This window comes from Gammaproteobacteria bacterium, from assembly GCA_015709635.1.
GTDB lineage: Bacteria > Pseudomonadota > Gammaproteobacteria > Burkholderiales > Nitrosomonadaceae > Nitrosomonas.
The window spans coordinates 692055-807397 of sequence record CP054180.1 but is presented as its reverse complement, the minus strand read 5'-3'; the positions used below and the strand labels follow the sequence as shown (position 1 = coordinate 807397).

Sequence of the window (115343 nt, the reverse complement as noted above, 5' to 3'; positions counted from 1 at the left end):
TATAGCATCTTCGCCGGAATATCTCCGATCTCCCCGGTTTGACTGTTCTGTACCTGTTTCACCAGACGCGGCACATACGCCTTACCGTTGTTGGCGATGATCATGGTGGCGAAAGCCAGCTGCAGCGGCGTTGCCAGATTGTAGCCCTGACCGATGGACACGGAAATGGTATCGCCGGCATACCATTTTTGTTTATATTGACTCATTTTCCAAGCGGACGAAGGCAGCAATCCGGCCACTTCGCCTTCGATATCGATGCCGGTTCTTTTTCCCAGGCCGAACTGACCGATAAAGCTATGGATATTGTCGATGCCGAGATCGTTGGCAAGACTGTAGTAGTAGGTGTCGCAGGAAACGACCAGCGATTTGTGCAAATCGACCCGGCCATGCCCGCCCGGTTTCCAGTCGCGGTAGCGGCGATCGACACCCGGCAAGGAAAAGTAACCGGGATCGCTCATGCTGTATTCCGGCGAGCGTTTTCCCAGTTCCAGCGCTGCCAGCGCCATGAACGGCTTGAACGTCGAGCCGGGCGGATAAACGCCGCGCAACGCACGGTTGTTAAGCGGCCGGTCGATCGAGCTGTTCAGCAGATTCCAATTTTCCTGATCGATACCGCCGATGAACAGATTATTGTCATAGCCCGGCTTGCTGACGAACGCCAGCACTTCGCCGTTATTCGGATCGAGCGCAACCAGCGCGCCGCGGCGTTCGCCGAATGCTTTCTCGGCAGCCTCCTGCAATCCGAGATCGAGGGACAGGATCAGATTGTTGCCCGGAACCGGCGCTGTGCGCGATAAAACACGAATCGAGCGGCCGGCCGCGTCAGTTTCCACTTCTTCAAAACCGGCGGTACCGTGCAATTGTTTTTCATAGCTTTGTTCCAGGCCGATTTTGCCGATATGCTGCGAACCGCGATAGTTGTGCAGCTCACCGTTGCGTTCCAGTTGATCGAGATCCTGATCGTTGATGCGGCTGATATAGCCGACGATATGCGAGACGATTTCCTTTTCGGGATATTGACGCAGCACGCGCGCCTTGATTTCAACACCCGGGAAACGGTAGCGATTCACCGCAAACGTGGCGATTTCCTCATCCGTCAAACGGCTGCGCACGGGCAGGCTCTTGAATCGTTTGCTTTCTTTCAGCAATTTCTTGAAGCGTTGGCGATCCGTCGGCGTTATTTCAATAATTTCAGCCAGTTCGTTCAACGTCGCTTCAACATCCTTGATCTGACTAGGTACGACTTCCAAAGTGTACGCCGAATAATTCTGCGCCAGAATTCGCCCGTTGCGGTCATAAATCAGGCCGCGATTGGGCACCAGCGGCGAGATGAAGATCCGGTTCGCTTCCGCCAGCGTGTAATAGTGCTCCTGCTGGATAACCTGCAAATAATAAAAACGCGCGTACAGAATCAAAAACAGGAGCAGTACAAACCCGGCGCAAATGCTGAGACGGGAACGGAATTTATGTAATTCGGCAGGGTGATTTCTCAGTTCGACATGTTGCTTCATAACGCATTAGGATCCGGCTTCTGTTTCAGCAGCCATTTTAATAGATAGGAAAGAGGCGTCCACAGCAACGCTCCTGCCACGATCGACAGGTAGTATTGCCAATCCGGCAACAGCGCATCGCTCGATACCGCAACCACAACGATAATCCATTGCATCATCAATAAAATCAGGGTGATCTGCGGCGCCTGCTGCAACGGATTGAACAACCGCAAGCGCCGCCCGAAAATCTGCGTCAGATAAATCACCACGCTATAGGCCAACGCGTGCTGCCCCATCACCCCGGCGTTGCCGACATCCATCAGCAAGCCCATGCCGAAAGCGATGCTCATGCCCATTTTGTGCGGATAATTGATATTCCAGTACGCCAGAGTTAACGCCAAAAAATCCGGGCGCAGTAACAAAATATCTCCCTGCAGCGGCAAAAAATTAAGAATCAGCGCAACGATCAGACTGGTGGCAACAAACCAATTACTGGCAGGCACATACACATCCTGCGCGATGTAATGTTCTTTACCCAGCTGCTCATCTTTAATTTTTTCCGGGTTCAATTGCAGGTATCTCTTGAGTATCATGGGATTCCGGCTGCACCAGCGACAGAATCAAAACTTGCCGGTTTCGATCCACACCGGCAACAGGCGTGCTGATGATCTGCGCGAAATCACCCGTCGGGTCCCGTTCTATCCGCAGCACCGTCGCGACAGGAATGCCACGCGGATAAACCCCGCCGATACCGGAGGTCACCAGCAAATCGCCTTGTTGAATGTCCGTGTTCACCGACAAATAGCGCAATTCCAGTTCGTCGTTTTTGCCGGTTCCGGAAACCACCGAACGCAATCTGTTGCGCACCACTTGCACCGGAACCGAGTGATCTTTGTCGGTCAGCAGCGTCACTTCGGATGACCAAGGATAAAGCTGGGTAATCTGCCCGACGATGCCCTTCTCGTCAATGACAGCCTGGCCGAGTTGAATATGCTGCATACTCCCCTTATTCAACGTGATTTTATGACTGAACGGATCGCGCGGGGTAGCCAGGATTTCCGCCAGAACCGCTTTGGTTTTGGTGGTAAGCTCAATTTTCTGAACCGCACCGAGCAATCTGCGCAACTGCGCATTCTCGGCTTCCAGCGTATGCAACTTCAGCAGCTGCTCGCGATTGCCCAGATAAATCCGCCTTAATTTCTCGTTTTCTTCCAGCAAATGGAAACTGGCGATGAATTCGCCGATCTGGTCGTAAATAGTGGCTGGAATATAGGCAATTTTTTGCAGCGGAAAAATAATCACGCCGATGGTCTGGCGCAGCTGGGGAAAATACTTGAAACGCGTGTCTTCGGCAATCAATAAACAGGACAGCAAAGTGAATACAAACAACCGCGTGAACGGACCTGGACCATGGCGGAAAAAGCGAGGAACTGTCTCCATTACGTCCCGGGGTTAGAAATCAATCGAGCTCTCAGTCAAGATAATGAACACTCAAATTGATTTAATCGCGGGCAAAAATGCCGATCGATCGATCCATGTTTTCCAGCGCAATACCGGCGCCACGCACCACACAAGTCAACGGATCGTCGGCGACGATGACGGACAATCCGGTTTCTTCCATCAATAGCCGGTCGATATCGCGCAGCAAGGCACCGCCGCCGGTCATGACCATGCCCTTTTCCGCGATGTCCGCGCCCAATTCCGGCGGCGTATGCTCAAGCGCGGACTTGACCGCGCTGACGATACTATTCAGCGGCTCCGCCAGCGCTTCGAGAATTTCGTTACTGGAAATGGTGAAACTGCGCGGGATGCCTTCCGCCAGATTGCGGCCCTTCACTTCTATTTCGCGCACTTCGGAACCGGGAAAAGCCGAACCGATCCCTTTCTTGATAATCTCGGCGGTCACTTCACCGATCAGCATGCCGTAGTTACGGCGGATATAGTTGATGATCGCCTCGTCAAATTTGTCCCCGCCGACACGCACCGAATTGGAATACACGATACCGCCCAGCGAAATCACGCCGACTTCCGTAGTGCCGCCGCCGATATCGACCACCATCGAACCGGTCGGTGATTCAACCGGCATATCGGCACCCAATGCCGCCGCCATCGGTTCCTCGATCAGCTCGACCTTGCGCGCGCCGGCACCGTAGGCCGCTTCACGGATGGCACGGCGCTCCACTTGCGTGGAACCGTACGGAACACAAATGACAATGCGCGGATTGGCGGAAAGCAGCCGCGGCGGATTCACCCGGCGGATGAACATCTTGAGCATTTGCTCGGTGACGGTAAAATCGGCAATCACGCCGTCTTTCATCGGACGGATCGCAGTGATATTCCCCGGCGTGCGGCCTAACATTTGCTTAGCTGCAAGCCCCACTTGCTGAATCATTTTCTTGCCATTGGCGCCGCTTTCTTCACGGATAGCCACTACGGAAGGTTCATCCAGCACGATACCTTGGCCGTGGACATAAATCAGCGTATTCGCCGTGCCCAAATCAATCGCCATGTCCGTCGAGAAATAGCTTCCAAAGATATTGTTGTTCAAGAAATTAAGCATAGTGGCAGAATCCGTTGTTAATAATGATGATGAGAGCGAATAATAAAATAAAAAACCATCAAAAAATAATACGCCGGTGAAACGGGGGCATGATACCCTAATAGTTATTTGAATATAAGGTTACCGATTAAAATGACTTTATCTATTAGCGATGTGAAACGTATTGCTGATCTTGCTTATATTGAAATTGATGAAAACGAGGCAACAGAGACTTTGTCTCACCTATCCGGCATTTTCAATTTGATTGAAACCATGCAAGCGGTTGATACCTCGGCAGTGGAGCCCATGTCGCACGCGCAGAGTGTCGTACAGCGTTTACGTGAAGATGAAGTTACTGAAACCGACCAGCGCGAATTATATCAATCAATCGCACCGCAAGTCGAAGCCGGTCTGTATCTGGTTCCTCAAGTCATTGAATAGACTCAACACTATCGCAACAAAACATCTTAAAAAACGTAGCACTTAGAAATACCGTCATTAACGTAACATTCCATTTTTCTCTGATCAGTACATCCATGTTTAACGCCAGCCTTAAACAGCTTTCGCTGCAACTTGCCGGGAAAAAAATTTCCAGCACCGAATTGACCGCCGAATTTCTGCAACGCATCAAGCAGACCAATCCGGAATACAATGCCTTCATCACCGTGAATGAAGCAATGAGCCTGGCGCAAGCGCAAGCAGCCGACCAAATGATCGCCGCGGGGCAGGCCGGTCCGCTCACCGGCATTCCGATCGCGCAAAAAGATATTTTCTGCGCCAAAGGCTGGTTGACCACGTGCGGTTCAAAAATGCTGTCGAATTTCGTCTCACCGTACGATGCCGGTGTCATCGAACGTTTCAACCAAGCCGGCGCGGTGAATATCGGCAAAACCAACATGGACGAATTCGCCATGGGGTCGAGCAATGAAACGTCCTATTACGGCCCGGTGAAAAATCCCTGGGATCATGCAGCGGTACCCGGCGGCAGTTCAGGCGGCGCGGCGTGTGCGGTGGCCGCCCGATTGGCGCCCGCGGCTACCGGCACCGATACCGGCGGCTCGATCCGCCAGCCCGCCGCGCTGTGCGGCATCTCGGGGATCAAACCGACCTACGGCCTGGTGTCGCGCTACGGCATGATCGCCTTCGCTTCCAGTCTCGATCAGGGCGGTCCGATGGCGAAATCGGCGGAAGATCTGGCGCTGCTGCTGAATGTCATGGTCGGGTTCGATCCGCGCGACTCGACCAGCCTGCAACGCGATGCCGAAGACTATGCGCGCGATCTGCAAAAACCGTTAGCGGGTTTGCGCATCGGTTTACCGAAGGAATATTTCGCCGCGGGCATGAACCGCGATGTCGCCAGCGCGGTCGACAACGCCCTGAATGAATACCGCAAACTGGGCGCGCAAACGGTCGAGATTTCGTTACCGAACGCGCCGCTGGCGATTCCGGTTTATTACGTGCTGGCGCCTGCCGAAGCATCGAGCAATTTGTCGCGCTTCGACGGCGTGCGCTACGGCTATCGCGCCGGATCGTACAGCGATCTGGGCAACATGTACCGCAAGTCGCGCGCGCAAGGCTTCGGCGCGGAAGTGAAACGGCGTATTCTGATCGGCACCTATGTACTGTCGCACGGTTATTACGACGCCTATTACATCAAAGCGCAAAAGCTGCGCCGCCTGATCGCGCAGGATTTTGCCGAAGCCTACCAACAATGCGACATCATCATGGGCCCGACGACGCCGACCGTGGCGTTCAATCTGGGCGAAAAAAGCGGCGATCCGATTCAGATGTATTTGTCCGACATCTACACCAGCGCCGCCAATCTGACCGGCATGCCGGCGATGTCGATTCCGATCGGCTTCGGCGATAAAAACCGCCCGATCGGCCTGCACATCATCGGTAATTACTTCTCGGAAGCGCACATGCTGAACGTTGCGCACCAATACCAATTGGCCACCGATTGGCATACCCGGTCGCCCGTTTAAAATCAACCTTCATTTGTGAAATACATATTTAGCTGGAAAATTCATTATGCAGTGGGAAATTGTCATCGGTCTTGAAGTACATGCGCAACTTTCAACGCACTCCAAAATCTTCTCGGGCGCTTCCACCGCCTACGGTGCGCCGCCCAATACCCAAGCCTGTGTGATCGACCTGGCGCTGCCCGGTGTGCTGCCGGTGCTGAATAAGGGCGCGGTGGAACGAGCGATCAAGTTCGGCTTGTCAGTTGGCGCGAAAATCAATTCACCGTCCATTTTCGCGCGCAAAAATTATTTTTATCCCGATTTGCCGAAAGGCTATCAAATCAGCCAGTACGAATTGCCGGTGGTGCAAGGCGGCACTATCGCAATTCAAATCGATGGCGTTGAAAAAACCGTCCGCCTGACGCGCGCGCACCTGGAAGAAGACGCCGGCAAGTCGCTGCACGAGGATTTTCACGGCATGAGTGGCATCGATTTGAACCGTGCCGGCACGCCGTTGCTGGAAATCGTCTCCGAGCCGGATATGCGCAGCAGCGCCGAAGCCGTGGCGTACGCCAAAACCTTGCACGCGCTGGTGCGCTGGATCGGCATTTGCGACGGCAACATGCAGGAAGGCTCGTTCCGCTGCGATGCGAACGTTTCGGTGCGCCCGCGCGGCACGGAAAAACTCGGCACGCGCTGCGAAATCAAGAATCTGAATTCGTTCCGCTTCCTGGAGAAAGCCATCGACTACGAAGCCCGGCGGCAGATCGAAATCCTCGAAGACGGCGGCGCGATCCGCCAGGAAACCCGGCTGTACGACGCCAACAAAGACGAAACCCGCACCATGCGCACCAAGGAAGATGCCAACGACTACCGCTACTTCCCCGATCCGGATTTGTTGCCCGTGGAAATCTCCGCCAGCTGGATCGAGCAGGTTAAGTCCGCTCTGCCGGAATTGCCGCAAGCGCGGCGTGAACGTTATGTAACGGAATTCGCATTGTCCGCCTATGATGCCGCCGTGCTGACCGGCTCGCGCGAAATGGCGGATTACTTTGAAGCCGCCATCCGGGAATTGCCAACACAAGCCAAACTATGCGCCAACTGGATCATGGGTGAAATCAGCGCGCAACTGAACAAGGAAGGCATCGACATCGCCGCCTGCCCGATCAACCCGGCGCAGCTCGCCGCGCTGCTGAAACGCATCGGCGACGGCACAATCTCCGGCAAAGCCGCCAAGACGGTGTTCGAGAGCCTATGGAACGGCGAACTGGACAAAAACGCCGACGCCATCATCGAAGCCAAGGGACTCAAACAAATTTCCGACGACAGCGCCATCGAAAAAATCGTCGACCAAGTCCTCGCCGCCAACGCGCAGCAAGTCGCCGATTACCGCGCCGGCAAGGAAAAAGCCTTCAACTCACTGGTCGGTCAGATCATGAAAGCCACGCAGGGCAAAGCCAACCCGGCGCAAGTGAATGCGATGCTGAGGAAGAAGCTGGAGTGAGGTATATTATATAGCCGCGGTTTAATAGTAGTATTGTGTAACCGACCTTGATCACCAGCGAGAGGCAAGTTCACCAAGCCCAACAACGAACGGACACAGGAGCTGATGAGAAATGCGAAAAGTTGAAGCGCAGCATCGCAATACGCAGAACCAATCCCCCGCACAGCAGAGCGATCGAGGTTTGGCAATTGCATCACCGCATGGAGAGCAGATTGCACAACTCAAAGCCATGGTTGAAGCAAGTCCTCAGCTCGGCAAACTTACGCATGTAGCCACTATGGCGAACAACAGCCCACAGGCCACGGCACAGCGCAGGATGATGAATATGATCCGCAATAGTCCGCGCATGGCGGCGCAACGCAAGGCTGCCGCAACCATGCACAAAAGTCCTCATGTCACGGTGCAACGGCAGCAGCCCGGTACCGGGACAATCACGCAGCGTGAGGAAGTAGAAGAGCCGTTGCAACCGAAAGTTGCCCAGCGCGAACAAGCGCCAGCAAAACCCAATAACACCGGTCTGCCTGACAACCTCAAATCCGGCATCGAATCACTATCGGGTGTGTCGATGGATTCTGTGCGAGTTCATTACAACTCATCGCAACCCGCGCAACTCAATGCGCTGGCCTATGCACAAGGAACGGACATTCATGTTGCGCCAAGCCAAGAACAACATTTGCCGCACGAGGCTTGGCACGTTGTGCAGCAGGCACAGGGGCGGGTGCAGCCGACGATGCAGATGAAGGATGGCGTGCCGGTGAATGATGATGTGGGATTGGAACGAGAAGCGGATGTGATGGGGGCGAAGGCGATCCAGTATGCAGGCGTACTGACAAAAACCATCAAAGAGGGAGGTTATGCTCAGCCAAAAGTTGATACGGTTCAAAATAAAACGATGCAGTTTCTGAGAATGGTAACTCACCCTGAGGTTAACTTTAATTTCGATGGGGCTGGAACAAAAATAAATCCACCAGGAGGAGGAGCGACGAATCCAATAGGTAGATCCGCATGGCCAAACCTAATGATTACAGCCAATCTTATTACACACGCAAACAATACTGCGATATATCAAAGCGGGCATCAGATAGCTCACAGATTCGGAGGAGCTGATGATGGTGACAATGTTGCAGCTTGGCCTGATAATCAGGAAGCATCTCATTCCTTAGAGGAGAATAGAATAGATCAGGGTCCCGCTTTAAATAGGGTAAACGAACATGGAAAGCTTAAGGTAACAACCGGTTTTTATGATGCCAATACAGTACTGCCGCTCATGATAAATCAGTGCTTGGATACAATGAGAGCGTACTTTCAAAATGTGGGAAATTGGGATAACTTGAATAGTAATTCTGTGAATCTCCACCCAGCGACGGCACCGACAGACGATCAATTGTATACCGCATTAGAAGCTAGATTTAATACTCAGCAATATCAAGTGACGGATAGACATGTAGCAAGCTCTGTTGCATTAAACTATGAAGCAAGAGTAGGCGCAAATATAAATCAAGCCAGGTCATTCAACTATTCTAATTATGGGATAGACTTGCCCGACTGGTCAAACAACCAAGCTCATTGGTTGCCATACTTGCTACTAAACAAACCAAGAGTCATCATCGGCAACGAAAACTTTCAGCTTGCAAGGTGAAACTGTGCAGAATGATCAACCTCAATTACTTTCTTGGTTAACTGTGTGTCTCAGAGCATAATTTAACTTCATCCATAATGCGCCGGGGCTGCGATATTGAGTAACTTCTGTCTTGTACAATCCATTAATCGTTTCAGCCGATGCATCGTCATAAGAATCCCCGGTTGACAGGACACCACGAATTCCCTGACCGGCCTTCGATTGCCGCACTCATTAATGTACTCAGCACTACAGCCTGATGCTATCGATTCAGCACCGCCCATTGCAATTCATATTCCTCTTGGTGCTCAACAGCGAGCATGCAGCCCCGCTTATAATGAATATCAGTTATAGTGCTATACTCGCAAACCTGTTGTAAGCGTCGAAGAAATCGTTGCTTTGTGCACATTAGAGTGCCGAATTAAATAAGTGGAGCTTTTTCTTCTATTCCGGTCATTTCATCTGCAAACGTTAACTATAATGCTGGCATCTGTTGTCATCACATCTATCAATCATGTTCTGCGCAGCGAGCAGTGGGCATGCGCGCAATTACAATCGCATGCGGGTAGAACAATCGGCATCCGGATATCGCCGATGATGGGCTTCAGCGTTGAGATAAACAGCGAAGGTAAGTTACAACCCGTGGACAACACACAACCGGCGGATGCGATACTGACATTGCCGTTACTGATGCTGCCGCGCTTGGTTGCGCGGGAGCCGGATGCGTTCAAACCGGTCACCGTCAGCGGCGATCAAACGTTTGCCAGTGAATTGATTGCGATTGCCAAGCAGATCGACCCCGGCGTGATCCTTGCACATGATTTGAGCAAAACGGTTGGAGATATTCCCGCGCATCGCATCGTGCAGGCAGGTGAGCAACTGGTGCAGTGGCAAACCGGCAATGTTCACCGTTTGGCGCAAGCGTTTGCCGAGTATTGCACCGAAGAAACCAGCTTTCTGACCAAACCGGCGGCTGTCGAGCGATTTGCGCAAGAAGTGCGAAACTTACAATTTGACATTGAAAAACTGGAGCAACGGCTGAATCAGTTAGGCCGGTTAACCCGGTAATACATCGCAACCAACCGAAACCGGAATACTCAATCAATCATGAATAAACTTACGCTGCCCTAATCAACCCGCCAGATACCCATTCATTCCCTATTGCTGATCTTTCATGCGCTTATTCCGCCTCCTAAAAATACAGTATGTCGCGTTCAAATTCGGCCTGGACGAGTTCGTTCTGGGTCATAGCCGGTTACGGTTCTTGCGCGCGCTGGTCCGGACGTTAACTTTTTGGCGGAAACTGGATAAACCGCGTGGGGAAAGATTGCGCCTGGCGTTGGCAACCTTGGGGCCGATTTTTGTGAAATTCGGCCAAATGCTGTCGACAAGGCGCGATATTCTGCCTCAGGATATCGCCGACGAATTGGCCAAGCTGCAAGATCAGGTGCCGCCCTTTTCCTCCGACCTGGTATTTACCATCTTAGAAAAAGAATACGGCCAAAAAGTTGAGAAAGTATTCTTCAAGTTTGATTCGATACCCGTCGCCAGCGCATCGGTTGCACAAGTTCATCTGGCGGTGTTGCATGATGGCACCGAAGTCGCGGTCAAAATACTGCGCCCGAATCTCGCGCCGGTCATTACGCATGACATCGCACTGATGGATACTGGCGCCTGGCTGGCCGAAACCTTGTGGGCCGACGGCAAGCGCCTGAAATTGCGCCAGGTTGTTTCGGAATTCGCCCGTCATCTCGATGACGAGCTCGATTTGATGCGCGAAGCGGCCAATTGCAGCCAGTTGCGCCGCAACTTTCTCGATTCGCCGTTGCTGCTGGTTCCCGAGGTATATTGGGATTATTGCCGCAACAGCGTAATGGTGATGGAGCGCGTCAAAGGCATCCCGATCAGCCACGTGGAAGCATTAAAAGCCCAAGGCATCGATATTCCGCAACTGGCGCGCGTCGGCGTGGAAATCTTTTTTACCCAAGTATTCCGCGACGGCTATTTCCATGCCGACATGCACCCGGGCAACATCTTCGTCGGCAAAGACGGCCGCTACATCGCGGTCGATTTCGGCATCATGGGCACGCTCAGCGATCAGGACAAAAACTACCTGGCACAAAATTTCCTGGCTTTTTTCCGCCGCGATTACGCGCGCGTTGCCCAAGCGCACGTCGAAGCCGGATGGGCGCCCAAGAATACCCGCGTGGACGATTTCGAAGCCGCTGTCCGGGCGGTGTGTGAGCCGATTTTCGACAAACCGCTGAAGGAAATCTCGTTCGGGCGCGTTCTGCTGCAATTGTTCCAAGCATCGCGGCAATTCAACGTCGAAATCCAGCCGCAATTGGTGCTACTGCAAAAAACCCTGCTCAACATCGAGGGCCTGGGGCGCGACCTCGATCCCGATCTGGATCTGTGGAAAACGGCCAAACCGTTCCTGGAGAATTGGATGTCGGAACAAATCGGCTTACGTGGATTTGCCAGCCGGATCCAAAAAGAAGCCCCCAACTGGGCCATCATCCTGCCGGAATTTCCCCGCTTGATCCATCAGGCTTTTGCCGAAAACCGCAATCATGAACTGGAAAGAAGAATGGCCGACCTGGTAGCTGAAGAAAAACGCCAGAACCGGCTGCTCTTACTTATTGCAATGCTGCTGGCCGGATTGCTGGCGTGGCAGATATTTCAGTAATTCCGCACAATCATCAGTGCAAGCCGGAATCGAATGATCATCAGCCCGGCAAACTTTGCTAAAGTACCGCTTTCTTCCCGCTGAAGAACGTATGACGTTCCTCGAAATCCGCAATGTGACCAAACGGTTCGGCAATTTTACCGCGGTGAACAATGTCAGTATCGCCGTCGAAGCCGGGGAATTTTTTACCTTGCTGGGCCCTTCCGGCTGCGGCAAGACAACGCTGCTGCGCATGATCGCCGGTTTTGATGCGCCCGATAGCGGGGAAATTTTGCTCGACGGCGCAGACATCGTCGGTCTGCCGCCGGAAAAACGCCCCTTTCATACGGTTTTCCAAAGCTATGCGTTATTCCCGCACATGACGGTCGCCGGTAATATCGGATTCCCGCTGAAAATGGCGGGCAAAACGCGCGAGGAAATCAAAACCCGGGTTGCCGAGACATTGCAAGAAGTCGAACTTACCCCATTTGCCGAGCGCTACCCGCATGAATTATCCGGCGGACAAAGGCAGCGCGTGGCATTCGCCCGGGGACTCATCAATCAGCCGCGCCTGTTGTTGCTGGACGAACCGTTGGGTGCGCTGGATGAAAAACTGCGCGAGAACATGCAACGCGAGCTGATCAAGCTGCAAGCCGAAGCCGGCGTCACGTTCATTTACGTCACGCACGCGCAAAACGAAGCATTGGCGTTGTCGCATCGCATTGCCGTGATGAATCAGGGGAAAATCGAGCAGATCGACGAACCGTCGCGCATTTACAATTTTCCGGTCAACCGTTTTGTGGCCGATTTTATCGGTAAGATTAATATGCTGGAGGCTCGAGTCACCGGAGTTTCCGCCTCACATTTAAAATTAGCCGTCACAGGATTGGGAGAAGTTAAGGTGCCAGGCAGGGAACATATTAAAGCCGGCGATCAGGGCGTCATCGCCATACGCCCGGAGCAAGTCCATATCGCCGCTCGCGCGGAGGATGCGACGGCTGAATTCCAATCGACCGGAAAAATAAAGGATTTCTTCTATATCGGTGATGTCACGACATATATCATCGAGCTTGCCAACAGCACGCGCATCGAAGCGCTGCTCCCCAATTCTGCACCTGGCCATGCCAAGCTTTTTGAAATCGGTGATCCTGTTGTGATCAGCTGGCAGGAACAATCGGCACAATTTTTTCCCGACTAACCGATCGTTGATTCTTCCAGGACATGCAGATCTCAAACCGGATTATCAAATGGCTCATCAGCACGCCACCGCTGCTGTTCTTGCTGATATTCTTCGCCGCGCCGGGTGCAATCATGATTTTTACTTCTTTCCGTCTGCCGGGCGAATTCGGCGGTTTGGCGCCGGTTCATCTCTTGTCTGGCGATACAAACGCAGAATCCGGTTTGACGGTTGAAACCTATCAATTTTTTTTCAGCGATTTTATTTACCTGGAAATATTCCTGAAATCATTCACTGTCGCCACGCTCACCACGGTGATCTGCATCGCCATGGCCTATCCGCTGGCGTTGCTGATCGCCCGTAGTCAAAAAAAATTCCGTAATCTGATGATCATGCTGGTGGTGCTGCCATTCGCCAGCAATTTTCTCATCCGCATTTATGCCTGGATGATCATCCTCGGCCCGGAATCGGCGCTCAGCCATACGATCAACCATATCTTGGCCGTTTTCGGCATCGCGCCGGTCACGCTGCTTTTTTCACCGTTTGCGGTTCTGATCGGGATGATTTATGTGCACTTGCCGTTCATGATTCTGCCGCTGTATACCAATCTGGAGAAGCATGATCTGATCTTGCTGGATGCTGCGCAGGATCTGGGCGCGAACCGTTGGCAGCGTTTCTGGTACGTCACCTGGCCGCAGTCGCTGCCGGGTATTTTTTCCGGATCGGCACTGGTTTTCATTCCCGTTCTCGGCATGTTCGCTATTCCCGATATCCTGGGCGGAACGGGCGACATCATGATCGGCAATCTGATCAAAGACCAGTTTCTCGGTACCCGGGACTGGCCGTTCGGCTCGACACTGTCGATCATGCTGACGCTGGCGGTGCTGATCATCGCCGGATTATTCTCCCGGCTCGCCAAGCCGGTCACCAAGATTACCTAATCATGCCGCGCCGGATGACCGTTTTATGGATCGTATCGATCGGGGTATACGCCTTTTTGTATATCCCGTTGATCATTGTCGTGATGTTTTCCTTCAACGACTCGAAACTCAACGCCGAGTGGGTGGGATTCACACTGCATTGGTATCAGGCCTTGTTGCATGATCATGAAATGTTGCTGGCCGCGCGCAATTCATTGATCATCGCCGTCAGCGCCAGCACCATCGCCACGATCCTGGGCACCATGGCCGGTTTGGCGATTCACCGCTACAAACTCAAGGTATTACCAATCCTGGCATTCACCCCGGTCGCCATGCCGGAGATCCTGCTCGGTGTCTCGCTGCTGTTGTTCTTTCTGCAAGTGCTCAACCTGACCCTCGGCATGATCTCGATCATCATTGCGCATACCACTTTTTGTATCGGATTTGTCGCGATCATCGTGCGGGCGCGTTTGCAAGGCATGGACGAATCCATTTTCGAGGCGGCGCGCGATCTTGGTGCAACACCGTGGCAAACTTTCCGGCAAATCACCCTACCCTTGATCAGACCGGCCATCATCGCCGGGGCTTTAATGTCGTTCACGCTGTCGATCGACGATTTTGTCATTACCTTCTTCACTAAAGGCGTCGGCGAACCGATTCTGCCGATCCAAATCTACACCATGATCAAGGTGGCGGTCACACCGGAAGTGAATGCTATTTCCACTCTGCTGATGCTGCTGACATTGACGCTGATCATCATCGCCTCACGCTTCGACAGCAGCATGCTGGGTGAATCCAAGTGATCATGCGCCACTGGTCGCAACTTCCGCTCACAGCGATAATTCTCGCACTTTCATTGACGCTGGGCGGTTGCATGCAACATCCTGCTGCTTCCGGTTACGCCGGCGCCAACGTCCTACAACTATTCAACTGGAACAATTACATTGCGCCACAAACCGTGCGGCACTTCGAGGCACTGTGCGATTGCCGCGTCGAACAGGATTATTTTTCCGATAACGAAGAAATGCTGGCCAAGCTGGCTGCCGGCGCATCCGGTTACGATTTGATCGTACCGACCGGTAACGCCATGGATACCTTGATCCGTCAGGGTGTTCTGGTGCCGCTGGATAAGACCTTGCTACCAAATTTGAAAAATATTCACCCCGCTTATTTGAAAACGCAATTCGATCCGGAAAACCGCTATTCTGTCCCGTATGCCTATACATTGACGTTATTGGGATTCAATACCGATAAAATGCGTGAATTGGGTTTGCCAGCCGACACTTGGGCGCTTATCTTCGAACCCGAGTACCTGAAAAAAATAAAGGGACGCGTCACCGTGCTGGATAGTCCACGCGAATTGATGGCTGCAGCATTGTTATACCTGGGTTACACCGCGGACGATCAAGATGAAGCGCATTGGAATCAAGCGAAGGAATTGATTATCCGCGCCAAGCCCTATTGGGCAGCATTCAGCAATACCAGCTACATCCGCGAAATCGCCATCGGCGATTTATGGGTAGTACACGGTTATTCCAACGATTTATTTCAGGCTGCGCTGGATGCGCAAAAAACCGGACGTCATTTCACCATCGATTACGCCATTCCCAAGCAAGGCGCGGTGATGTCGCTGGACAGCATGGTGCTGCACAAAAGCGGCAAACATCCTGATTTGGCGCATCAATTCATTAATTTCATGCTGGACGGCAAAAATTCCGCCGAGCTGACCAACCTGATCGGATCCGGCAATCCGAACACGGCGGCAAAACCGTTCATCCAGCCGGAACTGGTAAACAACCAAGTGATATTTCCGGATGACGATACCTTAGCGCGGCTGGAAATGATCACCGATCTGAATTATCAGCAGCGCCGCGTACTCAGCCGCATATGGACGGAAATAAAATTGCGTTAAACTTACCCTCTTTCACATTCTTTCCGGGAATACTCATGAGTTATTATCAGCACCATGTTTTTTTCTGTACCAATCAACGTGAAGGCGGCGCCAAATGCTGCAACAATTTCGGTGCTCAGGAACTGCGCGATTACGCCAAGCAACGCATTAAATCGCTCAAGCTGGACGGCAAGAAAAAAATCCGTATCAACAATGCCGGCTGCCTGGATCGCTGCAACGAAGGTCCGGTGATCGTCATTTACCCGGAAGAGACGTGGTACACCTACATCGACAAAGACGACATCGACGAAATCATTGACGAGCACCTGATCAAAGGCAACGTCGTCGAGCGCCTGAAAATCTGATCTGCGCCGATCGGCTACATTGTTGAGAACAATAGTTTGTCCGTAATCACACAGAAATTTTTTATCGATGGTCCGGCGGGTAAGCTGGAAACCGTTCTGGGCGAACCCCGCTCAGCGCCCAAAGGAATCGCCATCGTTGCTCATCCGCATCCGTTGCATGGCGGAACGATGGATAACAAAGTTGTACACACCTTGTTCACGGCTTTGCTGGAACTCGAATTCATCACGGTAAAATTCAATTTTCGCGGTGTCGGCCGAAGTGAAGGTCACTTCGCTCATGGTGTGGGTGAAATCGAGGATGTATTGGCAGTGACGCAAACCATTCGCGACCAATTCATTCAGCAAGCTGCGGATATTCCGTTGCTGCTAGCGGGATTCTCATTCGGTGGTGCTATTCAATTGCATGCGGCGGAGAAACTGGCACCTGAGTTTCTAATTCTGGTCGCTCCGTCGGTGGTTAACCTACAAGCACCGCCAGTACCGGAGACGACTCAATACGCTCTGATCATGCACGGCGATAAAGACAATGTGGTATTACCCGAAGCGGTTTTAGGTTGGGCGGAACCGGCAGCGCAACCAGTTTTGGTTGTACCCGGCGCGGAGCATTTCTTTCACGGCAAACTGGCGCTGCTCAAGCGACTGGTATTCGACCATTTCGCGCACAGAATCTGAGATTTTATTCGACCAGCCGATGCTGAATGGCATAACGAACCAGTTGCGCATTGTTCTTCATGTTCATTTTTTCCAGAATGCGCGAACGGTAAGTGCTGACCGTTTTGACACTGAGCGACAACTTATTGGCGATGGATGTTAACGATTCTCCGGCAACGATCAGCTTGAACACATGAAATTCCCGATCTGAGAAGGCGGTATGTGTTAATTTGTCCGATTCCATCACCGGATTGAACAACAGTTTCTCGGCCAGTTCGGGATTAACGTATTTCCCGCCTTTGGCCAGGCGGCGAATCACCGAGATCAACTGGTCGGTCGGGCTGTCTTTGGTCAAATACCCGGAAGCACCGGAGCGGATAGCGCGGATTGCATATTCCTCCTCCGGATACATGCTGAGAACCAATACGCACGACGAGACATTGATCGATAAAATTCTTTTCAGTATATCCAGGCCGTTGATATCGGGCAGGCTAATATCCAGCAGTGCGATATCCCAATCAACCTCGCGCGCTTTCTTGAGAATATCTTTTCCATCGGTGGCTTCCGCAACCACTTTGATATCGTCCGTTTCGTTAAATATTCTTTTCAGACCATCACGAAATAACGCATGATCGTCTGCAATCAGAACTTTAATCATGGATCAATTCCCCGATGTTTGTTGCCGCAATAGTCAACGGTATTTTAAGTATCACCACACTGCCCTTGAAAGGCTTACCGGATATCTCGAGCCTGCCGCCGAATTGCTGTGTTCTCTCTTTCATGCCAATAATTCCAAACGACTCGGGATTCAGCATTTGTGATTCCGTTATACCGACGCCATTATCTTTAATGGTAATCACAATATCGTTATCATCTTCGATGAGTTCGATATCCACTTTCGTGGCTTGCGAATGCCGGGTTATATTGATAAATATCTCCTGAACAATTCTAAAAATGCTGGTTTCAAAGTTCTTGTTACTGCAAGATATGGTCGATATCACAGATTCCAAGTAGCATTGGATATTCGTGCGCTGTTCAAATTCACGCACCAGCCATTCGATTGCACCGTACAATCCAAGATTATCCAGCACATTGGGCCGCAGATTGACCGACACCCGGCGCGCGGTCTCGATCGCCTCACCCGTTAAGGCGTACAGCGATTTCACCCGTTCATGCATGGGATCCGCCGTGATCTTTTTCGACAACCAATCCAAATCCATTTTCAGGACGGTCAAAGTCCCACCCAAAACATCGTGTATTTCACGGCCGATCCGGGTTCTTTCCTCTTCCCGGACATCCTGCAAATGCGTTGTCAAGTGCCGCAAGTTTTCAATCATCCGTTTGCGTTCCGTGATGTCCTCGATCATGCATAAATGGCAGACTTCATGATTATTCATGGGCTCAAACGGTACGATGGACATCTCAATCCAGATAATGGACATATCCGGACGTAACACCCTTTTTATTATTTTACTGTCATGCGGCTGATGATGTATGAAAAGTTCGATATCATGTTGATAAGACGGAACATCTTCAGGATGAATGATATCCGCTTGATGGATGCTCAGCAGTTGCTCCACGCTCCTGCCTGCAATACAAGCGTACATAGGATTCACATCGTAGTATTTTCCCGTCTGCAAATTGATCAGGGCAATGCCGAGCGGCGCTTTCTCAAAAACGGTCTGGAAGCGCCGCTGCGCTTTTCTGTTGCTTTCTTCAATGCGCTTGCGCTCGATCGAATAACGGATGACACGCGCCAGAACACCTTCGGTCAAACTTCCCTTGACCAGATAATCCTGAGCACCCGCTTTGATCGCTTTGATCGCCAGTTTCTCATCATTCCGGAACGATAAGACTGCAATCGGTATGCTCGCTGCATGCTCGCGCAGTTGGTTGATCGTTGTAATGCCGTCGCTATCGGGCAAGGTGAGATCCGACAGAATCAAATCAAATGACTGCCCGCGGATTAATTCAAGCGCGGTACTTAACCGTTCGGTATGAACCAAGGTAATCTGATCGCCCATTGCTTGCTGCAAATCACTTTGCACCAGTAAGGCGTCTGATTCATTATCTTCGATCAATAAAATATGAATTTTGGATGAAGTCATGATTTGCTCAAGGCTCGGATAGAATTGAACAGGTAAACCAGAAATCCTTAATCGATTTCGCGGTCCGGATACAGTCATCAAAATCTACCGATTTTCTGATGTAGCTATTTGCATGATGATGGTATGCCGCTTTGACATCTTCTTTGGTGATGGAGGACGTATAAATGATCACCGGAATGGTCATTAATTCAGGATTCGATTTCAATTCCGTCAACACTTCCAGTCCGCTTTTTCTCGGCATATTGAGATCCAGCAAGATAATATCAGGACGCGGCGCATGTGCGTATTCTCCCTGCCGCTTCAGGAACTCCAGCGCGTAAACACCGTCTTCGGCCACATGCACTTCGCTGTTTGCTTCACAGAATGCAAATGCCTCTTTGATCAATAAAACATCGGTCGGATTATCATCGATCATCAGAATGATTCTGGGATGAGTATTATTTTTGTGATACATCGTGATAATTAATCAGTTTTTTGGATTGTAAAATAGAACGAAGAACCAACATTGGGCGCCGATTTAACCCAAATTTTCCCTCCGTGATGTTCCACAACTTTCTTGCAGATGGCCAAGCCGATACCGGTACCGGCATATTCCCGCCGGCTGTGCAGGCGCTGAAATACCCGGAAAATACGATCCAGATACTGTTCTTCAATACCGATTCCATTGTCTGTGACGGAAAAAATCCATTCACGGTGATTTTCTTCGACACCGATGTGTATTTGCGGCGGTTGATTTCTGCGGAATTTGAGCGCGTTATTGATCAGATTGGTAAATAACTGAATAAACTGGAAGCGGATACCCTTGAGCACCGGAAGCTTATCATACGTAACAATCGCATTGCACTCGCCGATGACGACGGATAAATCCGTCAGCACATTTTTCAATAACTGTTCACAATCAATTTCGATAAGTCCTTGACTGGCATTCACTTGGGCATACGTCAGCAGATCATCAATCAGCATTTGCATGCGATTGGTACCGGCCACGGCGTGCGAAATCAGATCCTTGGCTCGGTCATCCAGTTGATGATCGCAGTATTTTTTGAGTAACTGAACGAAGCTGTTGATGGCGCGTAGCGGTTCCTGCAGATCATGCGTGACGACATAGGCGAATTGCTCCAGTTCGTCATTAGAGCGGGCTAATTCCGTTACCTGCTCTTCCATTTTTTGTTCCAGCTGCTTGTAATTCGTCACTTCGGTACGAAGCGCCACATACTGATAAGGCAATCCGTCACTATCAAGAAACGGCACTATCGTCGTATCAACCCAATAGTACGTGCCGTCTTTGGCACGATTCTTGATTTCTCCGCGCCAGACATTGCCTTTGGCAATCGTAGCCCATAAGTTTCTGATGAATTCTTTGGAATGATAACCGGAGTTAATGATGCGATGATCTTGCCCGATCAATTCATCGGCCGAGTACTTGGAAACCAGGCAAAACTTTTCATTGACATAGCGTATTTTCCCAAACTCATCGGTTATCGCCACGATGGCATGCGCGTTAAATGTGCTTTCGATCATACGCACATCGTTCAGCAATGAGTTCTGCGCTGCAACCAGCCGGTTTTGCTGCCACCACGATCCAAGATCATGTGCAACATTTTTTAGAAACACAGCATCTTCATTTTCCGACCAGCTCGTTACATCGATATCCTCGGAAAGAACACCTACCTGACCTGCTGTAGTGCCATTAACTATAACCGGCACTGAATACTGATACGCTAATCGATGTGCGGATTCGTGTGCCGAAAAGTGTTGGCCGTCAATTTCAACGAACGGAAAAATCTGATCACATGGCGGCCATACGAATCTCATATGTTCAATAAGCTGTTGACACAGATCCTCAATGGTCCGTGTGGTCAGCATAATACGGGAAATATCGTATAAGCATGCCAGTTTGATTAACTGCGCCTGCGTTTTAATTTCCACCGCTCCCGAATGATCATTCCAATCGTACGAAGACTGAACTCCATGCGTGATTATGTTTGGGCTTGATCCTCCTTTGGAACTAACTCCTTGATCAATCGCCACATCCCACACCGCATCCGGGTAAAATTTCTCAATCCAGCTGGACTCTTTTTGTGCATTCATTCGCTATCAATCCACACACATACTCAGGTATCTGTTTCTCATTGCCATCTACTAATGAGTTATCCCTACTCCGCCGGATGAATTATCAATATCGATAACCGTTAATAGTATCTTCCCGACAAATTTAAAACTATAGGAATATTCTGATTGTATTTTCTGTTCATTGAGTTAATTGCTTAATCACATTCAAAAAAGATCAGCTGACATTTAAATATCGTCATTATAAAACTCCGCATAAAACGAAATTTAACTTCATCAAAACCTCTGTTATTCACAGTTATGGCAGCAATCACTCCATTGCATAGTAGCCCAAACCATTACACAACGATTATTTAAAAATAGGGCAATTTATCAACTTATTCTAAGTTTACAAAGTGAGCTGACTGCTGAAGCCAGCACCCGGCAGTTTCTCGCATTAATCTTGCAAATGCACGGCAATTCAGCAGGATAATTCTTACGATAAACATATCGTATCTTTTCCATCAAAAATAGAAACCACCGACAGAACATATTTGTTTATTTACCGTAAGCCTAGTCTCACACAAAACTATTCCACAAAGGATAAATTATGAGACTCAATCTTCCGGTTACCAATACAGAATATCCCATTGATGATGATACATTAATCGTCTCAACGACCGATACCAAAGGCAGAATCACCTATATCAATGCCACATTTGTCGAAGTAAGTGGCTTCCCTGAAGAAGAATTACTCGGCAAGGCGCATAATATCGTGCGCCACCCGGATGTACCTCCTGAAGCGTTTGAAGATTTGTGGGCAACACTCAAACAAGGTTTACCGTGGACCGGCCTGGTTAAAAATCGCCGCAAAAATGGTGACTTCTACTGGATCACTGCTAATGCGACACCACTAATAGAAAACGGTAAAGTAACCGGTTATTTATCGGTTCGTACCAAAGCTTCACGTGCGGAAATCGAGCGGGCAGCCCCAATCTATCAGCAGATTCTAGAAGGCAAGGCAAAAAACCTGAAAATCGAAAAAGGTCAAATCGTGCGGACCGATTTCATCGGCAAACTGCAGGCTTTTTTCAAGATGACCACCAAAAAACGCATCGCACTTGCGATGGCGACACCCGCTCTATTTTTAATGGCTGCGGGCGGCATCGGCTGGTGGGGATTGTCGCAAACTCAAGCACCTGCATCACTAGGCAACATGATCGCCGCAATCACGGCAAGCGGCATAGCATTGATAGCCTATCTCGCCTACAGCATGGCTAAAAATACGCTGTCACCGCTAAAACAAGCCATTGATATCGCCAATAAACTGGCCGGCGGCGATTTGACGCATAAATTCTCCGTTAACCGTGGCGATGAATTCGGCGAGCTATTGAAAGCGCTGAGTCAGATGGGCGTTAACCTGCGGGCAACAGTGCTGGATGTGCAGAAAAATGCCGCATCGGTGCGCCTGGCGACCGGAGAAATCGCTTCAGGTAACCTGGATCTCTCACAACGCACCGAAGAACAAGCTTCTTCACTGGAAGAAACCGCATCCAGCATGGAAGAACTCACTGCAACCGTGCGTCAAAACACGGATAATTCCGTCAGCGCCAACCAGATCGCGATAACGGCCAGCACCGTCACTGCCAAAGGCGGCGAAATGATGCACGAGGTCATCACTAAAATGTCATCGATTAGTGAAAGCTCAAGCAAAATTGCCGACATCATCGGTGTCATCGACGGCATCGCTTTTCAAACCAATATTCTGGCACTCAATGCAGCGGTAGAAGCAGCACGGGCTGGTGAGCAGGGCCGCGGCTTCGCCGTGGTTGCAACGGAAGTTCGCAACCTGGCACAACGAAGCGCCACAGCAGCGAAAGAAATCAAAGCATTGATCGACGATTCAGTAAAACAAGTCGAAGAAGGCGCTACATTAGTTAATAAAACAGGCAAGACCATGGATGAAATTGTGACAGCGATAAGAAATTTAACCGAAATCATCTCGGATATCACTTCTGCATCCAAAGAACAAAGCACCGGTATTGAGCAAGTCAACCAAGCCGTATCGCAAATGGATGATGTAACGCAACAAAATGCAGCGCTGGTTGAGCAAGCAGCCGCTGCCGCCGCTTCATTGGAACAACAGGCGCATGAATTGGTTGGCGCCATTTCCATATTCAATCTGGCGCAAAGTAGTGCAAACAGACCTGGCTCGGTAGTTCACCTGGCTAACAAGAGGAACGCGGAACTCATCGATCGAGATGAAGGCAATACTGTTCATACCGGCAGAGCGAAACTGCGGAATAGAAAAAAAATCGCTGTTGGTGACAACAACAACCAATGGAGTGAGTTTTAGTAAAGGACCATGACCACTCTCTGATTTATCCGGGGTCTCAGCAGCAATGGCCAGCGTAACAGCTTGCCATTGCCGTTTCAGGGGAACACTGAATAATCCGCGGCAAGCTGGATAAGATGCAAATAAGTTTATGGTGACAGACGAATTTCCGAGTACCGTTCAACGCAGTAAATCGCTTGCATAGACAATTATTCAGTGTTTCCTTAGAATCAGCGCAATTTAGCTTCATTGACCGCAATTGCATATCAATCGATAAACCCGAATGCCGCAACGTAAAATAATCCATCTGCATGACAATGCAATTTCCTGGCACACAGAAAATTACACAGCACCTTCCTGGTTGCCCGGCGGTAATCTGCAAACGCTGTACCCTTATTTTAAAAAACCGGCGCAGCAATTTACTTACCGGCGCGAACGCTGGGAGCTCGACGACGGGGATTTTATCGATGTCGACTGGAGCGGCGGGTCTGACAAATCCCCACTGGTCGTTTTTTTCCATGGCTTGGAAGGCGGGTCGTCGAGTCACTACATTCTCAGCATGATCAATAGCCTGCAACGCCATCACTGGCGCAGCGCCGTCATTCATTTCCGCGGTTGTTCCGGTGAACCGAACCGCTTATCGCGCGCGTATCACGCCGGCGATTCCACAGAGATTGATTGGATGCTGCGGCGCATTGCCGGGCAAACAAAAACAACGGACACCATGCAACCGGTTTATGTCATGGGGGTGTCATTGGGCGGCAATGCGCTGTTGAAATGGCTGGGCGAACGTGGGGAACAAGCCAAGGAGCTCGTCGCTGGCGCTGCAACCGTATCCGTTCCGCTCGATCTGGCGGCTGCTGGGTCGGCTCTGGATAAAGGATTCAATCAAGTGTATACGCGCCATTTCCTCGATACACTGAAAGAAAAAGCATTCGACAAGCTCACGTAGTTCCCCGGCTTGTTCGATGCGCACGCGCTGAAGAAATGCGCTTCGATTTATGATTTTGACAATATCGTCACGGCGCCTTTACATGGATTCCGCAATACCGATGATTACTGGCAGCAATCGAGCAGCAAGCAATGGTTGCCGCACATCCGAGTGCCGACATTAGTGATCAATGCGCGCAACGATCCGTTCATGCCGGCATCGGTGCTGCCATCGCAAGCTGAAGTCTCAGCCGATGTCACATTGGAATTCCCCGAAGAAGGAGGACACGCGGGATTCATGCGCGGACCGTTCCCGGGGAAATTGGACTGGCTGCCGCAGAAAATCCTTGGTTTTTTTCACCATCAGGGCCAGCAAGCCAATTCAGAAAAAGCGCGCAACGAAAGCATGCTCCATATTTCTGGCTAGCGGTATTTTGACGCGGTGACCGCTACCGGGAGCAATTTGTACGGGCTCTCCCTTGGCGTTCAGCATCTGCGCCAGCTCAACAACCTGATTGCCGGATGGATGAATAATCTCGAGGCGGTCGCCGACTTGGAAGCGGTTTTTTACCAAAATTTCCGCCATGCCATTCGCTGCATCGAAACCGGTGACATCGCCGACATACTGACTGCGATTGGATTCGGAATGCCCGCGCAGATAGTTTTGCGTTTCATGAGTACTGTGGCGCTGGTAAAAACCGCTGGTGTAGCCGCGATTAGCCAATCCTTCCAGTTCTCCCAGTAAATTGAGGTCAAACGGCTTATTGGCCACGGCATCGTCGATTGCTTTGCGGTACACCTGTGCGGTACGTGCCACGTAATACAGCGACTTGGTGCGGCCTTCGATTTTCAGCGAATCCACACCGATCTTGACCAGCCTTTCGACATGCTCAACCGCACGCAAATCCTTGGAATTCATGATGTACGTGCCGTGCTCGTCTTCCATGATCGGCATCAGCTGGCCGGGGCGTTCTTTTTCCTCGATCAGAAACACTTGGTCGGCAGCCGGATGGCGTGTGACCGGACCGCATCCGCCCGATAAGCCGGATTGTTCCGATTGTTGCAATACCTGACCGAAATCGAAATCGATTTTCCCGATTTCCTGAATATCGCCGCTCGGATTTTCTTCGGCGGATTTCACTTTGTAATCCCATCGGCACGAATTGGTACACGTGCCCTGATTCGGATCGCGGTGATTGAAGTAACCGGACAGCAAGCAACGGCCGGAATATGCGATACACAGTGCGCCGTGCACAAAAACCTCGATTTCCATATCCGGGCAAAGATCGCGAATTTGCGCGACTTCGTCCAGCGACAACTCGCGCGACAAAATCACCCGCGTCAAGCCGATTTTTTGCCAGAATTTGACACCCATGTAATTCACGGTATTGGCTTGCACCGACAGATGAACCGGCACTTCCGGCCATTTTTCCCGCACCATCATGATCAATCCCGGATCGGCCATGATCAGCGCATCCGGTTTCATCGCGATGACCGGCGCCATATCGTCCATATAGGTCTTCACCTTGGCGTTATGCGGCATGATATTGCTGGCGACAAAAAACTTTTTCCCGGCGGCGTGCGCCTCCGTAATGCCGGTTTTGATCTGCTCCAAGGCAAATTCATTATTGCGTGCGCGCAAAGAATAACGCGGCTGCCCGGCGTACACCGCATCGGCGCCAAACGCGTAGGCGATGCGCATTTTCTCCAAAGTACCGGCAGGAAGTAAAAGTTCGGGTGCTTTCAACATAAGGTAAAATAACGTTCGGTTAATCAATGACAGAATCCGCAGATCCGAATTGTAACACCATGCCAACCAACCCTGCTTTCATTCACTTACGGCTGCACAGCGAATTCTCCATTCTGGATGGCACGATCCGCATTCCCGATGCCGTTGCGAAAGCAGTGGCGGATCAAATGCCGGCATTGGCGCTGACCGATCTTTCCAACTTATTCGGGCTAGTGAAATTCTACCAAAGCGCCTACAAAAACGGCGTCAAGCCAATCCTCGGTTGCGATGTCTGGATCACCAACGAATCCGATCGCAACAAGCCGGTCCGGCTGTTATTGTTGTGCCAATCGCATGGCGGTTATCTGCTGTTGTCGCGCTTGCTGTCACGCGCCTACCGCGAAAACCAGTACCACGGCAGAGCCGAAATCAGGGAATCGTGGCTGCATCCCGAAGAATGGGGTACGCAGGGACTCATTGCATTGTCGGGCGGGCGCTTCGGTGACATCGGTCTGGCCATTTTGCAACATAATCCGCAGCAAGCCGAAATTCAAACCCGCAAATGGGCCGATTTGTTTCCCAGCCGTTTCTATCTCGAACTGCAGCGCGACGGCCACCCCAATGAAGCGATGCTGGTGCAACAATCACTCGCATTCGCGCGGAAATTCAACTTGCCCGTCGTCGCCACACACGCCGTGCAATTTCTTAATGCCGAAGATTACCGCGCGCACGAAGCGCGAGTGTGCATCGCCGAAGGTTATACCCTGGACGATAAACGCCGCCCGAAGAATTTTACGGAACAGCAGTATTTCAAAACTCAGGATGAAATGGCGCAACTGTTCGCCGACATCCCAAGCGCGCTGGCCAATACCATCGAAATCGCCAAGCGCTGCAATCTGGTTCTGGAATTGGGCATCAACCGCTTGCCGTTATTTCCGACACCGAATAACGAAAGCCTGGATCAATATCTGCAAGACCAAGCGGTGGCAGGTCTGCATCAACGCATGCGGCACCTGTTTCCGGACGATCGAGCGCGCATAGACAAGCTGCCAAAATATCAAGCGCGACTGGAATTTGAAGTCAATACCATCATCCAGATGGGATTTGCCGGGTATTTTCTCATCGTCGCCGACTTCATCAACTGGGCCAAGCAAAACGACGTGCCGGTCGGTCCCGGGCGCGGTTCCGGCGCGGGCTCGCTGGTCGCGTATTCGCTCGGCATTACCGATCTCGACCCGCTGCGTTACGATTTGCTGTTTGAGCGTTTCCTGAATCCGGAGCGGGTATCGATGCCCGATTTCGATATCGACTTCTGCCAGGACCGGCGCGAATTGGTGATCGACTACGTCAAGCAACGCTACGGCACCGGCAAAGTCTCGCAAATCGCCACCTTCGGTTCGATGGCGGCGAAAGCGGTGATCCGCGACATCGGCCGGGTCATGGATTTGCCGTACAATTTCGTCGATCAGCTCGCCAAACTGGTGCCGTTCGAAATCGGCATGACGCTGAAAAAAGCACGCCAGCTCGAACCGCAACTCAACCAACGCGCCGCCGACGAAGAAGACGTGCGCAATCTGCTGGAACTGGCGGAAAGCCTCGAAGGCATCACGCGCAACATCGGCATGCACGCCGGCGGCGTACTGATCGCGTCGAGCGAGATCACCGACTTCTGTCCGATTTACTGTACCGAATCCGCCGATTCGGTGGTCAGTCAGCTCGACAAGGACGATGTCGAAAAAATCGGTCTGGTGAAATTCGACTTTCTCGGTTTGCGCACGCTGACGATTCTCGACCGCGCCGTGGACTATATCCGCCAGTTACATCCCAGCGATGATCCATCCGCCCGCCCGTTCTCGCTGGAATCTTTACCGCTCGACGACGAAGCGACATACGCGCTGATGCGCAAAGGCAACGCCGTCGGTATTTTCCAGTTTGAATCGCGCGGCATGATCGACTTGCTGCAGAAAGCCAGACCGGATCGTTTTGAAGACATCATCGCACTGGTAGCGCTATACCGTCCCGGCCCGATGGATTTGATCCCGGAATTTATCGACCGCAAGCATGGCCGAAAAACCATCGAATACCTCGACCCGCGTCTCGAGCCGATCCTCGGCCCGACTTACGGCATCATGATTTATCAGGAGCAAGTCATGCAGATTGCCCAGGTGATCGGCGGCTACAGCTTGGGCAGCGCGGATTTGCTGCGCCGCGCCATGGGCAAGAAGAAAGTCGAAGAAATGGCACAGCAGCGCGATATCTTTGTCTCCGGCGCAGTCAACAACAATTTAAGCGAGGATAAGGCCACCGAACTATTTGGTTTGATGGAAAAATTCGCCGGTTACGGCTTCAACAAATCGCACGCCGCCGCGTATGCGCTGATCGCCTTCCAGACCGCTTACCTGAAAGCGCATTACCCCGCCGAATTCATGGCGGCGTGTATTTCCGCCGACATGGATGACACCGATAAGGTGCAGATTTTTGTCGAAGACAGCATTGCCAGCGGCTTAACGATCCTGCCGCCCGACATCAACCTGTCCGCTTACCGTTTCATTCCGGTCGACGGAAAAACCATCCGCTTCGGTCTCGGTGCCGTCAAAGGCAGCGGAGAATCCGCGGTCAACTCGATCATCGCGGTGCGCGAACAAGGCGGCCCGTTCAGCGATTTATTCGACTTCTGCAACCGCGCCGACCGGCGCATCGCCAACCGCCGCGTGATGGAATCGCTGATCCGCGTCGGCGCATTCGACACCCTCAATGCCAATCGTGCCAGTCTGATGGCTTCCGCCGGCATCGCGATCGAATCCGCCGAACAGCAGAGCCGGGCGGTCAGCCAGACCAATTTATTCGGCGCCAGCGACGATCAGTCTCATTTGCAAGCACAACTGCTACACACGGAGCCGTGGTCCGACCGGGAAAAACTGCGTCAGGAAAAAACCGGCCTGGGCTATTATTTCAGCGGCCATCCGTTCGATACTTACGCAGCGGAACTGAAGCGCTTCATCCGCACCCGCCTGGATCGGCTGAATCCCAGCCGCGAACCGCAATTACTGGCGGGCATCATCCATTCGGTGCGCGTGCAAATGACGCGCCGCGGCAGAATGTGCGTCATCAATCTGGACGACGGCAAAGCGCGGGTCGAAGTGGTCGTTTTCAGCGAACTGTTCGATGCCAACCGCGCCTGGCTCAAAGAAGATCAGCTGCTGATCGCGGAAGTAAAAATCAGCAACCGCGGTTACAACGGCAGCGAAGACGACGAACTGCGCATCACCGCCGAACAGCTCTACGACTTCGCCGGAATCCGCTCGCGCTTCGCCAAACAACTGAAAATCCGCTGCGATGCAACCGCGACCGATTTAACCGCCAGCCTCAAAATGCTGTTAACCCCTTTCTCGCCGCAAACACCAAAACCGTATGCGAATTACTGCCCGGTCACGCTGCTTTACCGCAACGATGCCGCCAGCGGCGAACTGGAACTGGGAAGCGATTGGCGGGTATATTTGCACGGCGACTTGCTGGAATCACTGACTGCGCATTTCAAGGACGGCAATATCGAGATCGGCTATTAAGCTGGCAAGATACCAGCGGAAATTTTACTGTTGAATATTTCTGCCAATGAATTGAATGAGATTTCTTATTGCGAATAAGAAATTCAGAAATCATGGTATAAATTTTGTTTTTCTATGAGTTTAAAAAATGGCGATTGAAGGAATGAATCATTTCACGGTCTTGAGCAACGACCTGGAAAGAAGCAAGAATTTTTATATCGAAGTATTAGGATTGACAGAGGGCTACCGTCCGCCGTTTGCTTTTCCGGGCGCATGGCTGTATACCGGAAATCAGGCCATTCTGCATATCATGGCGGGCAAACCGATGCCGCCCAATCCGGCCGGTGTAATCGATCACATGGCTTTTACTGCAAACAATCTGCAGGCTACGGTCGATACCTTAAAGCGGCACGGTATTCAATACGATTTGCACCGTTTGCAGGGGTTGGAAATCTGGCAGCTGTTTTGCCACGATCCGGACGGTGCCAAAGTGGAATTGGATTTTCCGGCAACTGAACCGGAACCCAAGGCTTAGAACGTTATTTGACACATTTCGGTTGCTTACCCGCGGCATGCGCCTGCTGCATCAACGCATTAGCCTTGGGCAAATGTGCACGCAAATCGTCGATGCGCGTTTCATGCGACGGGTGGGTTGACAGAAATTCCACTGGCTGCGCGCCCTGACTGGCTTGCGACATTTTCTGCCACAGCGTAACGCTTTCGGCGGGATTAAACCCGGCTTTTGCCATCAACTCAACGCCGATCATGTCCGCTTCGCTCTCATGCAAACGGCTGAACGGCAGAATCACGCCATATTGCGCACCGACGCCGAGCAAACCGAGCGCCGTTTGTCCCATCGGCGTCGTCGGCGCAGCTACCGCGGCAACGAGCGCAATCCCCATTTGCGCGCCGAGCTTCTGCGACATCCGCTCATTACTGTGTCGCGCCATGACGTGACCGACCTCATGACCAATCACAGCCGCCAATTGGTCCTGGTTATCCACCAACTCAACCAACCCGGTATGCACGCCGATTTTCTGCCCCGGCAATGCAAAGGCATTCAGGCTAGCGTCTTCAAACACAACCACTTCCCAATTACCGCCGCCGACTTCACGGGTAATGGCATCGGCGACACAAGTCACGAACTGATTCTCTTTGGGATTCTGATTGATCTTCTTTTCATTCTTCAGATCCGAAAAAGCTTGCAATCCCATCGCATTGACTTCACTGTCGGGCATAAAAACAAGCTGGGTTCTACCCATCGGCGAAGTGGCGCAAGCCGTAAGAGAAAGAATAATCGCCGCAGCGCACAATAATCTAAGGAAATGCTGATTAATTGACTGCACGAGCGAACCGCTTCGTTGCGCGGTACTCACTCCCTCGCCTATCTTGTTGATAGGTCTCAGTCGCTGCGTTCCGTACGCCTGCCGCTTCATCTCGTTCGCTAAATTAATCAGCGTTTCCCTAAGTTTCATCATACATTTCTCCTTGATCGGGTACAGGGATTTTGTTCCAGCGTCGCTCTGCATCATTATGACGCAGCAAAAATCCGCAATTTTCTTGGTTGCTATTATATGAAATTCTCATGCAGCTAATCGGTTAAAGTATGATATAACGCAATTTCCGACAAACAAAAGGGGATTCGAAAATGAGCGATCATGTGTACAAAGTTATCGAAATCGTCGGCTCATCGGCTAAAAGCAGCGACGATGCCATTCAGCAAGCTATCGCCAAAGCCGGTGCATCCTTGCATAATCTGGATTGGTTTGAGGTGGTGGAAACGCGCGGGCATATTGTTAACGCCAAAATTGCGCATTATCAGGTTAAGTTGAAAATCGGTTTCCGCTTGGATTGATATAAATTTAACCATCAATCTAAAAAACTCTCAGCGATAAAGCCTCAGATCTTGAGGCTTAATTCTGCAACATTTCGGCTGTACCAGCCTTCAGCTTGGCATACATCCCCCCCCAAAAGCTAAAACACACCGCGCGGCGCATCCGGCAAATTGCGTTCAAGACTAAAGGTTAAACACTCACCGCCTGCTATCGAGCAAAGTGTTTTCCCGACCATATGCCCGCATCAAGCCAATGGGTTCGCGGTATAATTAAATAATTTACCCAATAAAAACATCGTCCCCATGCAAGAAAAATACCACCCCCAGGAAATCGAGAAAAATGCCCAGCAGCACTGGGAACAAACGGCTGCATTCAAAGCGATTGAAACCCCCGGCAAGCCGAAATATTACTGTCTATCGATGTTTCCCTATCCTTCCGGCAAGCTGCACATGGGACATGTGCGCAATTACACCATCGGCGATGTGTTATCGCGTTACCGCCGCATGCAAGGCTACAACGTACTGCAGCCGATGGGCTGGGATGCGTTCGGGCTGCCGGCGGAAAATGCCGCCATGCAAAACAATGTATCGCCGGCCGAATGGACCTACGACAACATCGCCTATATGCGCAAGCAACTGAAAAGCCTGGGGTTGAGCATCGACTGGACGCGCGAAATCGCCACCTGCGACCCGAGTTACTATCACTGGAACCAATGGCTGTTTCTGCGCATGCTGGAAAAAGGGCTGGCGTATCAAACCACCGGCGTGGTCAATTGGGATCCAATCGATCAGACCGTGCTGGCCAACGAACAGGTCATCGACGGTTGCGGCTGGCGCACCGGCGCACCGGTGGAGAAACGCGAAATCCCGATGTACTACCTGAAAATCACCCAGTATGCGGACGAACTGCTGGCGGCACTGGATACACTGGATGGTTGGCCGGAGCGCGTCAGAACGATGCAAGCCAACTGGATCGGCAAGAGCTATGGCGTCGATATCACCTTTCCTGCCGATCGCGAGTCCGGCACACCGCAAGATCTGAAAGTATTCACCACGCGCGCGGATACGTTGATGGGTGCGACCTATGTGGCCGTCGCCGCGGAACATCCGATCGCCCTGCACGCCGCACAAAACAATCCCGCACTGCGAGACTTTATCCAGGAATGCAAGCTCGGTTCCGCCAAGGAAGCCGATCTCGCCACGCAAGAGAAAAAGGGCATGGACACCGGCTTGTTTGTGATCCACCCACTGAATGGCGAGAAACTGCCGGTCTGGGTCGCCAATTATGTGCTGATGGGTTACGGCGAAGGCGCCGTGATGGCGGTTCCGGCACACGACGAACGCGATTTTGCCTTTGCCACACAGTACCGATTGCCAATCAAAGCTGTCATTCAACCGGAAGAAGGCAGTTTGACGTTACCGCTGACGGAAGCCTATGTGGAACACGGCATGACCTTTGATTCCGGCACATTCTCCGGGTTACAGTTTGAGCAAGCGATCGATGCCATCGCCGCAGCATTGCAACAAAAAGAATTGGGTAACAAGCGCGTGCAGTTCCGTCTGCGCGACTGGGGCATATCCCGTCAGCGCTACTGGGGCTGTCCGATCCCGTTGATCCATTGCAACGATTGCGGCGTGGTACCGGTGCCGGACGATCAGTTGCCAGTGGTATTGCCGCAGGATCTGGTGCCGGACGGCTCCGGCAATCCGCTGGCCAAAACTCCTTCGTTCTACGAATGCAGTTGTCCGAAATGCGGCAAAGCAGCGCGCCGCGAAACCGATACCATGGATACCTTCGTCGATTCGTCGTGGTATTACGCCCGTTACGCCTGCCCGGATCAGCATCAGGCCATGACCGACGAGCGCGTCAATTACTGGCTGCCTGCCGATCAGTACATCGGCGGCATCGAACACGCCATCCTGCATCTGTTGTATTCGCGCTTCTGGAGTAAAGTCATGCGCGATCTGAGCTTGCTGAAACTGGACGAGCCGTTTACCAATCTGCTGACGCAAGGTATGGTACTGAACGAGATTTTTTACCGCAAATCCGGCAGCGGGCGTATTACCTATTACAACCCGACGGAGGTCTCACTGCAGTTCGACGATCAGGGCAAACGCTGCGGCGCGATCCTGCAATCCGATAACCAGCCGGTGGAATCCGGCGGCATCGGCACGATGTCGAAATCCAAGAACAACGGCGTCGATCCGCAAAAGCTAGTGGAAGAATACGGCGCCGATACCGCGCGCTTGTTCATGATGTTCGCCAGCCCACCGACGCAGACGCTGGAATGGGCGGACGCCGGTGTCGACGGTGCGTACCGCTTTCTCAAACGCTTGTGGCGGCAAGCCTACGTTCACCTGCAATCCGGTGCAACCAAGGTTGATCCCGCTTTGCATGCCGCACTGCCAGCGGAACTCAAGGCCCTGCGTTGCCAACTGCATCAGACTATCGCCAAAGTGACGGACGATCTGGAGCGCCGCCATACCTTCAATACCGCGATCGCCGCCGTAATGGAACTGATGAACGGTCTGGCGAAGTGCCAGGATACCGATGCCGCCAGCCGCAATTTTATGCAGGAAGCGCTGGAAAACATCGTGCTGCTGCTGTCGCCGATCGTGCCGCATATTTGCCACGAGCTGTGGCGCGAACTCCGGCCCGGCACCGGGCTTGCCGGTCAACCTTGGCCGCAGGCCGACAACGCCGCGATGGCGCAGGACGAGATCAAGCTGATCGTACAGGTCAATGGCAAATTGCGCGGACAGATCAACGTCGCCAAGGATGCCGACAAGGAAGCCATCGAGAGCGCCGCGCTGACCAACGAGCATGTGCAGAAATTTATTGAAGGCCAGGCGATCAAAAAGATCATCGTCGTACCCGGCCGGCTGGTCAACATCGTGGTTTAAAATCCGTTTACCCTACTCACTATGAAACTGAGCAAACATACAATTTTCATGCTGCTGATGCTGTTCCTGCTGACGGCTTGCGGCTTCAAGCTGCGCGGACAAATTTCCTCGCTGCCGTTCAAGTCATTGCATATTTCCGCCCCCGAAAGCAGCACCATCGGTATGAATCTGGAGCGTGCCATCGGCACGTCATCGACCACCAAAGTGGTCGCCACTGCGGAAGAAGCGGAAGCTACTTTGGAAGTGATCAGCGCAAACAGTGAAAGGGTCATTCTGTCGCTATCCGGAGGCGGCCGGGTGCGCGACTTCAATCTGGTGTACCGCGTCAAGTACCGGCTGTACGATAAACAGGGCGTGGAAATCGTGCCGCATACCGAAATCACGCTGACGCGCATTCTACCGTTCCTGGATGCGCAAATTCTCGCCAAGGAAGCGGAAGAAAAGCTGCTGCAGAAAGATATGCAGTCCGATGCAATTCAGCAAATGCTGTGGCGCTTATCGACCATCAAGATATAAACCGTAATGCATAGCGGAAATTTCTCCGCTGCTGATCGGCTACCTACCCCGTCATGCGGATAAAACTGGAACAACTGCCGCAGCAGCTGCAAAAACAAACCGCTCCGCTATATACGCTGTCCGGTAACGAACCGCTGTTGATCCTGGAAGCCGCCGATTCGATTCGCGCGCATGCGCGCCAGCAGGGATACAGCGAGCGCGAATTGTTCACGGTGGATCAGTATTTCGATTGGGCGGAACTGCTCAACGCCGGCAATAATCTGTCGTTGTTCGGCGAGCGCAAAATCATGGATATCCGCATTCCTTCCGGCAAACCCGGCCGGGAAGGCGGCAAGGCACTTGAGGCGTATTGCGCCGCGCTGCCGCCCGACACCGTGACCCTGATCACATTGCCGCGTATCGATAAACAAGGACAAGCGAGCAAATGGTTCAAGGCGCTCGAAACCGCCGGCACGCTGATTCCGGTGTACCCGGTCGAACGCGATCAACTCCCCGGCTGGATCGCGCAGCGTCTTGCCAAGCAGCAGCAAAAAGCCGATGCCGCCACCTTGCAGTTTCTCGCCGATCAAGTCGAGGGTAACCTGCTCGCCGCCCATCAGGAAATCCAAAAACTCGCGCTGCTCTACCCTGCCGGCAATTTGACCTTCGATCAGGTGAAAGACGTCGTGCTGAACGTCGCGCGCTACGATGTTTATCAATTATCCGACGCCATGATTGCGGGCGACACCGCCCGTTTTCTGCGCATCCTGACCGGCTTGCAAGGCGAAGGCACCGCGCCGCTGCTGATTCTCGCCACACTGGCCGAACAAATCCGTCAATTGATCACCATCCGCAAAGGTCTCGACAACAGCCAACCACCGGCGCAATTATTACAAGCCGCGAGAATTTGGGGTGAACGGCAAAAATCCGTGATCGCCGCCGCCAAGCGCATCGGCCCGCACGCACTGATGCAAGGATTGACCGATGCTGCAAAAATCGACCGGATGATTAAGGGCGTTGCGCAAGGCGATGTTTGGGAAGCATTATTGCAGTTGGGATTGCGTTTTGCCAGCCGTAATCGCTGAAAGCTGAATCAACGAACCTGATATCAGCCAATCATTACGATCGCAACAACTTCACCATAAAGTCCCGACCAAGAATCCGGGTTCTCCGCGGAAAGCTGCTCGCGCAACTTTGAAAAAAATGGAGATCCCGAAATCCGACAATCTCATCCATAGCAAAGCCCATTTTACTATGCCCTCACTTCATTTTACTTTTTCTGATCTGTGGCTTTGTTGTCCTTTTTCTCTTTCGTAATCGGATTCTGCAACCCATACCCCTCTTCTTTAGCTTTGTAGCCGCCGTAAGCACCGGCTCCCCCCGCTGCAAGAAGCCAACATCCTGACAGCATTGGGATCATCAGCAGAATTACCATGCCCTGTAATAGCTTTGTTTTCATTATTACCCCCAATAAAATTTATTAAAAATTTTACTTCTTCTTATAGATTATTCTAATACCAGCGGCTGTGATAGGTGAATAAGTATTATGCTTATTTTATATCTCTACCGCTCGTACGCCAGCACCGGCGCCAGCCAGCGCTCGGCTTCGTCCAGCGTCCAGCCTTTGCGTTTGGCGTAATCTTCCACTTGATCCTTGCCGATCTTACCCACCGCGAAAAACGTCGATTCCGGGTGCGAGAAATAAAATCCCGAGACCGCAGCCGTCGGTACCATGGCAAACGATTCGGTGATCACGATGCCGGCATTCTCGGTGGCGTTCAGCGTCGCAAACAGCGGGCCTTTCTCGGTGTGATCCGGGCATGCAGGATAACCCGGTGCGGGACGGATGCCGCGGTATTCCTCGTTGATCAACTGCGCATTGGTCAATGTCTCGTCCTTGGCATAACCCCAGAATTCGCGGCGCACACGCATATGCATGTGTTCGGCAAAAGCCTCCGCCAAGCGGTCAGCCAGCGCTTTCAGCACGATCGCGCTGTAATCGTCGTTGACCGCCTCGAACGCCTTGATGCGCTCGTCGATACCAAAACCGGCACCGACCGCGAACAGGCCGATGGTATCCTGAATTCCGGTATCCTTCGGTGCGATAAAATCGGACAGACAGCGATTCGGTTTGCCGCTCGGCTTCTGATCCTGCTGCCGCAGGCAGTGATAGACCATGGCAATCTTGCTGCGCGAAGCATCGGTATAGATTTCGATATCGTCACCGACCGCATTCGCCGGAAAAAGACCGATCACGGCATTGGCGCTGAGCCATTTCTGTTCGACGATTTTCTTCAGCATGGCTTGTGCATCGTGGAACAATTGGCTGGCGGTTTCTCCGACCACCTCGTCGGTCAGAATGTCGGGATAACGCCCTGCCAGCTCCCATGCCTGAAAGAACGGTGTCCAGTCGATGAACGGCACGATCTTGTCGAGCGGGTAATTATTCAGCGTGCGTACACCGATCAATTGCGGCTGATGCGGTTGGTAATTGGCCCAGTCGGTCTTGAACGCGTTGGCACGCGCTTCCTCCAGCGCCAGCAGTTTGGCCGGACCCTTCTTGTTTTTGTGCTGGGTACGGACTTTTTCGTATTCTTCCTTGATGCCGTGCACGTAATTAGCGCGCAGATCCTCGGATAGCAGATTGCTGCACACGCCGACCGCGCGGCTGGCATCGGGCACCCATACCGTCGGCCCTTCGTAGTGCGGCGCAATCTTGACCGCGGTATGCACGCGCGATGTCGTGGCGCCACCGATCAGCAGCGGAATGGTAAAACCCTCGCGTTGCATTTCCTTGGCGACATGCGCCATTTCCTCGAGCGACGGCGTGATCAGCCCGGACAAACCGATAATGTCGGCATTCTCGCGCCGCGCCATGTCGAGAATTTGCGCACTCGGCACCATGACGCCCATGTTGATCACTTCGTAGTTATTGCATTGCAATACCACCGCGACGATATTCTTGCCGATGTCGTGCACATCGCCCTTGACCGTCGCGACGACGATCTTGCCTTTCGGTTTGTCGTCGCCGAGCAGTTTCTTTTCCGCTTCGATGTACGGCAACAGATACGCCACTGCCTGTTTCATCACACGCGCCGATTTGACCACTTGCGGCAAGAACATTTTTCCGGCGCCGAACAGATCGCCGACCACGCTCATGCCATCCATCAGCGGCCCCTCGATGACCTGAATCGGGCGGCCGCCCTTTTTCTCGATCTCGGCGCGCGCTTCTTCGGTATCGGTTTCGATGAACGTGGCAATACCCCTGACCAGCGCATGCGTCAACCGCTGTTGCAGCGGCTCGTCACGCCACGCCAGATCCTCGACTTGTTCCTTTTTCTGTCCTTTGTACTGCTCGGCAAATTCGACCAGCCGCTCGGTTGCATCCGGGCGGCGGTTCAGCAGTACATCCTCGACTTTTTCCAGCAACTCGGGCGGAATGTCGGAATAGACACCGAGCTGTCCGGCGTTGACGATCCCCATCGTCATGCCGGCTTTGATCGCGTGATACAGAAAAGCGGTGTGAATCGCCTCGCGGATCGGCTCGTTACCGCGGAACGAGAACGACACGTTCGATACCCCGCCACTGATTTTGGCATACGGCAGGGTCTGCTTGATGAGGCGCGTGGCTTCGATGAAATCGACGCCGTAATTGTTGTGTTCCTCGATTCCGGTGGCAATGGCGAAGATGTTCGGATCGAAAATGATATCTTCCGGCGGAAAGCCGACCTTGTCCACCAGAATTCGGTAGCTGCGCGTGCAGATCTCGACCTTGCGCTGCAATGTGTCCGCCTGCCCCTGCTCGTCGAACGCCATGACGATCACGGCCGCTCCGTAGCGGCGCGCCAGTTTGGCATGCTTGATGAATTCCTCTTCGCCTTCTTTCATACTGATCGAGTTGATGATCGACTTGCCTTGGATGCATTTCAATCCGGCTTCGATGACCGTCCACTTGCTCGAATCGAGCATGATCGGCACCTTGCAGATATCCGGCTCGGCCGCCACCAGATTGAGAAACGTCACCATGGCCTTGTGCGAATCGAGCATCGCCTCGTCCATGTTGATGTCGATGATCTGCGCGCCGTTTTCCACCTGGCTGCGCGCTACGTTCAGCGCTTCCGCGTAACTATCGTTCAGGATCAAGCGGGCAAAGGCGCGCGAGCCAGTCACGTTGGTACGCTCACCGACGTTTACGAACAGCGAATCGTCGCCGATGTTCAGCGGTTCCAAACCGGATAGCCGTAATTTTTTCGGAATATCGGGGATTTTGCGTGGCGCAATGTTACTAACCGCTTGCGCGATGGCCTTGATGTGCGCCGGCGTGGTGCCGCAGCAGCCGCCGACGATATTGACGAAACTGTCCTGCGCAAACCCTTTGATCTGGTTCGCGGTATATTCCGGCGATTCATCATAGCCGGTCTCGGACAATGGATTCGGCAATCCGGCATTTGGATGCACGCTGATGTACACATTCGCCACCCCGGACAATTCCTCGATATACGGGCGCATCAACTCGGCGCCGAGCGCGCAATTGATCCCCACCGACAATGGCCGGGTATGACTGACCGAGTCCCAGAACGCTTCCGGCGTTTGTCCCGACAAGGTACGGCCCGAAGCATCGGTAATCGTCACCGAAATCATCACCGGCAAGCGTATGCCGTGATCCTCGAAAAATTGATCGATGGCGAACAGCGCCGCTTTGGCGTTCAGCGAATCGAAAATGGTTTCCACCAGCAGGATGTCGACACCGCCATCGACCAGCCCGCGGATCGATTCGGTGTAATCGGTTACCAATTGATCAAACGAAATGTTGCGGAAACCGGGATCGTTGACATCCGGTGAAATCGACGCGGTTTTGGTGGTCGGGCCGATCACCCCGGCAACGAAACGCGGCTTGTCGGGTGTTTTGGCTTCATATGCTTGCGCCGCTTCGCGCGCCAGCTTGGCCGCAGCCACGTTCAATTCGTACACCAGATCCTGCATGTGATAATCGGCCATCGACGCTGCGTTGGAATTGAACGTGTTGGTCTCGATGATGTCCGCGCCCGCTTCCAGGTAGCCGGAGTGAATCGAGCGGATGATATCCGGTTGCGTCAGCGTCAGCAGATCGTTGTTGCCCTTCAGATCGTGTGCAAAGTCGGCAAAACGCTGTCCGCGGAAATCAGCTTCCGTCAATTTAAAGGTCTGAATCATGGTACCCATCGCACCATCCAAAATCAGGATGCGCTGGGGAAATAAGCTTTCCAATAAAGCGGTGCGGGATTCTCTAGTCATGGATTGGATTCTGTTGTGAAAAGAATAAGCCTTGCATTATACCCGAGCCGGTTTGTTCTTTTATCAACGGAAAAAACCGGAAATCGAGTTTGTTTGCAGGCAAAGCAAGTGTCCACTTTGCCAAACATTCAGGGGTACAGCAACTGCAAGCGATAACCCAATGCGCCCAAATGGCTGCTGTCGAAATCCAGCCGGATATCGATTTCGTGTCGGGGCTCGATGAATTGCAGCGCTTTATCCTCCTCCTGCAAGTATTCTCCGGCAGTAAAGAAGCGACTGGCAATGACCTGTCCCTGAGCGTCCAGCAATAACAGTTGCAAAACCGGGAAAGCTTGCGGGAAAGAGGCGTGATTGCTGATGGTTGCACGCATGGTGGTCACTTCCGGCTGGCGCACGGGATTTTTCTGCAGATCGGACGATTCGATGCCCAGTTGCCGGATATCCTGCGGATAAGGTACGGTGCACGCCATGAATTCACAATATCGTTCCACATAGGGGCGGATTTCCGGCTTGATCATGGTTAATTTCGTGCGATTGACGAATGCGATCTGGCCGATCAGCAGCAATACCAAGAGCACGCTCCCGAGGATCCAGGCGCCGGAAGACTTTCTGGCAGGTTCATCGTCGAACAGACCGGCTGAAGATTCCGGTTCCGTATCCGATTGTTCCCAATCCGCAAGAACCGGCTGATCCGTCGCGTTATCCGCATGCGCTGCCAATGTGGATGCTTTCACCGATGCCTCGTTTTTCACTGCCGGTTGCGGCGGATATTCGATCGCCGATTCGTTCACGGTAATCAACGTGGCAAATCCGTTGAAAATCCGCTGACAATGACCGCAGCGCACGTCTCCGCCATGCGCCTGCAGTTGCGCGGCATGGACGCGGAAAGTCGCACCGCAAGCGGGACAAAGTGTTACCAGCGCCATGTATCACCCGCTGTGTTGAATCGCATGCAATATCACCGGTAATGAGTAACGAAATGGATGTGGCTTGCTTGCTTTTAAAGAAGTTCTGAAAAACCGCTGCGCTCGGTCACGTCGCATTGAATCAAACTTAAAATACTTTTGCCCATTCTCGTAAACTGCACTTTTTCGCCTGACTCCGCCTTACCTGACCGTTGCCCGCTGCCTTTTTCAGCGTTTTCTTAAGCCGGGAGCGGCAATTATTTCACCTTTTGATACCGGTTAATAGCACCCAGCCTTCCTGCTCACCGGCGATGCGCATATCAAACCACTGTTGATAGGTAGCGCAAACTTCTTCGGCTTGTTCCTTGAGAATTCCGGATAGTGCTATATGACCCTGTTGCCGGACCATTTGCATCAAAACCGGCGCCAGCAGAATCAAAGGATTCGCCAGAATATTGGCGACTACGATATCCGCTTGCTCTTGCGGTTGAAAATCCCGCGGCACAGCTGCTTGCGCCGCAGTGAAATGAAATTCTGACGGATCGCATTGATTGCGCAGCGCATTTTCTTCGCTGGCTTTGATCGCCTGGGGATCGATATCGATACCGGTGACATGCCGGGCACCGAGTTTCAATGCTGCAATCGCGAGTATCCCGGAACCGCAGCCATAGTCCATGACTTTGTCGCCGGCTTGCAGGTTCTGATCCAGCCAACCCAAACATAACTGCGTGGTGGGATGGCTGCCGGTACCGAAAGCCAATCCGGGATCGAGTATCAGGTTGATGGCCGCCGGATCGGGCGATGGGTGCCAGGTCGGCACAATCCATAGGCGCGATGATATGGGAATCGGATCGAATTGCGATTGCGTCAAGCGCACCCAATCCTGTTCTTCGATGCGCTCGATACGGTAATTGAGCCGCCGGTCGGATTGTGCGATTTGCGTGATATTGCGAAGGATTTCAGCGATATCCGTGTCTTCGTTGAACAGTGCGGAAACTTCCGCATTCTGCCAGATTTCTCCGCTCGGTTCGCCAGGCTCACCGAATAGCATTTGCTCGTCTTGCGTATCGGCAGCGGCATCGTGGATGTCCACCGACAATGCCCCCTGCTCCAGCAGCGCATCGCTCAGCTCTTCGGCGTGCGCCGCATCCGTCTTGATAATCAGCGTAATCCACGACATGCTGTACGGTGCGGGTTGTTAACAAGCGCTATGAAACCGATGCCTGCCGTCAATTCGATTTGTTATGCAGTGCAAGCTTCTGCTCTAAATAGTGAATGGAAGCGCCGCCGCGCAAAAAAGAGGCGTCGTTCAGCAAATCCCGGTGCAGCGGAATGTTCGTTCTAATACCGCTGATCACCATTTCCGACAATGCGATGCGCATGCGGGCGATCGCTTGTTCGCGCGTGTCGCCGTAGGTGATGATCTTGCCGATCATGGAGTCGTAATACGGCGGCACCATGTAGTTGTGATAAACATGCGAATCCACGCGCACGCCTGGTCCGCCCGGCGCATGATACTGCGTAATGCGTCCGGCGGACGGCGTCAGTTTGTAAGCATCCTCGGCATTGATGCGGCACTCGATCGCATGCCCTTTGAAGACAATGTCTTTCTGCTTGATCGGCAGCACGACACCGGCAGCGACATTAATTTGTGCCTGCACCAGATCGATGCCGGTCACCGCTTCGGTCACCGGATGTTCAACCTGCAAGCGCGTATTCATTTCAATGAAATAAAACTCATTGTTTTCGAATAAAAACTCAAAGGTGCCGACACCGCGGTATTTGATGCGACGGCACGCTTCCGCGCAACGTTCGCCGATTTTGTCGCGCAATTTTTCCGGTATGCCCGGTGCCGGCGCTTCTTCCAAAATTTTCTGATGACGGCGCTGCATGGAGCAATCGCGCTCACCCAAATGCACGGCATTGCCGTACTCATCGATTAATAATTGAAATTCGATATGGCGCGGGTTTTCCAGAAATTTCTCCGCATACACCACCGGATTACCGAATGCGGTCTGCGCTTCGTTGCGTGTCACGATGATCGCATTCGAGAGTGCTGCTTCGGTATGCACCACCCGCATGCCACGCCCACCGCCGCCACCGGCGGCTTTAATGATGATCGGATAACCGATCTCGCGCACGATCTTCTTGATCTCATCGATGTCTTCCGGCAATGCGCCATCCGATCCGGGAACACAAGGCACACCGGCTTTCTTCATGGTATTCTTCGCACTGACTTTGTCGCCCATCAAACGGATGGTTTCCGGACGCGGGCCGATGAACACGAACCCGCTTTTTTCCACGCGTTCGGCAAAATCGGCATTCTCGGATAGAAATCCATAGCCCGGATGAATCGCTTCGGCGTCGGTCACTTCCGCCGCGCTGATAATCGCTGGCACATTCAAATAACTGTGCGATGCCGCCGCCGGACCGATGCACACCGATTCATCGGCCAATTTGACGTACTTCGCTTCCGCATCCGCTTCGGAATGCACGGCAACCGTTTTGATACCCATGGCACGGCAGGCGCGTTGTATCCGCAAGGCGATTTCACCGCGATTGGCAATAAGGATTTTTTCAAACATAGGATTTGACCTTTATTCAGACTATTGAATAACGAATAAAGGCTCACCGTATTCCACCGGCTGGCCGTTTTCCAGCAAAATCGCTTTAACTACCCCGCCTTTATCGGCCTCGATTTCATTCAGCAGTTTCATTGCTTCAATAATGCACAACGTATCACCTTCCTTGACTCTTTGCCCGATTTCCACGAATGCATTCGCGCCCGGCGATGGCGCACGGTAGAAGGTGCCGACCATCGGGGATTTGACGACATGACCTTCCGGCAGCGCAGTCTTATCGGAGCCGTTGGCTTCCCCACCTTTCGATTCGCTATCCGATGCAGATGCCAGTACTTGCTGTTGCACCGGCGCTATGACGGGCTGCATGGCAGGCGACGGCATGAACGCATAATTCTGCACGCCGGAACCCGATTTACTGATGCGAACTTTTTCTTCGCCCTCGGTAATTTCCAGTTCCGCAATGCTTGATTCTTCAACCAGCTCAATGAGCTTCTTCAGCTTTCTTAAATCCATTTTCAATCTCCCGAGACGGAGTCTCGCTTTAGGGTAGTTTTATAACCAGACAATATACTGAATGTAAAAATGAGCAAAGTTACGGCATCGTAAAAAGTTGAGGTATTAAAAAACTCACCTAACACATCGAATATAATCGATTAATATGACGTTATCGCATATTCCAGCGCAAGTTCATAACCTTTGGCACCCAGACCGCTGATCACACCGACAGCCAGATCAGAAAAATAGGACTGCTGACGGAAAGATTCGCGAGCATATACATTCGATAAATGAACTTCGATGAAGGGCAGTTTGACGGTGGCCAGCGCATCACGCAAAGCCACACTGGTATGCGTAAATGCAGCCGGGTTGATAATAATAAAATCCGTCCCGTCCTGCAGCGTTTGCTGAATTCTGTCAATCAATGCAAATTCCGCATTACTTTGAAAAAAATCCAGCTCAATCCCTTTATTTTCGGCTAATTTGCTTAAATTTCTGTTAATATCTTGAAGCGTAGTTTCTCCATAAATTTCCGGCTCCCGAATCCCCAGCAGATTCAAATTCGGACCATGAAGTATCAAAATATTCTGAATTTTTGCTTTTTTAGAATCCATTTAATAATTATGGACCCATAGAGCAAAAATGTACAGATTTTTGACGAAATTCGCCGAACTTAAACGAAAATTCGTAAAAATATGGAATGAATTAATTCGATGAGCAGTATGACTCGCGCAGAGCCTGCAGCAAAAAAGAAAAACGCCAACAATTGAACTTAGCTCCTTATCATTTGCCCGTAACTCCCCAACCATCTATAATACGCGGCTTGATTCATACCCGGGCTGTTGTAGCTCAGTTGGTAGAGCAACTGATTCGTAATCAGTAGGTCGGAGGTTCGACTCCTCTCAACAGCACCAATTATCAATGACTTAGAAACACAATCGAATGGGATGCCGCTCATTACTAGAAAAATAGCACCTGACAGCGTAGTTTATACAGATTGTTATCGCAGTTACAATGCGCTTGATGTGAATCATTTTTACCATGAACGGATCAATCATTCCACACTCTTTGCTCAAGGTAAGAATCACATCAATGGCATTGAGAACTTTTGGAATCAGGCTAAATGCGTCTTAAGAAAATACAATGGCATTCCTAAAGAATCATTTCCACTGTTTCTCAAAGAATGCGAATTCAGATTCAATTATGGAATACCTAAGGCGTGTGGTCAATTGAGCCAAATGATAGCTGCAGCGAGGTGGATGCCGCCGAGGAAAGTTGAAGCACGTTTATCGTACCGAGTTGCAATGGCACGGTATTGTTTGAGTTTTGCAAAGAAATTCTCGATCAAATGCCGTGCCTTATACATTTCCTCATCGTATTCGCGTGGTTCCTTACGGTTTGACTTTGGTGGTATGACGGCCCGAACCCCGGCGTTCTTTAACAGATCAAGAACCCGTTCCGCCGCATCATACGCTTTATCGGCCAGAAAAGATTCTATACACGTCAGAATGTCCGGCAATAAAACATCCGCACCTTGAAGATCATGGGCTTGCCCCGGTGTAAGATGAAAACCGGTCGGGTTGCCAAGAGCATCACAGGTTACATGTATTTTGTGCTCAGTCCGCCTTTGCTGCGCCCAATGCACTCCGCTTCCCTATTCCCCTTTTGTCCCCGCAGCATGCTGATGAGCACGGATAATTGTACTATCGATCATCGCATACTCATTATCAGAATCTTCGGCCAAATACGTGAAAACCCTTTCCCATACGCCGCTTTCCGACCAGCGGCGATGACGGCGGGCTATGTTGTTCCAATCTCCAAAACGCTCCGGCAGATCACGCCATGGTATCCCAGCACGGTAGCGGTACAAAACAGCTTCAACAAATAGCCTGTTATCCTTGGCTGTTACACCAACTGTTTGCTTGCGACCCGGTAACAAGTGCTCGATCCGTTGCCATTGATCGTCCCGTAATCCATAGCGCTTCACCATTTATAACCTCCTCTAACTGTTTATAAACAGTAAATCACAATCTGATTCTCAGGGAAACTATATAGTCATCCCTGCAAAACACTTAGAGCTTGCATGAACTGCAGGAATCATCAAATTTTAGACGGCATTGATCCCTGAGAATTTATACTATTCGCATCAAAACACTGAGAGAATCAAGAGGAACTGAAATGCCGACCGATGATTTTTTCCGAGCGCGTCTCGATCAGATAATTGATCTGCGTCATCCCCTGGCAGTGCTGTCGAATCGACTGCCGTGGGCTGATATTGAAGCAGCACTTGTCCCTGCTTTTGAGCGTAAAAACCGTCAGGGTGAAGTGTTGGAGATCAACGATCTTTTTGGCACAACATTGGCGATTGCCAGTGGGGGCGTGAGCACTGCGGGTCGCCCCCGCTTGCCGATCCGGTTGATGGCATCGTTGCTGTATCTGAAGCATGCGTTCAACCTCAGTGACGAAGAGCTGGTGGTTCGCTGGCCGGAGAATGTGGTGTGGCAGTATTTCAGCGGCGAGGAATATTACACATCGAAGTTGCCGTGTGATGCCACCCAGATTGGCCGTTTCCGCACCGCCATTGGTGAAGCTGGTGTTGAGAAGCTGCTGAAGGCAACGATTGACACTGCGGTGCACACCAAGGCGGTCAAACCGGCTGAATTCAAACGAGTGATTGTTGACACGACAATTCAGGAAAAGGCAATTGCGCATCCGGTGGATAGCCGGTTACTGGAAATTGCTCGCGGCAAGATTGTGCAAGCAGCCAGACGGGCTGGCATCACCTTGAAGCAAACCTACGCCAAAGAAGGCAAGGCGCTGCGCCGAAGGGCAGGCGGCTATGCCCACGCCAGGCAATTGCGGCGTCTGCACAAAACCGTTAAACGCCAACGCACGATCCTTGGTATCGTGCTGCGGGAGATCCAGCGCAAACTGGCAACCGTGACGACGGTCTGTGCCGCATCGCTGCAGCAATTGACCACGCTATTGGAACGGGCAGGACGGATTCATAAGCAGCAACCCAAGGACAACAACAAACTCTATGCATTGCACGCACCGGAAGCCGAATGCATCGGCAAGGGCAAAAAGCACGCAAACCTTACGAGTTCGGAGTTAAAGCCGGCATTGCTGTTACGCACAAAAGCGGCCTGATAGTCGGTGCCAGAACCTTTCCTGGCAATCCCTACGATGGTCATATTCTCCACCAACAGCTCGAACAAACGCACAGGCTACTCGAAGATACCGGATCAATACCGAAGCAGGTTATTGCCGATCTCGGGTTCCGGGGAGTGGATGCTGACAATCCGGCAGTGGAAATCATCCATCGCGGCAAGTACAAGTCGCTGACGAAACCGCAGCGGCGCTGGCTCAAGCGCCGGCAGGCCGTGGAACCTGCAATCGGGCATCTGAAGTCGGATCACCGAATGAATCGCTGCTGGTTACCAGGTCAGTTGGGTGATGCACTGCACGCTGTGTTATGTGCGGCTGGCTACAATCTGCGCTGGCTGATGAGAGCTATACACCGTTTGGGCATCAAGAATTCTTTATTGCGACTTGCGCTGCTGCAACTGATCAACACCTTTTACACAAAACGTTCGTTTGTCGGCATGACTGTGTGAATTTTGCAGGGGCGACTATATACAATTTAATTGTCCACATGCCCTAAAAATACTCAAACTTTGGACTCAGATTTAACCTGATCTACTACAGCCCCAAAGAAAAAATATTGTAATATTTTATAACTTATTTCATTACATTCGGTTACACAATGAACCAGCTATTTAATAACAGGATATCCAATAGTTGAGTGAGGAGTAGATAAATTCCTGAGAAATTCAGGAGCTTGCTTTAAGTATTCTAGAAATGCTTGTGCAACAATAGATAATTGTTTCCCGGATGGGTAAGCAAAATACCAATTGCGATTGATAGGAAACTCCTTAACATCAAGTATAGTAAGCTGTCCCATAGACGCATCTGAGGCTAAAGTATGTCGTGATAAGATGGCTATACCTAATCCTCCAATGACTGCTTGTTTAATGGCTTCATTGCTGCCTAACTCCATCCGGATTTTTAATTTCTTATTGTGTTCTAGAAAAAAACGCTCTGTCGCCAGCCTTGTTCCAGAACCTGGTTCACGCATAATAAATGGTTCATCACATATGCGATCAATAGTAATCTGCTTTTCATTGGCAAGCGGATGATTCGTCGCTGCTAGAACAATTAATGGATTATCCAAAAATACTTCCGCCACGGCATCAATTGATTTTGGAACTTGACCCAAGACATAGAGATCGTCTTGGTTGCTGATCAATCTTTCCAGGACACGTTCGCGATTCGTTACTTTCAGTACAACATCTATGCCAGGGTATTTCTGACAAAACATGCCCAGTAAACGTGGCGTAAAATATTTCGCGGTAGTGACCACCGCAAGCCGCAATTTTCCTGATTTCATGCCTTTCATATCGGACGCGATCATTTCAAAACGGGAAAAATGTTCAAAAATACCCAAGCAGGTTTGATATAGCTCTTTTCCTGCATCGGTCAGATAGATTTTTTTACCAATCTGCTCAAACAAAGGTAAACCAATCTCATTCGTCAGTTTCTTGATTTGCATCGATACGGTTGGTTGTGTCAAGAATAACTCCTCGGCAGCACGGGTAAAGCTTTTCAAGCGAGCAATCGCTTCAAATACTTCAAGCTGCCGTAAAGTGCTGTGACGCATGGGTTTCTCCTTTTATTTTTATAATTAGATAAAATCTATCATAGACATAAATCTATCACAACTATAGAAACAATTGATTGTTATTTATGATTTAAAGATCCTACTATAACTTCACCCGCTGATGGCTACTTCCTAACTAAAGTTTATAGCGTGGATTTTTCAATAACGTGGAGATAACTATGGCTTCAGAAACTATGAAAGAAGGTAAAGAACGTTACAAATCTGGCGTCATTCCATATAAAAAGATGGGCTACTGGGAACCCGATTACAAGCCCAAAGATACAGATGTTATTGCGCTATTTCGCATTACTCCACAACCGGGAGTAGATCATGAAGAAGCAGCAGCAGCGGTCGCAGGTGAATCTTCTACGGCAACATGGACCGTTGTATGGACAGATCGACTGACTGCATGTGAACTATATCGTGCCAAAGCATATAGGTCTGAACTTGTTCCCAATACAGGTCCGGGCACTAAAAACGAAGCGCAATACTTTGCTTATATCGCCTATGATATAGATCTATTCGAAGAAGGTTCGATCGCAAACTTAACCGCTTCCATTATTGGTAATGTGTTTGGATTCAAAGCGGTCAAGGCATTGCGTTTGGAAGATATGCGCATTCCAGTTGCTTACCTCAAAACTTTCCAAGGCCCTGCAACAGGTATCGTGGTAGAACGTGAACGTTTGGATAAATTTGGTCGCCCGTTACTGGGTGCAACGACTAAACCAAAACTGGGTCTTTCTGGACGTAACTACGGACGCGTTGTATACGAAGGACTTAAAGGCGGTCTGGATTTCATGAAAGATGATGAGAATATTAACTCACAACCTTTTATGCACTGGCGTGATCGCTTCCTGTACTGCATGGAAGCAGTGAACAAAGCATCTGCGGCTACAGGTGAAGTCAAAGGGCATTATTTGAATGTTACTGCTGGAACTATGGAAGACATGTATGAACGTGCAGAATTTGCGAAATCCTTAGGTTCAGTCATTGTTATGATCGATCTGGTAATCGGCTATACCGCAATTCAGTCTATGGCGAAATGGGCACGGAGGAACGACATGATACTGCATCTGCATCGTGCAGGTAATTCAACCTACTCACGTCAAAAAAACCATGGTATGAATTTCCGTGTTATCTGCAAGTGGATGCGTATGGCCGGAGTAGATCACATTCATGCAGGCACGGTTGTTGGGAAGCTTGAAGGCGATCCACTTATGATCAAAGGTTTTTACGATACCTTGCGTGACACACACACTGAAAAAAATCTAGAACATGGATTGTTCTTTGATCAAGACTGGGCCTCACTCAATAAAGTCATGCCAGTTGCTTCAGGTGGTATTCATGCAGGTCAGATGCATCAATTAATTGATTATCTCGGCGAAGATGTGATATTGCAGTTCGGTGGCGGCACCATTGGACACCCTCAAGGGATCCAAGCAGGCGCAACAGCAAATCGTGTTGCACTCGAAGCTATGGTTTTGGCCCGTAATGAAGGTCGGGATTACGTCAAAGAAGGTCCGCAAATTCTTGCAGATGCTGCAAAGTGGTGCACGCCGCTCAAACAAGCGCTGGATACGTGGAAAGATATCACCTTTAATTACGATTCTACTGATACCGCTGACTTTGTGCCATCCACAACTGCAAGCGTTTAACCATTTTAGGAGAAACAATTATGATGACCAATCCAGGTAATATACTTACACAGGGGCAATTTTCTTTCCTTCCCCCGTTGACCGACAAGCAAATTTCAGCACAACTCAAATATGCGTTGAAAAATGGCTGGGCAATCGGAATAGAATACACAGATGACCCTCATCCACGGAATACCTATTGGGAAATGTTTGGTAATCCAATGTTTGATTTGAAGGATCCTGCTGGAATTTTGATGGAAATCAATAGCTGTCGTAAAACTTTTCCAAATCACTATATCCGCGTTACCGCATTTAACTCGACACGCGGAGTGGAAAGTCCAACAATGTCATATATTGTCAACCGACCTAAGAAAGAGCCAGGTTTTGGTTTAGTACGTAACGAAGGTGCAGGACGGAGTATTAGTTATACCATCCATTCCTATGCAACCGACAAACCAGAAGCTGAACGCTACTAATAGCAAGAACTCTCTCTTCTTTAAGAAGAGAGAGTTGGTTAACAACCCAAGGGTAGCTTAAGAAATTTATTTATATTAAACAGAATAGTTCTAACAATTAAATTAATACAATAGATATATGTTGCCAGTATCTATCCTATAGAGATGATCAAACATGTCTAAGCAGTCTAAAAACTTAAAACCGACTAAAGATCCATTGATTGACTTGGATGCAGAGTTCCAAGCATCTAATATTCAGGAAGTACTGGAGAAACTTGATCAGGAGTTGATTGGTTTAATCCCTGTGAAGACTCGCATTCGTGAAACCGCAGCATTGTTGCTTGTCGATCGTGTACGTAAACAACTGGGATTATCTGCGGGAGCACCCAGTTTACATATGTGTTTTACTGGAAATCCTGGTACTGGAAAAACGACAGTAGCTCTGCGTATGGCGGAAATCTTACATCGCCTAGGCTATGTACGTGAAGGGCACCTGGTTTCGGTAACCCGAGATGACTTAGTCGGTCAATACATTGGACATACCGCACCCAAAACAAAAGAAGTAATAAAAAAAGCGATGGGGGGAGTTCTTTTTATCGATGAGGCTTATTATCTTTATAAACCAGAGAACGAACGTGATTATGGCGCAGAATCAATAGAAATTCTGTTGCAAACGATGGAAAATAATCGCGAAGACTTGGTGGTTATTCTGGCAGGCTATAAAGATCGCATGGATAAATTCTTCCATAGCAATCCCGGAATGCGCTCGCGTATAGCGCACCACATCGACTTTCCGGATTACGGTGCAGATGAGTTAGTTGCGATAGCTAAATTGATGTTAGCAAGCCAGAATTACTGTTTCAGTGAAGCCGGAGAAGAGGCTTTTGGAAAATATATCCGCTTGCGTATGAAATCAGAGCATTTCGCCAATGCTCGCTCGGTTCGTAACGCTCTTGATCGTGCTCGGCTTCGGCAAGCAAATCGATTATTTTCTGGAACAAAGAAATCATTAGCTAAAATTGATCTCATGACATTAGAAGCGGAAGATATTCTAGCGAGTCGTGTTTTTCTTGAAAATACGCTGGATAGTATGCCCCATACTAAAAAAATAAATAAAAATTAAACACAACATCTTTTAGCGATGGAAACGCTGACCCTACCTTGGCGCATTTTCCCAAAAACGATAGAAGCAACTTGTTATAACCGTGGGCGACTGGCGCTGCTTCGATTAGGCTATCCACTGCGAGTTGCCTTACAACAGCACCGTGGATTAGAAGTCATTTTAAGCAATACCATGTGGCTATGTGTAGATAGCAATGCAGATGATCAGCCCATTTTGTCATGGCGGGAGTTTCAAATTCATGGGCGACGGAATTTAATTCAGCCTGTCCCTTGTGAATTGTGGTTGTACCATAGTTGTGCAGGTCTTATCATGGGTTCAGCTCTGGATGATTTGGATCAGGCACTTGAAAAAATTATGCTACCTCCTCACTCCATCATTAACAACTAATAATTATTCATAAGTTTTTTTGCATTGGTAATGCGTGTTTTATTTTTAAACTTATTGTCAATTACAATATAGCTCAAAAAATAACATTCCTTAAATGAGATCAGCTTCTATCCAGATTACTTTGGACTGAAGTACAGAATGTTAATCAACATGCAAAAATTACCAGGGAAAGGGTGAAATCAACATTGAAAAGTTTCCACCCTATGGATGAGAAAATCCGACATTTAGTCGGAGTACCCTGGAGTGATAACAATGGAACACATAGCCGAAATCAGGCGCCGACATTTCATAAGCAAAGAAAGCATCAGTGCGATTGCAAATAGTCTGGGGCTGTCACGTCAAACGGTTCGCAAGGCATTAAGAAGTGATGCGGAACCGATATATCAACGTAAAATTCAACCGACACCGAAATTAGGTAGTTTTAAATCACAGCTCGCTGAATGGCTGGATAGGGATGCAAAATTGCCCAGACGCCACCGCAGGACTGCACAGCGATTGTTCGAATGTTTACAAGTTGAAGGTTATCAAGGTTCATATGGTCCGGTGCATGAGTCAGAATTTCACGAAGCTTCACATTATCCTCAATCTCATTTCGACTGCGCCAGGCAGGACGTAATTGCTGTTTTGCGGTTAGTTCTAATGGGTTATACGTTTCAAAAAATGGGGGTTGTGTTGCATTGCCGTAGGTCATCAGTACTTGTGCATGCACCGGTTTGGAAAACTCAATGACTGCAATAAACGAATCTCCATAAGAGGATTTCAATTTTCCATCGACATCCGGTTCGTAGACAATTTCCCTGAAAACCCCCAAGTCCGTATCAGCGCCATTACCAGGAAAATCGGATCCATCCCGGCGCAAGCGAGCGACTTCACCCCAAGTAATATCGAGCTTTCCGGTCTCGGCAAGCAACTGGGTGATGGCTTCCCGTAGAGCATTCAGCGCAAGCGGCTTGTCAGCCAGACCATACGGCGTAATCAATGGTCTGGAAGAATCAAACGGTTGCGAATAAAAAAGATTGCCTAGTAATTGATTAGGAGTAAACACGTAATCAGGGTTTGCTCTAGTTGCTTTGGCGATCGTAGCTTCAACCCATTTTTCGAACCAAAGACTGAAAAGCCTTGCACCGCGGCTTTCCGCCAGAAACTGCCGATCCCATCGATGCCATATTGCCGCAGCCTGATGTACGAGTGGGTCGCTGCTAGCAAGCGCGATGGATGACAAATCATCCAGCAATTGATCCGCTGCCAGTGAGTGTGTCGAATGCTTGGCAGCAATCAATTCTTCAAAACTCATTTCTTGCCGGGACGCCAGCATCCGCAAGCCTTGCAATTCACGATTATTGGTAACATCGGCAGTCATATTTCCCGGGTACTGATTTTTCTCAAGCATAGGCAAGGTCATATACCATGGCGCGCCATTGCTATTCTGAACCCAGCCGGAGTCCGGATTAATGGTTTTGGGCAAATCCTGATAATGATGCACTTGCTTCCAGATCAACCGGGAATCATCGCCAGCAACGGGCTTTCGCCAAAAAACCGTATCACCGGCCGGACGTTGTGGAATTATGCCGTTGAATGCGAGCATCACATGTTTATCAGCATCAGCGTATATCACATTAAACAAAGGCAAATGCCCGCCCGACAAGATTTCCTGAAACTTTTCCAAATGCGTGGCACGCCCCATCTCCCACCATTGCTGATTCATGCCGGCCAGTAATGGTGTTTCAAGTAACGCCAAACGTATCGACAGAATTTCTCCGGCATGCTCGATTACCGGCCCCTGTGCAGCGCGGTGGACTGTCAACACTTCGCTATCCACGCGGCCATCCGCCCGGCGAATCCGGATGGTTTCGCTGCTCACTATGAAATCATGTGCCACGTCATCAAGCCAATAACCATTACTCAAGTGGTTACCGGTCAGCCTTAGCTGGTATAAATCACAGCCATCCATGGGATTCACTGTATGTGTCCAGCCCAAATGATCGTTAAACGCAATTTGTAGAACAGGTGATCCAACCAAAGCTGCACCATAGAGATTCACATCGGGCAACAGAATGTGGGCTTCAAACAGTGTTTCCATACCGTGCCAGCTCAAATGGGGATTGGCGAGCAACATCGCATTGCCACTGCTGGAAAACTTGGCACCCAATGCCCAGCCATTTGATCCTGGAGGCTGGTCATTAAAATCAAATCCCGGCAGCACGGCGCCGCATTCCGAAATGCCAGCGACAAAAATAGCCATTACTCGCGTGGTATGCGCAATGATGTCTTGAGGCGTTACCGGCAGAACAGTTTTTACTTGAGCGGAAATCGCTTCAGGGTGGCGGCGGGCAAAATCATTAATGCCAGCGGCAAATGCCGCCAAATTGTCTTTGAATCCAGGTTCCTGCTGTTGATACCACTGTTCGGCCAGTGCTGGAATACCGAGCAAACGAACCGAGCGATCCGTGGCCAGATAATCTTCACCAAAGTATTCGGCACCGCGTCCCCGCGCCATCGCATACAATTTGAGCAGCAGATCGGCGTGGCCGCGCATCTGCGCCCAGCCAAACGCATAAAAAGCATCGCTATCGTGAGCCGCAACGATATGCGGAACACCCCAGGTATCCCACAAAATCTCGGGATTTCCGTGCTTGACCGGCAGTGGTTCGGCTGTTTGGCACGCATTCAGCACCAAAACAGACAACAGTGCACAACCGGCAAAAAAATATTTCATCATGTTCATTCCGGGTTTAACGATGAACAACTCCATGTTCGCAACGTAATGCTTTTTTATCGACCTTACCGACACTGGTTTTGGCAATGCACTCAACCTGCTTGAACTGAGTCAGCAGTGCATGTTTGGAAATCACGCCTTGCGAAACCAATAAACGAATCTGTTGCTGCGCCGCAGATTCGTCAAACATTGCCGGATCCACCGCCAACAAAGCCAGCGGCCGCTCCCCCCAGCGTGCATCCGGTATTCCGATCACCGCAACTTCCCTGATGCCGGCAACGGAAGCCAAGACATTTTCCACTTCCAGCGACGATACCCACTCTCCTGCCACCTTGATCACATCTTTAAGCCGATCGGTAATGCGCAGATAACCATCCGCACTCATCACGCCGATGTCCTGGGTATGCAGATACCCTCCCTGCCAAAGGGTCGCGCTGGCGTCGGCATCATTCAGATAGCCTTGCGTCAGCCATGGCGCACGTACTGCAATCTCACCGTTGCTGCAACCATCGCGGACCTGGGGCTGCATCGCGCCATCGACAATCTGCACATCCACCAGCGGAATCGCGCGCCCGGCACTGCAGCGTTGCATCATCGGCACATCTTTATCCGTTCGCGGGGCATTGTCCGACTCCTCGATCGCTTGCGCCAGCGTCAGAATCGGTGCGGTTTCGGATAATCCGTAACCGGCGAAACAATCAATTCCCATATCCAATGCTTGCCCGGCCAGAACTTGCGGCAGCGCCGAACCGCCCACCACCACTTTCCAGCCACGCAAATCGGCATCAGCCGCTTGCGCCGCCGCTAGGATCATTTTCAATAACGTCGGTACGCAATGCGAGAAGGTCACGCGCTCCTGAACGATCAACCGCAGCAACGATTCAGCCGTGTAGCGGCCCGGATAAACCTGCTTGACGCCCAGTAACGTGGCGATGTAGGGAATCCCCCAGGCGTGTACATGAAACATCGGCGTCAGCGGCATATACACATCGCCGGCGTGAAATCGTTGCTGCCTTGCCGGCGCCGCTAGCGCCATACCTGCCGCCAGGGTATGCAACATCAACTGTCTGTGGGTATAAGAAACGCCCTTGGGCAATCCGGTCGTGCCGGTAGTATAAAAAACCGTCGCGCGCGTATTTTCGTCAAAATCGGCAAAACCGAAATGATGAGGCCGGTCCTGCAACCAGGCTTCGTACTCGTCATCCAAGTTCAGCGAAGTGGACGGTAATGCATCGCCATCGCTCAGCACGATGATTTTCCGTATTCCTGTCAATTGCTGCCGAATGCTTTCGATGACCGGCATGAAATCGGTATGCAGCAATAATAGCGTGGCCTGCGAATGATTCAGGGTGTAGGCAATCTGAGCCGGCGTCAACCGGCTGTTGACAGTCATCATAACGGCTCCGTACATTGGAATCGCAAAGTAACACTCAAAATAGCGGTGACTATCGTGATCCATCACCGCAATAACGTCGCCGCGTTTGATACCCGACGCCGCCATCGCAGCAGCAAACCGATTGATGCGTGCATAAGTCTGGCGATAATTCGAGCGATACTGTTCACGATAAATGATTGGCCGGTCTGCTGCATTAGCCAATGGCGTATGCCAGATCTGCTTGAGAAGCAATGGATAATTTGAAGTCATTTGCAGAAATAATCCGGTAAAAATGTGCGTCGATCAGAGTACTTCCCCGGCGCGCGTTGAAACCTTCATGCGTTCCGATATTTCCCGCAATACCACGCAACTGACGGGCACCAGCACCAAAGTGACCAGCACCGAAAACAGGATGCCGAATGCCAGTGTCACCGCCATCGGCAGAATTTTCTCCGCATCCGAGCTTTGCACATTGATGAACGGCAGCAATCCGACAAAAGTGGTCGTGCTGGTCAGAAAAATCGCGCGGAAGCGGGCCTTACAAGCCCGGATCACGGTTTGATAGCGGGTGAAATTCTCCTGTGTCGCTTTATTGATTTGGGCCACCAGTATCAGGCTGTCGTTGATCACGATCCCTCCGACGGCAAACAAGGCCACATAAGACTCCAGCGATAAAGGTATGGCCAGTAACAGATGACCCAATATCGCGCCGATGAAACCGAAGGGAATGGCCAGCATGATCATCAACGGCTGCAGATAAGACCGCAACGGAATCGCCAGCAGTGCATAGATGCCCAATAGCGCAAACATTCCATAACGCCACAGATCGGACATGGCGGCTTCCTGTTTCTGGCGAGCTTGCCCCGATTCGATCTTGATTCCCGGAAACTGCGCTTCCAATTCGGGAATCACATGAGTGCGCAAATCGGCAAGAATAGTTTCAATACTGGCTTGTTCCTTATACACTTCTGCGCTGATCAATTGAACCCGCTCGCGGTTCTGCCGGATGATGCTGGCAAAACCCGGCATCAACTCAGCTTCCGCCACCGCAGCGAATGGCACGCTATCGCCATTGGGTAGCTGGATCGGCAAGCGGTAAATATCATCCAGTGAACGACGCTGCTGCGCAGGTAAGCGAACGATGACACGAACCTCATCACGATCCAGAAAGAATCGCTGCACTTCCAAACCGAGAAAACCATTGCGTACCTGCTCTCCCAGATTGTGCATGGTCAAACCCTGCGTTACCGCTTCCGGTTTGAGCTTGAGATGCAATTCGGGTTTACCCATCTGCATCGCACCGGTGACACTATGGACGCCCGTGTATGCAGCCAGCCTGGTCTTGAGTATTTCACTAACAACACTTTGTTGCCCGATGTCCTGAGCAACCAGCTTCAACTCGATGGCCTTGGCCGATTGCGCCGCAGTGACCCCCAGATTTCTTGGCCAAAAAGTCTGGAACGACAGCGTTGCACCGGGCGGCAATTCGCCCAGACGTTCTTCCCATTGCTGCTTTATGCTGTCCATACGCGAGCGGATCCGCTCATCAATGGCGATTTCGATATCCACAAACGCGGCGTTATCCTCGCTAACGGATATGATGTGCTGGAAGCTATCCTGCAACTTATCCGCTGCACCCAATCCGAGTTCTGCATTCAGCTCTGCACGAATATCATTGGCGGTCCGTTCCAGTTGCAACACATGCGCATTGACTTCCTCGAACGGTGTGCCTGGAACAAACTGCAGAATGGCGAACAGATAATAATCATTGACCGGCGCATCCATAACGCTTTGAATCCGCCCGGATGAAACGAGTGCAACCGCCACCAGCAAAATCATCGCAAACATCGCTAGCGTTATGTAACGAAAATACAGCAATCGCTTCAGTACCGGTATGTACACGCTATTGACGAACCATTGCAGTGCCGCATCCACCTTGACTCTGGCTTGTTCGAATGCGGCCCCGATTTTGTTCTGTGCCGATGCCGGACGATCATACGACGACAAGTGAGAAGGCAGAATGAATAACGCCTCCAGCATCGAGAATGCCAATGTCAGAATCACCACGGCAGAAACGTTGTACATCAAGTGACCGCTGAGTCCCGGCAGGAACAGACCGGGCACGAAAGCTATCATGGTGGATAGCACCATCATGACAATCAGCGGTGCCACTTCCATCGTGCCGCTGATGGCGCCGGCCAATCCCGGATTGCCCTGTTCCTGATGGGTATAGATATTTTCCCCGACGACAATGGCATCATCGGCCAAAACGCCAATGATCAGAATCAGCGCGGAAATCGAGTAGGTATTCAACGAAATGCCCAGCACCGGCATCATCCATAATGCGCCGAACAACGACACCAGAATACCGCTGCTAACCCAAAGCGCAAGGCGGAAGCGCAGCGTGAACATCAGTACCAGAAAAACCAGGAAAAAGCCTGAAATGGCGTTTTCCTTCAGCATGTACATGTTTTCCGCATAATATCTCGACCAGTCGTCCCATATCGAAATACCGACACCGGCCGGTAATTCGGCACGAAATCCATCGACCACTGCATTGACCGCTTCGACCGATGTCGAAATCCGGTCCTTGGACATCACGAAGATTTGCACGGCCGGCTTGCCATCGATCCTGGCCCGCATATCCTTGTCATTGACTGTCTCTCGAATCCGCGCCACATCACCCAGTAACAAACGCGCCCCATTGACATCCGATCGCAAGGTAATCGCTGCATAATCCGCTACGGTCATGGCTTGATGCTTGCTTCTCAACAACAATTTGCCATCCGGTTTCTTGAGTTCCCCGGCCGGTATGTTTTGCGACGTCGCCTGAATCGCTGCCGCAATCTCCTCAAAACTCAAATCGTAACGGCGCAACTCGGATTCCGTGACTTCAATCGAGATTTCATAGGGAATCCCAGGCCAGGGCGTTAATTTCCCGATATCCGGATGCCGGCTCAACATGGCTTGCAACCGGTCACGCTGACGCATCAAGGTCAGCAGGTCGACGTCGCCGTGCACCATCACGGTCACTGCGGTGGTGCCGGTTTTTAATTCCGTGATCTTCAGTTTCTCGGCTTCTTTTGGAAAAACCGTGATGCGATCCATGCGTGCCTGCACATTGGCCTGAAAACGCGCCGCATCGATTTTCGGATCGAACTCGACGATGACCTCGCAGTGCGCCTGATAAGCGGTTGCATTGATTTGCCGGATACCTTCCAGATCATGCATCGCAGTCTCAATCGGAATACACAATGCACGCTCCACTTCCGCCGGACCGGCACCCGGATATTCGATCTCGATTTGCAATTGATTTTGCGGTGCCGGAGGGATGGTATAGCGTTTGGCGATGGTCAATCCCAGGATTCCGCCGGCAATGATGAGCAGCATTAAAAAATTTGCCGCAATCGGATTCCTGGCAAACCAGACAATCAGTTTCATGGCCTTTCCTTCGGTACTACGGACATGCCTTCAACCGGATGCAGCAGGCCGGAAACCATGATCCGCTCACCCGGCGTCAGACCTTCCTTTACAATGACCTGCTCATGCACCTTTCTCAGAACGGTAACGTGACGCAGGCGCACACGGTTGTCCTGATCAACTATCGCAATCCGGTCATCTTGCAATACTGCACCGGCAGGCAACACATACGCATCCTCCAGCCAGCGTCCTTCGATGCTCGCCTCGACATATAAACCCACCGGCAACATCGAAGCCGCACGGTCCCGCTCATTCCCGCGCAACCCAAAAGGGTCGCTGACTTGAGCCACAATCATCACCATACCGGTTTTTTCATCGATGGCACCCTCGCTGCGCACAATCCGGCCTCGCCAGGTTTGTATTTCTCCGCGATAGTTCGCCGACAAAATGACTTCAGCACCTTTGGCTGCAGCGGAACGCGATGGCCAGTCCGGCACATCAACCCAAGACAGCTCCTGCGTGTTGACGGGTAAACGCACTTCCGCCAGATCGCTGCTGTAGATACTGCCCAGCACGTCGCCGGTGTTCAGGTACTGCCCCATCCCGATGGTTTTGGTGCGTACCCGGCCATTGAAGGGTGCGCGTATTTCCGTACGCTGCCGCAGCAATCGGGCGTTTTTCAACTCTTCCTGCTCAGCGGCAAGTTTTGCTTTTTTTTCCTTTAATTGCGGAATTCTCAAATTCAAAGGACTGGGATCGCCTTCGCCCAGTTGCCGCCATTCTTGCCGCGCCTGCTCCGCTTCGGCTTCCTCACGCGTCAATTGATATTGCGCTTCCATGACCCGGGCTTGCGCCTGTGCCACACGCAAATCGTATTCCGCCGGGTCGATGGAAACCAGCAAATCCCCCTTTTTGAAAAAGCCGCCACTGACAAACGCCGGCGCCACATGGGTGATATTGCCCGAGACCCCCGTTATGACCTCGATTTCGGTTTGCGCTCTGACACGCCCTCGCGTTTGTACTGTCATTTGTAACCGTTGCGGTCGTGCCGTGATCGTTTGCACCGCTGGCGGTTCAACAACTTGCAGTTGTTGCTCAGCCTGTGGCGGCATACGGACGATGATCATGGCCGCAACGATGCCCGCCATTATTACGAATAAAGCGATGAATAGTTGTTTACGCGCTTTCATCAACAAACAAAGTTCTGCATATAGGGAAAGATGGTTACATGAGATCGATCAGGCATTGCCACCCAGAGCCAGGTAGAGGTTGATACGGTTGCTCAGCAATTGCCGGGTTACGGAAAGATGCGCCGTCTGTGCATTCAGCATGCTGCGATAGCTGTCCAGCAACGTCAGAATTTCGATGGTACCGTTTCGATACGAGTAAATAGCCAGTTTCTGGCTGGACCCGGTATGTTCAACCGCTTTGCGCAACGCAACTTCCTGCTGCCGTAACCATTCTTCCGCTGCCAGTGCCTGTTCGACCTCGCGAAAGGCATTCAATGCCGTATTTTTGTACTGATTCAGGGCTTCCTCGGCGCGCGCCTGATTGCGGAAAATCTCACCTTGGATGCGCCAACCGGTAAACACCGGTTGCACCAATCCGGCAAGCACATTCCAGGCAGCAGCTCTGGGATCGATCAATTCGGTCAGATCAACACTACGGCTCCCGCCGGTCGCCGTCAGCGTAATCCGCGGCAAGCGCAATTTTTGCGCGCTGACTGTCCGCAAATCGGCTGCTTGCAGACGCTTGAATGCGGCTATCAGATCGGGCCTGCGTTCCAGCAATTCCGACGGCAATCCTGCCGGTATCGCTGCCGGTAGTGATGGCAGCTGGGTGATGCTCCATACCTTATCTTCGGGATAATTACCCAGTAAGATTTCCAATCTTTTGGAAATTTGCTGCACCCGGTTACGCGCCTGTTTCAGTTGCGCCTCGGCATTCGCCAAGTCATTTAAGGCCAAACGCAAATCCAATCCCCGCACCAGACCGCGCTGAAAGCGCCCGCGCACCAGATCGGCGATCACCCCCCGATCTTTGATCGACTGCTCAATGACGTCCGATTGCAATTCGGCTTCGATCAATTCGAAATAACTTTGTGCAACGCGCGCTGCCAGCGACAAGCGGGTTCCCTGAAAATCCGCCTGCACGGCGGTGGCTTCCGTTATAGCCGCCAGATGCGAATCGCGGATTCTTCCCCACAAATCCACTTCCCAGCTGACACCGAATAGTGCTTCGAAAACGTTGTAGCGGGCGGAACCGAAACCAGCATCGCGGATTTGCACTTCCTGATAATCCGCCGAGAAAAAAAGCTGCGGCCAGCGGGGAGACCCGTCAATGCGCGCCTGAGCGGTGGCAGCCTGAATTCTCGCCGCCGCAGCCTTCAACTCGTAGTTATTTTCCAGTGCGCGATCCACCAGTTGTTTTAACGTTGCATCTTGAAATGTTTCCACCCAATTCACTGCGACGGATTGCTCCGCGGCATATTCGCTCCATTGCTGTGGAATGGCAGCACCGGCATCACCAACGCGTCGCTCGGGCAACAGGTTGCAGGCACTTATGGCGAACAGAAGCAAGAGGAAGCAAAACAGATGAAATGGTTTCATAGTGGAACCGGTATAAATCGCATGCGCACTCCCATGTTTTCAGCTGCGATCATTTTCAGGATAAAAAGCTTGCGCCAGGGTTCTCGCCAGATCCCGGCGAACTTGCTCCGCTTCTTCGACGATATTGCCCAGCCGGGCAAAATCATGAACCATACCCGAATAAACGTTGACCTGCGTATCCACACCGCTGGCCTGCAACCGCCCGGCATAAGCCATTCCCTCATCCAGCAAGGGATCATACTCGGCCAAAACAAGGCGGGCTGGCGCCAATTTCGACAAATCCGCAGCTTCCAGCGGCGCAAAGCGCCAATCAGCCCGATCGGCATCCGTGCGCAGATAAAGATTGAACATCCATTGCAGGGTTTTCGCTTCCAGCAAGTATCCGCTGGCAAGGCGGCGATGGGATTCACTATCCTGCCATGCGCTCGTACAGGGATACAGCAGAAGCTGGCAAACCGGCGGTTGCCGGTTCTCGTCCCGAGCCATGATCGTGATCCCGGTTGCCAATGTACCGCCGACACTATCGCCACCGACAGCAATACGGCTCGTGTCAAAACCGTGAGCAAATCCTTGTGCCAGGAGCCAGCGATACGCATCGTGCGCATCGTTTACAGCATAAGGAAAACGATACGCCGGCGCCAACCGGTAAGCGACATGCAAGACATGACAGGGCGTCAATGCAGCCAACGAACGGCACAGCGAATCGTGCGAATCCAAACTGCCCAGGCAATAACCGCCACCATGAAAATATAACAATACCGGTTGCGGATCAGAAGTTTGCGCAAATTCCAGCGGCTTGTACCACCTGGCGCTGATCCGATATCCATCGCGGCTTTCGATGCTGAGTTCTTGCACGCTTGCCACCTGCGGACCCGGAACATCCAGGATGTGCGTGGCCGCTTCGTATTCGCGGCACGCCAGATCCGGCGGCAAATCGTGCATCGCCGGCCTGTCGCCACTGGCCACCGCTTCCGCTGCCAGTTCGAGAAATACCGACAGCTCGTCATTCAGCGGCATGCGATTCCTCCGGTCATCAACCCGATAGCGGAAAAAAACATCATGATCATCGGCTAGAACCGGAATGTCAGAGTACCGATCACCGTACGTAGTGTTCCGAGATAATATCTATTGAAGTTTGTTGTCGCAATGTAGGATTCATTAAAAATATTACTGGCATTGATATTGAACAACATGGGACCTCTTTCATAGCGCAGCGTAGCATCGAACAAGGTAAACGATGGCGTAGTGCTGATATTGCCTTCTTCATTAAATGTGCTGCCAGTGTAACGAACACCTCCTCCCAATCCAAATCCTTTCAACCATTCATAACCCAAAGCACCGAAGGAATAATCGAGCCACCCGGAAGCCATCGTAGTGGGAACCTGTATCGGTGTTTTTCCCTTGAAGTCGGTATCTTTCATATTATCCACATCCAGATAGGTAAAGGTACCGATGGCATTCAGCCCGCGCAGCAATTCACCCCGTCCTTCCAGCTCAACGCCGCGCGATCTGACTTCCCCAATTGCCATAAGATGCGCTCCGCTAGAATCACTCGGGTCTCGCGATAGCGCGTTCGTTTTGGTCAGATCAAAAAACGCTACCGTATAAAGAGACTTTCCTCCCACCGGCTGAAACTTGACACCCGCTTCGAATTGCGAAGCTCGGGAAGGATCAAACGGCCTGCCTTCTTTATCGACGCCGGGTTGCGCCATGAACGATTGCGAATAACTGAAATAAGGCACTATACCGTTCGCAAACAGATAGGATAAACCTGCTCGACCGGTAAATGCGCTATCCTTGTTGCGGGTTGCGGATTCACTCAGTAGATCGCTATCTTTGGTGTTAAGCCTGTCAAAGCGTCCGCTTAAAGTCAAAATCCAGCTATCGTATTTAAGCTGATCCTGGATGTAGAAACCCAATTGATCGATCCGCTGTTTCGCGTTCTGCGATAACAAATCAGGCCTCGGAATCGGTTGCGAATAGACCGGATTGGTAATATCGATGGCGGGCACCACATAGTCGCTGGTATATCCTTCAAAGTAGCGCATGGATGCATTGGTCTGATTCCAGTCGGCCCCTAGCAATAGGGTATGACTGACGGGACCGGTCGCAATCTTTGCTTGCAAATGGGTATCAAGCACGGTTTGACTCAAGCGCTCATTAGTCGCATAGGCTTGACGCTCCATCACAGTCGGCTGTTCAGTGTTGTAGTCCAACGAAAACAGATCCTGGAAAGTACCCTTCTGAAACGCGTGACGGAAATTTTGCCGGACTGTCAGCATTTCATTGAAGTGATGTTCGAGTCGATAGCTGAACGATCCCTGGTTCTGCGCGTAGCGGGAAAACTTCGGATCGCTTTGCAGCACGTTGGTAAACCGGCCATCCGGCGCGGTGATATAAAAGGGTGAAGAACCGCTCCGGTTGTTAAGCACATCACCCATTAAAGTGATGGTCGTCGCAACAGTCGGCCGGAAAGTGATGGATGGCGCGATATAAAACCGCTCATTATGCCCCCGGTCACCGCCGGTATTGGGATATCTGACTTGCAAATCACTGTCGAGCGCGGTGGTCACCAGCCGCATCATGATCGTTCCATCCTTGTTCGCCACCCCCAGATCGGCTGCGAATCTTTTCCGGTCAAAATTACCGTACTGAAATTCCACTTCACGGATCGGCGCAGCAGTCGGCCGCTTGGTTACCCGGTTCACGATACCGCCGGCATCACCACGCCCGAACATCACCGAAGATGGGCCACGCAGAACATCGACCCGCTCCAGGCCATAGGTATCCGTGATAAAACTGTTGAAAAACAAACCCTGTGCCGCATTGCTCAGATCATCGCGGAAATTGGCGGTCGTCAAGGCATTGAATCCCCGCATATACAAATACTCGAACCCGCGTCCGTCGAATCCGAATTGATCAACGGTAACGCCGGGAACATAACGCAAGGCCTCGGTGAAATTTTGCACGCTGCGCATATCCATTTCATTGCGGGTCACCACCGATATCGATTGCGGTATCTCGATGATCGGCGTATCGGTCTTGGTCGCGGTAATGCTGCGTTTAGCGACATACCCTGTCGCCTCCCCGGTATTCTTGGCTTCAATTACCACAGTCGGAAGCGTCGAATCGGCTGTTTTCTTTGCATCCGGTTTGCCGGAATCCTTTTCTTGAGAATCGTCCTTCCGCTCAGATGCTCCGGTTGAATTTTGCACTTCCGTCTGCTTCGTTTGCGCAAAGCCGCTGCTGACGGTCATAGTTAATGCGATGGACAAAACTGCAGAAAATGCCAGATGCTTTGATAGGCCAAGTGATATTGTTATTTTTTTGTACATGACTGGAAACTAGAAATATAAAAAAACTATGAATAAAAAAGTAATCGCTCAGTACACCACTGCTCAGGCGATCAACGATGAAACGGCTCGTGCTGTTACCAGAGGTTTGATCTGATCCAGAGAATCCATCAGGGCTTGAGTGATTTCGCTGGCACGAATCGCAGTAACCGATAGCAAGGTGTCGCTCAGTCCATGACTGGATTCGCAGGCTCCTTGCAAAAAAATAGCCGGTTTGAATTGCGGCGTGGCACTCAGCCGGTAATTACGATCCACCGATAAGGTGTTGAGAAACGGCATTAGCGGTGACAACAATGCTTGGAAATGGTCACGGTGATAGCCGGTCGCGAGTACGACGGCATCGTAGGTTTCAGAGAAATCGCAATCATCGTTCAAATCATGCAATGCAAACTGAATCCCTTGCGGTAATGAGTCAGCCCGCCTCACTTCGTGTCTGCGTAAAAACCGATGCCGCTGCGCGCCTGTTACCTTTTGCTGATAGAGCACGTTGAATATCTGTTCGATCAGCACCAGGTCCGGTGCAGCATAATTGGTGTGCCAGAATTCCCCGAGCAGCCTGCTGCGTTCCTGTTCCGAGCTATTGAAAACAAAATCGGTGAAATCGGCGTTGAAGATTTCATTGACAAAAGGGCTGTCATCGGAAGGTTTAATGGAGCGGGCACGCATGATCAAATCGACTTTTGCGTTATCGAAACGGCCGTGCAAGTCCATGAAAATCTCCGCAGCACTCTGTCCGCCACCCACGACAGCTATTGTTTTGGCATTTGAGAATTCCTTGATTCTTCTCAAATAATCATTGGAATGGAAAACCCGTTTGTCGTCCCTTAGTGCCAGGAAACCGTCGGGAATTCTCGGTTTACCGCCGATACCTACCGCCAGGCTGCGCGTCAACCGTTCATGCATAATGTTATTCCGGTCGCGGGATCTTACGCGCAAGTACACGATTTCATTGCCGACTTTTTCCGGCAAGATCTCGATCACTTCTTCTCCATAAGCGCAACTATCATCGAAATGTGAGGCAGCCCATGCCAAATAATCATTGAACTCGTGCCGGCTGGGGAAAAAAGTCTTCAAATTGATGAAATCCTGCAACCGGTTTTTTTGATGCAGATAATTGATAAAAGTGAAATAACTGGCCGGATTACGCAGCGTGGCCAGATCCTTGAGAAATGAAACCTGCATGTGCGCATTGTCCAGCATCATATTGGCATGCCACGCGAACTCCGGTTGTTTCTCGATAAAAAAGGCATCGATGTCATAGCCGACTTGTTTTTTTTCTTCCAGAGTAATGGCCAGGGCGATATTCGATGGACCAAAACCAATACCAATCAAATCATAAATTTGCATGATGTAACCCTCAGGATAACGATAAGGAATGTGCGGTGACGGTACTGCGCGGCACCCACAATTGTTCGGAAAAGAAACGCTCGCGCAGCAGCATGTGCAGTGCAGCGCGTTTATGCGGAAAGTCGAATTCCTTGAGATTGGTGTAACCGCCATGGGCGAGATTCCGCATCATCTTGAGATTATCGACGCGAGGCTCGATGACAATGCGTTGCGTCCGGCAATCGTCCAGGAATAAATAATGTGAAATCGATGGCAACCAGGCCGTCACGAAAGGTTTGCCACGCATCTGCGGCTCACCAATCAGCACATGCCAACCGCGATCAAAGTCATGCGCATCGTAAAACGGTGCAACACGGTCCTCTTTGGCCCAATAAACCTCGAAGTAACCGAAAGGTTCATCGTCCAGGCACGCAATCAGATTCAGCATGTGAGGATCCGCATCGATTGCTTCGAGATAATGCCGATGTTTTTGCATGTCTCCGGTCTCCTGCCAAAAAGCAGCGACCACAGGATCATTCATCCAGCGGTTGAAGCGTTGCAGGTCGGTATCGATTGCCACGCAGCGGAAATTCAGCGTGCGTCCGAGCCATGGAATATAGCGCCGGTAGACCCGACCGGAAGGCTTGGGCGAGCGCAGCGGATGGCGCCGTCCTTGACTGAATCCATAGCGGATGGGATAAGGTTCGCCGCTGCCGCGTTGATGCCATAGCCTGGACTGCTGCCAGAATGTCTCAGCATAAGCTGTCACCCGATTGCCATCGGTAGTCAGCACTCCTGTCGCAAACAATCCGGGAAATTGCAATTGCGCAACGGACAATATCACTTTCTTTTGCGCCGGATAGTAAGTCAGCGCGGCTTCGATAACCGCCAACAGTTCCGTTGCGGACGGTTGTTTGCCGATTGCATCGATTAACCCCAATTCCAGCTGTCCATCGGTATTTCGCAGAGACCAAATCGACGGTTGTCCATTGTCACGATGCCCAACGTATAACCTTTGATCATCAAGCTTGATGACACAGCAAGCCTGATCGGGGTACGACAGCAGATTCACTTGATCAACCATTCGCTCGTCGATCAAGGTCGCGGATGAATCACTCAGCAGATTCGATTTCATTTATCTTCAACACAATTTAATTTTAGCGATATACTCTCTAAACATTGAAGACGAATGAGAATTATTTTTATTTATAAATAACTGTTGCTCCTGATAATGTGCAACCTAATTAATTAAGATTAAGCAAATAATTATTAAGGTTTTTATTTTCTGAAAAGCAGTTGAAATGACTTACTCGATTCATATTGTTGCGACACAATCCGGCAATAGCCCTGTAAATAATTCTTATTGCCATTCGTCTCAAAAGTTGTATCAAAATGAACCAGGTGGAGCATGCTGAAATTTCTTGTTAAACAATCAAAACCTTTGTTGCTTGGCGCATCGCTTGCCAGCATCCTGCACGGCATCGGCAGTGTAATGTTATTGGCGCAGATCAATTCTGCGCTGACCTCGGAAAATACCGAGCATGAACGGATGGCGTGGCTTTTTGCCGTTACTGCGCTCGGTGTAATGTTCACTTATGTCATCGCAGCCATTCTTTTCGAACGGCTCGGTCAACAGGCGCACGCCGAGTTGCGCAGCTTCATAGCAAAACGAGTGATTACCGCCGATTACCGGCAATTGGAAGTTTTGGGTGCAGCCCGGGTGCAATCCGCTCTATCCGATCACTGCAGCCGGGTTGCCGAATTTTTCGTCAGCTTTCCGGTCATTCTGACCAATGCCGTGGTCGTGATCGGTTGCCTGGCTTATATGGCCTTTCTATCCTGGCACGTGTTCTTCCTGGCGGTTCTCATCGTCGGCCTGGGCTGCGTCGGCTATCATCTCGCCCATTTGCGCGCAATCCGGCACCTCGATGCGGCGGCACAGGAACAGGACCAATTGTTCGGTTACTTCCGCTCCTTGACGGATGGCGCCAAAGAATTGCGCCTTAATCACGACAAGCGGATTGTCTTTTTTGACGATGTATTGCGGCGCTCGATCGAGAAAGTACGCAAGGAGCGCACCTTCGGCATGTCGGTTTTTGTCGCATCCGCAGGATGGGGTAACTTTCTGATCTATGCCTTCATCGGCCTGGTGCTGTTCGTTCTGGTCGGCGATGTACCTGACCGCACCTTGATCATGACCGGCTACGCGCTGATTTTCGTTTACATGGTGGGACCACTGGAAGCGTTGCTGCTGAATATTCCACGCGCCAACCTGGCGCAGGTTTCCGCGGATAGGATCGAGGAAATTACGCAAGCCATGGCTTCCACGGAACAACCGGTAACCGGGACGACGGTGCCGCCGTTGCAATCGATCGTGCTCAAAGGAGTGTTGCATCGCTACTATCACGAACAAAAGGATGAAATGTTCACGCTCGGTCCGGTCGATTTATCGTTTCATCCCGGTGAAATCACTTTTCTGGTGGGCGGCAATGGCAGCGGTAAAACCACTCTGGCAAAGCTGCTCGTCGGCTTGTATCCACCCGAGGCGGGCACGATTACGCTGAATCAGATCCCGATTACTGACCTCAATCGCGATTATTACCGTCAATGCTTCACCGCCATTTTCTCCGACTTTCACCTCTTTGACCGGATTCTGGAAACCGGATTAAACACAGAACTGGATCACAACGGAAACCAATTGCTTGCCAAGCTGCACCTGCAAAACAAGGTCAAGGTACGGCACGGCGCTTTTACCACGCTATCGTTATCGCAAGGTCAGCGTAAACGGCTGGCCCTGGTGATAGCTTATCTCGAGAAGCGCCCGTTTCTGGTATTTGACGAATGGGCTGCCGATCAGGATCCCTTGTTCAAGGACATCTTTTATCACGAGCTGCTGCCGGAATTGCGCGCAATGGGTAAAGCCGTGCTGGTGATTTCGCACGATGATCGTTATTTTCATCTGGCTGATCGCTTGCTGCGTATGGAAAATGGCCGCTTGACGGTGGATCAGAGTCATAGCCGTTCAAGCAAATCCGAACCGGCTTCAACCCTGCAGTTTGCACTCAATAGCAGCACCTGACATTATGAAAAAGCCTCTCGCAACGGAATTGCTTGATCAGCCTCAGCACTCCATAAGAAACATCACAAAAACAAGAATAACGCGTCACATTCTGACTTCACTTCACCGCTGGGCAGGTCTCTCGCTGGCGGTCTTCCTGTTTATTGCCGGGTTTACCGGCGCCGTCATTTCATGGGATCACGAGCTGGATGAATGGTTGAATCCGCAACTGTTTGAACGACAGAGCCAAGGTGAAACGTTGCCTCCGCTCATGCTGGCCGATCATCTGGAAAAAGCCGATGCCCGCATCCTGATCACCTGGTTGCCGCTTTCCATCGAACCGGATCAGAATCTCGGATTGGCTGTTATCGGCCGCCCGGATCCGCAAACTGGAAAAGCGATCGATATCGGGGTAAATCAAATCGCGCTTGATCCGGTTACTGCGGACATCCGCGGATCTCGTATGTGGGGCGATATTGCGCTGACACGGGAAAATTTCGTGCCGTTTCTGTACAAGCTGCATTACAGCATGCACCTTCCGGATTTTTTCGATATCGAATTCGGCATCCTGTTCATGGGCATACTGGCCATTGTCTGGACCATCGATTGTTTTGTGGCCTTACTGTTGTCTTTCCCCAATTGGCAAGCCTGGCGCAAATCGTTTTCTTTCCGTTGGCATCAGGGCGGATACAAACTGAATTTCGATTTGCACCGCTCCGGCGGCGTTTGGTTATGGGGTCTGTTGCTGATTTTGGCTGTCACAGCGGTATCGATGAATCTGAATCAAGAAGTGATGCGTCCCGTCGTTTCGGTATTTTCCACACTCAGCCCCGATCCTTTTGCAGCGCGATCACCCAATCCGCATGACGAACCGATCGAACCCGGTATAAACCGGCATGAAATCGTCAAGCTGGCACAGGCTGAAGCGCGCCGGTTAGGCTGGGATATACCGCTGGGCGGGATGTTTTATGATCCGGAATATAGCATTTACGGTGTAACGTTTCATGAGCCCGGCAAAGATCATGCAGATCGCGGACTCGGCAATCCCTGGTTATATTTCGATGGCCAGGACGGGCGCTTTCTGGGCGATAAAATTCCCGGCAGCGGCAGTGCCGGGGATATTTTCCTGGATGCGCAGTTTCCTTTGCATTCCGGCAGAATTCTAGGATTACCGGGGCGCATTATGGTTTCGCTGTTGGGTTTACTGGTTGCAATCCTGTCGGTTACCGGTGTGATCATCTGGTACCGCAAACGCAAGGCACGGTCGATAGCCTACTATTATCAATAAAGCACCCCACTGCAAGGGGCGAGGAATTAAACCCGAAATGGTTAAAGCCGATGTCGCTTGATTGCTAAAAAGTCTCCCTTGTAAGACATTGAGTTTTTTAATCATCTATAGATGAGATTCTGGCGGTATTGCAATGATTCATTGAATCCAAATAGGTTTTTCCAAGATCGATCCGATTGCATCATGTGTTCCGATAAAATTCGCTCTTGCCATACAATCCCCATTGTATAATAATGATTCTCATTTCAGAAAACCCGATAATAATTAGAAAGGATATCAACTTATGAAAAACCATATGAAACTGATTCTAATCGGAATGGCAATAATAATGTTCGCTTCAGTATCACACGCTGAGCTACCAGAAATTCCAAAGCTTTATATCACTACAAACGGTCCGCAAGTCAATTTGTATTGGGACGAAGTCTCGGGAGCCAACAATTACACTTTGATCGCTTCCAACTCAAATGATGGATCACTCTTTGGTCAATTTGATCTGGGTACTAATACACAGGTGAATACGATTTTACCGCCTGGCTCCGGTTTTTTTGTTTCAATCCGCGCAGGAAATACTGAAGGGAATAGCGGCTTTTCTCTACCGCGCTTGCTGTTGGTACCGTCTGTTCCTACTGAAATACCCTCAGTACAGCAAGTGATTCAAAATTATGCGCGTAATGTGATATTTAATACCTATATCGATTTGGCCGAGCAAACTAAATTATTACGGGCCGCGATCCTTGAGCTGCAACTCGAAACGACGGCTAAAAATCTCCACCAGGCTCAGAATGCGTGGCGCAATGCACGCCGCCCGTGGGAACAATCAGAAGCATTTTTATTTGGTCCCGCCGAGACTCTAGATCTGGATCCTGCTTTGGACAGCTGGCCTATCAACGCGACTGACATACAGAATATCATCGATAGCACTACCCCATTGACGACAGAAACAGTTAGTGCCTTTGAGCCCACGCTCAAAGGCTTTCATGTCATCGAATATTTGCTATTTGGCAGCAAAAATAATAAAGCCGCTTCGGAATTAACTGCGCGAGAAATGGCGTATTTGATTTCAGCTGCTACTGCGCTGTCTAATGATGCGCAAATGTTAGCCGATGCATGGAATCCAAATGCCGGCAATTTCCTTGCGGAATTTTCTAAGGCTGGCGCAGGCAGCGCGACGTATCCGAGCCTGGCTTCCGCTGTACAGGAAATGCTCGAAGGAATGATTGGTATTGCTGACGAAGTAGGCACCGGCAAGCTTAGCAGGCCGCTTGCTGGACGCGATCCCAGTTTGACTGAATCTCAATTCAGTGCTAATTCAATAACCGATTTTATAAATAATATCAGAAGTATAAGAAATGTTTATACCGGAACTTATTTGTTATCCGAGGGACCTGGTTTGAACGCTTTGGTCAAATCGATCAACCCGGCATTAGACGAAGCCATAAACAATCAAATTGAAAAAACCATTGCTGCCATTTACGCCATACCCCAACCGTTTACCGAATCCATTATTAGCAATGCCGATTCAGTACAAACAGCCATTAACGAGGCGAAGAACCTGGTAGCATTATTGATCGACCAATTGTTGCCTTTAGCTCGCTCAGTTCGCTGAGATAATGCTTTTTTACGAGATCGAGCAAACCGATTCATCTTTGTTTTACAGATTATGAAATACCGTATTTTATTTATTGCTGCCGCATTTGCGCTTTGCTCATACGTACAAGCCGCTCCTCCTGCGGCACCTGTTGCTGCCTTTTCTGTAGAAGGTAATCGCGCCACTGTCAGTTGGTTGCCGATCGATAGTTCGAGCAAATACAAATTATATTGGTTGCCCTATCCATTACCCAAACCGATTGAAACCATTAACAGTATCGATCTTGGAACCGAAACCAAGGCATCTGCAGTACTGGATGACGGAACCATGTTTTATGTCGCCGTTACTGCTTATAACTCCGATGGGGAAAGCGCTTTTTCGAACATCGAAGTGATTGCAATCAAAAATGAGTTTTCGGGCGGTGATACGACTATCTCTGTCGTGAGCAGCTCCGCCTTTGGCAATCCGGCACCAAATCTCAGCCCTGAAGGCTTGGTGCGTCATTTAATCGGCGATTCCGAGTTCGAGCAAAGCTTTGTCACGGCTCCTGCATCATTTAACAGCGGATTGGGACCGGCATTCAACAACAATAGTTGTATCGCTTGTCACCCTAAAGACGGCCGAGGGCGGCCTCCTGAGGAAGGCGGAATATCTAATACATTTTTTCTTCGTCTCAGCATTCCAGGCGCTGATTCAAAAACTGGAAGCCCATTAGCCATACCTGGCTTTGGTACTCAGCTCCTTGATAAAGCGGTATTTGGCGTTCAACCAGAAGCCACCGTTAAAACGGGTTATATCGAAATTGACGGGAAGTTTGGCGACAATACACCGTATCAATTACGTAAACCGGCTTTTACTATCGATAAGCCTTACATGGACTTACCCGCCAAGTATTTAATATCGCCTCGCGTCGCGCCCCCTGTATTCGGCCGTGGCCTGCTTGAAGCCATTACTGATGACACTCTACTCGGTTGGACCGATGAAGATGATTTGAATGGCGATGGCATATCGGGCCGTGTTAATCGCGTTTGGGATGCAGTGAGCGAAACAACTGTAATCGGCCGATTCGGACTCAAAGCCAACAGCCCTTCGACATTGGTACAAACGGCTGGCGCGTACCATGGCGATATGGGCATTACCAATGAATTGTTTCCCGTGGAAAGTACGGCCGGACAACCTCAGTATGACGGCTTGAGTGACGACCCTGAACTGAAACCCGGCATCCTGGATGATGTTACATTTTATATCCAGACCTTGGCAGTGCCTTCGCGCCGTAATATTGATGACCCAAAAGTAAAACAAGGTCAGATCGTATTTGACCGGGCCGGGTGTGCTGCTTGCCACATTCCCACAGTAACTACCGGCGTTCTTGGCGGTGTGCCGGAAGTATCCCGGCAAGTCATCCACCCCTATACTGATTTGTTACTCCACGACATGGGCGAAGGGCTTGCCGATGGCCGGCCGGATTTTCTTGCTGATGGTCAGGAATGGAGAACCCCTCCACTGTGGGGAATCGGCTATACCAAAGTTGTGAATGGCCATACTTTTCTTCTGCACGATGGGCGTGCACGGGACTTGACAGAGGCTATTTTGTGGCATGGCGGTGAAGCCGAGTCTGCCAAGGAATACTTTCGCATGCTACCTTCTACCGATCGAGAAGCGCTGATTAAATTTCTTGAATCATTGTGATGTTAACGCCAGCCTGAATCTGATTCGAAACAAAACTGCATTTCGCTAACCGATGGCGAAATGGATTGGGTAAAGCCGCCGGGCAGCGGTTTTTTGATCGCAGCGATTGTCGGCTTGACCCTGAATCCCGATGCATGATTCCCTCTTGTCCTTTTCGTACTGTCGCTCCTGACTTGCCGTGAACTTCACGGACTGGATTGAATAAGACTAGCACTTAACAGACTGCTCGGTTTTGTGAGATCACTGCTCATCAAAATATCACCAATTCCCTGCAACAATAAGTCGGTGCGGACGATCTCGAAATGACCAGCCTCAATCTCAATCGAATGAACCTCAGCGGGGACGATCTGCTGCCCGAGTGCCGCCCGATGGCTGGATTCGCGATCCGATGCCCACCAGCACACGGGATTTGCACTCAGCGCCCCTAGCTTTCCTGTCTGCATCGACAGCATTTTCAAACGCCGCGCCACTACAAAAACTTGCGCCAGCTCATCCGCTCCCATGGCGGCATAGCCGGGAGCTTTACATGCACCTGCCGGGCTTGCAAAAAGAGTCTCGAGTATTGCGGTTATCGCTTGCACAGTTTCCTGCGCCTCCGGTGCATGGGGTGACACAGCCGGCAATACACCATCGAGAGTTGCACCGGGAGCGACAACGGCCACAAAATCCGCGAGATCCTGCCGCCAGTCATCCGCTTGCGGCGATTCCACATTAGGGACATACGGATCGATCAATCCCAGAAAAGCCACGGATTGGCCATCAGCCTCGAATAATTCCGCCATCAGTGCCGCCAAAGTCCCCCCCAACGACCAACCGGCAAGATGTACCGGTCCTTCCGGCTGAACGGTGCGGATCATGGTGCAATAATCTTGCGCCATTTGTCGCAGCGAAACATCCAGATGCGCCGGATCGGCGAGCATGCGGCAAGGCAGACCATACACCGTGCGCGCTCCTTGCAAATGCCGTGCCAGCGGCTGATAGTCGAACACCGTTCCCAATCCGGCATGAATACAGAACAAAGGTTGCCGCCCGCTATCAGCAACCGGCTGATTCAGCATCAGCAAACCGCTCGCAACCTGACTATCCAATCCCAGCAGGTTCGCGATGGTCGGCTTCTGTATCAGGTCGCGCAACTTGAAACTGAGATTCAGATGCTTCAGATTCCGGATACGGGCAATGACCTTGAGGCTGGATAACGAATCGCCCCCCAACGCGAAGAAATTGTCCGTTTCGCCAACTCGCTCCACACCCAGCACTTCCTGCCATATCTCTGCCAGCGCCCGTGCTTGCGGAGTCGATGGCGCGCGATAACTATCGCCGGCCGCTTCCGGCTCTGGCAGCCGCTTGCGATCCAGCTTGCCGCTCAGCAGCCGGGGCAATTCGCTCACGGCAATCCAATGTGACGGTACCATGTATTCCGGTAGCTGTTGCGCCAGTACTTGTTTCAATCGGGTCAGCACTGCCTGTTCCATCGATTCGTTCATTGGCAGGATGTAAGCCGCCAGTTGCGCACCGCTTGCACCCGCATGCACAACCACAGCCACATCGGCCACACCATCCGCCGCACGGATGCGCGCTTCGATTTCGCCCAGTTCGATCCTGAATCCGCGTATCTTCACCTGATCGTCGACACGGCCGACGTACTCGATGTTGCCATCATCCAACCAGCGCACCAAATCGCCGGTACGATACAAACGCCCTCCCGCAGGATCGAACGGATCGGCAACAAACCGTTCCGCGGTCAGCCCTGCGCGTCCCAGATAACCTCTGGCCAAGCCATACCCGCCAATGTACAACTCGCCCACAATGCCAAACGGCACCGGCTGCAAATCGGTATCCAGAACATAGACCGTGCGCTCCCCGACCGGGCGGCCGATCGGTGCATAAGCGCAATCAAAACTTCGAGCGGCATCGGTTTTCCAGATCAGCGGCGTCACCACGGTTTCGGTCGGTCCATAACCGTTGATCAGTCTGTCCGGTTGTAACGTTTGCCGGATCAGATCATAGGAAGTCTTTGGCATCGCTTCGCCGCCGAAAACATACAATTCCACCGGCGGCGGATCGGTCCGAGACGATGCCCATTCGGCGATCTGGCCCAGATACGCAGGCGGAAAGGCGGCATTGGTGATTCCGTAGTGATGCAAGGCATCGTAGGTTTGCTCCGCCGTCCATAATTCCTGATCACGCACCGCCAGTCCGGCGCCGACCGTCAACGCAGTCAACCAGCGCTCATGCGCACCGTCGAAGGAAAACGACATGAACAGCAACTCGCAAGAATTAGAATGCATCTCATAAATCTGCGCAGTTGCCTGGCAATGCATCGACAACGGACCGTGAGTAACGCCGACACCTTTGGGAAGGCCGGTCGATCCGGAAGTGTAGATGACATACGCCAATTGCTGTTGATGCACGGCGATTGCCGGATTTGCCGCTTGTTCGAGCTCCCGGCCAATGCCGTCCAGCACAAGTTGCGGCACGTCACTGTCAAACGCATGCCGGGCCAGTACCGCCTGTTGCGTGATCAATAGCGATAGCCCGCTGTCCTTGATCATGAACTGCAACCGTTCAGTCGGATAATCGATATCCAGCGGCACATAAGCGGCACCCGTTTTTAAAATGGCCAGGAATGTCACGATGACGTTGAGCGACCGCTCCATGGCGACGCCGATACGGATTTCTGGCGCAGCACCGAGCTGCATCAGTTTGTGCACCAGACCATTGGCCCGCGAATTCAATTCGGCATACGACATCTCCTGCTCACCCATCAACAATGCAATCGCATCGGGTTGAACCGCCGCATTGTGTTCGATCAGATGGTGCACCGGCTGGTATGCATCATGCTTACCCGCATCCCAGTCACTGCGCAGCAGCCAAAGCCGTTCCAGTTCTTGCTTGTCCAGCCAGCCCAGCTCACCCACGGCACGCTGCGGATGCGCCATCATTTCCCGCATCAGGCTTTCCATTTGAGCGCGCAAATCGGTTACAAACGCAGCGCTAAAATCGCCGCAGCTATAGGCATATTCGATTTCCAGCGTCGCGCCGATTACCACTTGTAAATCCATCGCATAACCGGTCAATCCCTTGCCGGCGATTTCACCGAAACGCAATCCGTAATGCTCGTCGCTGCGTAACGCGGCGTTAATGGGGAAATTTTCAAACACCACGATACTGTCAAACAAAGGCTGGCCGGAAAGCCCGGCCCAGCGCTGCACATCCGCAAGCGATGCATATTCGTAATCGCGCAAACGCGCATTGGTTCGCTGCAACCCGGTCAAATACGATGCCACGGTTTGCTCGCTGCACCGCGCCACCGGAACCGCAATGGTATTGATAAATAATCCGAGTATCCGGTCCGCATCGGGTAAAGCGGGCGGACGTCCCGCCACGGTTGCGCCGAACACCACGGTTTGTTTACCCGTATAGCGTTGCAGCAACAGCGCCCACGCCGCTTGCACCAACGTATTCAGCGTAATGTGCAATTGTTGCGCGAATGCTTGCATCTGACGGGTTTCTTCGACACCGAGCCGCGTATACAGCTGGGCATAACCGGAGCGGTTTCCGGCTTGCGCACGGTTGCCGACCGATTGCGCCAATAACGTCGGCCCGTCGGTTTCACGCAGCTCGCTTTGCCAGAATTGCTGGGTGGCTTGTTTATCCTGCCGCGCCAGCCAATCCACATAAACCCGGTAATCAGGTCCCGGCTGCGGCAGCATTTCGCCGTTATAGCACTGCAGCCAGTCGCCGATCAGCAGCGAATCGCCCCAGCCGTCGAGCAATATGTGGTGTTTGGTCCAGATCAACTGATGGCGATTCTCGCCGGTGCGGATCAAGCTCAAGCTGATCGGCGGTTCGACGAAGTTGAATTCGTGCCGTAACGCTTCATCCGCGTATGCGACGATGCGCTGTTCCACGCCCTCCTGGCCGCGCCAATCGAGCTGAATCACCGGTATGTCGGCTTGTTTGAATACCACTTGCAACGGACGGGGCAGCTCCGATCGCCACAGGAAGCCGGTGCGCAGTACCGGATGGCGGATCACCATTTGCCGCCAGGCGGCCGCCAGGCGGTCGGCGTCCAATCCCTCCACCGCGACGCTGATCTGATTCACATATAACCCGGTGCCCGGCGCTTCCAGGGTATGGAACAGCATACCTTCCTGCGTCGGTGACAACGGAAAAATATCCTCGATATCCTGTTCGCCGAACGGCAACGCAGCGATGATCGCAGCGTCCAAATAATCCGCCAATCCGGATGCTGTGGATGGCGGTGCTTCACTGGTGGTCTCCGGCGCGATACCGGCTACCTGCGCCAGTTCGGCCACCGTTTGCCGTTCGAACAATTGGCGTGGCGTAATATGCCAGCCCGCCCGCCGTGCCGCGGTAACGATTTGCAAGCTGAGAATCGAATCCCCGCCCAGCTCGAAAAAATTATCCCGCCTGCCAATCCGGCTCAGCCCCAGCACATCGGCCCAAATCGCCGCCAGCGCCTGCTCGGTATCGCCTTGCGGCGCTTCGTAATTGGCCGCATCGGCAAATTCAGGCTCCGGCAGCCGCTTGCGGTCGATTTTGCCGTTGGCGTTCAACGGTAAGCTTGGCATGATCACGATCGCCGCCGGAATCATGTAATCCGGCAGTACATCCGCCAGCGCATCCCGCAACGCCGCAATCGTCAGCGCGCAATCCGGCTGCAACGAAATATACGCGGCCAGCCGCGCGCCCGCGGGGCCTTGTTTGACAGTCACTACCGCCTCCCGGATCTCGGGATGCAGCAACAATTGCGTTTCGATTTCACCCAGTTCGATACGGAAACCGCGAATTTTGACCTGATGATCAAGCCGCCCAAGGTACTCGATGTGCCCATCGGCGCGCCAGCGCGCCAGATCGCCGGTGCGGTACAGCCGCCCGCCGTTATTGGCGAAGGGATCGGCGATAAAACGCTCCGCCGTCAATCCCGCTTTGTTCAAATAACCGCGCGCCAACAACTCGCCGCCGATGCACAGTTCTCCCGGCACCCCCGGCAGTACCGGCGCCAAATTCGCATCCAGCAAATAGATACACCGTGCCGGCAACGGCTTGCCGATACTGACTTGCAGCGGTGCCGGATCGCCACTCGCATCATTCACGGTGCAATCAGCAACCGTAGCCGTTACCACGGCTTCCGTCGGACCATAGGTATTGAGCAGTTTAATGCCTTGCATGCCCGCAGCGCGCCAGGCTTTCAATCCTTCCGGCGGCATCGCTTCGCCGCCGGCATGCACTTGCCGCAACACGCCGTAATCGCGCCGACCTGCCTTGGCGAAATCCTGCACCAGCAAAAACCAATAAGCGGTGGTCAGATCGGCGACGGTAATCCGCTGGGCGATCAACTCGCGATAGAATGTTTCACTGTCCCACAAGGCAGTTCCGCGCAACACCATTGCTGCACCTGCGCACAGCGGTGGAAAAAACTGCTCGATAAAGCCGTCAAAATTGATGGTGGAAAATTGCAGCATCCGGTCTGTGCTGCGCAAACCGAAGAAATCGATCGAAACGTAAGCATGCTCGGCCAGCGCATCGTGGGCGATAGCGACGCCTTTAGGTTTTCCGGTGGATCCGGAAGTATAGATGATATAAGCAAGGTGTCCGCCGTGCAGCCGGACTGACGGATTGTGATCCGGCCAGCCGGTTGAATCAAACGCATCCAATTCCAGCACATTACCGGATACCGGACAAGGAATCTGCTCGCGCAATGACCGATGTGTCAACAGCAACTCAATCGCGCTGTCGGCCACCATGTGTTGCAAGCGGTCGCGCGGATAATCCGGATCCAGCGGCACGTAAGCGCCACCGGCCTTCAATGTTGCCAGCACGCCGATCACCATATCGATGGAGCGCTCCAGCGCGATTCCCACCCGGCTTTCCGCTTGCATGCCGAGCGCGATCAAACGGTGCGCCAGCCGGTTCGCGCGCCGGTTCAGCTCAGCGTAACCGAGCACCGTATCGCCACAAATCAGCGCTACAGCGTCCGGCTGTTCCGCAGCACGCCGCTCGATCAAGCGGTGCACCGGCTCATTTTGCCGGTAGCGCTGCGGATTGATTCCCCAATCGAACAGTTGCTTCCGTGCGGCGGCGTCCACGATCGAGATATCGCCCAGACAGCTTGCCCCGGAACGGCTTATTTCTTCCAGCAGCCGCTCAACCTGCGTTGCGATGGCGGCAATGGTTTCGGCCGCAAATGACTCACCCTGATAGCCGTAATGCAGGCTCAACCCATCCTGTTCAACCACCGAAATCGTCAACGGATAGTTGGTGGTTTCGTGGCTTGCGACATTCGAAAAAGCAAGTCCGCCAGGCGCATGCTGCTTGAGCGCCGCATCAACCGGATAATTCTCGAATACCAGAATGCTGTCGAACAATCCTTGCCGGGTTTGCCCCGCCCAGCGTTGAATATCATACAGCGGCGTTTGTTCGTGCTCGCGCGTCGCCAGGTTTTGCGCCTGAATCTCCCGCAACCAAGCGCCGACGGCAACTTCCGGTTTAAGCGCAATGCGTACCGGCAATGTATTGATGAACAATCCGAGTATTTGCTCCGCACCCGGCAGATCCGCCGGGCGTCCCGCGACAGTGACGCCGAAAATCACGTTCTGCTGCCCGGTATAATGGCCGAGCAGCAGTGCCCACGCCGCCTGAACCAGGGTGCTGACGGTAACGCGCTGCTGTTTGCAGAAGCGCTTGCAAGCGTCAAAAACCGCCGGTTCGAGCGCGCGTATCGCAATCCGGTAACCGTCGCCGGACACCGGTGCCGCGACCGACTCGGCCAATCGGGCCGGATCATCCACGGTCTGCAGCCATTGCTGCCAGTAGCTTTGCGACATTGCGGCATCGCACCGCTGCAACCAGGCGATGAAGTCGCGGTAGCGCACCTGCGGCGTTGCAGAGCGCTCGCCGCCATACTGGCGCAGCACTTCGCTCAATAGCTGCGAAGTGCTCCAGCCGTCCAATATCAGGTGGTGTAATGTGATGATTACATGGTAGCGATGCTCGTCGATGCGCACTACCGCAATCCGGATCAGCGGCGGTTGCGGCAAATCGAAACCTTCGGCATGCTCCGATTGCGCCAACGCATCCAGCGCCTGTTCCCTGTCATGCTGCGAGGTAAAACTCTTGCGGCGCCAGTCGTATTCGGCAAACGGCAAGGCCGCAGTTTTTGCCACCCACTGCAGCGGTACTCGCCCTTCCGGCAGAAAACCGGTGCGCAAAATCGAATGCCGGTCTATCACGGTTTGCCAGGCAATTCTGAATCGCGCGACCGAGAGCTGCGCGATATCCGCGCGCAACTGATTCACATAGGCACGGCTATCGGTTTGAAAAACGCTGTGAAACAAAATACCGGTTTGCATCGGCGACAGCGGATACAAATCCTCAATCCGCCCGGCTGCAACCGGCAAGCCATCCAGTTCGTCCTGGGAAATACGCGTCAGCGGAAAATCGGAAGGTGTGACAGCACTGACTCCGCTGGTGCAATGCGCGATGATCGCACCGAGTTCCGTCAGCAGACGCTGACCCAATGCGGTCATCGCGGCATGCGTATAGCGCGCCGAACTGAAGTTGATATCGATGCACAGCTCGCCACGGGCAACATGACAGTTGATGGCCAGTTCATGGGTCTGCGGCATGCCCGGATCGATCAGATCGCCGACCGGTTCATCGGCGAGTTGCCACAGCGAATCCGCCGTGAAACTGGCATCCAGTTGTCCGAGATAATTGAATACCACCTGCGCTTGCGGCAGCGCAGCGATGACCTGCCGTTGCTGCACCGAACCATGATGCTTGAACAGACCGTATCCCATCCCTTTATTCGGTATGTGCCGCAGCTGTTCCTTGATTTGCCTGATGCGCTGCGGCAAGTCACCGCCAGCATCCAGCATCACCGGAAATACCGTCGTATGCCAGCCGACCGAGCGCGACAAATCGATATCCGGAAAAAGATCCTCACGTCCGTGGCCTTCCAAGTCAATGACCATGTTCTGCTGTCCGCAGCCGTGGCATAACGCCCCAGCCAACGCGGTCAGCAGCAAGTCGTTGACCTGGGTACGGTAAGCGGACGGCGCATCCTTCAGTAATGCGCGGGTTTGCGGTTGATCCAGCGTTACCGTGATGCTGGTGCGATTCGCTGCATCGTTGGCGCCCTGCGGAAAATCACACGGCGGTGCAACCGGTATGCCTTTCAGGCTTTGCCAATAATCAAACTCGCTGTCATGTTGCAGCGGATACTGCATCAAGCGCCGCGACCACACGGCATAATCGGTGGTCACCCCGGGCAGATCGATATCCTGCTGTTGTGCAGCCTGACGGTAAGCGATTTCGAGATCTTCCACCACGATGCGCCAGGACACGCCATCGATCACGGCGTGGTGAATCACCAGCAATAAACGCTGCGTATCATCGATCCAATCGATCAGCACCGCGCGCAGCAGTAATCCTTGCTGCACGTTCAGGCTGCGCTGGGCGGCGTTGCAGATGGCCAGAAACTGCGCTTCATCCGCCGCTTGCCGGACCCACAGGTAATCCTGTTGAGGCGCAGTGCTGGCCGTCTGTTGCCACAAGCCGTGGACATCTTCATCGAAACGGAAGTGTAGCGCACGATGATGCCGCACCAAAGCAGCTATGGCCTGCCGTAACCGATCGGCTCGCAATCTTTCCCGGCATTTCAGCAGCACCGCCTGATTCCAGTGAGAGCGCACCGGTATCGATTGTGCGAAAAAATCCTGTTGCACCGGCAACAGCGGAATCGGCGTCAAATCATCGATCCGGTTGAAGTGCAAAGCGCCCGGATCGCTCATCTCCACAGACACAGCTTTCTGTGCCAGGGCTGACACGGTCTGACATTCGAACAGTTGCCGCGGCGTGATTTTCCATCCGGCACGGCGGGTTTTGGTGACAATCTGCAAACTCAGGATCGAGTCTCCGCCTACTTCAAAAAAATTGTCATGACGGCCGACACGGGGAAGATCCAGCACCTGCGCCCAGATATCGGCCAAAATGGTTTCAATTCCGGCTTGCGGCGCCGCGTATTCCTTGTCGTGCGCAAATTCCGGTTGCGGCAGGCGATCGCGATCGACCTTGCCGTTGGCATTCAGCGGCAAGCTTTGCAGAATCATGATCGCGGACGGCAGCATATAATCCGGCAATACGCGCGCCAATGCGTCGCGCAATGATCCGCTGTCTTCTACCTGGTTTTCATGCAGCACGGCATAAGCGATCAACCTGGCGCCATGCGGACCCTCCTTGATTGCCGCAACGGCTTCCCGCACCGCCGGTTGCCGCAACAGTTGTGCTTCGATTTCACCAAGTTCGATGCGAAAGCCGCGAATCTTGACTTGATGATCCAATCGCCCCAAGTATTCTATTTGACCATCCAACCGCCAGCGCGCCAGATCACCGGTGCGATACAACCGCTCGCCCTGCTGACCGAACGGATCGGCGACAAAGCGCTCGGCGGTCAGACCGGGCCGGTTCAGATAACCACGCGCCAATCCGGTGCCACCTAGATACAATTCGCCCGGCACACCGACCGGAACCGGATTCATCTCGGCATCGACGATATAGGCGGTACGATCGCCCACCGGCGAACCGATCGGCAAATAACTCGAATCGAACCGGGTATCCGGATAAGCTTTGAAAATGAGTGGCGTGATGACGGTTTCGGTCGGACCGTAACCGTTGATGATGCGCGGCGGTTGCAAGGTTTGCTGCACAAACTCGAAAGCGCTGCGGCTCATAGCCTCACCCCCCGCCGTATACGAACGGATCGGCAAGTTGCGTCCGGCGCTGCCGGTAAACTCGGCCAGCTGCTGCAAGTAACCCGGGGTAAAACAGGCAATGGTGATACCGTGTTTGACGATCTCGCCGGCGGTCCGGTCGGCGGCCCACAATTCATTATCTCGCGGCATCAAAGCCGCACCAAAAACCAGAGGCACCAGCCAGCGTTCGTGCGCACCGTCAAAATTGATCGACGCGAATTGCAACTCCCGGTCTGCCGGCGTCATGCCGTACAGTTCACCGATCGACTGCACGTGCATCGCCAGCGGTCCGTGCGCCACCGCCACACCCTTAGGCTTACCGGTGGACCCGGAAGTATAGATGATATAAGCCAGATGTTCCGGATGCAGTGCCACATCCGGGTTATCGTCCGGACAAGCGGCAAAGGTTTCGGTATCCAGTTCCAGCACCGGGCAGTGTTCCGGGCAAGGTATCCTTACCCTGGCATGACTTTGCGTCAGCAACAGTTCGATGGCGCTGTCGGCAATCATGTGCTGCAACCGCTCCGGCGGATAATCCGGATCCAGCGGCACATAGGCGCCGCCTGCCTTCAATACCGCCAGCAGCGCCACCACCATGTCGATCGAGCGTTCCAGCGCAATGCCGACCCGGCTTTCCGGCTTGATGCCCAGGGCGATCAGACGGTGCGCCAGTCGATTGGCACGCCGGTTCAGTTGCGCATAACTCAGTTCGCTGTCTTGAAAGATCAACGCCACCGCATCCGGCTGTTCCTTGGTGCGCTGCTCGATCAGGCGGTGTACCGGTTCGACACCGGTGTAGCGCCGTTCGTTGACGCCCCAGTTCAGCAGTTGATGCCATTCCGCTGCGCTCAATACATTCACATCGCCCAGGCATTGCTGCGCATCGTCCGCCAGTTGCTGCAGCAGATACAGGTAATGTTCGCTCAGGCGTTGTATCGTGTCCGCCTCGAACAATTCCGCGGCATAAGTGAAACGTGCTGCGATTTGTCCGTCCGGATTCTCCACCGTGTCCAGCACCAGTTCGAATTGCGCGCTGCGTTCACCCGGTTCGAATTCGCTCACCGTCAGTCCGGGTAATTGATACAGTGCGCGGTAATCCTCGCGTAGGTGGTTGAACATCACCTGGAACAGCGGATTCTGGTGCAGGCTGCGTTCCGGTTGCAGTGCTTCGACCAGTTGTTCGAACGGCAAATCCTGATGCGCTTGCGCACCGAGTGCGGCATCGCGCACTTGATCGAGGATCGCCGCCAATGTCATGCGGCTATCGATGCGGTTGCACAATACCTGCGTGTTGACGAACAGGCCGACGATGCGTTCGGCTTCCGTGCGGTGCCGGTTGGCGACCGGCACGCCGACGCGGATATCGTTTTGTCCGCTGTAGCGGTACAACAGCATTTGAAAACCGCACAGCAGCACCATGAACAGCGTGACACCGCGTTCCTGCGCCAGGCGCCGCAAACCGGACGCCAGCGGCGCCGGCAATTGAAAGCTGGCATGCGCGGCGCGATAGTTGCCGACCGGCAGCCGTGCATGATCCACCGGCAATTGCAAAATCTTGTGCGTGTCACCCAGTTGCGCACGCCAATACGCCAGCTGGCGCTCTTTTTCCCCGGCTTCGAGCCAGTTGCGCTGCCAGACCGCATAATCGGCATACTGCACCGCTAGTTCCGGCAACTGCGGCGGTTGCCCTGCCAAGCACGCCCGGTAGCATACCGCCAGTTCGTCGATGATGATGCGGTTGGACCAGGCGTCGGAAATGATGTGATGCATCGCCACGATCAAGTGGTGTTCGTGCGCATCGATGCGGATCACCGCCACGCGCAGCAACGGCCCTTGCGTCAGATCGAACGGTGTCGTAACGATCTGCTTCGCTTCCTGCGCCGCGCGTTGCTGCCGCGAATCCGGTGGCAATTCGCTCAGATCGATCGTTTGCAACGCAAAATCACCGACTGCTTCGATCACTTGCTCCGCCTGTCCCTGCGCGTTGGCACGGCATACCGTGCGCAGCGACTCGTGCCGCTGCACCAGTATACGGAAACCCGCCTGCAACGCCGCAACGTCCAGTTCGCCGCTCAAGCGCAACGCCGCGCTCAGGTGATACGCCGTGCTCTGCGGATCCAACTGCCATAAAAACCAGTGCCGCTGCTGTGCGTAGGATAAGGTTGACCGTTTTGTATCCGGCTGCCGGATGATCGGTAACTGTGAAAAATCGATGCCCCGTTCATTCAGCGCCTCGAGAAATACTTTTTGCTTGTCGGCAACAAGCGCTGCAAACCGCTCGGCGATCGCGTATTTATCCAGTTCCAATCAATTCTCCAACATATCCAATAATTCCGCCATTTGACCCAACCCACCCGGCTCACCGGTGCTTTTGCTCAGTTCGGCGCGCACCGCAAAAGCCATGTCTTTCAGCACCGGATGCTCAAACAGCAACCGCAGGGAAAGCGAAACGGGATGCGTGGATTGCAATCTTTGCTGCACCTGCAAGACCATCAGCGAATGCCCGCCCAGTTTGAAAAAATGATCATTCCTGCCGACCTGGCCGATGCCCAGCACTTCCTGCCAAATTCCGGCCAGCAGTCGCTCGGTTTCATCTTGCGGCGGCGCAGCGCTGTCAACAGAAGTAAACTCCGGCGCCGGCAAGCGGTTGCGGTCGATCTTGCCGTTGGCATTCAGTGGCACATGATCCAGAACCATGATCAGCGATGGCAGCATATAATCCGGCAGGGCCTTGCGCAGCGATTCATTCAGCGCTGCCGTATCCAATGCCGTCGCACCGTTCTGCAATGCGACATACGCTACCAGCCGGGCATCTTGACCGGCGGTATGCACGTTCACCACCACTTCGCGAATTTCCGGCTGTTGCAGTAGCTGCGCTTCGATTTCACCGAGCTCGATACGAAAACCGCGAATCTTGACCTGATGATCCAGACGTCCGAGGTATTCGATTTGTCCGTCGCGCCGCCAGCGCGCCAGATCGCCGGTGCGATACAATCGCTCGCCGTGCTGACCGAACGGATCGGCGACGAAGCGCTCGGCGGTCAGACCGGGACGATTCAGATAACCGCGCGCCAATCCGATCCCGCCCAGATACAGCTCTCCGGCAACGCCTGATGGCACCGGATTGAGGTCGCTGTCCAGTATGTAGGTTTGCGTGGAACTGATCGGTCGACCGATCGGAATATTGCTCGATGATTCCGGGCGGCAAGCCCAGTGCGTCACGTCGATCGCGGCTTCCGTCGGTCCGTAAAGATTGTGCAGCTTAACCGCCGGCAGCCGGTCGAACACCGCCTGCTGCATTTCCGGTTGCAACGCTTCACCGCTGCAAATGATGAATTTAAGACAGGCACAGGTTGCAGCTTGAGCATCAGCCATGAAAGCGCGCAGCATCGACGGCACAAAATGCAGCAGCGTCACATTGTGCCGCCGGATCAGTCCGATCAACCGCCCGGCGTCCCGGTGATCGCCGGGATTGGCAATGACCAACCGTGCTCCATGCATCAATGGCCAGAAAAACTCCCACACCGACACATCGAAACTGAACGGCGTCTTTTGCAAAACCGCATCACGGCCATCAATGGGAAAAGCCTCCTGCATCCATACCAAGCGATTATGCAGTGCACCGTGACGATTCATCGCGCCCTTCGGTTTACCGGTGGAACCGGAGGTGTAGATGATATAAGCCAGGTGTTCAGGGTGCAGTGCCACGTCCGGGTTGTTCTCCGGACAAGCGGCAAAGGTTGCCGTATCCAATTCCAGCACCGGACAGTGTTCCGCACAGGGTATCCTTACCCTGGCATGACTTTGCGTCAGCAACAGTTCGATGGCGCTGTCGGCAATCATGTGCTGCAACCGCTCCGGCGGATAATCCGGATCCAGCGGCACATAGGCGCCGCCTGCCTTCAATACCGCCAGCAGCGCCACCACCATGTCGATCGAGCGTTCCAGCGCAATGCCGACCCGGCTTTCCGGCTTGATGCCCAGGGCGATCAGACGGTGCGCCAGTCGATTGGCACGCCGGTTCAGTTGCGCATAACTCAGTTCGCTGTCTTGAAAGATCAACGCCACCGCATCCGGCTGTTCCTTGGTGCGCTGCTCGATCAGGCGGTGTACCGGTTCGACACCGGTGTAGCGCCGTTCGTTGACGCCCCAGTTCAGCAGTTGATGCCATTCCGCTGCGCTCAATACATTCACATCGCCCAGGCATTGCTGCGCATCGTCCGCCAGTTGCTGCAGCAGATACAGGTAATGTTCGCTCAGGCGTTGTATCGTGTCCGCCTCGAACAATTCCGCGGCATAAGTGAAACGTGCTGCGATTTGTCCGTCCGGATTCTCCACCGTGTCCAGCACCAGTTCGAATTGCGCGCTGCGTTCACCCGGTTCGAATTCGCTCACCGTCAGTCCGGGTAATTGATACAGTGCGCGGTAATCCTCGCGTAGGTGGTTGAACATCACCTGGAACAGCGGATTCTGGTGCAGGCTGCGTTCCGGTTGCAGTGCTTCGACCAGTTGTTCGAACGGCAAATCCTGATGCGCTTGCGCACCGAGTGCGGCATCGCGCACTTGATCGAGGATCGCCGCCAATGTCATGCGGCTATCGATGCGGTTGCACAATACCTGCGTGTTGACGAACAGGCCGACGATGCGTTCGGCTTCCGTGCGGTGCCGGTTGGCGACCGGCACGCCGACGCGGATATCGTTTTGTCCGCTGTAGCGGTACAACAGCATTTGAAAACCGCACAGCAGCACCATGAACAGCGTGACACCGCGTTCCTGCGCCAGGCGCCGCAAACCGGACGCCAGCGGCGCCGGCAATTGAAAGCTGGCATGCGCGGCGCGATAGTTGCCGACCGGCAGCCGTGCATGATCCACCGGCAATTGCAAAATCTTGTGCGTGTCACCCAGTTGCGCACGCCAATACGCCAGCTGGCGCTCTTTTTCCCCGGCTTCGAGCCAGTTGCGCTGCCAGACCGCATAATCGGCATACTGCACCGCTAGTTCCGGCAACTGCGGCGGTTGCCCTGCCAAGCACGCCCGGTAGCATACCGCCAGTTCGTCGATGATGATGCGGTTGGACCAGGCGTCGGAAATGATGTGATGCATCGCCACGATCAAGTGGTGTTCGTGCGCATCGATGCGGATCACCGCCACGCGCAGCAACGGCCCTTGCGTCAGATCGAACGGTGTCGTAACGATCTGCTTCGCTTCCTGCGCCGCGCGTTGCTGCCGCGAATCCGGTGGCAATTCGCTCAGATCGATCGTTTGCAACGCAAAATCACCGACTGCTTCGATCACTTGCTCCGCCTGTCCCTGCGCGTTGGCACGGCATACCGTGCGCAGCGACTCGTGCCGCTGCACCAGTATACGGAAACCCGCCTGCAACGCCGCAACGTCCAGTTCGCCGCTCAAGCGCAACGCCGCGCTCAGGTGATACGCCGTGCTCTGCGGATCCAACTGCCATAAAAACCAGTGCCGTTGTTGCGCGTAGGATAAGGGAATCGAATCCGTATCCGGGCGGCGCACAATCTGCGCCTGTTGTTGCGCCGTTTGATCACCGCTTTGAATTCTTTGTGCCAGGCGTTGGCGCTGCTCCGGCGTCAGACGCGCGCGCCGCTGTTCCAGTTCATGTTGCTTATTCATCATCAGGAACACTCGATCTCATCAAGCAGTCTGGTTTCCACCAGTGCGGCCAAACCGGCAATAGTGGGTGACCTGAAAAAGTCGGCGGGGTGCAAATCAATAGCAAAACCGGCTCGCACCCTGGCCAGCAGTTGTACCCCCAGCAACGAATCGCCACCCAGTTCGAACAAATTGTCATCGATGCCCACGGTATCGATACCGAGTAAACTTTGCCAGATTTCCGCGATTTTGCTTTCCAGATCATTGGCCGGCGGATTGAAAGGGGTTTGCAGCGCGGGTCTGGGAAACCGGTTGCTCTTCATTTTATCGGCGGGTACCAGAGCCAACGGTTGCGTCAGTAGATCGTGCGGCGATTGACGCAGCCGTTCGGACAAATCGCTGGTCGATACGATGATCTGCGGAATGTCCGGGCCATTCACGATCAGTTCGAACAATTCCGCGCCTTCCCCGGGTGCAATCCCGATGCCTTCCGGCATATCCATATCGGCGGCCATGCCGACTTCGCGCCAACTGTCCCAGTTGATGGCAATGACCGGGTAGCGGCCTTCCCGGTAAGCGACTTGCGCACTCGCATCCAGGTAGGCATTGGCTGCGCAGTAATCGATCTTGCTCAATCCTCCGGCGATCGTCGCCAAGGACGAACACAGCACCATGAAATCCAGCGCCTCATCCCGGAAAACCGCTTGCAGTGCCTGCATGCCCTGTACTTTGGGCGCCAATACGCGCGCGATGGTTGCCTCGGTTTTGGCCGTCATCAAACCGGAACTGACTTCCCCGGCAGCATGGATAACGCCATCGATCCTGCCGAAATAGGCGCGTGCGGTTACCGCCGCTGCCTGTAACTGTCCGGCATCGGCGACATCGGCCTGTAACGGCAGAACCTTGGCGCCCATTGCCTCCAATTGCTGAATTGCCGTAATCTTTTGCCGTAACGACGGATTCATTTCGTCCTGCAGGCCATCCTGCCAGGTTGCTCTTTCAGGTAGACCGGTACGCCCCAGCAAAACAAGTCGCGCGTGATAGTTTTGCGCCAGGTGGCGCGCCAGCGTCAATCCGATTCCGCCCAGACCGCCGGTAATGAAATACACGCCTTCCTGCTTGAAACGTCTTTTCACCGCTGCAAGCGGACCGGCCGGTAGATAATTTTGAGTCCAACGGTACGGACCGCGGTACGCCACCAAGGCATCGCCGCTATCCATGTGCGACTCGGCAATCAGCTGCCGGCTCAACCGCATCGGCATATCACCCGCCGTATGTTGCGACTCGATATCGATAATCCGGCAACCGAGATTTGCATATTCCTGCGGAATCACTTTGCCAGGACCGATCAGCAGTGATTTCAGCGGATGCAGCGTTTCGCTGCCGGTCACATCCGTCAACCCGCTGGTAATCAGATTGATGGTGATTTTCTTGCCTGACGGTACAGCGGCTTGCGCGGTTTCCAGCGCTTTCACCAAATTCAATACGCTATAGAAATTTCTGCTGATGCCTTCTTTCAGCGATTGAGCGCATTCGTCGCCACTCACACTCCACAAATGAAAAATTTGCCAATCCCGGATGTTCTTGTCATCGAACCTGTTCAGCAATTGCACAAAATCATCCGGTCTGTCCGGATTGATCGTATAGTCGGTGTCGGCGGTTTGCCGGAATGCTTCGCCAACGGTAACCACGACGGGATGAGCGCCCTGATGAATCAGCGCGGTCACGAGCGCGATCGAGATGGCATCTTCATTACCGAAAATCAAATAGTGATCATCCTGTTTCAGTGCCGGTACTTTCTCCGTACCGGCGGCCGTACGTTGCCATGACGGAACGTACAACCAATCCTGAATCGAGCCGGTGTGCTTCGGTCCGGACCGGGATTGCCGGTTGCTCGCGGCAACCGGTTGCGAGACCTGTTGATCCGCTTCGATCCAATACGATCGCCGCTCGAACGGATACGTCGGCAAGGAAACGCGGCAGCGGCGTTCCTGCGCATAAAAACCCGCCCAGTCGATATCGACACCGTGCAGCCAGAGTTTCCCCAGCGTCCGATAAAGATGCAGTGGCGTGGATTGAATCTGACTCGGGTGCGGCAACGATGACACGATCAATTGCTGCGGTTGCAAGGAAGGATGGCGCTGCGCCAGCCGGGTCAGCGTTTCTCCCGGTCCCGCTTCCAGCAATATCATGTCGGACTGATTCAACAATTGCTGCAAGCTATCGTTGAAACGCACCGTGGCGCGCAAATGCCGTCCCCAGTACTGCGCATCGGTGGCTTGTTGCGGTGTAATCCAGTCACCGCTGACATTGGAAAAGAAACGGATGGCGGGCGGATTCAACTTGAGTTTGGCAACACGCTCAACAAATACCGGCAACAACGCATCCGTCATGGCGGAATGAAAAGCATGCGAAACATGCAACCGCCGGCAAAATATACCTCGCTCGTTCAGGTTCTGTTCGATCGTATCGATCGCCGCAACAGTTCCGGACAACACGCACAATTCCGGTCCATTGACTGCCGCCAGATCGCAACCTTCGATCAGATAAGGCGCGAGTTCGGATTCGGACAGCGAAACCGCCAGCATGGCACCGGACTCCATTTGTTGTAACAGAGAACCGCGCATCGCCACCAGCCCCAATGCATCCTCCAGCGTGAACACCCCCGCCAGACAAGCGGCCACATATTCGCCGATGCTATGACCGATCATCGCTGCCGGTTGAACGCCCCATGCCATCCATAGCCGCGCCAGCGCATACTCGATCACGAACAGCGCCGGTTGCGTCACTTCGGTCTGTTCAAGCCGCGTGGCAGCAGTCGACCGTTCCTCATCGTTTTGCGGCAACAGCAGCGCGTGCAAATCGTAATCCAGATACGGTTGCAATAAGCGCAAACAACGATCCAGCTCGACTTTGAAAACCGGTTCGCGCTGATACAAATCTTGCACCATACCGGCATGCTGCGCGCCTTGACCGGGAAACATAAAAGTGACCGGATGATGTCCGTCAACCGATCCTTGCGACAGAAAACGCGCACTGTCCCGGCTGTGCAGCAGCGACACCGCATCATCATGATCCCGGCACAGTGCAACGGCGCGATGGGCAAAATGTTTCCTGCCGAGCTGCAGGGTGTAAGCGACATCAGCCAGCGCCAGTTGCGGATGTGCGGCCACATGCTGCTGCAGATTCGCCACGGCTTGTTCCAGTGCAGCGGGACTGCGCGCCGAGATGGTCAGCAATTGCCAATCGCGCGATGAAGCGGATGGTTTTTGCGTTGGCGCTTGCTCCACGATCACGTGCACATTGGTGCCGCCGATACCGAACGAACTGACTCCCGCCCGGCGCGGCAGCGCGCCGCCCGGCCAGTCTTTACAGCGCGTGTTGACGTAAAACGGACTGCTGCTGAAATCGATCTGCGGATTGGGTTGTTCAAAGTGCAAGCTGGGCGGCAGCATTTCGTTTTTCAGCGACAACACGGTTTTGATCAGACCCGCTACACCGGCTGCGGCATCCAGGTGTCCGACATTGGTTTTGACCGATCCGATCGCGCAAAAACCGCGCTGCCCGGTGGTTTCCCGGAAAGCCTGCGTCAACGCGGCAATTTCGATCGGATCACCGATCGTCGTGCCGGTGCCGTGCGTTTCGACGTAGCTGACGGTATCCGCGGAGATACCTGCAATCGCCTGCGCCGCCAGAATCACTTCCGTCTGCCCTTCGACACTGGGCGCGGTATAACCAGCCTTGGCCGAGCCGTCGTTATTGACAGCCGAGCCTTTGATCACGGCATGAATGGTATCGCCATCCGCCAATGCATCGGCCAGCCGCTTCAACACCACGATACCGGCGCCGCTGCCGATCACGGTACCGGCCGCTTTGGCGTCGAATGCCCGGCAATGTCCGTCCGGCGACAAAATCGCTCCGGGTTGATAGTAATACCCTTTGTCGTGCAACAAATTAACCCAGGAACCACCGGCGAGCGCCATATCCGTTTCGTAATTCAACAGACCGCGGCAGGCCACATGTACCGACGCCAGCGAGGTCGAACAAGCGGTCTGTACCGTGATTCCCGGTCCGCGTAAATTGAGTTTGTAGGCAACCGTGGTGGTCATGGAATCCTTGTTGTTGCCATTCATCAGACCCTGCAGCGCGGAAATATCCCGCTTGTCCGTCATGCGGTCGCTGGCCAGCAGATTAAGCATCATATAAGTGTTGACGCCGCAGCCGGCATATACGCCGATCTGCTGGGCATAGCGGCTCGCGTCGTAACCCGCATCTTCCAGCGCCTGCCAGGCTACTTCGAGAAAAAGCCGGTGCTGCGGATCGGTCTCCGCCGCCTCACGCGGGGTATAGCCGAAAAAAGCGGCATCGAAGCCGTCCACCCCGGTTATCTCCGCACTGGCTTTGATGTAATGCGGATCGGCCAGTGCTTCCGCTGATACGCCACGCGCAAGCAATTCTTCGTCCGTAAAGAATCTGATCGACTCGACTCCATCGCGCAAATTGCGCCAGAATGATCCGGCATCGTCCGCCCCCGGGAACCGGCACGCCATACCGATCACTGCAATATCAATGGATGCAGCATCGGTTAATTGTTCGGAAGTATCCATTAATTTATTTTCTCCAATTTCTGTTTTCTTGGCAGGAAAGCACTGCGTTGCCGCTGTGCCCGTTGTAAATGACGTGGCAAGGATGAAACCGGATGTATTTCATCTTGTCCGAGAAATCTAGCCAGACTGGCTACCGTGGTGTATTTGAACAAATCGACAATGGCCACCGACACGTGCAGTTCGGCTTCCAGACTTTGCTTGACCTTGATCAGCAACAGCGAATGACCGCCCAAATCAAAAAAGTTATGGTGCAGACCCACTTGCGGAATATGCAGTACCGCCGCCCAGATTCCGGCAATCTTCGCTTCCAGATCGTTTACCGGCGGATCGTAATCGGGCGCATCCGAGTGATCCGCTACGGGCAGTGCCTGCCGGTCGATCTTGCCATTTGGCGTGAGCGGCAGGGTATCGAGGAAGATAATCAATCCCGGCACCATATAGTCCGGCAGTACCGCCGCCAACGCTGCTTTCAACACCGGCGCATTCCTGTGCCCGGCATCCGGCATGCCGACATAAGCGATCAGCCGCAAACCGTGCGGGCCGTTCTGCGCAATCACGGCAGCCTCGCGCACATGATCCAGCGCCAGCAATTGCGCTTCGATTTCACCCAGTTCGACGCGAAAACCGCGCAGCTTGATTTGCTGATCGGCACGCCCCCAGTATTCCAATTGACCGTCGCCACGCCAGCGCACCAGATCGCCGGTGCGGTACAGGCGTCCTCCCTGCGGATCGAACGGATCGGCGACGAAACGTTCGGCGGTCAGACCCGGCCGGTCGAGATAGCCGCGCGCCAAGCCTGTGCCGCCGATATAAAGCTCCCCGATGGCACCGGAGGGCGCGAGATTCAATTCCGTATCCAGCACATAGGCGCAGCGCTTGCCCACCGGCTGGCCGATCGGCATGAATTCGCCATTCAATTGCGGTGACAAATCCTGCCCGGCATCACCGGCCCAGGCGGTCGGTGTGATGACTGTCTCGGTCGGACCGTAGGCATTAACCAGCCGCGCTTGCCGGAATCGCGCGCGCGTTGCGGCAACGTCGGCGGTATGCCAGGCTTCGCCGCCGACGATGCAAACCCGTACCGGATGGTCAGTACCTTCCAGCAACGGCAGGAGCATGCGTAAATAGGCCGGTGGCAGATGCAAACGATTGATTTGCTGCGTCGCGATGAGTTCGGCAAATCCCTCGCCTGCCAATTGTTCCGGAGAAGACAATACCAGAGCAGCGCCCGCCATCAACGGTGTCATCCACTGTTCCACAGCCGCGTCGAAGTTGATGGAGAAAAACATCAATTCCCGGTCATTGGCGCGCACGTCATAAACCGGTTCGATGGCAGCCAAATGCATGGCCAGCGCGCCATGCGCCACCGACACCCCCTTCGGCCGGCCGGTCGATCCCGAGGTATAAATGACGTACGCCAGATTGTCCGGATGCAGTGCAACCAGCGGATTGTTTGTATTGCCTGCTGCGGTGATCGCATGATCGAGCTCGACCACGGTCAGACCATCCCCTGCCGGCAGTTTTCCGAAAAATTGCGATTGAGTCAGCAGCAAACGAATACCGCTGTCCTTGATCATGTAATCCAGCCGCTCCTGCGGATACTCGGGATCGAGCGGCACATAGCAGCCGCCAGCCTTCAGTATGGCCAGCAATCCAACCGGCAAGGCGGCTGAATCGCGCGCCACGGCAATACCCACGCGCACTTCCGGTTGCACGCCCAGATCGATCAAGCGATGAGCCAACCGGTTGGCGTGGTTATTCAGTTCGGCATAACTGAGTTGTAACGACTGGGTAACGATTGCAACCGCATCGGGATACTCTTCGGCTTGCATCTCGAAACGCTGCTGTACCGCTGAACCGTGCGTGAAATTCGCATCCGGTTTTCCCCGGGCGTGCAGCAAGCGAATTTCGGCTTCATCCAGCAATGCGATCTCGCCGATAGCTATTTCAGGAGACGCGGCGAGTGCTTGCACAATGCGCAGATACTGGCTTGCCATCCGCTCCACCGTCGCCCGATCGAACAAATCGGCCGCATAAATGCAGTGACCGCTGAGCTGTCCATCGGGTGATTCAACCGTCTCCAGGCGAAACTCCAGCTGACCGTCGGATTCCGGTAAGGCATACCCGCTGGCCTGCAGTCCCATGCGCTGCTGCAACAGCCGGTAATCCAACTGCACATGATTCAACGTGACTTGAAACAGAGGGCTGTGCCGCAAATCCCGTTGCGGCTGAAGTGCTTCCACCAATTGCTCGAATGGCAAGTCCTGATAGTCCTGAGCGTTGATCGCATCCTCCCGCACCTGCAGCAGCAATTCATCGAGCGTCATGCGCCCATACAAGCGCCCGCGCATGACCTGGGTATTGACGAAAAACCCGATCAGCGATGCCGTCTCGATCCGGTTACGATTGGCAACCGGCACACCAATCCGGATATCCGGCTGACCCGTGTGACGGTACAACAGTACCTGCAAAGCGGCGAGCAGCACCATGAATAAGGTGATTTCCCTCGCTGCCGACAACTGCCGCAACGATTGCACGGCATCATCCGGAAAATCGAAACGGTAGCGTGCAGCGCGATAATGCGTCACCGGTTTTCTGGCATGATCGACCGGCAGGCGCAGCACGTCGTGTTCCGTGCCCAGGTAATTCTTCCAGTAAGCCAGTTGCCGGTCTTTTTCGCCTGCATCCAGCCAGCGCATCTGCCATTGCGCGAAGTCCGCATACTGCACCGGTAACGCCGGCAGATTGACCGGCCGTTGTTGCACGTGCGCCTGATAACCGGTTGCCAGTTCATCCAGCAGGATTTGCAGCGCAGCAGCGTCGGAAATGATGTGGTGCATCACGATTACCAGAATTTGCTCGTGACTGGTTAACCGGATCACCGCAACCCGCAACAAGGGGTCGCGGGTCAAGTCGAATGGCTGCGACAGCAAGCGCGTAACTTCCATTTGAATACGCCGGTCGTGCTCCGATTGCGGTATCGTTGTCAGGTCAATCTCCGGTATTGGCAACTGCAGCGATGGCAAAATCACCTGTTCCACGATACCGGTGCCACCGATGCCGTAATTCGTGCGCAGCGCTTCATGCCGTTCGATCAAATCATTCAAACTGACGCGCAGCGCATGCAAATTCAGCTCACCCATCAGGCGGACCGCATGCTGAACATGAAAAGCGGTACTGCCCGGGTCGAGTTGCCATAAAAACCATAACCGCTGCTGGCCATAAGATAAGGGTAACGTACCGGTGCGTTCGCATTTGGTGATTCTGTATTCATCGTTGATTCTCCCGCCTTGCACTCCCCGATTCGCGATCAGTTGGCGGATGATCGCCGCGCATTCATGCAATCGCGGGTTTTGAAACAAATGGCGCGCAGTAAAAAGGATTTTCCAGTGATTGCAAATCCGGGCAACCGCTTGAATCGCTTTGAGCGAATTGCCGCCGGCTGCAAAGAAATGATCGTCGCGGCTCAATCCGGTACGACCCAGTACCGCTTCCCAAATGATTGCGACCTCACGCTCGGTATCATCCTGAAACGATTGCTCCATTCGATTGCCACCGCCGCGCACGAAACGGCCGTACTCATAGATCGCATAGGCATCCAGCGAGCGAGCGATCCAGCCTTGCCGGCACGCGGCACGTTGCAACTTTCCACTCGAAGTTTTGGGCAATGCGCCGGGGTTCAGCAATACGGCGACCGACAGAGATTCATGACAACTGGCGCTGACAGCTTCTGCAAGCACTTGCACCAAAGTTTCCGCGCTGACCAGTTTTTGCATATTGCGCGATATTTCGGCGGCGACACCAATGCCTTCACCTTCTCCGCTCTCCACGGAAAACACTGCAACCCGGCCTTTGCGCACTGTGTCGACTTCATCTTCGATCATCAGTTCGATATCCTGCGGATAAATATTTTGTCCGCGGATGATGATCAAATCCTTGAGTCTTCCCATGAGATAAAGCTGCCGCGCGTGTATGAAGCCCAGATCACCGGTGCGCAGCCAGCGCGACCCGTCATGCTGCACAAATGCTTCCGCGGTTTCTTGCGGACGCTGCCAGTAACCTTGCGCCAGACTGTCACCGCTGCTCCAGATCTCGCCAACCTGATCGTCTGGCAATGCAATATGTGTCTCCGGATCGACGATTCTGACGGCATGGCTGGATGCCGGGAAACCGCAGGCAACAACCGGAATGCCTTGTTCGGATCGCTCCGCTCTGCCTTGCGCCAGCAATTCAGGCGAGAACTGCTGCGTTTTCATGCCTTCACCGCGCACCCCGCCGGTCACGAACAGCGTGGCTTCCGCCAAGCCGTAGCAAGGATATATCGTTCCCGCAGGAAAACCGGCCGGTTCGAAACGCTCGACAAAGGCACGCATGGTGTTTTGCCGTACCGGTTCGGCGCCGCAGAAGGCAACCCGCCAGCAGGACAAATCCAATGTCTGCAGTTGCGAATCTCTGATTCGATCGGCGCACAGCTGAAAGGCGAAATTCGGTGCACCGCTGACCGTGGCACGATAGCGTGAAATGATTTCCAGCCAGCGTACCGGGCGCTCGATAAAAAACTTGGGTGTCATCAGGATTACCGGCACCCCGCGGTGAAGCGGCTGCAACAACCCGCCGATCAATCCCATATCGTGATACAGCGGCAGCCAGCTGACAAAAATATCGTCGGCAGCGATCGACATGCCCTCTTCAAACGCCCGTGCATTGACCATCAAGTTATGGTGACTGACCATGACCCCTTTCGGAATGGCCGTTGAGCCCGAGGTATACTGTAAAAAAGCGATATCTTCGGCTTGCGGTTCAAATACCTGCCAATCCAGCGAACGGTTGCCATCGACAGTATCGACGGTCAATACCGGAATACCGCTTAGTTGCATTGTGCCGGCATCATGCAGCAAGGATACGCCGTCACGGGTGGTTACGATGCACTGTGCCCGGGCGTCCGCAGCGATCGCCAGCAATCTTGCCATATGCTGTTCTTTTACCGCTTCCGGTGGAAATACCGGCACTGCGATTGCTCCGGCATATAGGCATGCAAGGAAACCGGTTACATAATGCTCATCGTTTTCCATCAGCAACAGCACTCGCCCGCCTGGCATCACATGGCTCTGCAATTCTGCTGCGAAAGCCTTGGCACGCTGATCAAGCTGCCGGTAATCGAAGCGCTGCTCCTGCCAGCCGCCATTCACTTCGGATACGGTTATCAGTGCGGTATCATCGGGTCTTGTCAAAGCCAATTTTTGCAGGTGTGTTACCAGATTCACCGGAAAATCACGATTCGGAATCAATCTTGTGTTCATAACAATTTTTCTGGAGTTGCCTTATTGATAGGAAATGATCCATATCCTCGGATATGGGATGTTAGGAGTGCCCTGTTTCATGGTGACCATCACGATTAGTGAACCAAAGCCAGCGCCGCAGCGTAATCCTCCGGGACTTCGATTGGCCAGGCGCGGATATTTCCCCAATCCGGATGTTCATGCGCGATGCAGTAACGACTACCAGGTTCAGGCAACACGGAAATGTCCTGCAGATTCTCCGCAATCCCCAGTCCCAGAGCTTTCAAGACTGCTTCCTTCGCCACCCATAGATCAATGAACCGCTTTTCCGGCCAACATGCCCGGGTACGCTCCAGCGGAGACAGTACGCAATGAATTAATCCGGTTACATCGCGATTACAGCGCTCGATGTCAATTCCGACCCTGCCCGCTGAAGATAGGGCGATCAGCGCAAAGTTGCCGGCATGCGAGAGATTGAATTGAATTTCGGCATGCTGAGCCAAATAAGGTTTACCGGAAGCGGTGATTGAGATGGTTAAACGATCAGGCAAGGTACCGACACGTTCGGCCAGCAACCGCTTCAGTGCAGCACGCGCCGATACGAAGCGGATCCGATCTTGATAGTGATGAAAACTTTGCGCCCGAAGTTGTTCTGCTGCGCTAAGAAGTGGCCAATCGTGCGCCAATTGTGCTGAGGTAAATGCGAATTCGAGTAACCATGCATCGATATTTTCCGGTACTGCCTCAAGCCGTTGCAAAGATGTCACACATCACCCCTTCTTGACTCTCGAACAATCGTTTCTTTACAACATGGATGAACCATTCTTCCGATTGCCGCAGAAAGAAATGTCCGCCGTCAAACCAATCGAGTGTAAACGCTCGGCTGCCTTCCTGTTGCCATAAACTCAGATTGTTCGCACCGATCGTATCCGATCTGCCGCCGAAACAATGAATCGGAACAGGAAGAGGGTCATGTTTTATGTATTGAAAACTGCCACATACGCGGTAATCGATGCGTAGCAAATCCAATGTCATGGCCAGCAATTCCGGACTGTTGAATACTTCTTCAGGCGTGCCGCCTTGCTTACTCAAATCTGCGATCAATGCGGCTTCCGTGCAGATTTTGCGATAGCGCTGGCTATCCTGCCGCGCCGGAGCTGCACATCCCGAAACCATCAGCGCGTCAGGTAAGCGAGCTTTCAATTGATGCAATTGCTGCGCGATCCCATAAGCCAGCAGCGCTCCCATGCTATGACCGAGAAGCACGTAACTTCCTTGTACCGTTAATGCAATCTCCCGGCTCAGGATGTCAACCAGCATCCGGTAATTTTCCTGCGGATTTTCGCCCAAACGGCTACCGCGACCCGGTAATTCCACCGGGATTACTTCGATCCATGAAGGCAGCAATCTTTTCCAGCGCAAATACATCGTCGCGCTGGCACCTGCGCACGGCAAACAATAAAGTGTTAACTGATTTGACATGCCGATACGCGCTTACGATGCATTGTCCATGAATTGCCGCAGACTGAGCGGACGCATGTCGATCCAGGCATCCTCGATATAACTCAAGCAGGCTTTTTTATCGCCCAGAAACCCGGTGTCCCGCCAACCGCCCGGAATCGCTTTCCATTCCGGCCACAGTGAATATTGCTCCTCATGGTTGACCAATACCCGGAACACACCATCTTCACGATCGAAACAACTCGTCATTGTTTTTTCCTTATCAATTAGATTCAATCATTACATTAATGAGAATAAGAATGCTTCTTATTTCACTAGACGAATCAATTCAGGAAAAATCCAAGAAATTTATAAAACTTTTCGGCTTGATGTTGCTTACGAGCTGCTGGATAAAGCTTCTTTGCAATGGCGAATTGCGGTATGAATCAGAATGTTTACCAAAGAAACGGATATTTGGAGTTCTTCCGCTATCATGCGCTGCGTGTATCCTTCGATGCGATAAAGTTCAAATACCCTGCGAGTTCTCTCCGGAAGCTCGCTCAATGCCACTATTATCAGATCCAAACTCTGGAAGTGCATCAAATAGATATCCGGCGTCCGTAGTTTATCAGGCACTAAAAAACCTTCTTCTTCACTATCGAACAAATCCAACTCGAATACAGAGCGGCGGTATTGATCGATTGCCATATTGCGGACAGTCTGAAATAAATAGGCAATCGGTTGCTTCACTTCCGATTTATTATCGGAACAGACACGAATCTTGAGATAAGCATCATGAATCACATCATCAGCTCGATCCCAGTCTCCCAAAATCTTAAATGCGGCTCGCCGCAACTGCGCACGATGCGCAATAAACAACGCATCGACTTGCAAAACCCATCCATCTTCTGAATTCATAATAATGAATCAGCTGGCTGAAAATTAAGGCGATGCGATAATGTGAAGCAATGTAGATTGATGACTCGAAATGGTATCTTTCGTACGTCAGTAGTGACTAACCAACAATACGATATTAGAACCGTATACTTAATTTTCTTTTTCCCAACCATAACGCTATCTCCAAATGAGTGACGTGATAGCTGGCTGGCAAGTAATGTAAGTTTGTTGGCTGGCTAGAAAGTTATTCTCCTGCTGTTAAGCAAAGATATAAATATTTTTAACGGTGCAGATCTGATTAAATGAGATTATTCTGGTGAATTTATGATTCATAAATAATAATCATTACCATTTATGTTGTAAAGTTTAACTAAGGCGTGTGGTCAATTGAGCCAAATGATAGCTGCAGCGAGGTGGATGCCGCCGAGGAAAGTTGAAGCACGTTTATCGTACCGAGTTGCAATGGCACGGTATTGTTTGAGTTTTGCAAAGAAATTCTCGATCAAATGCCGTGCTTTATACATTTCCTCATCGTATTCGCGTGGTTCCTTACGGTTTGACTTTGGTGGTATGACGGCCCGAACCCCGGCGTTCTTTAACAGATCAAGAACCCGTTCCGCCGCATCATACGCTTTATCGGCCAGAAAAGATTCTATACACGTCAGAATGTCCGGCAATAAAACATCCGCACCTTGAAGATCATGGGCTTGCCCCGGTGTAAGATGAAAACCGGTCGGGTTGCCAAGAGCATCACAGGTTACATGTATTTTTGTGCTCAGTCCGCCTTTGCTGCGCCCAATGCACTCCGCTTCCCTATTCCCCCTTTTGTCCCCGCAGCATGCTGATGAGCACGGATAATTGTACTATCGATCATCGCATACTCATTATCAGAATCTTCGGCCAAATACGTGAAAACCCTTTCCCATACGCCGCTTTCCGACCAGCGGCGATGACGGCGGGCTATGTTGTTCCAATCTCCAAAACGCTCCGGCAGATCACGCCATGGTATCCCAGCACGGTAGCGGTACAAAACAGCTTCAACAAATAGCCTGTTATCCTTGGCTGTTACACCAACTGTTTGCTTGCGGCCCGGTAACAAGTGCTCGATCCGTTGCCATTGATCGTCCCGTAATCCATAGCGCTTCACCATTTATAACCTCCTCCAACTGTTTATAAACAGTAAATCACAATCTGATTCTCTGGGAAACTATATACAATTTAATTGTCCACACGCCCTAGGTCATGGAATAATGAAATGAAGGGTATTTCATGATCCTAGCGATGAATCCCAAGAAACCCGATAGCAAAGTTACCCAAGCTTTTCCCTAGCGAACTGATTGATTGATCAGCTGCTGTTGTAAATCGAGAACAAGGATGCCGAATCCATCCTCGACGAATCCGATCTTGCTGGATTGCTCAAGAAGCAGCTGCGAGCTTATGCTGGCAACGGGCTGTCGTTGGATATACCGCGCGACCGGCATGTCACCTTCGATCCGCGGTTGGTCGCAAAGTATCAGCGACGGCTACCCGACTTCGACAATCACATCATCAGGAGGATCTTTGCACGGTCAGAGCAGATTTAGCTGCACGGAATGATATATTTATTTGGGGCTGTAGTGTAGTCACCTCGGAAATTTGATCCAACTTAAAGTAGAGTTTTCTTAACCAAAAGGAGCTCTATGATGAAGAAATCGAAATACAGTGAACAGCAAATCATTGCCTTGCTCAAGGAAGTTGAGCTAGGTGCCAAAATCAACGAGACCTGCCGCAAGTACGGCATCAGTGATGCGACATATTACAAATGGAAATCCGCTTACGGTGGTATGGATGCATCGCAACTCAAGCAGTTGAAGGAACTTCAAACCGAGAACGCCAAGCTCAAGAAGATGTATGCTGAGCTGGCACTCATGCACAATGCGCTGCAGGATGTTGTCGCAAAAAAGCTATAGCCCCGGCGAGAAAGGTTGAAATAGTTCAGTTTATGACTGCGGAACATGAGTTATCCTCCCGTCAGGCCTGCCGGGCGATCCGGATGGCGAGATCGTTACTCTATTACCGGGCCAGCAGCAAGAATGACGAAGGCGTGATCGAAGCCATCAACGCTTACATAGCAAAGAATCCCAAACATGGATTTGGTTTGCTGGTATCGAGCTTCAACTTCGAGCAACAACCTTGGGGGAAAATAGTGTTGTGGCGGATTTATTACAAGCTTAAACTGAATCTGCCGCGCCGGGGCAAGAAGCGGTTGCCGGAAAGGATTCGAGAATCTTTGGAAGTTCCTGCTTTTCCCAATCATACCTGGTCTGCCAACTTTATGAGCGGCAGCTTATGGAATGGACGACGGTTCCGCACCTTAAATATCCTTGATGATTACAACCGGCAGGCGCTGCGCATCGAAATCGATACCGGCCTATCGGCTTGCCGCATTGTCCGGGCATTCAATGAACTCATTGAGATTCATGGTAAGCCAAAGCGCTTGCGTGTCGTAATGGCCCTGAATTTATCAGCAAATTACTGGCCGATTGGGCAGCGCATCATGGCATCGACTTACGATTCATTCAACCTGGAAAGCCTACCCAGAATGCTTACATCGAAAGGTTTAATCGCACTTATCGTACCGAGGTGCTGGATTGCTACGTTTTTGAAACACTTAATGAGGTGCGCCGCATGATCGAGGAATGGCGGTATCGCTACAACCATGAACGGCCCCATGAGTCGCTTGGCAGACTTCCACCTGTCCAGTTTACTATGGTAAAATTCCAATAGCCTCTACTTTTGAGTGGATCGAAAATTCGAGGTGACTACAACCCTTCCCTGGTAATTTTTACATGTCGATTAACACATTGGCATTTTTAATCAAGCAATACAGGCCTATGTCATACAAGAGACTTGCTTCTTTATATCGACATAAAAATGTAAGAATGCAGAAAAATCTAGAATTCTATTTTTTGAAATCTCTTTCTGCCCATCTGATCTGCAGTAGTCGCGACCTGATCAGATCAGGCCGTCGTATTGAATAGGGCACCGGTGCTTGCTTGATTGCTCATGTGACTCGAAACATTCTTTTCCAACGTAGTTAAAAAATCTTTCAAGGTTGGAGCAGTATTGGTTGCTCCTGTTCCTGCAGTGGTTCCAGTGGAATTTGTGCTCGTACTCGATGAGTCCCGATTCAATGCTTTCATCAAATTCGAGAAATCGGCTTGTAATTTGCTGATCGCGTCATTGCCGCCACTACTACTAGAACTAGAACCGTTGCTAATCATAGTGATCAGACCCTGCAATTTTGTATCAAAGCTGATAGCCATGACTTTGCTCTACAACCTGCATCGAACCGCTGTTATCGTTATCGCCATCACTATCAGTCGCTGTAGCAGTCGTTGATGTTGAGCTGGTTTGCTGAGAGTCCATTCCGCGCAGCGCCTGACCCAAATCGTGCATCAACTGATGCAGAGCTTGTCTAGGATCGTTTGCACTTGTGGCTGCACTTGTTGCTGTAGTTGATGACCCTGTATCTACGCTAGCTGCGGTGTCGTGCTCGAATTAGAATATATTGACGATGTGGATGAGATACTGTTCATGTCCATAACATTTCCCTCGCAGTTAAATTTAATTGGATGTATCAATTTATAATTCAGCTATACCGACAATCTAATTTCTCCCTTTACATGAAGGGGAGTATGGAAAATTTGCCGATATTCTTTCACTTGCTTCATTTTATCGGCACAACACTTGTGCCAACTTGAACAAGTCAATAAACAACCCCGTGGCAAGACCACGGGGTATTAGAAAAGCTCAAGTTGACGCAGCTCTTCTTTTGGTTTGCCTTGATTCTTTACATAACGCTCAACTACACCCCAATCCGCTCTTTCCCCTACAGTTGCAACATAATAGCCATCTGTCCAAAACTCACCACCCCACAAATCTCGTTTCAAATCCGGCTTCTTCTTAAACAATTCCCACGCTGTTATGCTTTTGAATATCCTAACAATCTGACCCGGTGCAATTTTAGGATGGGCCGTACAAAGTATATGTACGTGATCTTTGTCACAACCTATCTGCCCAAACTCAATGTCGTATCGTTCTTCTATCTCTTTCGCTGTCAGCATAATAATTCTTACAACCGCTTCGTCTAACAGTCCACGCCTGTATTGCACAGGAAATACAATGTGATAATGTATCTGCCATGCACAGTGGCTCGCTTTCTCTACAACATCTCGCATCCCAACATTCTAAAGCCTACTTAGATCCCCGTGGCAAGACCACGAGGAATCACAAGTTCATCTCAGCAAGTTAACACATTTTTGGAAGTGCTCAACTTCCTAAGACTCTATTTTAATAATGCCTTATTCTATAAATAAAATCTCTTTAGTGTGAATCTTTAATCAAAATTATGTGAACTTTTTGTGAATTACTGAATCTTATTATTTATAAACCTTTAATAAACTTTCATTTAGGAGATAAAAATGAAAATAAGTCAAAGTCTTTTTAACACAGCTGTAAAAACCACTTTCGTTTTATTTGGTGTTTTACCGTTAGTTGGACTTGTTGCGTTTGGCGATTTGCATTCATTTTCAGTAATACAATCTGAAATAAACTGGTTAGAAATTGATTTCATTTTAGGAACTGTATTTTTTCTAAGTTATCTTTTAGTTGGAAGTACATTGAAAAATAGAACACGTCTTCCGATGAAGAAAATTTTTGCCTAAACTTTTAGAAGCGCCTTTAAGGTCAATGCTATTTAAGCATTGGCCTTTTTTAATAAAGCACCCCGCCGCAAGCAGCGGGGTATTAACTGCGTTCTTCAATCTGCTGGTTTTTCAACCAGCTTTCGCCCCAAGGGGCGGGGAATTGAACCCGCAGAGATTAAAAGTGAAATAACTTTGCAGTATTTCATATTTTGTCAACACGAAAATACTGTATTAATTGTGTGGATACTTGCTCCATTGATTTTTTTAATCGTTCTACATCACTACAATATAAGCGGCTGTCATATCATTAAACATTTTGCGATTAATTAATCGCTTAAGTTGAGCTCCATAGGATTCCACTCTTTCCAGTCAGCCAGATCCGGCCACCCGGCTCCATGGCAATATCATTCATTCCACTGATTTCCGTTCGACTCCAAATTTCGGCTTGAATAGAGGAAAGAAGTATTCCCCACAGCAGCAGAAATCCGAGCAGTAAATTGTGCAACACACGATGAATGCTAGAAGTAAACACTATTCGCAAGCTATTTAGGTCAACTTTTTCATGTTACCAACTCTCGGTTGGCGGCAGTTTGGGAACTACCAATTTTAGACTTAGGACTGCCCGCCTCTTTTCAGCAATCGGACCGCAGACAAGCTTGATTATTGCACTAGACTGCCTGTTTTTTTTCGGGACAAAAGATTTTATACCGGATAAAGTGAGCGGCAAAACTTCGACACTTGCATTGGCTACAAAAGCCGGATCGGCATTCAATGCGGGCGATCGGTCAGTAAAAGATTTTGTGATATTATTCGAGCCCGTTCCTGAGTTAATTTCCGGTGCACCCTCAATGTTTTCTCACTAAAAGTAAAAGGTCGCTTGCATGATTTTCTGGCGCGTAAAATCACTTGATGCCATCCTGGCTACAGCAGAAAAGAAAAGTCTCCACCGCACCTTGGGTGCATGGCAATTAACGCTATTAGGTATCGGCGCGATTATCGGTACGGGTATTTTTGTTTTGACGGCTGAGGCTGCGCAGAAAGCCGGTCCCGGCATGATGCTTTCCTTTGTCATCGCCAGTTTTGTCTGCACCGTCGCTGCGCTGTGCTATTCCGAACTCTCTTCCATGGTGCCTGTCTCCGGGTCCGCTTATACTTACTCGTACGCAGTACTCGGTGAATTGGTCGCCTGGCTGGTCGGCTGGGCACTCATGTTGGAATATTCCGTCGCCGCCAGCGCGGTCGCAGTCGGTTGGTCGGGCTATTTCGTCGGCTTGCTGCAAAATTCGCTGGGAATCGAAATACCGTTTGCGCTGGCGAATGGTCCCTTTGCCGGCGGGATCATCAATTTACCGGCGGTTTTTGTCTGCATGCTGGTGATCGGGCTGCTGGTTATCGGCACGCGGGAAAGCGCTACTTTCAATGCCGTTCTTGTCGCCATCAAAATTGCCGCGCTGATGCTCTTCATTGCATTAACGCTTCCGGTCGCCAATTTGGCAAACTTTCAGCCGTTTTTACCGCTGGGCGAGACGGGCGTCATCGCAGCGGCATCGTCCATTTTCTTTGCCTATGTCGGCTTCGATGCGGTCTCGACCGCTGCCGAAGAAACCAAGGATCCGCAACGGAATGTACCGATCGGATTGATCAGTTCGCTGGTGATCTGCACAGTCTTTTACTTACTCATTTCAGCCGGTGCAATCGGCGCAGTCGGCGCGCAGCCACTGCTGGATGAAGCCGGTAAAAATCTGATCCCGGGCTCGCTCAAACTGGCCGAGCAATGCCAGTCGCTTGCCGCTATCGGACAACAACCGCTGGTCTGCTCGCGCGAAGCGCTGGCCTCGGTACTGCGGGAGATCGGCTGGGAAAAGATCGGCAACTTACTCGGATTTACCGCTTTTCTGGCACTGCCTTCGGTAGTTCTGATGATGTTGTTCGGCCAAACGCGCATCTTTTTCGTCATGTCGCGCGATGGCCTGCTGCCGGAAGTCTTAAGCCGCATTCATCCGCGCTTCAAAACACCGCATATCGTCACCTATGTTACCGGTCTCGGCGTCATTATTGCTGCGGCTTTCCTGCCGGTCGGGAAACTGGCGGATATTTCCAATTCCGGCACCTTGTTCGCCTTCATGATCGTGGCGTTTACCGTCATGATATTGCGCATCAAAGACAAGAGCCGTACACGCCCATTCAGAACGCCGGCAATTTGGCTGGTAGGCCCGCTCGCAGTATTCGGTTGCATCACACTTTTTCTCTTCCTGCCGGCGGACGCCAAACTGGTGTTCCCGATCTGGTCGGGCATTGGATTGATTTTTTACTTTCTTTACGGTTACCGCAAAAGCCATGTCGCCCGGGGTATCGATACGCCGACCGGCGGTGAAGATATCATCAGCCCGGTACGGCCGCTTGCCGACAGCGATCCGGACGGCACAACAAACAGTAAGTAGATTGATTTCTGCTCCTTAGTTTCATTCATGCACTCGCTTTAGCCTGAGTGGCCGGAGCGCGCAGCAAAGCCGGTAAAATAATCAGCGTGCAAACGAGCGTAAATGCCAGCCCTACCGTCAGCAGAATCCCCATGCTCGCCGTACCTACATGCGCCGAAAACATCAAACTGGCAAAGTCAACCAGTGCGGTCAGTGCACTATAGAAAATCGCCCGCGCGGTGCTGGTGTGAATCAGAATTTCACTCACCAGTTCATTATTGATACTGCGATACACCATGTGCAAGCTGCTGTCGATACCGAGACCCAGCAACAGCGGCAACGCAATGATATTGGCAAAGTTAAAGGGAACGTCCAGCAGAATGGTGAATGCGGTGGTGAACAAACTCGACAGCAGCAACGGCAGCAGCACCAGCAAGGTATATTTGATACTGCGCAGCAAAACCAGCAGGATGACGATCACGCCGATCAGCGCCAATGAAAACGCTTGAATAAACGCTTGCACCACGGCTTCACCCGCTTCCAAGCTGATCACCGGCACACCGATGGCATGCGGCGCCACTTGCTGCACCGCACGGACAAAACGCCGCAGCGCATCATTATCGTTCAGATCTTCTTTGGGATAAACCGCCAGACGGTATCCGCCGGATTCGCTATGCCAACGGTCGCGGAACGCCGCCGGCAGATCTTGTTCATCGAAAATACCGGCTTCCGTGGCCGTGCGCAGGCTTTGCAATGCCAATGGCAACATGGCCAACAGATCGTCTTCCACGGCGTACAATAATTTACTTTTCTCATTGCTGCCGACTTTATCCAGTTCTGCGAACAAACGCGCCAGCGACGACTTTAAAGCGCTCGCTGTGACCGCGGCAGGATGCTCGGGATGTTGGGCGGCAAACCGTTCCAATGCCGCAACCAGTCTTCGCAAGGATTTATATTGCTCGACCAGAATCGCATCGCTGGCTATCTGGACTTGCGGCGGCGGGGTAGCGGCAATCGGCCCAATCGTCAGTGCCATCTCCTGAATCAGCGAAAGCTTTTCTTCCTGCTGATCAGGAACAAAATCCAGTACCGTAACAACCTTGTTCACTTCCGGTAATTCCGCCAGGCGTTTAGCCAAATTATCGGTTTCCTGGCGATTGTCAGCCAGTACCGCAATATGCCAGGGCGTCAGATCAGGTTCGGCCAGCAGTTCACGGAATGTCTGCACTGCGCCGCCTTGCGGATCCTGCATATTCAGCAAATTGTAATCGAATCGCACCTGCGGCAAGATGATCAACGCGGCAACCGTAGCCGCCAATGTCAACGCGTAAGTCAGCTTGTGCCATTTCAGGGATAATTCCAGCGCCTTGCCTACAGCGCTCTTTGCGGCCGGTTTCGCTGCCATCTTTCTCGGCAAATAACGTAACAATGCCGGACCGATGATCAGGGTGACCAGCAAGCTGACGATCATGCCGGTGCCGGAAATGATGCCGAGTTCGGCCACGCCGCTGTAGTCGGTCGGCATGAAAGCGTAGAAACCGATCGCATTGGTAACCGTACACGCGGTCAGTGCCGCCCCGGCGTCGCCACCCGATATGTAAATGGCTTCAGCCGGGGAATGATTATTTTCCAGCACTTCACGGTAGCGCAACAGAAAATGGATCGCGAAATCCGCGCCAAGACCGATATACAGTACCGCAAAGGCGATGGAAATCAGATTCAGATGACCGACCACGGCAGTGGCGAATGTGGCGGTCAAAATTAATCCCATCAGCAGGCAAACCAGCACATTGAGGATGAGTCCGCCGTTGCGCATCGCAAAAAACAACACCACGCCGACCAATACGAACGTAATGATCCCGGCATACTCCATACCGCGCAGCGAACTGTTGAGTTCTTCCTCTGCCAGAGCCACTTCACCGGTAATGCGCAATTTCACCGGGCTACCTGCGGTAATTCCGACGCTCTCCGCCGCGGCATGCAAAGCGGCAATCGATTGCTCAGCTGGAAACAGCTGGGAAAAATCGAGCCTTGGTTTGACGATGATGAGTTCCTGGTAAGTATTCTTTTGCGCTTCGCCGCTGAACATGGTCTGCCATGACAATGCCCGGGGTGAACCATTCAGCCGCGCTGCCAGTGTCGCGTTGACGCCGTTCAGCACGGGACGCAATTCGATGTTCCGTCCCTTGTTCAATTCATCCACCGCGCTGGTCAGCACGTCCGCAAAAGCCGTCAGCGAAGGATCCCGGTTAATGCGCGTGATTAACGGTTGTGCCGCGGCCAGACTATCCGTGATTCGTTCGAGTTCCGGAATGCTTTGATAAAGCAATCCATTGCGCGCGGTAAAATCATCCACCCGGGGAGAGTACACATCGTAAAAATGCTCTGGATCTTGCTTCAGGCGTACTGCCAGATTCTCTGCCGCCACACGCACCTGTTCCGGCGTCGGGGCATCCAGCACAATGAGCAGGGTATCGATGTCCTGCGGGAATGATTCGTTGTAACGCTTCAAATTGACGCGAAACGGCAATTCTTCGGAAAGCATCTCGGCGGTATCGGTATTCATACCCAGATTTCGCGCCACATACAAACCACTGGCAATCGCCACCAATAACGCTGCCAGCAATACCCACAGCGCATAGTGATAGGAGAATGTGGTCCAACGCGCAAATATGGCATGAATACGGCTATGTGAAGTTTCCGCTGGTGTCGTCATTGTTCTGAAGAGAATTAGAAATGATCAGTTAGATGGTTCATGCAAAATCGATCGTGTAAAAACCGGCGTATCGATAAAATATAATGCAATGTCGATTATTTTCCCACACGCAACATGCAGCCGATCGTACCGGGTTTTCTTCCGGTTTTGTCAAACCCGGCAATTCTACATTAAGAACCGGATCTTACGGCAGAAACTCACACCGTGCACACAACCCGCCGATAAGCATCGCGCCCCGGTTTGCAAGGTGGCATGTTGATTATTTGAAGAATTTCCACTATTTTTTGGAGCGGTGTTTGAGATATTCGATTACCGGTGGTGTTATCGAAAGAATGATGATTGCCAAAATGATGAGTTTGAAATTTTGCTGCACCATCGGCAGTTGTCCGAAATAAAATCCGGCGTAAATAAACGTTCCGACCCATAACACGGCACCGACGATGTTATACACGATAAAAGTGCGGTACGGCATCGTGCCGATCCCGGCAACAAACGGTGCAAATGTGCGGATGATGGGAATAAAGCGCGCGATGATGATCGTTTTGACTCCATATTTGAGATAGAAAGCGCGTGTTTTTTCCAGGTATTCGCGTTTAAAGAAGCGGGATTCCTGTGAGGAGAACACTTTCGGCCCCATCCTATTGCCGATCCAGTAATTCACAGAATCCCCCAAAATACCGGCAATGCTCAACCCGGCGAACAAGACATGCGGATTAAGCTGCGAGTCTTCCAGCGACGCCAGCGAACCAGCGGCGAATAATAAGGAATCGCCCGGCAAAAGCGGCAAAACGACGAGCCCAGTCTCGCAAAATATAATCAAAAAAAGAATACCGTAAATCCATAACCCATATTCGGAAGCCAGTTGCTGCAAATGCTTGTCGATGTGAAGAATGAAATCAATAAGAAACATAAGGATAGTGACAAGAAAAAATGTTAGCGCCGAATCCGGGAGAAAAGGCAAAGTTTGAGTCAGTGTAACGGGAAGAACGGAAAAAATCTTCCGGGATCATCTCAGATTACCGGAAGATATTGTATTTACAGCGCGATAAGCGCCTTGTACAGATTGAACAAGCTGATGGTAATAATAAGCACGCCCACCATGACCAACAATGTACGTGCATGAAATTTTTTGCACAGGTAGGCGGCAAAAGGCGCCGCAAACAAACCGCCGAAAACCAAACCGATGATCAGCGGCCAGTTGTCGGTTTCCATCAGCAGCGCAAACGTCGCCGCGCTGGCCAATGTCAGAAAAAATTCCGCGAAATTCACCGAACCGATCGTGGTGCGCGGATCGGTACCTGTTCCAACCAGCGTTGTCGTCACAATCGGCCCCCAGCCGCCGCCACCCGCTGCATCCATGAATCCGCCGAAACATGCCAGCTTGCCGACATGCTCGGGTGCTTCCTTGCGAATACTCAATTGCCGGAAAGCCTTGCTGAGAATATAAGCGCCCAGCAGAACCAAGTAAGCCGATATGAACGGTTTGAACATGGCGCTATTGACATGTGTAACCAATAACGCTCCCAGAATGCCGCCTAGAACGCCGGGTACCAGCAAACGGGTAAACAATTGTTTATTGACGTTACCGAATTTGGCATGCGCCACCCCCGATACGCCGGTGGTAAAAATCTCCGCAATATGCACGCTGGCGCTGGCAGCGGCCGGACTCGCGCCAGATGCCAATAAAAAAGTCGTGGCAGTGACGCCGTAAGCCATGCCTAAAGCGCCATCGACCACTTGTGCAAGAAAACCGACGGCAACGGCACTCCAAAAAATCCGGCTATCGAGCGTATCGTTGATGATCTGCCAGCTGGCACCCCAGTCTTGCGCGAGAAAAAAGCGCGCGATAAGAAATGCGATCAGCAAAACCAATACAATGACGGCGAACCATACGGCAGCCCGTAAAAAAGGATGCGCCTCCAGATGGGAAACAGTATCTTCAACGGGGGGCAATCCTAATTGCTGATGTTCTTCATTGACCGGATTACGTGTCAGATCAAGGTTGCGGATTTTCATGAACAGTTCGATGACGCAAAAAAATGTGCCGAACTATAACCGCATTCGAACATAAATAGAAATACTATTTAGGAATATACTTATATCCGGAAATTCTGGATCTGCGGTTGTAAGGTTGTAAATAATCCTTCAGTTTCAATAACTGACAACTATCGAGAACCACTGCTATGAAAAAAGAATCACTGGGTTTAATTACCGCGAAATTCCAAGCGTTCCGGAGAATGAGCGCATCACGCTGAATCCGCTGATTGGAAATTGCTATCAAATAAATGTCCGGTATAGTTACAAAGATGAACCCGATATTCCTGCAGCGCTTAAATTGTGCGAGCATCCGGGACTGGAATTCGAGCCGCTTAAAACATCGTACTTTCTCAGCCGCGAGATTATCGTGTCCAGTCCCGGCGAGGGCATGGCGCAGTGGCGCGAGCGAATTTTCGCCGCGATGGCCAGAAATGCCGGTACTGCAGCCGAGTACTTCAATTTGCCGGCCAATCGCGTGCTCGAATTGGGCACACGGATCGGAATCTGATTAACCCACCCGTTCAGGAGAAAATATGGCGACGGATATTGCCTACACACCCGATACCATTATCACCAAAGCCATGTTCAACTTTGACGCATTCGGCTTAGCCGATTACAAACTCAGCGGTACCATCCGCGTCTCGGTTTCCGACGATTTTAGCCGCGACGATTACTCGAATCCCAGTTATTCGCACTTCAATCCGATTCTTTATACCGCGGGAGCAAACGAGGTCGCTTGGACTTCGCAGATGAAAAGCAATATCCAGGACATCCTGCAAACGTATTCACAATTCGTGAACATCACGTTTCAATGGGTGGGAGACTATGACACGCTCTCAAGCAGCGCCGACACCACACCCAATCCTGAAGACGTCGGCAGAGCCGGCGTTTCCGATATCAATATCAACTGGATTTATCGCTCCGACGTCAATTTTGCCGGAATCTCGGGCGGCAGTTCCGATGATTTTCTGTTTAACTACACCGGCGCGGCCAACGATATTTTTCTCAATGCTTATGCACCAAAATTCGACGATGATCTCTCACTTAACCTGAACACACGCGCCCGGCAAACCTTGATGCACGAATTGGGACACTCGCTCGGTCTTTCCCATCCGCATAGCGCGTATAACATCGATACCGGCATACCC

General features: G+C 52.1%; 73 protein-coding genes, 1 tRNA gene and 7 pseudogenes (2 of these 81 cut by a window edge). 38 read left to right on the top strand and 43 right to left on the bottom strand.

The features are described 5' to 3' along the window. From mrdA to HRU78_03560, 4 genes are all read right to left on the bottom strand, one after another. On the bottom strand, nt 1-1511 hold the 5' portion of the coding sequence (mrdA, locus tag HRU78_03575; protein ID QOJ22842.1) for a penicillin-binding protein 2. 403 nt of this gene lie to the left of the window's left edge; 1511 of the gene's 1914 nt are visible here — the first part of the coding sequence; the start codon lies at nt 1509-1511; its stop codon lies off the left edge, out of view. After that, complete coding sequence (mreD, locus tag HRU78_03570; protein ID QOJ24897.1) at nt 1508-2059, bottom strand: rod shape-determining protein MreD; 552 nt, start codon at nt 2057-2059, stop codon at nt 1508-1510. Before mreD ends, mrdA begins: the two co-directional genes overlap by 4 nt. Continuing rightward, a complete protein-coding gene (mreC, locus tag HRU78_03565) occupies nt 2040-2930 on the bottom strand; it encodes a rod shape-determining protein MreC (GenBank protein QOJ22841.1) in 891 nt (296 codons plus the stop codon). Before mreC ends, mreD begins: the two co-directional genes overlap by 20 nt. 61 nt (nt 2931-2991) lie before the next feature. Next, nucleotides 2992-4050, bottom strand: coding sequence for a rod shape-determining protein (locus HRU78_03560; GenBank protein ID QOJ22840.1), 1059 nt, complete (start codon nt 4048-4050; stop codon nt 2992-2994). 132 nt (nt 4051-4182) lie between these two features. Here HRU78_03560 and gatC point away from each other — a divergent pair, with 132 nt between their 5' ends. From gatC to HRU78_03500, 12 genes and pseudogenes are all read left to right on the top strand, one after another. Beyond that, nucleotides 4183-4470: an Asp-tRNA(Asn)/Glu-tRNA(Gln) amidotransferase subunit GatC gene (gatC, locus tag HRU78_03555; protein ID QOJ22839.1), complete on the top strand. Its 288-nt coding sequence runs from the start codon at nt 4183-4185 to the stop codon at nt 4468-4470. A 95-nt stretch (nt 4471-4565) separates the two neighbouring features. Beyond that, nucleotides 4566-6014: an Asp-tRNA(Asn)/Glu-tRNA(Gln) amidotransferase subunit GatA gene (gatA, locus tag HRU78_03550; GenBank protein QOJ22838.1), complete on the top strand. Its 1449-nt coding sequence runs from the start codon at nt 4566-4568 to the stop codon at nt 6012-6014. A 46-nt stretch (nt 6015-6060) separates the two neighbouring features. Beyond that, nucleotides 6061-7497: an Asp-tRNA(Asn)/Glu-tRNA(Gln) amidotransferase subunit GatB gene (gatB, locus tag HRU78_03545; GenBank protein QOJ22837.1), complete on the top strand. Its 1437-nt coding sequence runs from the start codon at nt 6061-6063 to the stop codon at nt 7495-7497. Nucleotides 7498-7843: 346 nt separating this feature from the next. After that, nucleotides 7844-8305: pseudogene (locus HRU78_03540) on the top strand (DUF4157 domain-containing protein). A 1290-nt stretch (nt 8306-9595) separates the two neighbouring features. Continuing rightward, nucleotides 9596-10183 carry a hypothetical protein gene (locus HRU78_03535; protein ID QOJ22836.1) on the top strand — a complete coding sequence of 196 codons (588 nt, stop codon included), beginning with the start codon at nt 9596-9598 and terminating at the stop codon, nt 10181-10183. Between the two features lie 106 nt (nt 10184-10289). Next, on the top strand, nt 10290-11804 hold the full coding sequence (ubiB, locus tag HRU78_03530; protein ID QOJ22835.1) for a ubiquinone biosynthesis regulatory protein kinase UbiB: 1515 nt from the start codon (nt 10290-10292) through the stop codon (nt 11802-11804). A 91-nt stretch (nt 11805-11895) separates the two neighbouring features. Further along, on the top strand, nt 11896-12981 hold the full coding sequence (locus tag HRU78_03525) for an ABC transporter ATP-binding protein (GenBank protein ID QOJ22834.1): 1086 nt from the start codon (nt 11896-11898) through the stop codon (nt 12979-12981). Nucleotides 12982-13004: 23 nt separating this feature from the next. Continuing rightward, entirely contained in the window at nt 13005-13901 is an 897-nt protein-coding gene (locus tag HRU78_03520; protein QOJ22833.1) for an ABC transporter permease, read from the top strand. A gap of 2 nt (nt 13902-13903) precedes the next feature. Then, nucleotides 13904-14683: an ABC transporter permease subunit gene (locus tag HRU78_03515; protein QOJ22832.1), complete on the top strand. Its 780-nt coding sequence runs from the start codon at nt 13904-13906 to the stop codon at nt 14681-14683. A 2-nt stretch (nt 14684-14685) separates the two neighbouring features. Further along, nucleotides 14686-15792, top strand: a complete 1107-nt coding sequence (locus tag HRU78_03510) for a spermidine/putrescine ABC transporter substrate-binding protein (protein QOJ22831.1) — start codon at nt 14686-14688, stop codon at nt 15790-15792. 35 nt (nt 15793-15827) lie between these two features. Next, nucleotides 15828-16136, top strand: coding sequence for a (2Fe-2S) ferredoxin domain-containing protein (locus HRU78_03505; protein ID QOJ22830.1), 309 nt, complete (start codon nt 15828-15830; stop codon nt 16134-16136). A gap of 36 nt (nt 16137-16172) precedes the next feature. Beyond that, the gene (locus HRU78_03500) at nt 16173-16808 is read left to right on the top strand and encodes an alpha/beta hydrolase (protein QOJ22829.1); all 636 of its coding nucleotides are present in this window, start codon (nt 16173-16175) and stop codon (nt 16806-16808) included. Nucleotides 16809-16812: 4 nt separating this feature from the next. On the opposite strand, the gene HRU78_03495 is transcribed toward HRU78_03500, so the two are convergent. The 4 genes from HRU78_03495 to HRU78_03480 are packed head-to-tail and all read right to left on the bottom strand — an operon-like array spanning nt 16813 to nt 20986. Then, nucleotides 16813-17445 (bottom strand): response regulator transcription factor, encoded by a 633-nt coding sequence (locus HRU78_03495; protein QOJ22828.1) that lies wholly within the window; start codon nt 17443-17445, stop codon nt 16813-16815. Next, a complete protein-coding gene (locus HRU78_03490; protein ID QOJ22827.1) occupies nt 17438-18895 on the bottom strand; it encodes a response regulator in 1458 nt (485 codons plus the stop codon). Before HRU78_03490 ends, HRU78_03495 begins: the two co-directional genes overlap by 8 nt. A gap of 7 nt (nt 18896-18902) precedes the next feature. Beyond that, a complete protein-coding gene (locus HRU78_03485) occupies nt 18903-19349 on the bottom strand; it encodes a response regulator (GenBank protein ID QOJ22826.1) in 447 nt (148 codons plus the stop codon). An 8-nt stretch (nt 19350-19357) separates the two neighbouring features. Continuing rightward, nucleotides 19358-20986, bottom strand: coding sequence for a PAS domain-containing protein (locus HRU78_03480; GenBank protein ID QOJ22825.1), 1629 nt, complete (start codon nt 20984-20986; stop codon nt 19358-19360). Between the two features lie 568 nt (nt 20987-21554). Between HRU78_03480 and HRU78_03475 the strand changes: the two genes are divergently transcribed. Together HRU78_03475 and HRU78_03470 are read left to right on the top strand one after the other, a co-directional pair. Further along, complete coding sequence (locus tag HRU78_03475) at nt 21555-23300, top strand: PAS domain-containing protein (protein ID QOJ22824.1); 1746 nt, start codon at nt 21555-21557, stop codon at nt 23298-23300. Between the two features lie 262 nt (nt 23301-23562). After that, nucleotides 23563-24636 (top strand): annotated as a pseudogene (locus HRU78_03470) (hydrolase). On the opposite strand, the gene HRU78_03465 reads toward HRU78_03470, so the two are convergent. Next, entirely contained in the window at nt 24592-25959 is a 1368-nt protein-coding gene (locus HRU78_03465; GenBank protein ID QOJ22823.1) for a tRNA 5-hydroxyuridine modification protein YegQ, read from the bottom strand. The pseudogene HRU78_03470 and the gene HRU78_03465 sit on opposite strands and share 45 nt — an antisense overlap. Nucleotides 25960-25985: 26 nt before the next feature. Here HRU78_03465 and dnaE point away from each other — a divergent pair, with 26 nt between their 5' ends. After that, nucleotides 25986-29504 (top strand): DNA polymerase III subunit alpha, encoded by a 3519-nt coding sequence (gene dnaE / locus HRU78_03460; GenBank protein ID QOJ22822.1) that lies wholly within the window; start codon nt 25986-25988, stop codon nt 29502-29504. 127 nt (nt 29505-29631) lie between these two features. Beyond that, nucleotides 29632-30018, top strand: a complete 387-nt coding sequence (locus tag HRU78_03455; GenBank protein QOJ22821.1) for a VOC family protein — start codon at nt 29632-29634, stop codon at nt 30016-30018. Nucleotides 30019-30022: 4 nt separating this feature from the next. On the opposite strand, the gene HRU78_03450 is transcribed toward HRU78_03455, so the two are convergent. After that, nucleotides 30023-30919: a M48 family metallopeptidase gene (locus HRU78_03450; protein QOJ24896.1), complete on the bottom strand. Its 897-nt coding sequence runs from the start codon at nt 30917-30919 to the stop codon at nt 30023-30025. A gap of 212 nt (nt 30920-31131) precedes the next feature. Here HRU78_03450 and HRU78_03445 point away from each other — a divergent pair, with 212 nt between their 5' ends. From HRU78_03445 to HRU78_03430, 4 genes are all read left to right on the top strand, one after another. Next, entirely contained in the window at nt 31132-31338 is a 207-nt protein-coding gene (locus tag HRU78_03445) for a dodecin domain-containing protein (GenBank protein QOJ22820.1), read from the top strand. A 282-nt stretch (nt 31339-31620) separates the two neighbouring features. Next, nucleotides 31621-34221 (top strand): leucine--tRNA ligase, encoded by a 2601-nt coding sequence (locus HRU78_03440; protein ID QOJ22819.1) that lies wholly within the window; start codon nt 31621-31623, stop codon nt 34219-34221. A gap of 21 nt (nt 34222-34242) precedes the next feature. Beyond that, complete coding sequence (locus tag HRU78_03435) at nt 34243-34737, top strand: hypothetical protein (protein QOJ22818.1); 495 nt, start codon at nt 34243-34245, stop codon at nt 34735-34737. Between the two features lie 53 nt (nt 34738-34790). Next, the gene (locus tag HRU78_03430; GenBank protein QOJ22817.1) at nt 34791-35801 is read left to right on the top strand and encodes a DNA polymerase III subunit delta; all 1011 of its coding nucleotides are present in this window, start codon (nt 34791-34793) and stop codon (nt 35799-35801) included. Between the two features lie 185 nt (nt 35802-35986). On the opposite strand, the gene HRU78_03425 is transcribed toward HRU78_03430, so the two are convergent. From HRU78_03425 to aroQ, 7 genes are all read right to left on the bottom strand, one after another. Then, the gene (locus HRU78_03425; protein QOJ22816.1) at nt 35987-36175 is read right to left on the bottom strand and encodes a hypothetical protein; all 189 of its coding nucleotides are present in this window, start codon (nt 36173-36175) and stop codon (nt 35987-35989) included. Nucleotides 36176-36279: 104 nt separating this feature from the next. Continuing rightward, nucleotides 36280-39990 (bottom strand): methionine synthase, encoded by a 3711-nt coding sequence (gene metH / locus HRU78_03420; GenBank protein QOJ22815.1) that lies wholly within the window; start codon nt 39988-39990, stop codon nt 36280-36282. Nucleotides 39991-40118: 128 nt separating this feature from the next. Continuing rightward, nucleotides 40119-40916, bottom strand: coding sequence for a zinc-ribbon domain-containing protein (locus HRU78_03415; protein QOJ22814.1), 798 nt, complete (start codon nt 40914-40916; stop codon nt 40119-40121). 241 nt (nt 40917-41157) lie between these two features. Then, nucleotides 41158-42075, bottom strand: coding sequence for a 50S ribosomal protein L11 methyltransferase (gene prmA, locus HRU78_03410; GenBank protein QOJ22813.1), 918 nt, complete (start codon nt 42073-42075; stop codon nt 41158-41160). Between the two features lie 49 nt (nt 42076-42124). Continuing rightward, on the bottom strand, nt 42125-43480 hold the full coding sequence (accC, locus tag HRU78_03405; GenBank protein QOJ22812.1) for an acetyl-CoA carboxylase biotin carboxylase subunit: 1356 nt from the start codon (nt 43478-43480) through the stop codon (nt 42125-42127). A gap of 21 nt (nt 43481-43501) precedes the next feature. Next, on the bottom strand, nt 43502-43990 hold the full coding sequence (locus HRU78_03400; GenBank protein QOJ22811.1) for an acetyl-CoA carboxylase biotin carboxyl carrier protein: 489 nt from the start codon (nt 43988-43990) through the stop codon (nt 43502-43504). A 140-nt stretch (nt 43991-44130) separates the two neighbouring features. Further along, nucleotides 44131-44586 (bottom strand): type II 3-dehydroquinate dehydratase, encoded by a 456-nt coding sequence (aroQ, locus tag HRU78_03395; protein ID QOJ22810.1) that lies wholly within the window; start codon nt 44584-44586, stop codon nt 44131-44133. 224 nt (nt 44587-44810) lie between these two features. Here aroQ and HRU78_03390 point away from each other — a divergent pair. After that, a tRNA-Thr gene (locus HRU78_03390) sits at nt 44811-44886 on the top strand. Nucleotides 44887-44901: 15 nt separating this feature from the next. After that, nucleotides 44902-45189: pseudogene (locus HRU78_03385) on the top strand (IS1595 family transposase). Nucleotides 45190-45197: 8 nt separating this feature from the next. Here the strand turns inward: HRU78_03385 and HRU78_03380 are convergent. Beyond that, nucleotides 45198-45959 (bottom strand): annotated as a pseudogene (locus HRU78_03380) (IS5 family transposase). A 191-nt stretch (nt 45960-46150) separates the two neighbouring features. On the opposite strand from HRU78_03380, the pseudogene HRU78_03375 reads away from it, so the two are divergent. After that, a pseudogene (locus HRU78_03375) lies at nt 46151-47589 on the top strand (IS5 family transposase). A gap of 158 nt (nt 47590-47747) precedes the next feature. Here the strand turns inward: HRU78_03375 and HRU78_03370 are convergent. Further along, nucleotides 47748-48692 (bottom strand): LysR family transcriptional regulator, encoded by a 945-nt coding sequence (locus HRU78_03370; GenBank protein QOJ22809.1) that lies wholly within the window; start codon nt 48690-48692, stop codon nt 47748-47750. Between the two features lie 179 nt (nt 48693-48871). On the opposite strand from HRU78_03370, the gene HRU78_03365 reads away from it, so the two are divergent. The 4 genes from HRU78_03365 (at nt 48872) to HRU78_03350 (ending at nt 52291) form a co-directional block, all read left to right on the top strand. Further along, nucleotides 48872-50347 (top strand): ribulose-bisphosphate carboxylase large subunit, encoded by a 1476-nt coding sequence (locus HRU78_03365; protein ID QOJ22808.1) that lies wholly within the window; start codon nt 48872-48874, stop codon nt 50345-50347. Nucleotides 50348-50367: 20 nt separating this feature from the next. Further along, nucleotides 50368-50802: a ribulose bisphosphate carboxylase small subunit gene (locus HRU78_03360; GenBank protein QOJ22807.1), complete on the top strand. Its 435-nt coding sequence runs from the start codon at nt 50368-50370 to the stop codon at nt 50800-50802. A gap of 154 nt (nt 50803-50956) precedes the next feature. Then, nucleotides 50957-51904 (top strand): CbbX protein, encoded by a 948-nt coding sequence (cbbX, locus tag HRU78_03355; protein ID QOJ22806.1) that lies wholly within the window; start codon nt 50957-50959, stop codon nt 51902-51904. An 18-nt stretch (nt 51905-51922) separates the two neighbouring features. Next, nucleotides 51923-52291, top strand: a complete 369-nt coding sequence (locus HRU78_03350; GenBank protein QOJ22805.1) for a hypothetical protein — start codon at nt 51923-51925, stop codon at nt 52289-52291. Nucleotides 52292-52712: 421 nt separating this feature from the next. Here the strand turns inward: HRU78_03350 and HRU78_03345 are convergent, their stop codons facing one another. The 9 genes from HRU78_03345 to HRU78_03305 form a co-directional block, all read right to left on the bottom strand. Then, on the bottom strand, nt 52713-55010 hold the full coding sequence (locus tag HRU78_03345; GenBank protein ID QOJ22804.1) for a penicillin acylase family protein: 2298 nt from the start codon (nt 55008-55010) through the stop codon (nt 52713-52715). 13 nt (nt 55011-55023) lie between these two features. After that, on the bottom strand, nt 55024-56652 hold the full coding sequence (locus tag HRU78_03340; GenBank protein QOJ22803.1) for a long-chain-fatty-acid--CoA ligase: 1629 nt from the start codon (nt 56650-56652) through the stop codon (nt 55024-55026). A gap of 33 nt (nt 56653-56685) precedes the next feature. Continuing rightward, nucleotides 56686-59823 (bottom strand): efflux RND transporter permease subunit, encoded by a 3138-nt coding sequence (locus HRU78_03335; protein QOJ22802.1) that lies wholly within the window; start codon nt 59821-59823, stop codon nt 56686-56688. Continuing rightward, the gene (locus HRU78_03330; GenBank protein QOJ22801.1) at nt 59820-60992 is read right to left on the bottom strand and encodes an efflux RND transporter periplasmic adaptor subunit; all 1173 of its coding nucleotides are present in this window, start codon (nt 60990-60992) and stop codon (nt 59820-59822) included. The genes HRU78_03335 and HRU78_03330 overlap by 4 nt, the downstream gene beginning before the upstream one ends. Before the next feature lie 48 nt (nt 60993-61040). Next, nucleotides 61041-62411, bottom strand: coding sequence for an efflux transporter outer membrane subunit (locus HRU78_03325; protein QOJ22800.1), 1371 nt, complete (start codon nt 62409-62411; stop codon nt 61041-61043). A gap of 39 nt (nt 62412-62450) precedes the next feature. Then, entirely contained in the window at nt 62451-63428 is a 978-nt protein-coding gene (locus tag HRU78_03320; GenBank protein ID QOJ22799.1) for an alpha/beta hydrolase, read from the bottom strand. 53 nt (nt 63429-63481) lie between these two features. Then, nucleotides 63482-65746: a TonB-dependent siderophore receptor gene (locus tag HRU78_03315; protein QOJ22798.1), complete on the bottom strand. Its 2265-nt coding sequence runs from the start codon at nt 65744-65746 to the stop codon at nt 63482-63484. Between the two features lie 63 nt (nt 65747-65809). Next, nucleotides 65810-67111 (bottom strand): lysine N(6)-hydroxylase/L-ornithine N(5)-oxygenase family protein, encoded by a 1302-nt coding sequence (locus HRU78_03310; GenBank protein ID QOJ22797.1) that lies wholly within the window; start codon nt 67109-67111, stop codon nt 65810-65812. Between the two features lie 10 nt (nt 67112-67121). After that, nucleotides 67122-68174, bottom strand: a complete 1053-nt coding sequence (locus tag HRU78_03305; GenBank protein QOJ24895.1) for an acetyltransferase — start codon at nt 68172-68174, stop codon at nt 67122-67124. A gap of 324 nt (nt 68175-68498) precedes the next feature. On the opposite strand from HRU78_03305, the gene HRU78_03300 reads away from it, so the two are divergent. The 4 genes from HRU78_03300 to HRU78_03285 all read left to right on the top strand — a co-directional run bounded on the left by HRU78_03300 (nt 68499) and on the right by HRU78_03285 (nt 74713). After that, nucleotides 68499-70169 carry a cyclic peptide export ABC transporter gene (locus HRU78_03300; GenBank protein QOJ22796.1) on the top strand — a complete coding sequence of 557 codons (1671 nt, stop codon included), beginning with the start codon at nt 68499-68501 and terminating at the stop codon, nt 70167-70169. 4 nt (nt 70170-70173) lie between these two features. After that, a complete protein-coding gene (locus tag HRU78_03295) occupies nt 70174-71436 on the top strand; it encodes a PepSY domain-containing protein (protein ID QOJ22795.1) in 1263 nt (420 codons plus the stop codon). Nucleotides 71437-71719: 283 nt separating this feature from the next. Then, nucleotides 71720-73042 (top strand): hypothetical protein, encoded by a 1323-nt coding sequence (locus HRU78_03290; protein ID QOJ22794.1) that lies wholly within the window; start codon nt 71720-71722, stop codon nt 73040-73042. Between the two features lie 309 nt (nt 73043-73351). Then, a complete protein-coding gene (locus HRU78_03285; GenBank protein QOJ24894.1) occupies nt 73352-74713 on the top strand; it encodes a thiol oxidoreductase in 1362 nt (453 codons plus the stop codon). A 185-nt stretch (nt 74714-74898) separates the two neighbouring features. Here the strand turns inward: HRU78_03285 and HRU78_03280 are convergent, their stop codons facing one another. From HRU78_03280 to HRU78_03240, 9 genes are all read right to left on the bottom strand, one after another. Continuing rightward, nucleotides 74899-86799 (bottom strand): amino acid adenylation domain-containing protein, encoded by an 11901-nt coding sequence (locus HRU78_03280; GenBank protein QOJ22793.1) that lies wholly within the window; start codon nt 86797-86799, stop codon nt 74899-74901. Next, entirely contained in the window at nt 86800-90135 is a 3336-nt protein-coding gene (locus HRU78_03275) for an amino acid adenylation domain-containing protein (GenBank protein QOJ22792.1), read from the bottom strand. It abuts the gene before it with no gap. Then, nucleotides 90135-94718 carry an SDR family NAD(P)-dependent oxidoreductase gene (locus HRU78_03270; GenBank protein QOJ22791.1) on the bottom strand — a complete coding sequence of 1528 codons (4584 nt, stop codon included), beginning with the start codon at nt 94716-94718 and terminating at the stop codon, nt 90135-90137. The genes HRU78_03275 and HRU78_03270 overlap by 1 nt, the downstream gene beginning before the upstream one ends. Next, nucleotides 94718-100018 carry an amino acid adenylation domain-containing protein gene (locus HRU78_03265; protein ID QOJ22790.1) on the bottom strand — a complete coding sequence of 1767 codons (5301 nt, stop codon included), beginning with the start codon at nt 100016-100018 and terminating at the stop codon, nt 94718-94720. Before HRU78_03265 ends, HRU78_03270 begins: the two co-directional genes overlap by 1 nt. 95 nt (nt 100019-100113) lie before the next feature. Next, nucleotides 100114-100764 (bottom strand): 4'-phosphopantetheinyl transferase superfamily protein, encoded by a 651-nt coding sequence (locus HRU78_03260; protein ID QOJ22789.1) that lies wholly within the window; start codon nt 100762-100764, stop codon nt 100114-100116. Beyond that, nucleotides 100742-101479, bottom strand: coding sequence for a thioesterase (locus tag HRU78_03255; GenBank protein ID QOJ22788.1), 738 nt, complete (start codon nt 101477-101479; stop codon nt 100742-100744). The genes HRU78_03260 and HRU78_03255 overlap by 23 nt, the downstream gene beginning before the upstream one ends. Nucleotides 101480-101491: 12 nt before the next feature. Beyond that, on the bottom strand, nt 101492-101707 hold the full coding sequence (locus HRU78_03250) for an MbtH family protein (GenBank protein QOJ22787.1): 216 nt from the start codon (nt 101705-101707) through the stop codon (nt 101492-101494). Between the two features lie 126 nt (nt 101708-101833). Beyond that, a complete protein-coding gene (locus tag HRU78_03245) occupies nt 101834-102355 on the bottom strand; it encodes a sigma-70 family RNA polymerase sigma factor (protein ID QOJ22786.1) in 522 nt (173 codons plus the stop codon). A gap of 362 nt (nt 102356-102717) precedes the next feature. Next, a protein-coding gene (locus tag HRU78_03240; GenBank protein ID QOJ24893.1) for an IS5 family transposase occupies nt 102718-103481 on the bottom strand; the annotation gives its coding sequence in 2 pieces (ribosomal slippage) (nt 102718-103140 and nt 103143-103481; 762 coding nt in all). 265 nt (nt 103482-103746) lie between these two features. Here HRU78_03240 and HRU78_03235 point away from each other — a divergent pair. Together HRU78_03235 and HRU78_03230 are read left to right on the top strand one after the other, a co-directional pair. Continuing rightward, nucleotides 103747-103917 carry a transposase gene (locus HRU78_03235; protein ID QOJ22785.1) on the top strand — a complete coding sequence of 57 codons (171 nt, stop codon included), beginning with the start codon at nt 103747-103749 and terminating at the stop codon, nt 103915-103917. A 99-nt stretch (nt 103918-104016) separates the two neighbouring features. Beyond that, a pseudogene (locus tag HRU78_03230) lies at nt 104017-105100 on the top strand (IS3 family transposase). A gap of 233 nt (nt 105101-105333) precedes the next feature. Here the strand turns inward: HRU78_03230 and HRU78_03225 are convergent. From HRU78_03225 to tnpA, 3 genes are all read right to left on the bottom strand, one after another. Next, nucleotides 105334-105639 (bottom strand): hypothetical protein, encoded by a 306-nt coding sequence (locus tag HRU78_03225; GenBank protein ID QOJ22784.1) that lies wholly within the window; start codon nt 105637-105639, stop codon nt 105334-105336. Next, nucleotides 105623-105772 (bottom strand): hypothetical protein, encoded by a 150-nt coding sequence (locus tag HRU78_03220; protein QOJ22783.1) that lies wholly within the window; start codon nt 105770-105772, stop codon nt 105623-105625. The genes HRU78_03225 and HRU78_03220 overlap by 17 nt, the downstream gene beginning before the upstream one ends. Before the next feature lie 344 nt (nt 105773-106116). Beyond that, nucleotides 106117-106554, bottom strand: a complete 438-nt coding sequence (gene tnpA / locus HRU78_03215; GenBank protein ID QOJ22782.1) for an IS200/IS605 family transposase — start codon at nt 106552-106554, stop codon at nt 106117-106119. Between the two features lie 243 nt (nt 106555-106797). Here tnpA and HRU78_03210 point away from each other — a divergent pair, with 243 nt between their 5' ends. The 3 genes from HRU78_03210 (at nt 106798) to HRU78_03200 (ending at nt 109463) form a co-directional block, all read left to right on the top strand. Next, the gene (locus HRU78_03210; GenBank protein ID QOJ22781.1) at nt 106798-107040 is read left to right on the top strand and encodes a hypothetical protein; all 243 of its coding nucleotides are present in this window, start codon (nt 106798-106800) and stop codon (nt 107038-107040) included. 638 nt (nt 107041-107678) lie between these two features. Next, nucleotides 107679-107885 carry a hypothetical protein gene (locus tag HRU78_03205; GenBank protein QOJ22780.1) on the top strand — a complete coding sequence of 69 codons (207 nt, stop codon included), beginning with the start codon at nt 107679-107681 and terminating at the stop codon, nt 107883-107885. Between the two features lie 18 nt (nt 107886-107903). Continuing rightward, nucleotides 107904-109463 (top strand): amino acid permease, encoded by a 1560-nt coding sequence (locus HRU78_03200; protein ID QOJ22779.1) that lies wholly within the window; start codon nt 107904-107906, stop codon nt 109461-109463. Nucleotides 109464-109488: 25 nt separating this feature from the next. On the opposite strand, the gene HRU78_03195 is transcribed toward HRU78_03200, so the two are convergent. The 3 genes from HRU78_03195 to HRU78_03185 form a co-directional block, all read right to left on the bottom strand. Continuing rightward, complete coding sequence (locus tag HRU78_03195) at nt 109489-112158, bottom strand: MMPL family transporter (GenBank protein QOJ22778.1); 2670 nt, start codon at nt 112156-112158, stop codon at nt 109489-109491. A 277-nt stretch (nt 112159-112435) separates the two neighbouring features. Beyond that, nucleotides 112436-113068 (bottom strand): DedA family protein, encoded by a 633-nt coding sequence (locus tag HRU78_03190; protein QOJ22777.1) that lies wholly within the window; start codon nt 113066-113068, stop codon nt 112436-112438. Between the two features lie 125 nt (nt 113069-113193). After that, nucleotides 113194-114174, bottom strand: coding sequence for a sulfite exporter TauE/SafE family protein (locus HRU78_03185; protein ID QOJ22776.1), 981 nt, complete (start codon nt 114172-114174; stop codon nt 113194-113196). Nucleotides 114175-114493: 319 nt separating this feature from the next. Here HRU78_03185 and HRU78_03180 point away from each other — a divergent pair, with 319 nt between their 5' ends. Together HRU78_03180 and HRU78_03175 are read left to right on the top strand one after the other, a co-directional pair. Continuing rightward, nucleotides 114494-114703, top strand: coding sequence for a hypothetical protein (locus HRU78_03180; protein QOJ22775.1), 210 nt, complete (start codon nt 114494-114496; stop codon nt 114701-114703). Nucleotides 114704-114728: 25 nt separating this feature from the next. Next, nucleotides 114729-115343: pseudogene (locus HRU78_03175) on the top strand (hypothetical protein); it runs 120 nt beyond the window's last position.

Bases quoted from the DNA above. Each gene is read 5' to 3' on its own strand.
- mreC (QOJ22841.1), bottom strand. From the start codon at position 2,930: ATGGAGACAGTTCCTCGCTTTTTCCGCCATGGTCCAGGTCCGTTCACG.
- HRU78_03560 (QOJ22840.1), bottom strand. From the start codon at position 4,050: ATGCTTAATTTCTTGAACAACAATATCTTTGGAAGCTATTTCTCGACG.
- gatC (QOJ22839.1), top strand. From the start codon at position 4,183: ATGACTTTATCTATTAGCGATGTGAAACGTATTGCTGATCTTGCTTAT.
- gatA (QOJ22838.1), top strand. From the start codon at position 4,566: ATGTTTAACGCCAGCCTTAAACAGCTTTCGCTGCAACTTGCCGGGAAA.
- gatB (QOJ22837.1), top strand. From the start codon at position 6,061: ATGCAGTGGGAAATTGTCATCGGTCTTGAAGTACATGCGCAACTTTCA.
- HRU78_03535 (QOJ22836.1), top strand. From the start codon at position 9,596: ATGCTGGCATCTGTTGTCATCACATCTATCAATCATGTTCTGCGCAGC.
- ubiB (QOJ22835.1), top strand. From the start codon at position 10,290: ATGCGCTTATTCCGCCTCCTAAAAATACAGTATGTCGCGTTCAAATTC.
- HRU78_03525 (QOJ22834.1), top strand. From the start codon at position 11,896: ATGACGTTCCTCGAAATCCGCAATGTGACCAAACGGTTCGGCAATTTT.
- HRU78_03520 (QOJ22833.1), top strand. From the start codon at position 13,005: ATGCAGATCTCAAACCGGATTATCAAATGGCTCATCAGCACGCCACCG.
- HRU78_03515 (QOJ22832.1), top strand. From the start codon at position 13,904: ATGCCGCGCCGGATGACCGTTTTATGGATCGTATCGATCGGGGTATAC.
- HRU78_03510 (QOJ22831.1), top strand. From the start codon at position 14,686: ATGCGCCACTGGTCGCAACTTCCGCTCACAGCGATAATTCTCGCACTT.
- HRU78_03505 (QOJ22830.1), top strand. From the start codon at position 15,828: ATGAGTTATTATCAGCACCATGTTTTTTTCTGTACCAATCAACGTGAA.
- HRU78_03495 (QOJ22828.1), bottom strand. From the start codon at position 17,445: ATGATTAAAGTTCTGATTGCAGACGATCATGCGTTATTTCGTGATGGT.
- HRU78_03490 (QOJ22827.1), bottom strand. From the start codon at position 18,895: ATGACTTCATCCAAAATTCATATTTTATTGATCGAAGATAATGAATCA.
- HRU78_03485 (QOJ22826.1), bottom strand. From the start codon at position 19,349: ATGTATCACAAAAATAATACTCATCCCAGAATCATTCTGATGATCGAT.
- HRU78_03480 (QOJ22825.1), bottom strand. From the start codon at position 20,986: ATGAATGCACAAAAAGAGTCCAGCTGGATTGAGAAATTTTACCCGGAT.
- HRU78_03475 (QOJ22824.1), top strand. From the start codon at position 21,555: ATGAGACTCAATCTTCCGGTTACCAATACAGAATATCCCATTGATGAT.
- HRU78_03465 (QOJ22823.1), bottom strand. From the start codon at position 25,959: ATGTTGAAAGCACCCGAACTTTTACTTCCTGCCGGTACTTTGGAGAAA.
- dnaE (QOJ22822.1), top strand. From the start codon at position 25,986: ATGACAGAATCCGCAGATCCGAATTGTAACACCATGCCAACCAACCCT.
- HRU78_03455 (QOJ22821.1), top strand. From the start codon at position 29,632: ATGGCGATTGAAGGAATGAATCATTTCACGGTCTTGAGCAACGACCTG.
- HRU78_03450 (QOJ24896.1), bottom strand. From the start codon at position 30,919: ATGAAGCGGCAGGCGTACGGAACGCAGCGACTGAGACCTATCAACAAG.
- HRU78_03445 (QOJ22820.1), top strand. From the start codon at position 31,132: ATGAGCGATCATGTGTACAAAGTTATCGAAATCGTCGGCTCATCGGCT.
- HRU78_03440 (QOJ22819.1), top strand. From the start codon at position 31,621: ATGCAAGAAAAATACCACCCCCAGGAAATCGAGAAAAATGCCCAGCAG.
- HRU78_03435 (QOJ22818.1), top strand. From the start codon at position 34,243: ATGAAACTGAGCAAACATACAATTTTCATGCTGCTGATGCTGTTCCTG.
- HRU78_03430 (QOJ22817.1), top strand. From the start codon at position 34,791: ATGCGGATAAAACTGGAACAACTGCCGCAGCAGCTGCAAAAACAAACC.
- HRU78_03425 (QOJ22816.1), bottom strand. From the start codon at position 36,175: ATGAAAACAAAGCTATTACAGGGCATGGTAATTCTGCTGATGATCCCA.
- metH (QOJ22815.1), bottom strand. From the start codon at position 39,990: ATGACTAGAGAATCCCGCACCGCTTTATTGGAAAGCTTATTTCCCCAG.
- HRU78_03415 (QOJ22814.1), bottom strand. From the start codon at position 40,916: ATGGCGCTGGTAACACTTTGTCCCGCTTGCGGTGCGACTTTCCGCGTC.
- prmA (QOJ22813.1), bottom strand. From the start codon at position 42,075: ATGTCGTGGATTACGCTGATTATCAAGACGGATGCGGCGCACGCCGAA.
- accC (QOJ22812.1), bottom strand. From the start codon at position 43,480: ATGTTTGAAAAAATCCTTATTGCCAATCGCGGTGAAATCGCCTTGCGG.
- HRU78_03400 (QOJ22811.1), bottom strand. From the start codon at position 43,990: ATGGATTTAAGAAAGCTGAAGAAGCTCATTGAGCTGGTTGAAGAATCA.
- aroQ (QOJ22810.1), bottom strand. From the start codon at position 44,586: ATGGATTCTAAAAAAGCAAAAATTCAGAATATTTTGATACTTCATGGT.
- HRU78_03370 (QOJ22809.1), bottom strand. From the start codon at position 48,692: ATGCGTCACAGCACTTTACGGCAGCTTGAAGTATTTGAAGCGATTGCT.
- HRU78_03365 (QOJ22808.1), top strand. From the start codon at position 48,872: ATGGCTTCAGAAACTATGAAAGAAGGTAAAGAACGTTACAAATCTGGC.
- HRU78_03360 (QOJ22807.1), top strand. From the start codon at position 50,368: ATGATGACCAATCCAGGTAATATACTTACACAGGGGCAATTTTCTTTC.
- cbbX (QOJ22806.1), top strand. From the start codon at position 50,957: ATGTCTAAGCAGTCTAAAAACTTAAAACCGACTAAAGATCCATTGATT.
- HRU78_03350 (QOJ22805.1), top strand. From the start codon at position 51,923: ATGGAAACGCTGACCCTACCTTGGCGCATTTTCCCAAAAACGATAGAA.
- HRU78_03345 (QOJ22804.1), bottom strand. From the start codon at position 55,010: ATGATGAAATATTTTTTTGCCGGTTGTGCACTGTTGTCTGTTTTGGTG.
- HRU78_03340 (QOJ22803.1), bottom strand. From the start codon at position 56,652: ATGACTTCAAATTATCCATTGCTTCTCAAGCAGATCTGGCATACGCCA.
- HRU78_03335 (QOJ22802.1), bottom strand. From the start codon at position 59,823: ATGAAACTGATTGTCTGGTTTGCCAGGAATCCGATTGCGGCAAATTTT.
- HRU78_03330 (QOJ22801.1), bottom strand. From the start codon at position 60,992: ATGAAAGCGCGTAAACAACTATTCATCGCTTTATTCGTAATAATGGCG.
- HRU78_03325 (QOJ22800.1), bottom strand. From the start codon at position 62,411: ATGAAACCATTTCATCTGTTTTGCTTCCTCTTGCTTCTGTTCGCCATA.
- HRU78_03320 (QOJ22799.1), bottom strand. From the start codon at position 63,428: ATGCCGCTGAATGACGAGCTGTCGGTATTTCTCGAACTGGCAGCGGAA.
- HRU78_03315 (QOJ22798.1), bottom strand. From the start codon at position 65,746: ATGTACAAAAAAATAACAATATCACTTGGCCTATCAAAGCATCTGGCA.
- HRU78_03310 (QOJ22797.1), bottom strand. From the start codon at position 67,111: ATGCAAATTTATGATTTGATTGGTATTGGTTTTGGTCCATCGAATATC.
- HRU78_03305 (QOJ24895.1), bottom strand. From the start codon at position 68,174: ATGGTTGATCAAGTGAATCTGCTGTCGTACCCCGATCAGGCTTGCTGT.
- HRU78_03300 (QOJ22796.1), top strand. From the start codon at position 68,499: ATGCTGAAATTTCTTGTTAAACAATCAAAACCTTTGTTGCTTGGCGCA.
- HRU78_03295 (QOJ22795.1), top strand. From the start codon at position 70,174: ATGAAAAAGCCTCTCGCAACGGAATTGCTTGATCAGCCTCAGCACTCC.
- HRU78_03290 (QOJ22794.1), top strand. From the start codon at position 71,720: ATGAAAAACCATATGAAACTGATTCTAATCGGAATGGCAATAATAATG.
- HRU78_03285 (QOJ24894.1), top strand. From the start codon at position 73,352: ATGTTTTATGTCGCCGTTACTGCTTATAACTCCGATGGGGAAAGCGCT.
- HRU78_03275 (QOJ22792.1), bottom strand. From the start codon at position 90,135: ATGATGAATAAGCAACATGAACTGGAACAGCGGCGCGCGCGTCTGACG.
- HRU78_03270 (QOJ22791.1), bottom strand. From the start codon at position 94,718: ATGGATACTTCCGAACAATTAACCGATGCTGCATCCATTGATATTGCA.
- HRU78_03265 (QOJ22790.1), bottom strand. From the start codon at position 100,018: ATGAACACAAGATTGATTCCGAATCGTGATTTTCCGGTGAATCTGGTA.
- HRU78_03255 (QOJ22788.1), bottom strand. From the start codon at position 101,479: ATGTCAAATCAGTTAACACTTTATTGTTTGCCGTGCGCAGGTGCCAGC.
- HRU78_03250 (QOJ22787.1), bottom strand. From the start codon at position 101,707: ATGACGAGTTGTTTCGATCGTGAAGATGGTGTGTTCCGGGTATTGGTC.
- HRU78_03245 (QOJ22786.1), bottom strand. From the start codon at position 102,355: ATGAATTCAGAAGATGGATGGGTTTTGCAAGTCGATGCGTTGTTTATT.
- HRU78_03225 (QOJ22784.1), bottom strand. From the start codon at position 105,639: ATGGCTATCAGCTTTGATACAAAATTGCAGGGTCTGATCACTATGATT.
- HRU78_03220 (QOJ22783.1), bottom strand. From the start codon at position 105,772: ATGCACGATTTGGGTCAGGCGCTGCGCGGAATGGACTCTCAGCAAACC.
- tnpA (QOJ22782.1), bottom strand. From the start codon at position 106,554: ATGCGAGATGTTGTAGAGAAAGCGAGCCACTGTGCATGGCAGATACAT.
- HRU78_03210 (QOJ22781.1), top strand. From the start codon at position 106,798: ATGAAAATAAGTCAAAGTCTTTTTAACACAGCTGTAAAAACCACTTTC.
- HRU78_03200 (QOJ22779.1), top strand. From the start codon at position 107,904: ATGATTTTCTGGCGCGTAAAATCACTTGATGCCATCCTGGCTACAGCA.
- HRU78_03195 (QOJ22778.1), bottom strand. From the start codon at position 112,158: ATGACGACACCAGCGGAAACTTCACATAGCCGTATTCATGCCATATTT.
- HRU78_03190 (QOJ22777.1), bottom strand. From the start codon at position 113,068: ATGTTTCTTATTGATTTCATTCTTCACATCGACAAGCATTTGCAGCAA.
- HRU78_03185 (QOJ22776.1), bottom strand. From the start codon at position 114,174: ATGAAAATCCGCAACCTTGATCTGACACGTAATCCGGTCAATGAAGAA.